At 72.9% G+C, this 111,446-nt stretch carries 101 protein-coding genes, 12 tRNA genes, 1 other RNA gene and 1 pseudogene (1 of these 115 cut by a window edge); 53 read left to right on the top strand and 62 right to left on the bottom strand.

Annotation, left to right across the window (positions count from 1 at the left end; translation table 11 throughout):
• The 5 genes from ACIQUT_RS16905 to ACIQUT_RS16925 all read right to left on the bottom strand — a co-directional run.
• On the bottom strand, positions 1-2,052 hold a 2,052-nt coding region (locus ACIQUT_RS16905), incomplete at its 3' end, for a DEAD/DEAH box helicase (RefSeq protein WP_403563692.1).
• Positions 2,053-2,345: 293 nt separating this feature from the next.
• Positions 2,346-2,861, bottom strand: coding sequence for a hypothetical protein (locus ACIQUT_RS16910; RefSeq protein WP_403563693.1), 516 nt, complete (start codon positions 2,859-2,861; stop codon positions 2,346-2,348).
• Positions 2,862-3,050: 189 nt separating this feature from the next.
• A complete protein-coding gene (crcB, locus tag ACIQUT_RS16915; protein WP_403563694.1) occupies positions 3,051-3,425 on the bottom strand; it encodes a fluoride efflux transporter CrcB in 375 nt (124 codons plus the stop codon).
• Positions 3,422-3,961 (bottom strand): fluoride efflux transporter FluC, encoded by a 540-nt coding sequence (locus tag ACIQUT_RS16920; RefSeq protein ID WP_403563695.1) that lies wholly within the window; start codon positions 3,959-3,961, stop codon positions 3,422-3,424. Before ACIQUT_RS16920 ends, crcB begins: the two co-directional genes overlap by 4 nt.
• The gene (locus ACIQUT_RS16925; protein ID WP_179176895.1) at positions 3,958-4,308 is read right to left on the bottom strand and encodes a metallopeptidase family protein; all 351 of its coding nucleotides are present in this window, start codon (positions 4,306-4,308) and stop codon (positions 3,958-3,960) included. Before ACIQUT_RS16925 ends, ACIQUT_RS16920 begins: the two co-directional genes overlap by 4 nt.
• 128 nt (positions 4,309-4,436) lie before the next feature.
• Between ACIQUT_RS16925 and ACIQUT_RS16930 the strand changes: the two genes are divergently transcribed.
• From ACIQUT_RS16930 to ACIQUT_RS16940, 3 genes are all read left to right on the top strand, one after another.
• Positions 4,437-4,509: transfer RNA gene (locus ACIQUT_RS16930), tRNA-Glu, on the top strand.
• A 39-nt stretch (positions 4,510-4,548) separates the two neighbouring features.
• Positions 4,549-4,622 (top strand) — tRNA-Asp (locus tag ACIQUT_RS16935).
• Positions 4,623-4,644: 22 nt separating this feature from the next.
• Positions 4,645-4,718, top strand: a tRNA-Phe gene (locus tag ACIQUT_RS16940).
• Positions 4,719-4,757: 39 nt separating this feature from the next.
• Here ACIQUT_RS16940 and ACIQUT_RS16945 read toward each other — a convergent pair.
• The 3 genes from ACIQUT_RS16945 to ACIQUT_RS16955 all read right to left on the bottom strand — a co-directional run bounded on the left by ACIQUT_RS16945 (position 4,758) and on the right by ACIQUT_RS16955 (position 7,024).
• The gene (locus ACIQUT_RS16945) at positions 4,758-5,597 is read right to left on the bottom strand and encodes a cytochrome c biogenesis CcdA family protein (protein ID WP_403563696.1); all 840 of its coding nucleotides are present in this window, start codon (positions 5,595-5,597) and stop codon (positions 4,758-4,760) included.
• A complete protein-coding gene (locus tag ACIQUT_RS16950; protein WP_403563697.1) occupies positions 5,594-6,451 on the bottom strand; it encodes a DsbA family protein in 858 nt (285 codons plus the stop codon). The genes ACIQUT_RS16945 and ACIQUT_RS16950 overlap by 4 nt, the downstream gene beginning before the upstream one ends.
• 66 nt (positions 6,452-6,517) lie before the next feature.
• The gene (locus ACIQUT_RS16955; RefSeq protein WP_403563698.1) at positions 6,518-7,024 is read right to left on the bottom strand and encodes a hypothetical protein; all 507 of its coding nucleotides are present in this window, start codon (positions 7,022-7,024) and stop codon (positions 6,518-6,520) included.
• A 112-nt stretch (positions 7,025-7,136) separates the two neighbouring features.
• Here ACIQUT_RS16955 and hrpA point away from each other — a divergent pair, with 112 nt between their 5' ends.
• Complete coding sequence (gene hrpA, locus ACIQUT_RS16960; RefSeq protein WP_403563699.1) at positions 7,137-11,069, top strand: ATP-dependent RNA helicase HrpA; 3,933 nt, start codon at positions 7,137-7,139, stop codon at positions 11,067-11,069.
• A 137-nt stretch (positions 11,070-11,206) separates the two neighbouring features.
• Positions 11,207-11,280 (top strand) — tRNA-Asp (locus ACIQUT_RS16965).
• A gap of 633 nt (positions 11,281-11,913) precedes the next feature.
• Here the strand turns inward: ACIQUT_RS16965 and bldC are convergent.
• A complete protein-coding gene (gene bldC, locus ACIQUT_RS16970) occupies positions 11,914-12,120 on the bottom strand; it encodes a developmental transcriptional regulator BldC (RefSeq protein WP_003949541.1) in 207 nt (68 codons plus the stop codon).
• A gap of 558 nt (positions 12,121-12,678) precedes the next feature.
• Positions 12,679-13,533: a hypothetical protein gene (locus tag ACIQUT_RS16975; protein WP_403563700.1), complete on the bottom strand. Its 855-nt coding sequence runs from the start codon at positions 13,531-13,533 to the stop codon at positions 12,679-12,681.
• A gap of 204 nt (positions 13,534-13,737) precedes the next feature.
• Here ACIQUT_RS16975 and ACIQUT_RS16980 point away from each other — a divergent pair, with 204 nt between their 5' ends.
• Positions 13,738-14,862 (top strand): Leu/Phe/Val dehydrogenase, encoded by a 1,125-nt coding sequence (locus ACIQUT_RS16980; protein ID WP_403563701.1) that lies wholly within the window; start codon positions 13,738-13,740, stop codon positions 14,860-14,862.
• A gap of 281 nt (positions 14,863-15,143) precedes the next feature.
• Complete coding sequence (locus tag ACIQUT_RS16985) at positions 15,144-15,413, top strand: DUF3073 domain-containing protein (RefSeq protein WP_403563702.1); 270 nt, start codon at positions 15,144-15,146, stop codon at positions 15,411-15,413.
• Between the two features lie 137 nt (positions 15,414-15,550).
• On the opposite strand, the gene purM is transcribed toward ACIQUT_RS16985, so the two are convergent.
• From purM to purS, 9 genes are all read right to left on the bottom strand, one after another.
• Positions 15,551-16,621, bottom strand: coding sequence for a phosphoribosylformylglycinamidine cyclo-ligase (gene purM / locus ACIQUT_RS16990; RefSeq protein WP_403563703.1), 1,071 nt, complete (start codon positions 16,619-16,621; stop codon positions 15,551-15,553).
• Positions 16,622-16,775: 154 nt separating this feature from the next.
• On the bottom strand, positions 16,776-18,293 hold the full coding sequence (gene purF, locus ACIQUT_RS16995; RefSeq protein ID WP_403563704.1) for an amidophosphoribosyltransferase: 1,518 nt from the start codon (positions 18,291-18,293) through the stop codon (positions 16,776-16,778).
• A gap of 326 nt (positions 18,294-18,619) precedes the next feature.
• The gene (locus ACIQUT_RS17000; RefSeq protein WP_403563705.1) at positions 18,620-19,456 is read right to left on the bottom strand and encodes an META domain-containing protein; all 837 of its coding nucleotides are present in this window, start codon (positions 19,454-19,456) and stop codon (positions 18,620-18,622) included.
• A gap of 84 nt (positions 19,457-19,540) precedes the next feature.
• The gene (locus ACIQUT_RS17005; RefSeq protein WP_403563706.1) at positions 19,541-20,332 is read right to left on the bottom strand and encodes a sterol carrier family protein; all 792 of its coding nucleotides are present in this window, start codon (positions 20,330-20,332) and stop codon (positions 19,541-19,543) included.
• Positions 20,333-20,525: 193 nt separating this feature from the next.
• Positions 20,526-21,503, bottom strand: a complete 978-nt coding sequence (locus tag ACIQUT_RS17010; RefSeq protein ID WP_403563707.1) for a M23 family metallopeptidase — start codon at positions 21,501-21,503, stop codon at positions 20,526-20,528.
• Positions 21,500-22,033: an ArsR/SmtB family transcription factor gene (locus tag ACIQUT_RS17015; protein ID WP_403563708.1), complete on the bottom strand. Its 534-nt coding sequence runs from the start codon at positions 22,031-22,033 to the stop codon at positions 21,500-21,502. Before ACIQUT_RS17015 ends, ACIQUT_RS17010 begins: the two co-directional genes overlap by 4 nt.
• Positions 22,034-22,169: 136 nt before the next feature.
• On the bottom strand, positions 22,170-24,419 hold the full coding sequence (gene purL, locus ACIQUT_RS17020) for a phosphoribosylformylglycinamidine synthase subunit PurL (protein ID WP_403563709.1): 2,250 nt from the start codon (positions 24,417-24,419) through the stop codon (positions 22,170-22,172).
• Entirely contained in the window at positions 24,416-25,096 is a 681-nt protein-coding gene (purQ, locus tag ACIQUT_RS17025) for a phosphoribosylformylglycinamidine synthase subunit PurQ (protein ID WP_403563710.1), read from the bottom strand. The genes purL and purQ overlap by 4 nt, the downstream gene beginning before the upstream one ends.
• Positions 25,093-25,338 carry a phosphoribosylformylglycinamidine synthase subunit PurS gene (gene purS / locus ACIQUT_RS17030; RefSeq protein ID WP_179174904.1) on the bottom strand — a complete coding sequence of 82 codons (246 nt, stop codon included), beginning with the start codon at positions 25,336-25,338 and terminating at the stop codon, positions 25,093-25,095. Before purS ends, purQ begins: the two co-directional genes overlap by 4 nt.
• Positions 25,339-25,712: 374 nt before the next feature.
• On the opposite strand from purS, the gene ACIQUT_RS17035 reads away from it, so the two are divergent.
• The 6 genes from ACIQUT_RS17035 to ACIQUT_RS17060 all read left to right on the top strand — a co-directional run bounded on the left by ACIQUT_RS17035 (position 25,713) and on the right by ACIQUT_RS17060 (position 28,485).
• The gene (locus ACIQUT_RS17035) at positions 25,713-26,030 is read left to right on the top strand and encodes an Lsr2 family protein (RefSeq protein WP_403563711.1); all 318 of its coding nucleotides are present in this window, start codon (positions 25,713-25,715) and stop codon (positions 26,028-26,030) included.
• A gap of 101 nt (positions 26,031-26,131) precedes the next feature.
• Positions 26,132-26,203 (top strand) — tRNA-Gly (locus ACIQUT_RS17040).
• An 80-nt stretch (positions 26,204-26,283) separates the two neighbouring features.
• Positions 26,284-26,356: transfer RNA gene (locus tag ACIQUT_RS17045), tRNA-Gly, on the top strand.
• Between the two features lie 187 nt (positions 26,357-26,543).
• On the top strand, positions 26,544-27,782 hold the full coding sequence (locus tag ACIQUT_RS17050) for a sensor histidine kinase (protein WP_403563712.1): 1,239 nt from the start codon (positions 26,544-26,546) through the stop codon (positions 27,780-27,782).
• Complete coding sequence (locus tag ACIQUT_RS17055) at positions 27,779-28,390, top strand: response regulator transcription factor (protein ID WP_179174907.1); 612 nt, start codon at positions 27,779-27,781, stop codon at positions 28,388-28,390. Before ACIQUT_RS17050 ends, ACIQUT_RS17055 begins: the two co-directional genes overlap by 4 nt.
• A gap of 22 nt (positions 28,391-28,412) precedes the next feature.
• Positions 28,413-28,485 (top strand) — tRNA-Gly (locus ACIQUT_RS17060).
• 152 nt (positions 28,486-28,637) lie between these two features.
• On the opposite strand, the gene ACIQUT_RS17065 is transcribed toward ACIQUT_RS17060, so the two are convergent.
• From ACIQUT_RS17065 to ffs, 6 genes are all read right to left on the bottom strand, one after another.
• Positions 28,638-29,540 (bottom strand): phosphoribosylaminoimidazolesuccinocarboxamide synthase, encoded by a 903-nt coding sequence (locus tag ACIQUT_RS17065; RefSeq protein ID WP_403563713.1) that lies wholly within the window; start codon positions 29,538-29,540, stop codon positions 28,638-28,640.
• 87 nt (positions 29,541-29,627) lie between these two features.
• Complete coding sequence (locus ACIQUT_RS17070) at positions 29,628-31,106, bottom strand: N,N-dimethylformamidase beta subunit family domain-containing protein (RefSeq protein WP_403563714.1); 1,479 nt, start codon at positions 31,104-31,106, stop codon at positions 29,628-29,630.
• Positions 31,107-31,374: 268 nt separating this feature from the next.
• Positions 31,375-32,976, bottom strand: coding sequence for a hypothetical protein (locus ACIQUT_RS17075; protein ID WP_403563715.1), 1,602 nt, complete (start codon positions 32,974-32,976; stop codon positions 31,375-31,377).
• 320 nt (positions 32,977-33,296) lie between these two features.
• Positions 33,297-34,550, bottom strand: coding sequence for a phosphoribosylamine--glycine ligase (gene purD, locus ACIQUT_RS17080; RefSeq protein WP_403563716.1), 1,254 nt, complete (start codon positions 34,548-34,550; stop codon positions 33,297-33,299).
• A 60-nt stretch (positions 34,551-34,610) separates the two neighbouring features.
• Positions 34,611-36,758 carry a DNA polymerase III subunit gamma and tau gene (locus ACIQUT_RS17085; RefSeq protein ID WP_403563717.1) on the bottom strand — a complete coding sequence of 716 codons (2,148 nt, stop codon included), beginning with the start codon at positions 36,756-36,758 and terminating at the stop codon, positions 34,611-34,613.
• A gap of 65 nt (positions 36,759-36,823) precedes the next feature.
• Positions 36,824-36,922, bottom strand: an RNA gene (gene ffs, locus ACIQUT_RS17090) — signal recognition particle sRNA small type.
• Positions 36,923-36,994: 72 nt separating this feature from the next.
• Here ffs and ACIQUT_RS17095 point away from each other — a divergent pair.
• Together ACIQUT_RS17095 and ACIQUT_RS17100 are read left to right on the top strand one after the other, a co-directional pair.
• Positions 36,995-37,079: transfer RNA gene (locus ACIQUT_RS17095), tRNA-Ser, on the top strand.
• Positions 37,080-37,267: 188 nt separating this feature from the next.
• Positions 37,268-38,227, top strand: coding sequence for a phosphorothioated DNA-binding restriction endonuclease (locus tag ACIQUT_RS17100; RefSeq protein WP_403563718.1), 960 nt, complete (start codon positions 37,268-37,270; stop codon positions 38,225-38,227).
• Here the strand turns inward: ACIQUT_RS17100 and ACIQUT_RS17105 are convergent.
• Positions 38,202-38,630 (bottom strand): type II toxin-antitoxin system VapC family toxin, encoded by a 429-nt coding sequence (locus tag ACIQUT_RS17105; RefSeq protein WP_403563719.1) that lies wholly within the window; start codon positions 38,628-38,630, stop codon positions 38,202-38,204. The two genes, ACIQUT_RS17100 and ACIQUT_RS17105, sit on opposite strands and share 26 nt — an antisense overlap.
• Positions 38,627-38,902 carry a hypothetical protein gene (locus ACIQUT_RS17110; RefSeq protein WP_403563720.1) on the bottom strand — a complete coding sequence of 92 codons (276 nt, stop codon included), beginning with the start codon at positions 38,900-38,902 and terminating at the stop codon, positions 38,627-38,629. The genes ACIQUT_RS17105 and ACIQUT_RS17110 overlap by 4 nt, the downstream gene beginning before the upstream one ends.
• A 545-nt stretch (positions 38,903-39,447) precedes the next feature.
• Between ACIQUT_RS17110 and ACIQUT_RS17115 the strand changes: the two genes are divergently transcribed.
• From ACIQUT_RS17115 to ACIQUT_RS17130, 4 genes are all read left to right on the top strand, one after another.
• Positions 39,448-39,612 carry a hypothetical protein gene (locus ACIQUT_RS17115; RefSeq protein WP_403563721.1) on the top strand — a complete coding sequence of 55 codons (165 nt, stop codon included), beginning with the start codon at positions 39,448-39,450 and terminating at the stop codon, positions 39,610-39,612.
• Positions 39,613-39,834: 222 nt separating this feature from the next.
• A complete protein-coding gene (locus ACIQUT_RS17120; protein ID WP_403563722.1) occupies positions 39,835-40,632 on the top strand; it encodes an ABC transporter ATP-binding protein in 798 nt (265 codons plus the stop codon).
• Complete coding sequence (locus ACIQUT_RS17125) at positions 40,608-42,185, top strand: transporter (RefSeq protein WP_403563723.1); 1,578 nt, start codon at positions 40,608-40,610, stop codon at positions 42,183-42,185. Before ACIQUT_RS17120 ends, ACIQUT_RS17125 begins: the two co-directional genes overlap by 25 nt.
• 36 nt (positions 42,186-42,221) lie before the next feature.
• Complete coding sequence (locus ACIQUT_RS17130) at positions 42,222-44,018, top strand: ABC transporter ATP-binding protein (RefSeq protein WP_403563724.1); 1,797 nt, start codon at positions 42,222-42,224, stop codon at positions 44,016-44,018.
• Between the two features lie 146 nt (positions 44,019-44,164).
• Here the strand turns inward: ACIQUT_RS17130 and ACIQUT_RS17135 are convergent, their stop codons facing one another.
• On the bottom strand, positions 44,165-45,013 hold the full coding sequence (locus ACIQUT_RS17135) for a class I SAM-dependent methyltransferase (RefSeq protein ID WP_403563725.1): 849 nt from the start codon (positions 45,011-45,013) through the stop codon (positions 44,165-44,167).
• A gap of 18 nt (positions 45,014-45,031) precedes the next feature.
• Positions 45,032-45,430 (bottom strand): cupin domain-containing protein, encoded by a 399-nt coding sequence (locus ACIQUT_RS17140; protein WP_403563726.1) that lies wholly within the window; start codon positions 45,428-45,430, stop codon positions 45,032-45,034.
• A gap of 86 nt (positions 45,431-45,516) precedes the next feature.
• Here ACIQUT_RS17140 and ACIQUT_RS17145 point away from each other — a divergent pair, with 86 nt between their 5' ends.
• Positions 45,517-46,158 carry a TetR/AcrR family transcriptional regulator gene (locus ACIQUT_RS17145; RefSeq protein ID WP_403563727.1) on the top strand — a complete coding sequence of 214 codons (642 nt, stop codon included), beginning with the start codon at positions 45,517-45,519 and terminating at the stop codon, positions 46,156-46,158.
• 75 nt (positions 46,159-46,233) lie between these two features.
• On the opposite strand, the gene ACIQUT_RS17150 is transcribed toward ACIQUT_RS17145, so the two are convergent.
• Entirely contained in the window at positions 46,234-46,653 is a 420-nt protein-coding gene (locus ACIQUT_RS17150; RefSeq protein ID WP_403563728.1) for a molybdopterin-binding protein, read from the bottom strand.
• A gap of 159 nt (positions 46,654-46,812) precedes the next feature.
• The gene (locus tag ACIQUT_RS17155) at positions 46,813-47,631 is read right to left on the bottom strand and encodes a VOC family protein (protein ID WP_403563729.1); all 819 of its coding nucleotides are present in this window, start codon (positions 47,629-47,631) and stop codon (positions 46,813-46,815) included.
• A 128-nt stretch (positions 47,632-47,759) separates the two neighbouring features.
• Between ACIQUT_RS17155 and ACIQUT_RS17160 the strand changes: the two genes are divergently transcribed.
• Positions 47,760-48,392, top strand: a complete 633-nt coding sequence (locus ACIQUT_RS17160; protein ID WP_403563730.1) for an HhH-GPD-type base excision DNA repair protein — start codon at positions 47,760-47,762, stop codon at positions 48,390-48,392.
• A gap of 101 nt (positions 48,393-48,493) precedes the next feature.
• Positions 48,494-48,979 carry a cupin domain-containing protein gene (locus ACIQUT_RS17165; protein ID WP_403563731.1) on the top strand — a complete coding sequence of 162 codons (486 nt, stop codon included), beginning with the start codon at positions 48,494-48,496 and terminating at the stop codon, positions 48,977-48,979.
• Here the strand turns inward: ACIQUT_RS17165 and opcA are convergent.
• Together opcA and ACIQUT_RS17175 are read right to left on the bottom strand one after the other, a co-directional pair.
• Positions 48,928-49,860 carry a glucose-6-phosphate dehydrogenase assembly protein OpcA gene (gene opcA, locus ACIQUT_RS17170; RefSeq protein WP_403563732.1) on the bottom strand — a complete coding sequence of 311 codons (933 nt, stop codon included), beginning with the start codon at positions 49,858-49,860 and terminating at the stop codon, positions 48,928-48,930. The two genes, ACIQUT_RS17165 and opcA, sit on opposite strands and share 52 nt — an antisense overlap.
• Positions 49,861-49,984: 124 nt before the next feature.
• Positions 49,985-51,622 carry a helicase HerA-like domain-containing protein gene (locus ACIQUT_RS17175; RefSeq protein ID WP_403563733.1) on the bottom strand — a complete coding sequence of 546 codons (1,638 nt, stop codon included), beginning with the start codon at positions 51,620-51,622 and terminating at the stop codon, positions 49,985-49,987.
• A gap of 92 nt (positions 51,623-51,714) precedes the next feature.
• Here ACIQUT_RS17175 and ACIQUT_RS17180 point away from each other — a divergent pair, with 92 nt between their 5' ends.
• Positions 51,715-52,011: a type II toxin-antitoxin system VapB family antitoxin gene (locus tag ACIQUT_RS17180; protein WP_114058229.1), complete on the top strand. Its 297-nt coding sequence runs from the start codon at positions 51,715-51,717 to the stop codon at positions 52,009-52,011.
• A gap of 212 nt (positions 52,012-52,223) precedes the next feature.
• Positions 52,224-52,889, top strand: coding sequence for a LytR C-terminal domain-containing protein (locus ACIQUT_RS17185; RefSeq protein WP_403563734.1), 666 nt, complete (start codon positions 52,224-52,226; stop codon positions 52,887-52,889).
• A gap of 114 nt (positions 52,890-53,003) precedes the next feature.
• On the opposite strand, the gene upp is transcribed toward ACIQUT_RS17185, so the two are convergent.
• Complete coding sequence (gene upp, locus ACIQUT_RS17190) at positions 53,004-53,639, bottom strand: uracil phosphoribosyltransferase (RefSeq protein WP_403563735.1); 636 nt, start codon at positions 53,637-53,639, stop codon at positions 53,004-53,006.
• A 331-nt stretch (positions 53,640-53,970) separates the two neighbouring features.
• On the opposite strand from upp, the gene ACIQUT_RS17195 reads away from it, so the two are divergent.
• The 12 genes from ACIQUT_RS17195 to ACIQUT_RS17250 all read left to right on the top strand — a co-directional run bounded on the left by ACIQUT_RS17195 (position 53,971) and on the right by ACIQUT_RS17250 (position 63,404).
• Entirely contained in the window at positions 53,971-54,918 is a 948-nt protein-coding gene (locus tag ACIQUT_RS17195; RefSeq protein ID WP_403563736.1) for a universal stress protein, read from the top strand.
• Between the two features lie 112 nt (positions 54,919-55,030).
• Entirely contained in the window at positions 55,031-55,231 is a 201-nt protein-coding gene (locus ACIQUT_RS17200; RefSeq protein WP_179177827.1) for a hypothetical protein, read from the top strand.
• Positions 55,232-55,597: 366 nt separating this feature from the next.
• Positions 55,598-56,143 carry a hypothetical protein gene (locus tag ACIQUT_RS17205; protein ID WP_403563737.1) on the top strand — a complete coding sequence of 182 codons (546 nt, stop codon included), beginning with the start codon at positions 55,598-55,600 and terminating at the stop codon, positions 56,141-56,143.
• A 62-nt stretch (positions 56,144-56,205) separates the two neighbouring features.
• Complete coding sequence (gene tadA / locus ACIQUT_RS17210) at positions 56,206-56,634, top strand: tRNA adenosine(34) deaminase TadA (RefSeq protein ID WP_403563969.1); 429 nt, start codon at positions 56,206-56,208, stop codon at positions 56,632-56,634.
• Between the two features lie 93 nt (positions 56,635-56,727).
• Positions 56,728-56,812: transfer RNA gene (locus tag ACIQUT_RS17215), tRNA-Ser, on the top strand.
• 313 nt (positions 56,813-57,125) lie between these two features.
• On the top strand, positions 57,126-57,413 hold the full coding sequence (locus ACIQUT_RS17220) for a hypothetical protein (protein ID WP_403563738.1): 288 nt from the start codon (positions 57,126-57,128) through the stop codon (positions 57,411-57,413).
• 366 nt (positions 57,414-57,779) lie between these two features.
• Positions 57,780-57,941 carry a hypothetical protein gene (locus ACIQUT_RS17225; RefSeq protein ID WP_360621039.1) on the top strand — a complete coding sequence of 54 codons (162 nt, stop codon included), beginning with the start codon at positions 57,780-57,782 and terminating at the stop codon, positions 57,939-57,941.
• Positions 57,942-58,153: 212 nt separating this feature from the next.
• Positions 58,154-59,002, top strand: coding sequence for an RNA polymerase sigma factor SigF (locus ACIQUT_RS17230; RefSeq protein ID WP_403563739.1), 849 nt, complete (start codon positions 58,154-58,156; stop codon positions 59,000-59,002).
• A gap of 220 nt (positions 59,003-59,222) precedes the next feature.
• Positions 59,223-60,062 carry an RNA polymerase sigma factor SigF gene (locus tag ACIQUT_RS17235; protein ID WP_179177822.1) on the top strand — a complete coding sequence of 280 codons (840 nt, stop codon included), beginning with the start codon at positions 59,223-59,225 and terminating at the stop codon, positions 60,060-60,062.
• Between the two features lie 92 nt (positions 60,063-60,154).
• A complete protein-coding gene (locus ACIQUT_RS17240) occupies positions 60,155-60,991 on the top strand; it encodes a hypothetical protein (protein ID WP_403563740.1) in 837 nt (278 codons plus the stop codon).
• A 266-nt stretch (positions 60,992-61,257) separates the two neighbouring features.
• Entirely contained in the window at positions 61,258-61,743 is a 486-nt protein-coding gene (locus ACIQUT_RS17245; RefSeq protein WP_403563741.1) for a MarR family winged helix-turn-helix transcriptional regulator, read from the top strand.
• 125 nt (positions 61,744-61,868) lie between these two features.
• The gene (locus ACIQUT_RS17250) at positions 61,869-63,404 is read left to right on the top strand and encodes an MDR family MFS transporter (RefSeq protein ID WP_403563970.1); all 1,536 of its coding nucleotides are present in this window, start codon (positions 61,869-61,871) and stop codon (positions 63,402-63,404) included.
• Positions 63,405-63,552: 148 nt separating this feature from the next.
• On the opposite strand, the gene ACIQUT_RS17255 is transcribed toward ACIQUT_RS17250, so the two are convergent.
• The 8 genes from ACIQUT_RS17255 to ACIQUT_RS17290 all read right to left on the bottom strand — a co-directional run bounded on the left by ACIQUT_RS17255 (position 63,553) and on the right by ACIQUT_RS17290 (position 72,420).
• Positions 63,553-65,979, bottom strand: a complete 2,427-nt coding sequence (locus tag ACIQUT_RS17255) for an ArnT family glycosyltransferase (RefSeq protein WP_403563742.1) — start codon at positions 65,977-65,979, stop codon at positions 63,553-63,555.
• The gene (locus ACIQUT_RS17260; RefSeq protein WP_403563743.1) at positions 65,976-67,244 is read right to left on the bottom strand and encodes a glycosyltransferase; all 1,269 of its coding nucleotides are present in this window, start codon (positions 67,242-67,244) and stop codon (positions 65,976-65,978) included. Before ACIQUT_RS17260 ends, ACIQUT_RS17255 begins: the two co-directional genes overlap by 4 nt.
• Before the next feature lie 25 nt (positions 67,245-67,269).
• The gene (locus tag ACIQUT_RS17265) at positions 67,270-68,919 is read right to left on the bottom strand and encodes a sensor histidine kinase (protein ID WP_403563744.1); all 1,650 of its coding nucleotides are present in this window, start codon (positions 68,917-68,919) and stop codon (positions 67,270-67,272) included.
• Entirely contained in the window at positions 68,919-69,686 is a 768-nt protein-coding gene (locus ACIQUT_RS17270) for a response regulator transcription factor (protein ID WP_403563745.1), read from the bottom strand. Before ACIQUT_RS17270 ends, ACIQUT_RS17265 begins: the two co-directional genes overlap by 1 nt.
• Before the next feature lie 89 nt (positions 69,687-69,775).
• Positions 69,776-70,660 (bottom strand): amidohydrolase family protein, encoded by an 885-nt coding sequence (locus ACIQUT_RS17275; RefSeq protein ID WP_403563746.1) that lies wholly within the window; start codon positions 70,658-70,660, stop codon positions 69,776-69,778.
• The gene (locus ACIQUT_RS17280) at positions 70,638-70,976 is read right to left on the bottom strand and encodes an antibiotic biosynthesis monooxygenase family protein (protein ID WP_403563747.1); all 339 of its coding nucleotides are present in this window, start codon (positions 70,974-70,976) and stop codon (positions 70,638-70,640) included. The genes ACIQUT_RS17275 and ACIQUT_RS17280 overlap by 23 nt, the downstream gene beginning before the upstream one ends.
• A gap of 131 nt (positions 70,977-71,107) precedes the next feature.
• The gene (locus ACIQUT_RS17285) at positions 71,108-71,989 is read right to left on the bottom strand and encodes a DUF2797 domain-containing protein (RefSeq protein WP_403563748.1); all 882 of its coding nucleotides are present in this window, start codon (positions 71,987-71,989) and stop codon (positions 71,108-71,110) included.
• Positions 71,986-72,420: an Lrp/AsnC family transcriptional regulator gene (locus tag ACIQUT_RS17290; protein ID WP_403563749.1), complete on the bottom strand. Its 435-nt coding sequence runs from the start codon at positions 72,418-72,420 to the stop codon at positions 71,986-71,988. Before ACIQUT_RS17290 ends, ACIQUT_RS17285 begins: the two co-directional genes overlap by 4 nt.
• Before the next feature lie 109 nt (positions 72,421-72,529).
• Between ACIQUT_RS17290 and ACIQUT_RS17295 the strand changes: the two are divergent.
• A pseudogene (locus ACIQUT_RS17295) lies at positions 72,530-73,259 on the top strand (SMP-30/gluconolactonase/LRE family protein); the annotation flags it as partial.
• Positions 73,260-73,305: 46 nt separating this feature from the next.
• Here ACIQUT_RS17295 and ACIQUT_RS17300 read toward each other — a convergent pair.
• Positions 73,306-73,378: transfer RNA gene (locus ACIQUT_RS17300), tRNA-Arg, on the bottom strand.
• A gap of 328 nt (positions 73,379-73,706) precedes the next feature.
• A tRNA-Ser gene (locus tag ACIQUT_RS17305) sits at positions 73,707-73,797 on the bottom strand.
• 202 nt (positions 73,798-73,999) lie between these two features.
• Here ACIQUT_RS17305 and ACIQUT_RS17310 point away from each other — a divergent pair.
• The 3 genes from ACIQUT_RS17310 (at position 74,000) to ACIQUT_RS17320 (ending at position 78,625) form a co-directional block, all read left to right on the top strand.
• Positions 74,000-74,434 (top strand): SSI family serine proteinase inhibitor, encoded by a 435-nt coding sequence (locus ACIQUT_RS17310; RefSeq protein ID WP_403563750.1) that lies wholly within the window; start codon positions 74,000-74,002, stop codon positions 74,432-74,434.
• Between the two features lie 119 nt (positions 74,435-74,553).
• On the top strand, positions 74,554-78,036 hold the full coding sequence (locus ACIQUT_RS17315) for a PAS domain-containing protein (protein WP_403563751.1): 3,483 nt from the start codon (positions 74,554-74,556) through the stop codon (positions 78,034-78,036).
• A 13-nt stretch (positions 78,037-78,049) separates the two neighbouring features.
• On the top strand, positions 78,050-78,625 hold the full coding sequence (locus ACIQUT_RS17320; RefSeq protein WP_403563752.1) for an antibiotic biosynthesis monooxygenase: 576 nt from the start codon (positions 78,050-78,052) through the stop codon (positions 78,623-78,625).
• A 7-nt stretch (positions 78,626-78,632) separates the two neighbouring features.
• Here the strand turns inward: ACIQUT_RS17320 and ACIQUT_RS17325 are convergent, their stop codons facing one another.
• From ACIQUT_RS17325 to ACIQUT_RS17395, 15 genes are all read right to left on the bottom strand, one after another.
• Positions 78,633-80,282 carry a long-chain fatty acid--CoA ligase gene (locus ACIQUT_RS17325; RefSeq protein ID WP_403563753.1) on the bottom strand — a complete coding sequence of 550 codons (1,650 nt, stop codon included), beginning with the start codon at positions 80,280-80,282 and terminating at the stop codon, positions 78,633-78,635.
• Between the two features lie 293 nt (positions 80,283-80,575).
• On the bottom strand, positions 80,576-81,109 hold the full coding sequence (locus tag ACIQUT_RS17330) for a SigE family RNA polymerase sigma factor (protein WP_403563754.1): 534 nt from the start codon (positions 81,107-81,109) through the stop codon (positions 80,576-80,578).
• Positions 81,110-81,256: 147 nt separating this feature from the next.
• The gene (locus ACIQUT_RS17335; protein ID WP_403563755.1) at positions 81,257-82,423 is read right to left on the bottom strand and encodes a lipid-transfer protein; all 1,167 of its coding nucleotides are present in this window, start codon (positions 82,421-82,423) and stop codon (positions 81,257-81,259) included.
• On the bottom strand, positions 82,420-82,818 hold the full coding sequence (locus ACIQUT_RS17340; RefSeq protein ID WP_403563756.1) for a MaoC family dehydratase: 399 nt from the start codon (positions 82,816-82,818) through the stop codon (positions 82,420-82,422). The genes ACIQUT_RS17335 and ACIQUT_RS17340 overlap by 4 nt, the downstream gene beginning before the upstream one ends.
• Positions 82,815-83,882 carry an acyl-CoA dehydrogenase family protein gene (locus ACIQUT_RS17345; RefSeq protein ID WP_403563757.1) on the bottom strand — a complete coding sequence of 356 codons (1,068 nt, stop codon included), beginning with the start codon at positions 83,880-83,882 and terminating at the stop codon, positions 82,815-82,817. The genes ACIQUT_RS17340 and ACIQUT_RS17345 overlap by 4 nt, the downstream gene beginning before the upstream one ends.
• A complete protein-coding gene (locus ACIQUT_RS17350; RefSeq protein ID WP_403563758.1) occupies positions 83,882-84,856 on the bottom strand; it encodes a bifunctional MaoC family dehydratase N-terminal/OB-fold nucleic acid binding domain-containing protein in 975 nt (324 codons plus the stop codon). The genes ACIQUT_RS17345 and ACIQUT_RS17350 overlap by 1 nt, the downstream gene beginning before the upstream one ends.
• A complete protein-coding gene (locus ACIQUT_RS17355; RefSeq protein WP_403563759.1) occupies positions 84,853-86,010 on the bottom strand; it encodes an acyl-CoA dehydrogenase family protein in 1,158 nt (385 codons plus the stop codon). The genes ACIQUT_RS17350 and ACIQUT_RS17355 overlap by 4 nt, the downstream gene beginning before the upstream one ends.
• 183 nt (positions 86,011-86,193) lie before the next feature.
• The gene (locus ACIQUT_RS17360) at positions 86,194-86,505 is read right to left on the bottom strand and encodes a hypothetical protein (RefSeq protein ID WP_403563760.1); all 312 of its coding nucleotides are present in this window, start codon (positions 86,503-86,505) and stop codon (positions 86,194-86,196) included.
• Positions 86,506-86,904: 399 nt separating this feature from the next.
• Positions 86,905-87,300 (bottom strand): DUF6344 domain-containing protein, encoded by a 396-nt coding sequence (locus tag ACIQUT_RS17365; protein WP_403563761.1) that lies wholly within the window; start codon positions 87,298-87,300, stop codon positions 86,905-86,907.
• Positions 87,301-87,489: 189 nt separating this feature from the next.
• Positions 87,490-87,574, bottom strand: a tRNA-Ser gene (locus tag ACIQUT_RS17370).
• Between the two features lie 39 nt (positions 87,575-87,613).
• Positions 87,614-88,600 carry a trypsin-like serine peptidase gene (locus ACIQUT_RS17375; protein WP_403563762.1) on the bottom strand — a complete coding sequence of 329 codons (987 nt, stop codon included), beginning with the start codon at positions 88,598-88,600 and terminating at the stop codon, positions 87,614-87,616.
• A 207-nt stretch (positions 88,601-88,807) separates the two neighbouring features.
• Entirely contained in the window at positions 88,808-89,866 is a 1,059-nt protein-coding gene (locus tag ACIQUT_RS17380; RefSeq protein ID WP_403563763.1) for a YeiH family protein, read from the bottom strand.
• On the bottom strand, positions 89,866-90,420 hold the full coding sequence (locus tag ACIQUT_RS17385) for a cysteine dioxygenase (protein ID WP_403563764.1): 555 nt from the start codon (positions 90,418-90,420) through the stop codon (positions 89,866-89,868). The genes ACIQUT_RS17380 and ACIQUT_RS17385 overlap by 1 nt, the downstream gene beginning before the upstream one ends.
• Before the next feature lie 98 nt (positions 90,421-90,518).
• Entirely contained in the window at positions 90,519-91,424 is a 906-nt protein-coding gene (locus ACIQUT_RS17390) for a LysR substrate-binding domain-containing protein (RefSeq protein WP_403563765.1), read from the bottom strand.
• Positions 91,425-91,615: 191 nt separating this feature from the next.
• On the bottom strand, positions 91,616-93,286 hold the full coding sequence (locus ACIQUT_RS17395) for a S1C family serine protease (RefSeq protein ID WP_403563766.1): 1,671 nt from the start codon (positions 93,284-93,286) through the stop codon (positions 91,616-91,618).
• A gap of 223 nt (positions 93,287-93,509) precedes the next feature.
• On the opposite strand from ACIQUT_RS17395, the gene ACIQUT_RS17400 reads away from it, so the two are divergent.
• From ACIQUT_RS17400 to ACIQUT_RS17410, 3 genes are all read left to right on the top strand, one after another.
• Positions 93,510-94,310: a glycerophosphodiester phosphodiesterase gene (locus tag ACIQUT_RS17400; protein WP_403563767.1), complete on the top strand. Its 801-nt coding sequence runs from the start codon at positions 93,510-93,512 to the stop codon at positions 94,308-94,310.
• A gap of 85 nt (positions 94,311-94,395) precedes the next feature.
• Positions 94,396-94,998, top strand: coding sequence for an ATP-binding protein (locus tag ACIQUT_RS17405; protein WP_403563768.1), 603 nt, complete (start codon positions 94,396-94,398; stop codon positions 94,996-94,998).
• Positions 94,999-95,299: 301 nt separating this feature from the next.
• Positions 95,300-96,274: a DUF5926 family protein gene (locus tag ACIQUT_RS17410; protein WP_403563769.1), complete on the top strand. Its 975-nt coding sequence runs from the start codon at positions 95,300-95,302 to the stop codon at positions 96,272-96,274.
• A 181-nt stretch (positions 96,275-96,455) separates the two neighbouring features.
• Here the strand turns inward: ACIQUT_RS17410 and ACIQUT_RS17415 are convergent, their stop codons facing one another.
• Positions 96,456-97,112: a hypothetical protein gene (locus ACIQUT_RS17415; RefSeq protein ID WP_403563770.1), complete on the bottom strand. Its 657-nt coding sequence runs from the start codon at positions 97,110-97,112 to the stop codon at positions 96,456-96,458.
• Positions 97,113-97,247: 135 nt separating this feature from the next.
• Positions 97,248-97,877: a bifunctional DNA primase/polymerase gene (locus ACIQUT_RS17420; protein ID WP_403563971.1), complete on the bottom strand. Its 630-nt coding sequence runs from the start codon at positions 97,875-97,877 to the stop codon at positions 97,248-97,250.
• A 630-nt stretch (positions 97,878-98,507) separates the two neighbouring features.
• Between ACIQUT_RS17420 and ACIQUT_RS17425 the strand changes: the two genes are divergently transcribed.
• Both ACIQUT_RS17425 and ACIQUT_RS17430 read left to right on the top strand, forming a co-directional pair.
• Positions 98,508-100,133: a PP2C family protein-serine/threonine phosphatase gene (locus ACIQUT_RS17425; RefSeq protein ID WP_403563771.1), complete on the top strand. Its 1,626-nt coding sequence runs from the start codon at positions 98,508-98,510 to the stop codon at positions 100,131-100,133.
• A 96-nt stretch (positions 100,134-100,229) separates the two neighbouring features.
• On the top strand, positions 100,230-101,696 hold the full coding sequence (locus ACIQUT_RS17430) for an aminopeptidase P family protein (RefSeq protein ID WP_403563772.1): 1,467 nt from the start codon (positions 100,230-100,232) through the stop codon (positions 101,694-101,696).
• Between the two features lie 113 nt (positions 101,697-101,809).
• Here ACIQUT_RS17430 and ACIQUT_RS17435 read toward each other — a convergent pair whose 3' ends face one another.
• Positions 101,810-102,301: an ATP-binding protein gene (locus ACIQUT_RS17435; RefSeq protein ID WP_403563773.1), complete on the bottom strand. Its 492-nt coding sequence runs from the start codon at positions 102,299-102,301 to the stop codon at positions 101,810-101,812.
• Between the two features lie 200 nt (positions 102,302-102,501).
• Here ACIQUT_RS17435 and ACIQUT_RS17440 point away from each other — a divergent pair, with 200 nt between their 5' ends.
• From ACIQUT_RS17440 to serS, 8 genes are all read left to right on the top strand, one after another.
• Positions 102,502-103,311 carry a hypothetical protein gene (locus ACIQUT_RS17440; protein ID WP_403563774.1) on the top strand — a complete coding sequence of 270 codons (810 nt, stop codon included), beginning with the start codon at positions 102,502-102,504 and terminating at the stop codon, positions 103,309-103,311.
• Between the two features lie 112 nt (positions 103,312-103,423).
• Positions 103,424-104,140 carry a YcnI family protein gene (locus tag ACIQUT_RS17445; RefSeq protein WP_403563775.1) on the top strand — a complete coding sequence of 239 codons (717 nt, stop codon included), beginning with the start codon at positions 103,424-103,426 and terminating at the stop codon, positions 104,138-104,140.
• A 107-nt stretch (positions 104,141-104,247) separates the two neighbouring features.
• Positions 104,248-104,901, top strand: coding sequence for an SCO family protein (locus ACIQUT_RS17450; RefSeq protein ID WP_403563776.1), 654 nt, complete (start codon positions 104,248-104,250; stop codon positions 104,899-104,901).
• Complete coding sequence (locus tag ACIQUT_RS17455) at positions 104,898-105,374, top strand: copper chaperone PCu(A)C (protein ID WP_403563777.1); 477 nt, start codon at positions 104,898-104,900, stop codon at positions 105,372-105,374. The genes ACIQUT_RS17450 and ACIQUT_RS17455 overlap by 4 nt, the downstream gene beginning before the upstream one ends.
• A 30-nt stretch (positions 105,375-105,404) precedes the next feature.
• A complete protein-coding gene (locus ACIQUT_RS17460; protein WP_403563778.1) occupies positions 105,405-107,504 on the top strand; it encodes a copper resistance CopC/CopD family protein in 2,100 nt (699 codons plus the stop codon).
• Positions 107,501-108,793 (top strand): iron uptake transporter deferrochelatase/peroxidase subunit, encoded by a 1,293-nt coding sequence (efeB, locus tag ACIQUT_RS17465; RefSeq protein ID WP_403563972.1) that lies wholly within the window; start codon positions 107,501-107,503, stop codon positions 108,791-108,793. Before ACIQUT_RS17460 ends, efeB begins: the two co-directional genes overlap by 4 nt.
• A gap of 43 nt (positions 108,794-108,836) precedes the next feature.
• The gene (gene pheA, locus ACIQUT_RS17470; protein ID WP_403563779.1) at positions 108,837-109,772 is read left to right on the top strand and encodes a prephenate dehydratase; all 936 of its coding nucleotides are present in this window, start codon (positions 108,837-108,839) and stop codon (positions 109,770-109,772) included.
• A 530-nt stretch (positions 109,773-110,302) separates the two neighbouring features.
• Positions 110,303-111,446: the 5' portion of a serine--tRNA ligase gene (serS, locus tag ACIQUT_RS17475; protein WP_403563780.1), read on the top strand. 134 nt of this gene lie beyond the right edge of the window; 1,144 of the gene's 1,278 nt are visible here — the first part of the coding sequence; its start codon is at positions 110,303-110,305; the stop codon falls past the right edge of the window.

Consider the following 111,446-nt stretch of genomic DNA (forward strand, 5'->3'; position numbering starts at 1 on the left):
CTCGCGCGGACGCTCCTCGCGGCGGAAGCCACCACGGTCGCCGCCACGGTCGCCGTCACGACGGTCGTCCCGACGGAAGCCGCCACGGTCGCCCCGGTCGTCGCGGTTGAAGGACGGACGCTCCTCGCGGCGGAAGCCACCACGGTCGCCGCCACGGTCGCCGTCACGACGGTCGTCACGGCGGAAGCCACCGCGGTTGTCGTCACGGCGGTCACCGCGGTCGTCACGGTTGAACGACGGACGCTCCTCGCGGCGGAAGCCACCACGGTCGCCGCCACGGTCGCCGTCACGACGGTCGTCCCGACGGAAGCCGCCACGGTCGCCCCGGTCGTCACGGTTGAACGACGGACGCTCCTCGCGGCGGAAACCGCCACGGTCACCACGGTCGCCGTCACGACGGTCGTCCCGACGGAAGCCACCGCGGTCGTCGCGGCGGTCACCGCGGTCGTCACGGCGCTCGTCGCGGCGGGCCTGGCGCTCCTCGGCGGCCGCGGCAGCGGCGACGTGGGCGGCGACCTCGGCCGCGGCGGCCTCGGAGGCCTCGGTGATGGCGGCGTCCGGGTCCTCGCCGCGCTCGCGGGCGGAGCGGGCGACCAGGCGGTCGGCCTCCTCGCGGAGCTCGCCGGCACGGCGCGTCATGCGCTCCAGGCGGCGGGTCAGCTCGGCGACCTCGCGCTCGGCCTGCTTGGCGGCGTTGTTCGCGGAGTCGGCCTGGACCTCGGTCAGCGAGCGGGCGCCGGTGATCTCGGCGACCTCCGGGTCGAAGGCGCCGGCGCCCTGGACGATGTGGCGCGAGGCCTCGACGCCCGCGTCCTCCATCAGGCGGAAGATCTGGCGGCGCTGGTGCGGGAGCGCCAGGGAGACCACGACACCGGACTTGCCGGCGCGGGCGGTGCGGCCCGAGCGGTGCAGGTAGTCCTTGTGGTCGCCGGCCGGGTCCACGTTGAGGACCAGGTCGATGCCGTCGACGTGGATGCCGCGGGCGGCGACGTCGGTGGCGACGAGCGCGTTGACGTGGCCGTCCTTGAAGTCCGCGAGGACGCGGGTACGGGCGCCCTGCGTCATGCCGCCGTGCAGCGCGTCCGCCTTCACGCCGGCCTCGACGAGCTGCTCGGCGATGCGGTCGGCGCCCAGCTGGGTGCGGACGAAGATGATGGTGCGGCCCTTGCGGGCGGCGATGGCGGCGGTGACCGGCGCCTTGTCCTTCGGCTTCACGACGAGGACGTGGTGGGTCATGGTCGTGACGTTGCCCTGGGCGCTGTCGACCTCGTGGCTGACCGGGTCGGACAGGTAGCGGTCGACCAGGGTCGCGATCTCGTTCTCCATGGTGGCGGAGAAGAGCATGCGCTGGCCGCCGGCCGGGACCTGGTCGAGGAGCTCGGTGACCTCGGGCAGGAAGCCCAGGTCGGACATCTGGTCGGCCTCGTCGAGGACCGAGACCTGGACGTCCTCCAGGGAGCAGGCGCCGCGGTTGATGATGTCGCGCAGTCGGCCGGGGGTGGCGACGAGGATGTCGACACCGCGCTCCAGGGCGTAGATCTGGTTGCCCATGGAGGTGCCGCCGCAGACGACCTTCATCTTCAGGCCGAGGACGTCGCCGTACGGCTGGAGGGCGTCGGCGACCTGCATGGCGAGCTCGCGGGTCGGGGTGAGGATGACCGCGCGGGGCTTCTTCTTCTCGGTGTGGCCGCCGGCGAGGAGCGCCAGGGTGGGCAGACCGAAGGAGAGGGTCTTGCCGGAGCCGGTGCGGCCGCGGCCGAGGATGTCCTTGCCGGCCAGGGCGTCCGGGATGGTCGCGGCCTGGATCGGGAACGGGTTGGTGACACCGTTCTGCGCGAGCTTGCGCACGACGCCCTCGGGCAGGCCGAGGTCCGCGAAGGTGATCTGCGGCTCGGAGTCGGCGTCGTCGTCGGAATCGTCCTCGACGTCGACATCGGCCACGTCGGCCTCAAGGGCCTCGATGATCTCGTCGGCCTCGGCGGCCTCCATGGCCTCGGTCACGACAAGGGCCTCAACGGCGTCGACGATCTCGTTCGAGTCGTTCTCGGGCATGACGGCACGGTCAGAACTGGAAATGGACATGCGAAATGCGAAACCTTCCGGAGTCTCGGCACGCGCCCAAACTCCGTGAATCGCAAATCGACCGCCTCGATGCGGTCAGCCACGGCTAGGGAGAGTACGCGCCACACGGCGCGCTTCGGATCGGCGCCGGGCAATGGGATCAAACGATCTATAACCATACGCACCCTTCCGGGGGTATGGCAAGTCGCTGCTGCCCGATCCGTCCTGACCTGCGGCGATTCCGGTCGCCTGCCGCCCGCCGGACCCCGGCCGGCCGCCCCGCGCTACACGGTGGCGGAGGCGGTGGGCTCCGGCTGCGGCGGCAGCGTCGGGGTGGGCGGCGTGGGGGAGGACACCGGCGGCTGCGGAGTCGGCGACTGGGCCGGGGGGCTGGCCGGCGAACCGCCGGACCCGTTGCTCCCGCTGCCGCCGGAGGGCGGCTGCTGGGGCCCCTGCCCCCCGGCGCCGCCGCCCGGCCCGGCCGACGGCGAGGGCGCACCCGGCCGCCCGGCGGGCGCACCCGGGCTGGGGGAGGCCCCGGTCGCGCCGGAGGCCTTGCCGTCCTCGGAGGCCTTGCCTTCGGGGGCCGCGCCGGCCTTCGCCCCGTGGCCGGAGGCGCTGTGGAGCCCGGCGCTCCGCCCGGCACCGGCGCCCCCGCCGGCCTCGGCCGCGGACTTGCGGTCCACCGGGGAGGACGGCCCGGGCTTGGCGGCGTCCGCGCCGACGCTCATGCAGCCCGCGGCGGCCGCGACCGCGAACGCGGTGACGGCCAGTCGGAGGGAAGCGGACAACTGGCGCACGGGGCACCTCCGGTGGGCAGTCAGGGTCCGCGGAACAGCGGGTCAATATGCCCAACTCCCTTTGCCCCGTAAGAGACACGCCCTTGGGGACACCGGCTGTCCGCAATCCACCACCCGTCCGGGCGAACCCCGGCGAACCCCGGCGAACCCGTGGGAACCCAGGCGGGCGCCGCGGGCCGGGCCGCGCCCTCAGGCGAACAACTGCCGCGCCACCTGCGACCCGAGCACCACCGCGCCCAGTCCGGCCAGCACCGACGCCCCCACGTTCGCCGCCGCCAGGAACCGCCGGCCCGTCTCGGCCAGCCGCAGCGTCTCGTACGAGAACGTCGAGTAGGTGCTCAGCGCCCCGCACAGCCCGGTCCCCAGCAGCAGGGTCCACCGCGAGGACGCCGCGCCGGCCAGCGCCGCCCCCGCCAGCACCCCGAGGAGCAGGCACGCGGCCGCGTTCACCACGAACGTCCCCCAGGGGAACACCGCGTCGTGCCGCGCCTGCACCGCACGGTCCGTCAGGTACCGCAGCGGCGCCCCGACGGCCCCGCCCGCCACCACCAGCAGCCAGTTCACCCGCGCCCCCGCTCCCGCATCCGCGTCCGTGTCCGCGTCCCTGTCCGTCCGTGCGCCCGTACCGCCAGCCGCATCGCCCACGCCCCGGCCCAGACCGCCCCCAGCGCCGCGACCACCGTGAGCCCGGCGTACGCCAGCGCACGTTCCGCCTCGCCCTCGTCCAGCAGCCGCGCGAAGCCCGCCGCGTACGTGGAGAAGGTGGTGAACCCGCCCAGCACCCCCACCCCGACGAAAGGCCGCAGCAGCGGGTGCGGGGAGGTCCGCCCGCCCTCGCCGATCAGCGCCATCAGGACACCGATCAGCAGGCATCCGGCCGTGTTGGTCCAGAACGTGGCCCACGGGAACGCCCCCGGCCCGGCCGGCCACAGCAGCTCCATCCCGTAGCGCGCCACCGACCCGAGGGCCCCGCCGGCCGCGACCGCCGCCAGCACGGGCCCCTGCGGCTCGGCGCGCTGCGCGGGGACGTGCAGGTCGACGTCCGGGTCGATCGCCTCGACACCCTCAGCGCCCTCAGCGCCCTCGACAGGGTGGGTCACCCGTAACCCAGCGCATGCAGCCGGGCATCGTCGATCCCGAAGTGGTGGGCGATCTCGTGGACCACGGTGATCTCCGTCTCGGCGATCACGTCCTCGCGGTCCTCGCACATCCGCAGGGTGGGGTTCCGGTAGATGGTGATCCGGTCGGGCAGCACCCCCGCGTACCACTCGCCGCGGTCCGTCAGCGGGGTCCCCTCGTACAGGCCCAGCAGCTCCGGGTCGTCCGCGGGCGGCTCGTCCTCGACGAAGACCGCCACGTTGTCCATCAACCGGGTCAGCTCCGGCGGGATGCGGTCCAGCGCCTCGGAAACGAGCTCCTCGAACTCCTCGCGTGTCATCTCCAGCACCCGGTCATTGTCCCCCCGGCCGGGGCGCCTCCCACGCGCGGGGGAGAAACCGTTTTGGCGATACCTCCCCGCATCCCATATGCTTCTCACGTCCCCGACGCGCTGGAAAGCGCCCCGGCGGGCCTTTAGCCCTCATCGTCTAGTGGCCCAGGACGCCGCCCTTTCAAGGCGGTAGCACGGGTTCGAATCCCGTTGGGGGTACGCATTACCGTGTGCAAGACTTGTTCTCGCACACTGCAAGGTCCTGTGGAGCAGTTGGTTAGCTCGCCACCCTGTCAAGGTGGAGGTCGCGGGTTCAAGTCCCGTCAGGATCGCTGAGGCCGGAAACGGTCTCGTGGCTGGGTAGCTCAGTTGGTACGAGCGATCGCCTGAAAAGCGATAGGTCGCCGGTTCGACCCCGGCCCCAGCCACAAAAGGAAGGCCCCGTCCGATGGACGGGGCCTTCCGCGTTACTCCGGCACCCGCTCCTCCGACCGGGCACCGCGGCGCGCGCGCACCAGGGCCGCCACCGCCGCCCCGACCGCCACCAGGCCCAGCAGCGCCCAGTCCGGCACCGCGTCCGCGACCGCCCGGACCTGCTGCTCCACCGCGTACGAGTCCTCCACGTCCAGCAGCCCCGGCAGCGTGCTCGCCCCGTCGAACGCCAGGAACAGCACGCCCAGGGCGATGAAGAACAGCCCGGACAGCAGCGAGGTCGTGTGCAGCTCCAGCCGGCCCGCCCGGACGGTGCGCCCGCGCAGCCAGCGCCGCCGCCCCAGGTCGAACCGCTCCCACAGCAGCGCCAGCACGAACAGCGGTACGGCCATCCCCAGCGCGTACACGGCCAGCAGCAGGCCCCCGTAGACCGGGCTGCCGCCGACCGCCGCCACCGTCAGGACGCTGCCCAGGATCGGGCCGGCGCAGAACCCGGCCAGCCCGTAGACCGCGCCCAGCGCGTACACCGACACGGCCGTCGTCGGCCGGATCCGCCCGGACAGCTCCGAGAGCCGCCGCGAGGCGAAGCCCAGCCCCAGGATCTGCGCCAGCCCCAGCACGATGATCAGCAAGCCGCCGGCCAGCACCAGCCCCTCGCGGTGGCCGTGGAAGAACCGCCCGGCGGTCGAGGAGGCCGCGCCCAGCGGGACCAGGGTGGTCGCCAGGCCGGCGTAGAAGATCCCGGTCCGGGCGAGCAGCCGCGACGGGGAGGCGATCGAGTACGCGAAGAACGCCGGCAGCAGCAGCGCGCTGCACGGGCTGAGCAGCGCCAGCAGCCCGCCGAGCAGGGCCGCCAGGTAGCCGATGTCCGTCACCGGCCCGCCCCCGCACCGGCCCCGGCCCCGGCACCCGCGCCGGCGCCTGCCCCGGCACCCGCCCCGGCGCCTGCCCCGGCACCCGCCCCGGCGCCGGCCGCGGACCGGGCCTTCGCGGCGGCCTGGTCGATCGCGGCGGCGAAGGCCCCGTACGGCTGGGCGCCCGCGATCGGCCGACCGCCCACCAGGAAGGACGGAGTGGAGCTGACCCCGAGGCCGTAGCCCTCCTCCCGGTCCTTCGCCAGGGCTGCCGCGGCGGCCTCCCCGGCCATGTCCTGCCGGAACCGCTCCAGGTCCGGCACCCCGGCCTCCCGGGCCAGCTCCAGCAGCCGCGCCTCGCCGAAGCCCTTCTCCTTGGCCCCCGGGGCGTACGCGGCCTCGTGGAACTGCCGGAACCGGTCCTGCTGACCCGCGGCCCAGGCCGCCTTGGCCGCGGCCTCGGACTCGGCGCCGAAGATCGGGAAGTTGCGCCACTCGATGCGCAGGGTGCCGTTCTCGACGTACTTCTTGATCAGCTCGGGCTCGGTGTCACGGGCGAACTTCCCGCAGTAGCCGCACTTGAAGTCGGAGTACTCGATGAGCACGACGGGGGCGTCGGCGCGGCCGAGGGCCAGCCTGTCGCCCGCGTCGCGCCGGGCGAGCCCGGCCAGGCCGGCGGCGGGATCGGCGTCGGCGGTCCGCGGCTGCGAGGCGGAGGAGGTCTGCGCGGGGTCCTTGTCCAGGGTGGTGGCCTGCCAGGACACCAGCCCCATGAGCCCGGCGGCGACCGCGACGGCGCCGCAGACCAGCAGGGCCTTGCGGGAGGAACCGGAACGGGAAGAAGAAGAGGAAGAAGGGGAAGAGGAAGCGGGCATACGGCTGCTCCAGAGCTGTGCGGAGAAGGGGGAAGAGGGCGGCGGACCGGCGGGCGGCCGGCCCTCCTACACCCGCATCACGGACAGCTCCACCGGCCCCGGCGCCGGCCGGTCGGGCCCGCGCGCCCCGCACGGCGGCCCGGGTACGAAGCAGGGGGCCGCGCTGCCGGGGAGGGCGGGGCGCGTACAGGCGGCGAGGGCGTGGTCCGGGTGCGTGCCGGCCCGGGCCGGTACGGCCGGGGCCCGGTCGGGCGCGGCGGGCCCCGGCCCGCACCGCGGCCCGCGCTCCCGGGCATCCGCGGCGGAAGCCGCAGGCGCGCCCGCGGCAGGGCCGGCGGCCCGGAGCAAGGCATCCGGGGCGACCACCGAGGCCGCGGAGGCCGCGCCACCGGAGGGTCCTGCCGCGACCGCGGTCCGGCCGTACGGCGACGCCACCGCATCCCCCGCGCCGGACCCCGCGCCGAACCCCGTTCCGGACATCGCGCCGGACCCCGTGCCCGCGAGGGCGCAGAACAGTGCCAGCAAGGTCGCGAGCAGCACGGCGCCCACGCGTCGGTGCGCGCTGCTCGGCATACGTGGGGCCTCTCACGGCGGGAGGGACGGCGGACTCGTCCCGAAATGGTACGGGTCCACCCGACAAATGCGTTCGCCACCCGGCACCCCCGGGTGAGATCCTCGACCAGGTATGTCTACTTCCTTCGCCGCCCTGCAGACGCTTCTCGGTGAGATTCCCCTCCGTGACGCGCACCGCCTCGGCCGCCGCCTCGAAGGCGCCCGCCGCATCCGCAAGCCCGAGGCCAAGCAGGCCGTGCTCGACGAGATCGCCGCGGAGGCCGGGAAGGCCGCCGCGCGGCTGGCCGCGCGCGCCTCGCGGAGGCCCGAGGTCACGTATCCCGAAAACCTGCCCGTCAGCCAGAAGAAGGACGAGATCGCCGAGGCGATACGCGACCACCAGGTCGTGATCGTCGCCGGTGAGACCGGATCCGGCAAGACCACGCAGATCCCCAAGATCTGCATGGATCTCGGCCGAGGCGTCCGGGGCATGATCGGGCACACGCAGCCCCGCCGGATCGCCGCCCGCACGGTCGCGGAGCGCATCGCCGAGGAGCTGAAGACCGAGATCGGGCAGACGGTCGGCTGGAAGGTCCGTTTCACCGACCAGGTGGACCAGGACGCGACGTTCGTGAAGCTGATGACGGACGGCATCCTGCTCGCCGAGATCCAGACGGACCGCGAGCTGCGCGCCTACGACACGATCATCATCGACGAGGCGCACGAGCGCTCGCTGAACATCGACTTCCTGCTGGGCTACCTGTCCCAGCTGCTGCCGAAGCGCCCCGACCTCAAGGTCGTGATCACCTCGGCGACCATCGACCCGGAGCGTTTCTCCCGCCACTTCGGCGACGCCCCGATCGTCGAGGTCAGCGGCCGCACGTACCCGGTGGAGGTCCGCTACCGCCCCCTCCTTGAGGCGGCCGACGAAGACGCGGCGGAGAGCGACCGCGACCAGATCACCGCGATCTGCGACGCCGTGGACGAGCTCCAGGCCGAGGGCCCCGGCGACATCCTGGTCTTCCTCTCCGGTGAGCGCGAGATCCGCGACACCGCCGACGCGCTCATCAAGAAGAAGCTCCGCTTCACCGAGGTCCTGCCGCTGTACGCCCGCCTCTCGCACGCCGAGCAGCACCGCGTCTTCCAGCAGCACACCGGCCGCCGGATCGTGCTCGCCACCAACGTCGCCGAGACCTCGCTGACCGTCCCCGGCATCAAGTACGTGATCGACCCGGGCACCGCGAGGATCTCCCGCTACAGCCACCGCACCAAGGTCCAGCGCCTCCCCATCGAGCGGATCTCGCAGGCCAGCGCCAACCAGCGCAAGGGCCGCTGCGGCCGTACCAGCGACGGCATCTGCATCCGGCTCTACTCCGAGGACGACTTCGACGCCCGTCCCGAGTTCACCGACGCCGAGATCCTGCGCACCAACCTGGCCTCCGTCATCCTCCAGATGACCGCGGCCGGCCTCGGCGAGATCGAGAAGTTCCCCTTCATCGACCCGCCGGACCACCGCAACATCCGCGACGGCATCCAGCTCCTCCAGGAGCTCGGCGCGCTGGACCCCAAGGAGAAGGACGCCCGCAAGCGGCTCACCCCGATGGGCCGCCAGCTGTCCCAGCTGCCCGTCGACCCGCGGCTGGCCCGCATGGTCCTGGAGGCGGACAAGAACGGCTGCGTCCGCGAGGTCATGGTCATCGCGGCGGCCCTGTCCATCCAGGACCCGCGCGAGCGGCCCTCGGACAAGCAGACCCAGGCCGACCAGCAGCACGCCCGCTTCAAGGACGAGACCAGCGACTTCCTGTCGTTCCTGAACCTGTGGCGCTACGTCCGCGAGCAGCAGAAGGAGCGCGGCTCGTCCTCCTTCCGCCGGATGTGCAAGCAGGAGTACCTGAACTTCCTGCGGATCCGGGAGTGGCAGGACATCTATTCGCAGCTGCGCACGGTCGCCCGGGGCATGGGCATCCACGTGAACGAGGCGGACGCCGCGGAGCAGCACGTCCACATCTCCCTCCTGGCCGGCCTGCTGTCGCACGTCGGCCTGAAGGACACCGACAAGAACGAGTACCTCGGCGCGCGCGGCGCCAAGTTCGCGGTCTTCCCGGGCTCGGCGCTGTTCAAGAAGCAGCCGCGGTTCGTGATGTCGGCGGAGCTGGTGGAGACCTCGCGGCTGTGGGCCCGGGTCAACGCCAAGGTGGAGCCCGAGTGGGTGGAGCCGCTGGCCGGGCACCTGCTGAAGCGCACGTACAGCGAGCCGCACTGGGAGAAGGACCAGGCGGCCGTCATGGCGTACGAGAAGGTCACGCTGTACGGCGTCCCGATCGTCGCCCAGCGGAAGGTCAACTACGGGCGGATCGACCCCGAGGTCTCGCGCGAGCTGTTCATCCGCCATGCCCTGGTCGAGGGCGACTGGCGGACCCACCACAAGTTCTACTCCGACAACCGCAAGCTGCTCACCGAGGTCGAGGAGCTGGAGAACCGGGCCCGGCGCCGCGACATCGTCGTCGACGACGAGACCCTCTTCGACTTCTACGACCAGCGGATCCCCGAGCACGTGGTGTCCGGGGCGCACTTCGACTCCTGGTGGAAGCACAAGCGGCGCGAGCAGCCCGAGCACCTCGACTTCGAGCGGGAGATGCTGCTCACCGAGAAGGCGGCCGGGGTCACCAAGGCCGACTACCCGGACTCCTGGCGGCAGGGGCAGCTCACGTTCCGGGTGACCTACCAGTTCGAGCCCGGGGCGGACGCGGACGGCGTGACCGTCCACATCCCGCTCCAGGTGCTCAACCAGGTCACCGACCAGGGCTTCGACTGGCAGATCCCGGGCCTGCGGGAGGAAGTCGTCACGGAGCTCATCCGGTCGCTGCCGAAGCCGATCCGCCGGCACTACGTGCCCGCGCCGAACTTCGCGGCCCGCTTCCTCGACTCGGCCGTGCCCGTCCAGGAGCCGCTGACCGCCACCCTGGCGCGCGAGCTGCACCGGATGGGCGGAGTGCCGGTCACCGCCGAGGACTTCGACACCGGTCGGCTCCCCGACCACCTGACGATCACTTTCCGGATCGTCGACGAGCGCCGCCGGAAGATCGCAGAGGACAAGGACCTGGAGGCGCTGCGCCTGAAGCTCCGGCCGAAGGCCCGCCAGGCCCTGTCCAAGGCGGCCGCCGCCACCGCCGAGCGGGCGGGCGGGGAGTCGGTGGAGCGCACCGGGCTGACCGACTGGACCATCGGCACCCTGACGAAGGTGTTCGAGACCCGGCGGGCGGGGCAGCCGGTGAAGGCGTACCCGGCGCTGGTCGACGAGGGCACGACCGTGTCCGTACGGCTCTTCGACACGGAGGCCGAGCAGCAGCAGGCGATGTGGCTGGGCACGCGCAGGCTGATCCTCCTCAACATCCCGGTGAACGCGGCCAAGTTCGCCTCGGACCGGATGAGCAACCAGCAGAAGCTGGCCCTGTCGCGCACCCCGCACGGCTCGGTCCAGGCGCTGTTCGACGACTGTGCGACGGCGGCGGCCGACCGGCTGATCGCCGACCACGGCGGCCCGGCCTGGGACGAGGCGGGCTTCCGGAAGCTGTACGAGGCCGTCCGCGCCGACCTGGTGGACACCACCGTGCGCACGGTCGACCGGGTGCAGCAGGTGCTGGCCGCCTGGCAGGCCTGCGAGCGGCGGCTGAAGGCCACGCAGAGCCTGGCCTTGGTCGCCAACCTCCAGGACGTCAAGACGCAGCTGGCGGCGCTCGTGCCGGCGGGCTTCGTCACCCTGACGGGCCTGCGCCGGCTGCCGGACCTGATGCGCTACCTGGTGGCGGTGGACCGGCGGCTCCAGCAGATGCCGACGGCCGTCCAGCGCGACACCACGCGCATGGAGAAGGTCCACGAGATGCAGGACGAGTACGCCTGGCTGCTGGAGCAGCTGCCCAAGGGGCGGCCGGTCCCGCCGGAGGTCACGGAGATCCGCTGGATGATCGAGGAACTGCGGGTCAGCTACTTCGCGCACGCGCTGGGGACGGCGTACCCGATCTCGGACAAGCGGATCGTGAAGGCGGTGGACGCGGCCGCTCCGTGACGGCCGCTCCGCGGCAGCCGCTCGCCACGGCGGTCGAACCGGCCGCCGCGCGACCGCCGTGGCGGCCGGTTCGACCGCACCCCCCGCGCTGATGTACAGTCTGATGCGCAGCCACCCGAAAGGTGGCCGCACATCGAGGTCCTGTGGAGCAGTTGGTTAGCTCGCCACCCTGTCAAGGTGGAGGTCGCGGGTTCAAGTCCCGTCAGGATCGCAACAAGAACAGGGCCCGTATCCGATCGGATACGGGCCCTGTTGCATGAGAGTGCCCGCCGTTCGCCACGTCGTTCGGTGCACCGTTCGTACGCCGTGCGTACGACGCCCGTCGCGGCCTCCCTGCCTCCCGGGGAGCCCGCCGGCGGGGTGGGGCGCTCCCGGGCGGTTCCGGCGCCGTACAGGCCCGCCGGATGCCACCGAGGCGACCTCTGGGGACCCACCGGTCCCGTGGGTCCCGTCGGCCCCGCGGCCCACTCCGGCCGCCGCGCCACGGAATGGTTCCATCCGCAAAAATCCCCCGTTCGCATGAGCCCGCTGTGCGTGGGACGTCCCTTTACGGGTGCATTGCGGAATGCACAAGAGTGACAGCCTGTGACAGGAGTCACCACACGAGTTTTCGGGACATGCACATTTATCGCGCCCATACGCGCCCTCAATTTAATATGTGCAATGGCACCCTCCCGGCAGAGGTGCCCGCGGACACAAAAAAATCGCGCTGGACCCGGCGGAGTCCAGCGCGATCGAACGGCCGGGAACCTGTTGGGGCAGGTCCGGCCGCATGAAGCCATGTGGGTTTCATCGGATTGGGGGATCCGATTCCTACCCGTTAAAGCGGGGTGCTAGCGCGACCTCAGGCCTCGCTGCGCTGCTGCGGAATTCCCGCGAGCAGGGCACGGACCTCGGCCTCGCGGTAACGGCGGTGCCCACCCAGGGTGCGGATGGACGTGAGCTTGCCGGCCTTGGCCCAGCGGGTCACCGTCTTCGGGTCCACGCGGAACATCGTGGCAACCTCAGCCGGGGTCAGCAGCGGCTCGGCATCAGGGGTGCGAGCGGTCATGAGCGGCCTCCTCGGGAGAACCGAACCAATCTCGGTTCTTTCCTCTAAATTCTGCACCTTGGCCCGCGTTGCCCGAAATGGACATACGCGGGCCGAGTCGGTTATAGGACGAACGGCTTGTCCTCGGCACTACAACTACACCATCCGTCCAGCCTCGACGGCCAAACCGATGGAATTGCCCTCCGAGGTGTTCATCAGCGGTCGGAAGCCGATGGACCGCCCCATAACGGACAGTCACCCCACTGTGACGATCAGTCACAGAGCGATCAGGAGTCCTCAGACCCCCCATAGAGTGCAATGCCGAGCATTCCGCCCTTAGTTGGGCGGAAGGAACCCTCCCCGGACTCCTTGTCCTATTTTGGCACGAGGGTAGGGGAAGGGCGCAAGGGTGTGTTTAGTGCAGTCCGTCACGCTTGAGCCAATGGCCCGTATCGGGACGTAGGTCCCGGGCCTTCGACCCGATAAACCGTTTTCCCGATTTTCCCGCTCGCCTCGCCCGGCCCGCTCGCCTCGCCCGGCCCGGTCGCCTCGCTCAGCCCGCTCGCCCCGACGGGCGAACTAGTTGGCGAACAGTCTCTCCCGGACCTCGCGCCACCGGTCCCGCAACTCCACGTACACCTCTGCCGCCGCCACCTCGTCGCCCGACCTCAGCGCCGCGATCCCGGCCGCGACGTCCCGGGCCGAGCGGTCCTCCGCCAGCCGGTCCACCGGCAGCGCGTGGACCAGCCCGCCGTAGTCCAGTTCGACCATCGACCTCGGATGGAACTCCTCCAGCCAGGTCCCGACCTCCACCAGCCCCTCGGCGAGCCCCTCGTAGCCCGGCGACTCCCGCAGGGTGCGCAGCCCCCGCGCGAGCCGCCGCCGGGCCTGCACCATCGGAGTCCGGTAGCGCAGCCGCTCACCCGGCAGGTACTCCCGCTCATCGTCGGCCACGAGCACGAACCAGCGCAGTGGTACCTGCCACACTGCGGTACGGATCCACGGGCGCGCATCGGGGTTCCGCTCCCGCCAGCGCTCGTACTCCTCGGCCGCCCGCCGCCGCGCGGCCGGCGGCAGCGCCGCGTCCAGCACCGGCAGCGGGAACTGCTCGACGAGCTCCTGCAGGGCGAGCCAGCCGCGCAGCCTGGTCCGCCACGGGCACACCAGCAGCACCCCGTCCACCTCGGCCGTGAAGGCGTCCCCGCTCTCGTGCGCCGGCACCCCCACCAGCGGTACCCGCACCAACTCGGCCAGCGAGCGGCGCAGTTCGTCCTGCGCAGTCGGCGCCTCGCCGCACCGGGCGTAGGAGGCCCAGCGCGTCCGCTCCGGCTCCGCGAACGCCGCCAGCGGCTCGTAGACTCGCAGGTAGGAGGCGTACGGGACGGTCGGCGCCGAACGGGCCGACGGCAGCCCGGTCTCGGAGGATTCACTCACGCTCTCGTACTCCCCCGCACCACCCGGCGCTACTCCGCCGGAGGGCCGGCGGACCACCGGCACGGCGAGGCCCGGTGCGCCCCGTACCCCGGGAGTGTTCCGATCCACGGACAGGTCCCCTGCGGGCGCGTTCCAGGTCTTACTCTGCTCCCAGCACGCCCTCCCCCACCCGCAGGGCGGGCGTCTTTCCGCCGCATCTCTTCCATGGGAGTCACCACCGTGACCGAAATGACCGACGGCGTCCTGCACACCCTGTTCCACTCGGAGCAGGGCGGCCACGAGCAAGTCGTGCTGTGCCAGGACCGCGCCACTGGCCTGAAGGCCGTCATCGCCATCCACTCCACCGCCCTGGGCCCGGCCCTCGGCGGCACGCGCTTCCACGCGTACGCCTCGGACGAGGAAGCCGTCCTCGACGCGCTGAACCTCTCGCGCGGCATGTCCTACAAGAACGCCATGGCCGGCCTCGGCCTCGGCGGCGGCAAGGCCGTGATCATCGGCGACCCGGACCAGATCAAGACCGAGGACCTGCTGCTGGCCTACGGCCGCTTCGTGGAGTCCCTCGGCGGCCGCTACGTCACGGCCTGCGACGTCGGCACGTACGTCGCGGACATGGACATCGTCGCCCGCGAGACCCGCTGGGCCACCGGCCGCTCCCCCGAGAACGGCGGCGCCGGCGACTCCTCCGTCCTCACCGCCTTCGGCGTCTTCCAGGGCATGCGGGCCAGCGCCCAGCACCAGTGGGGCGACCCGACCCTGCGCGGCCGCAAGGTCGGCGTGGCCGGCGTCGGCAAGGTCGGCCACTACCTGGTCGAGCACCTCCTGGAGGACGGCGCCGAGGTCGTGATCACGGACGTCCGCGAGGAGTCCGTGCGTCGCATCCTCGACAAGCACCCGCAGGTCACGGCCGTGGCCGACACGGACGCGCTGATCCGCACCGAGGGCCTGGACATCTACGCCCCCTGCGCGCTCGGCGGCGCCCTGAACGACGAGACCGTGCCGGCCCTCACCGCCACGATCGTCTGCGGTGCGGCGAACAACCAGCTCGCGCACCCGGGCATCGAGAAGGACCTCGCGGACCGCGGCATCCTGTACGCGCCGGACTACGTGGTCAACGCGGGCGGTGTCATCCAGGTCGCGGACGAGCTGCACGGCTTCGACTTCGACCGGTGCAAGGCCAAGGCCACGAAGATCTTCGACACCACGCTGGAAATCTTCGCTCGCGCAAAGGCGGACGGCATTCCTCCGGCTGCGGCGGCCGACCGGATCGCCGAGCAGCGGATGGCCGACGGCCGCGCGGCGAAGGCGGCGAAGGCGGCGAAGGCCTCGTAGCACCCCTGCCGGTGCGCCCGCCGGGGTGCGGCGAGACGGAACTCACTGCACTTCGGCGGGTCGCCCGCCAGGAAAGAGTTAAAATCGCAGCTGACCAGCGAGGACGGGGCGCCTCGATGGTCCTGTTCCGAGGCGCGTCATGCGGGCGGCGTACCGTATGGCCGCGGAAACAGGTACCGTTAAACCCCTACGGACGGTCTCTTCGAGGAGAGCCCGCTCCGAACCATGAACGCGTGTCAGACTCTGGGGCCGTCGAGCCCCGTCACCGAGGGGGTCGAGCCATGGGGCGCGGCCGGGCCAAGGCCAAGCAGACGAAGGTCGCCCGCCAGCTGAAGTACAACAGCGGCGGCACTGACCTTGCGCGTCTGGCCAACGAGCTGGGCGCATCGCCGACGGCGCCGCTGACGCCTGTCAGCGAGCCGGTCGACGTCGATGACGAGCTGGACGACGACGACCCGTACGCAAAGTACGCGGATCTGTACAACAGCGATGACGACGAGGACGAGGACGACGAGTCCGGCCCGTCGGCTCAGCAGCGTCGCGGCGCTTGACGCCTCGCGTTCGCACCACAACCGGTGGCACCGCGTGATCGCATGACCACCGACGGCTGAACGATTCCGCTCGGCCTTCAGAGCAACACACGAAACCCGGTCCAGGGCCTCGCCCCGGACCGGGTTTCCGTGCTGTCTCAGCTCGCGTACGACCCGGTCATCGCCGCACCCTCGGTGTGCTCGCCGCGCTCGGTGATCTCACCGGCGACCCAGGCGTCGACACCCCGGTCGGCCAGCGCCGTCAGGGCCACGTCCACCGACTCCTGCGGGACGACGGCCATCATGCCGACACCCATGTTCAGGGTCTTCTCCAGCTCCAGCTGCTCGACCTGCCCGGCCTTGCCGACGAGGTCGAAGACCGCGCCCGGGGTCCACGTCGACCGGTCGACCGTCGCGTGCAGGTGGTCCGGGATGACCCGGGCCAGGTTCGCCGCGAGGCCGCCGCCGGTGATGTGCGAGTAGGCGTGCACCTCGGCCGTACGGGTGAGGGCCATGCAGTCCAGGGAGTAGATCTTGGTGGGCTCCAGCAGCTCCTCGCCGAGGGTCCGGCCGAACTCCTCGACGTGCTGGTCGAGGGACATCCCGGCCCGGTCGAAGAGCACGTGCCGGACCAGCGAGTACCCGTTCGAGTGAAGGCCGGACGACGCCATCGCGATGACGGCGTCACCCGTACGGATGCGATCCGCGCCCAGCAGGCGGTCGTACTCGACGACACCGGTGCCGGCGCCCGCCACGTCGAAGTCGTCCGGGCCGAGGAGGCCCGGGTGCTCGGCGGTCTCGCCGCCGACCAGGGCGCAGCCGGCGAGGACGCAGCCCTCGGCGATGCCCTTGACGATGGCCGCGACCCGCTCGGGGTGGACCTTGCCCACGCAGATGTAGTCGGTCATGAAGAGCGGCTCGGCACCGCAGACGACGATGTCGTCCATCACCATCGCGACCAGGTCGTGACCGATGGTGTCGTACACGCCCATCTGACGCGCGATGTCCACCTTCGTGCCGACCCCGTCGGTGGCGGAGGCCAGCAGCGGGCGCTCGTAGCGCTTGAGGGCGGAGGCGTCGAAGAGGCCGGCGAAGCCGCCGAGGCCGCCGAGGACCTCGGGGCGCTGCGTCTTCTTCACCCACTCCTTCATCAGCTCGACGGCGCGGTCTCCCGCTTCGATGTCGACGCCCGCGGCGGCGTAGCTGGCACCGGTGGTCTTCTCTGTCATGACAGGAGAGAGCTTTCGTGTCGTTGCTGCGTGAGATGCCGGCCCCTGGGAAAAGCCTGAAAGACAGGGACCGGCGCAGGTCTAGCCGGGGCCGCCCCCGCCCGCCCGGAAGCGGGCGGGAGGCCCGTCCCGCCCCTGGCGCGGGGCCCGGGGGCTAGGGGCGGCGGAGTGCGTCGGCGGCGTCCGTGCCGCCGGCCAGCTCGGTCTCCAGGAGCTGCTTGCCCAGCAGCTGCGGGTCGGGCAGCTCCATGGGGTACTCGCCGTCGAAGCAGGCACGGCAGAGGTTCGGCTTCTGGATGGTCGTCGCCTCGATCATCGAGTCGAGCGAGATGTACGCGAGGGAGTCCGCACCGAGCGAGGTGCCGATCTCCTCGACGCTCATGCCGTTGGCGATGAGCTCCGCCCGGGTGGCGAAGTCGATGCCGAAGAAGCACGGCCACTTCACCGGCGGCGAGGAGATCCGGATGTGGACCTCGGCCGCACCGGCCTCGCGGAGCATCTTGACGAGGGCGCGCTGGGTGTTGCCGCGGACGATCGAGTCGTCGACGACCACCAGGCGCTTGCCCCGGATGACTTCCTTGAGGGGGTTGAGCTTGAGGCGGATGCCCAGCTGGCGGATCGTCTGCGAGGGCTGGATGAAGGTCCGGCCGACGTAGGCGTTCTTGACCAGGCCGGAGGCGTAGGGGATCCCGCTGGCCTCGGCGTAGCCGACGGCGGCGGGCGTGCCGGACTCCGGCGTCGCTATCACCAGGTCGGCGTCGACCGGGGCCTCCTTGGCGAGGCGCCGGCCCATCTCGACACGCGAGAGGTAGACGTTCCGGCCGGCGATGTCCGTGTCCGGGCGCGCCAGGTAGACGTACTCGAAGACACAGCCCTTGGGCTTCGCTTCTGCGAAGCGCGAGGTGCGCAGGCCGTTCTCGTCGATCGCGACGAGCTCGCCGGGCTCGACCTCGCGGACGAAGCTGGCGCCCACGATGTCGAGGGCCGCGGTCTCGCTCGCGACCACCCAGCCGCGCTCCAGGCGGCCGAGGACCAGCGGGCGGATGCCCTGCGGGTCACGGGCGGTGTACAGGGTGCCCTCGTCCATGAAGACGAGGGAGAAGGCACCCTTGACCTGCGGGAGGACCTTGGCGGCCGACTCCTCGACGGTCAGGGGCTTGCCGTCGTCGTCCGTCTGGCCCGCCAGCAGGGCGGTGACCAGGTCGGTGTCGTTGGTCGCGGCCACCTGGGTGGCACGGCCGTCCTGACGGGGGAGGTCTGCGACCATCTCGGCAAGCTCGGCGGTGTTCACCAGGTTGCCGTTGTGGCCCAGGGCGATGGAGCCGTGGGCGGTCGCGCGGAAGGTGGGCTGAGCGTTCTCCCAGACGGAGGCTCCGGTGGTCGAGTAGCGGGCGTGACCGACCGCGATATGACCTTGGAGCGATCCGAGGGAGGTTTCGTCGAAGACCTGGGACACGAGGCCCATGTCCTTGAAGACGAGGATCTGGGAACCGTTGCTCACAGCGATGCCCGCGGACTCCTGTCCACGGTGCTGCAGTGCATACAGTCCGAAGTAGGTGAGCTTGGCGACCTCTTCACCCGGAGCCCAGACACCGAAGACGCCGCAAGCGTCCTGGGGGCCCTTTTCGCCGGGGAGCAGGTCGTGGTTGAGTCGTCCATCACCACGAGGCACGTCTCCGAGTGTAGGCGAGATCGACCACTGGTCCGAATTGGGGATGGCCGGGAAAAGTCACAGTGCGGACAGTCGGGTAACCCCTGCGGAGGGTAACGGCCCCGATATCCGGAATGCCGTGATTGGCAAGGGCGGCCTGTGGATTCGCACGCCCTTCCGTGCGCCCCTCTTCCGCCTCTCTTCCGCCTCTGGAGACCCTGCCGCGCCCTGATCCGGCGGTGCGGTGCCGTCCGTTTCTTTTCCTTTTCTTTTCCTTTCCGCCGGCCGGGCCCGCGGAGCCTGAGGACGTTGCCCGAGGAAGCTGCCCGGGGCCGCCGCCCCGGCCGTCACTCGGCGGCGGAAGCGGCCCGGGCCGTGAGGCCATTCCCGTCGGCCGCCGTCAGGGTCAGCGTCCGCTCCTGGATGCGCCAGGTGAGCGGGCCGCTGCCGAAGAGTTCGGTCAGGGTCCGCTCCAGCTCGCCCTCCGGGCCCGTGCAGGCCATCCGCGTCGTGGTCAGCGGGCCGAAGGTGACCCGCGGGCCGTCGAACGCGGCCGGGGCACTGAACCGGTTGCAGCCGAGGCTGCCGCTCACACCCGCGTCCGGGCCGATGGTGAACACGGCCTTGCCGGCGGCCCGGTCCGGCACGGAGGCCGCCGTATCTCCGCTGATCAGCCCGGTCACCGTCCACTCGGTGACGGTGAGCGGGGCGTCCGCCCCCGGCGGCTTCGCGGTCAGCTCGACGGTGCCGCCGCCGGCGGCCGTGAGCACGAGTCGGTCGGCGGACTCGCGCCGCACCTCCAGCCGGCCCTTCAGCAGCTCGGCGAAAACCGTCTCGAACTCCATGTGCTCGCAGGCCATGGCGGTGGAGGATCCGGGGGTGACGGTCACGGCTGACTGCGCGGACCCGTTCTCGTAGGACACGGCGGCCGTGAACCCGTTGCAGCCGTAGTTCCCCTTCGCCTCGGCCGTACGGGAGCCGGTGGGCTCGATCCCCAGGTGCGCGGCGGACGGCCCGGCCAGGCTCCGGCCGTCCGCCGTCACGCGCTGGACGGACCAGGACCCGGTGAAACCGGGGCCCGGGAGGGTGCCGGAGGGGCCGGAGCCGTCGGCGCAGGCCGCGGTGGCGGCGGCGAGGACGAGTACGGCGGCCAGGGCCGCGGGGAGGTGCCGGTGTGTGGGCATGCCCCTGGGACGGGCGGCGGGCCCGTCCGGTTCCGCGCGCGCTGCTCCGGCCGGGGGGATCCGGCAGGCCGGGGTCGGCTCCGGTCAGCTCATCACCGGCAGCAGCGCCCCCAGGTCGGCCCGCTCGCCGCTGGCCGTGACCTGGGCGTCCGCCACCGCCGAGGCCCAGTCCTGGCGGCCCGTGGCCAGCCTGACCCAGGTCAGCGGGTCGGTCTCCACCACGTTCGGCGGGGTGCCGCGGGTGTGCCGGGGGCCTTCGACGCACTGGACCACCGCGAACGGCGGGATGCGCACCTCGACCGAGCCGCCGGGGGCCTTGAGGGCGAGGGCGTCGGCGAGCAGCCGGGTGCAGGCGGCGAGCGCCTGCCGCTCGATCGGGATGGCCAGCCCGGCGGCCCGGTTGAGGTCGTCGGTGTGGACGACGAGCTCGACGGTCCGGGTGACGAGGAAGTCGGCCAGCGTCATGTCGCCGACCCACAGGGCGAGGACCCGGCTGCCCGGGTTCGCGGCCAGCGCCTCGGCCATCCGGGCGCCCGCGTGCTCGAAAAGCTCGGCCGGCGGGGCGCCCTCCAGGATCTCCTTCGCCGCCTCCGCGATCTTCCCGGCGAGGGAGGCGGTGGCGGAGGGCCACTCCACGGCCGTCAGCTCGGGCACGGCCGCCGGCGGGCGGGCGAGCCCGGCGGCGAGCGAGTCGGCGATCCAGGCGATGTGCGCGGCCAGGTCGGCCACGGTCCAGTCGCCGAGCCCGCTGTCCCGGCCGAGCTGTTCGGGTGTCAGTTCCCGGACGCCGTCGGCGATGTGGGCGAACTGCGCGGTGACGGCCGTACGGATCTTCGCGGCGTCGTAGGTACGGGTGCGACGGGTCCTGGATGCCATGCGGCGAGTCTGCCCGATCGGCCGCGGCCCCCGCAGCCGCTGCCACGGCCGGGTCCGGGTCCGGGCGTGGGTCCGGGTCCGGGGGTGGGTCCGGGTCCGGGGGTGGGTCCGGGTCCGGGGGTGGGTCCGGGTCCGGGGGTGGGCGCAGGGGCGGGGGCGGTGCCGCGGCCGGAGCGGCGGCCGGGCGGGTCGGTCAGGGCCGGGGGCCGGCGTCGAAGACCTCGCCGGTCGCGGGGACGCCGACACCGCGCCAGGTGAAGGGCAGGCCGCGGGCCGTGTCGGCGTCGGGCCCGTCCATCAGCTGGAAGTGCAGGTGCGGCTCCGAGGAGTTGCCGGAGTTGCCGCACTCGGCGATGAGCTGCCCGGCGGTGACCCGGTCGCCGACGCCGACCTTCAGCGAGCCGCGCTTGAGGTGGCCGTACAGGGCGTACGTGCCGTCGCCCAGATCCAGGACGATGTGGTTGCCGGTGACCCGGTCGGGCCCGCCGAGATCCCCCCGGACCGAGGACTCGGCCAGCAGCAGGTAGAGCACCGCCGGCAAGGAGGTGCGGCTGAGGTGGTCGCGCTGCCGGTCGGCGGCCCGGACCACCACCGCGTCGGCGACCGCGTACAACGGGGCGCCGAACGCGGGGAAGGCGCGGGCCGGCCGGACGAGCGGCCACAGCCAGGCGAACCCGGGGTGCGGCGGGTCCTGTGGGCCGGGCTCGGCGGTGATGTCGATGGCGAAGGCCTGCGCCAGCCGGTGGGTGCCGTGGCTCGGGACCTTGTCCGCGGGGCTGTTGGTCGCGGACCAGCGCCCGGCGACCGGGGGCTCGACCTCCCGGGCCGGCTCGGCGGTGTGGGGTGCCCGGGCGGCCATCCGGCCGGCCAGGAAGGTGAGCAGGAGGGCGAGTCCGGCGGGGAGCCAGACCCAGCGGAGGTCGGCGGGGAACCCCAGGCCGAGGTCGGTGGCGATGAGGGCGAGGAAGGCCACCCAGCAGCAGCGGCAGGTCAGGTGCACCGCCCGGCGCAGCCCGGTGGGGGCGGGACGGACGGGACGGACGGGACGGGACGGCTCGGCGGGGCCCAATGCGGCGGAGCCGTCGGCGGCGGTCAGCGCGGCCGCGGTGCCCGCGCCGTCGGCGGCGGCCCCGTTGGCGGCGGTGTCGGCAGCGGTGTCGGCGGGGGTCACGGGGTGGCCGCCGCGAAGACGACGAGCAGCGGGACGACCCGGCCGCCGGGGACCTCGTACCGCCCGCGCGCGGTGGTGTGCAGCCAGCCGGCCGCGGTGAGCTGGCGCAGGTGGTGGTAGACCTGCCCGCTGGTGCCGACCCCGTCGAGCGCGGTCAGCTCGGCGGCGGTCCGCTGCCCGGCCAGGATCTCCCGCAGCAGCCGGATCCGTACGGGGCTGCCGAGCGCGGCGAGGGCGTCGGCGGTGCGCTGCCGGTCCTCGGCGGCGTCGCCGAGGAGTTCCGCGGTGGGGAAGCCCTGCTGCCACTCGTACCGCTCGCCGGTGGGGAGCCCGACGGCGCCGGTGAACAGCACTCCGCCGTCCTCGGCCCCGAGTTCCGCGAGCTGTGCCTTGAAGCCTTCCAGGGCCCAGAAGTCCCCGGCCGGGTCGGCGGGTTCGGGCCGCCGGGCGTCTTGTGGCTGCTGTGCTTCGCGTGCTTCGAGTGCGGCCAGCCGCCGTTCCAGCTCGGCCACGCGTGCTTCAAGATCCATGCATGCAAAATTACGTCATTACGTAATTCCGTACAAGAGGCTGCGCGAGCACGCTCCGGAGAACGCCGAACCCCCGCCCGGCAGTGCGGGGCAGGGGTTCGGTCCGACGGGTCGGACGGGGCGGACGGGCGCCGGATCAGGCCAGCAGGGCCGGGATCGTCGCCTCGTGGGCCTCGCGGAGCTCGGCCAGCGGGATCGTGAACTCGCCCTGGACCTCGATCTCCTCGCCGTCCACGACACCGATGCGGGTGGCGGGCAGGCCGCGCGCGCCGCACATGTCGGTGAAGCGGAGCTCCTCGCTGCGCGGGACGGCCACGACGGCCCGGCCCGCCGACTCGGAGAACAGGAAGGTGAACGCGTCCATGCCCTCGGGCACCACGAGCCGCGCACCGTTGCCGCCGCGCAGGCAGGACTCGGTGAGCGCCTGGATGACACCCCCGTCGGACAGGTCGTGCGCTGCGTCGATCATGCCGTCGCGCGAGGCGGCGATCAGGATCTCCGCGAGCAGCTTCTCGCGGCCCAGGTCCACCTTGGGCGGCAGGCCGCCGAGGTGGTCGTGGACGACCTGCGACCAGGCCGAGCCGCCGAACTCCTCGGCGGTGTCGCCGAGCAGGTAGAGCAGCTGGCCGGCCTCCGCGAACGCCATCGGCGTACGGCGGTTGACGTCGTCGATCACACCGAGGACCGCCACGACCGGCGTCGGGTGGATCGCGGTGTCGCCGGTCTGGTTGTACAGCGAGACGTTGCCGCCGGTCACCGGGGTGCCCAGCTCCAGGCAGCCGTCCGCGAGACCGCGGGTGGCCTCGGCAAACTGCCACATGACGTCCGGGTCCTCGGGGGAGCCGAAGTTCAGGCAGTTGGAGATCGCCAGGGGCTTCGCGCCGGTCGCGGCGACGTTGCGGTACGACTCGGCCAGCGCGAGCTGGGCGCCCGCGTACGGGTCGAGCTTGGCGTAGCGGCCGTTGCCGTCGGTGGACATGGCGACGCCGAGGTTGGACTCCTCGTCGATGCGGACCATGCCCGCGTCCTCGGGCTGCGCGAGGACGGTGTTGCCCTGCACGAAGCGGTCGTACTGGTCGGTGACCCAGGACTTGGAGGCCTGGTTCGGGGAGGAGACCAGGGCCAGGACCTGCGCGCGGAGCTCCTCGGAGGTCTGCGGGCGGGGCAGCTTGGCCGCGTCGTCGGCCTGGAGGGCGTCCTGCCAGGAGGGACGGGCGTACGGGCGCTGGTAGACCGGGCCCTCGTGGGCGACGGTGCCCGGGGGCACGTCGACGATCTGCTCGCCGTGCCAGAAGATCTCCAGGCGCTCGCCGTCGGTCACCTCACCGATGACGGTGGCGATGACGTCCCACTTCTCGCAGATCTCCATGAAGCGGTCGACGTGCTGCGGCTCGACGATCGCGCACATGCGCTCCTGCGACTCGCTCATGAGGATCTCCTCGGGCGAGAGCGTCGCGTCGCGCAGCGGGACCGTGTCCAGCTCGACCCGCATGCCGCCGGAACCGGCCGAGGCCAGCTCGGAGGTGGCGCAGGAGAGCCCGGCGCCGCCGAGGTCCTGGATGCCGGCGACCAGCTTCTCCTTGAAGATCTCCAGGGTGCACTCGATGAGGAGCTTCTCCTGGAAGGGGTCGCCGACCTGGACGGCGGGGCGCTTGGTGGGCTTCGTGTCGTCGAAGGTCTCGGACGCGAGGACCGAGACGCCGCCGATGCCGTCGCCGCCGGTGCGGGCGCCGTAGAGGATGACCTTGTTGCCGGGGCCGGAGGCCTTGGCGAGGTGGATGTCCTCGTGCTTCATGACGCCGATGCAGCCGGCGTTGACCAGCGGGTTGCCCTGGTAGCAGGAGTCGAAGACGACCTCGCCGCCGATGTTGGCCAGGCCCAGGCAGTTGCCGTAGCCGCCGATGCCCGCGACCACGCCCGGCAGGACGCGCTTGGTGTCGGGGTGGTCGGCGGCGCCGAAGCGCAGCGGGTCCACGACCGCGACCGGGCGGGCACCCATGGCCAGGATGTCGCGGACGATGCCGCCGATGCCCGTGGCCGCGCCCTGGTAGGGCTCGATGTACGAGGGGTGGTTGTGCGACTCGACCTTGAAGGTGACCGCGTAGCCCTGGCCGACGTCGACGACGCCGGCGTTCTCGCCGATGCCGACGAGCATGGCGTCGTTCTCGGGGACCTTCTCGCCGAACTGCTTCAGGTGGACCTTGCTGCTCTTGTACGAGCAGTGCTCGGACCACATGACGGAGTACATGGCGAGCTCGGCACCGGTGGGGCGGCGGCCGAGGATCTCGCGGATCCGCAGGTACTCGTCCTCCTTGAGGCCGAGTTCCTTCCAGGGCTGCGCCGAGTCCGGGGTCTCGGCGGCGTGCTTGACGGTGTCCAGAGTCATGCGGAGACCAGCTTCTTCAGGATCGAGGTGAAGAATCCGAGGCCGTCGGTGCGGCCCGTCCCGATCAGCGGCTCCACCGCGTGCTCGGGGTGCGGCATGAGGCCGACGACGTTGCCCGCGGCGTTGGTGATGCCGGCGATGTCGTTCAGCGACCCGTTGGGATTGAAGTCCAGGTAGCGGAAGGCCACGCGGCCCTCGGCCTCCAGCTCGTCCAGGGTGTGCTGGTCGGCGACGTAGCGGCCGTCCATGTTCTTGAGCGGGACGGAGATCTCCTGGCCCTGCTCGTAGTCGCCGGTCCAGGAGGTCCCGGCGTTCTCCACCCGGAGCTTCTGGTCGCGGCAGATGAAGTGCAGGTGGTTGTTGCGGAGCATCGCGCCCGGCAGCAGGTGGGCCTCGGTGAGGACCTGGAAGCCGTTGCAGATGCCCAGGACCGGCATGCCGGCCTTGGCCTGCTCGATGATGGTCTCCATCACCGGCGAGAACCGGGAGATGGCGCCGGCGCGCAGGTAGTCCCCGTAGGAGAAGCCGCCCGCGAGGACGACCGCGTCGACCTGGTGCAGGTCCTTGTCGCGGTGCCACAGCGAGACCGGCTCGGCCCCCGCGAGGCGGACGGCGCGCAGCGAGTCACGGTCGTCGAGCGTTCCGGGGAACGTGACGACGCCGATGCGAGCGGTCACGACTCCACCTTGACGACGAAGTCTTCGATGACGGTGTTGGCGAGGAACGTTTCGGCCATCTTGTGGATGCGGTCGAGGGCGGCCTGGTCGACCGGACCCTCCACTTCCAGCTCGAAGCGCTTCCCCTGGCGGACGTCGGCGATGCCCTCGAAGCCCAGGCGCGGCAGTGCACGCTGCACCGCCTGGCCCTGGGGGTCGAGGATCTCCGGCTTGAGCATGACGTCGACTACGACGCGTGCCACTGGCACTCCCGATGGGTGGTTGGTGCGAAGGCGGTTCCTTCAGCGTACCCGCCCGAAATTTCTACGCGGGTAGATTTCGGAAGGGGGTCCGCGGGGGCCTCTCCGGGCATGTCCGGCGAGGGCTCCTTTCGGCTTCACCAACGCTTCGCAAAATCCACCGGAAAACCACGCGCTCGGGATTGCGGCGGGACACGCGGAGAGAATTAACTGGGCTTCGCAATGCAAAGGGAATCGAGGTACAAAGGAATCCTCGGCGGCACGGCATTTGCCGCTCCGCACCCGGTACCGAAAGACGCATTGCTCCGAAACATCCACACAGGCGACATCACCGCACGTCAGCGGGCGGTGACTGTCGCGCGAAGGGACCGATATCCGTGGCGCAGCGCGTAGTGGTCACACTCTCCGACGACATCGACGGCGGAGAAGCGGCGGAAACGGTCACGTTCGGCCTGGACGGCAAGTCCTACGAGATCGACCTCAATCCGGCCAACGCCGGGAAACTGCGGGACGCCCTCGCCCCGTACATGGCCGCCGGACGCCGGCAGGCCCGCTCCGGGAAGGCCTTCAAGCACACCTCCCTCGCGCCCGACCCGGCGGTCGTCCGCGCCTGGGCCCGCTCGCACGACTTCGACGTGCCCCCGCGGGGCCGCATCCCCAAGCGCGTCTACGAGGCCTACCACCAGGCCCACTGAAGCGGGCCCGCCGAGGCTGATTTGGCATCCACCCCCTCCCGTCCGCTAGTGTGTGGATCACGCCGAGGGGCGAGACCGCAGGTCAGAGCCTCGAAGGTCGTGCGGGTGTAGTTCAGTAGCAGAACATCCCCCTTCCAGGGGGAAGGCGCAGTGTGCGATCCCTGTCACCCGCTCGCAAAGGCTTTACCGACCACTCCGGTGGATCAGGTAGAGTGATGCACGCATCGCCCGGCAGAAACGCCGAAGCGGGCATGCGGACGTAGCTCAGTTGGTAGAGCACCACCTTGCCAAGGTGGATGTCGCGAGTTCGAGTCTCGTCGTCCGCTCAGAGTGCAAAGGCCCTGATCAATGATCAGGGCCTTTGTCGTATGCGCACGCAGAACACCTGCCGCGCACTGACAAATGTCATCGGGGGCGATGACCACGCCCACTGGTGCGGGCAAGGGCCTGCCGCGAGGCTGGAGCCATGGGGAACAGCACCCGCCACAGGGTGATCGGGGGAATCGGGGAACCGTGTCGAAACTCACCGGATGGTGGAAGAACCGCAGCACCGCGGCAAAGGTGGAGCTTTACACACGGGGGTCGTTCCACTTCTTCGCGGTCCTCGAGATCCTGTCCTTCGGGCTGGTCCCGCTGGGCGCCGCTGCCGAGGGGGGCATCTCCCGACCCCTCGCGCTCGGGGCGATGCTGATCGTCCTCGTCCACGCCGTGGCCACGGCGTTCCTCTCCTCCCGGGCACTGGACTGGCAGGTGGGCAGCCGGGAGCGCCCGGTACGGCTCGCGGTGGCGACGGCCGTCGCCACCGCCGGCGTCTGCCTCGCCTTCCTGGTGCTCCGCAAGACCGGGCACCTCCCCGAGGCCGTGGCGCCGTCGCTCGTCGGCGGCCTGGCCTGCTTCACCTGCGGCTCCCTCGTGCTCTGCATGAACCGGGTGCGCCAGATGTGGCGCGTCTCACCGGCCTGGGCGCTCGGCGCGGGCACGGCCGTGCTGGCCCTGGGCCTGCCGGTGGCCGAAGCCGTCGGGTACACGATCGGGATGCTGCTGACCGGCCTGTTCATGAGCGGGGCCTGCGGCTTCTCGGGCTGGCTGTTGCGGATGGTCTACGAGCTCGACCACGCCCGGGAGCTCCAGGCCCAGCTGGCCGTCGCCGAGGAGCGGCTGCGCTTCGGCCGCGACCTGCACGACGTGATGGGCCGCAACCTGGCCGTCATCGCCCTCAAGAGCGAGCTCGCGGTCCAGCTGGCCCGGCGCGAACGCCCGGAGGCCGTCACCCAGATGGTCGAGGTCCAGCGGATCGCCCGCGAGTCGCAGCGCGAGGTGCGCGACGTCGTACGCGGCTACCGGGAGGCCGACCTCGCGGCGGAGCTGGAGGGCGCGCGGGGCGTGCTGACCGCGGCCGGGATGGACTGCCGGGTCGAGGCCGACCCGGGCCGGAAGCTGCGCCCCGAGGTGCAGTCGGCGCTCGGCTGGGTGGTCCGGGAGGCCACCACGAACGTCCTGCGGCACGGCGACGCACGCTCCTGCGTGATACGCCTCACGGCGCCCGAGGAGGGCGAGCTGACCCTCGTCGTGGAGAACGACGGGGCACCCGAGGTGCCGGCCGGGCTGCCCGGCTCCGGGCTCGCCGGGCTGCGGGAGCGGCTCGCGGTGCTCGACGGCACCCTGGAGGCCGGCCCGGTGGGCGACGGCCGATTCCGGCTGCGGGCGCGGATCCCGGGCCGCCAACTGCGAGGACTGGAGGTGCGGGCGTGAGCCCCGTACGCGTGCTGCTGGCCGACGACGAGCACCTGATCCGCGGGGCGCTCGCCGCCCTGCTGGCCCTGGAGGACGACCTGCTGGTCGTCGCCGAGGCGGCCTCGGGACCCGAGGCCCTGGCGATGGCGCGGGCCCACCGGCCGGACGTGGCCGTGCTGGACCTGCAGATGCCCGGGGCGGACGGTGTGAGCGTGGCCACATCCCTGAAGGCCGAACTCCCCGGCTGCAAAACCATGATCGTGACCAGCCACGGGCGGCCCGGCCACCTCAAGCGGGCCCTGGCGGCGGGGGTGCGGGCCTTCGCGCCGAAGACGGTGTCGGCGCAGCGGCTGGCCGAGCTGATCCGGACCGTGCACGCCGGAGGCCGTTACGTCGACCCCGAGTTGGCGGCCGACGCGATCAGCGCGGGGGACTCGCCGCTGACCGCCCGCGAGGCCGAGGTGCTGGAACTCGCCGGGGACGGGGCGCCGGTGGCGGAGATCGCCGAACGGGCCGGCCTGTCGCAGGGGACCGTGCGCAACTACCTGTCGTCCGCCGCTTCGAAGCTCGGCGCGGAGAACCGGCATGCCGCAGTGCGTCTCGCGCGCGAGCGCGGTTGGGTATAGTGGTTCCCGCGCCACGGCGCATGCGGACATAGCTCAGTTGGTAGAGCACCACCTTGCCAAGGTGGATGTCGCGAGTTCGAGTCTCGTTGTCCGCTCTGGAACGGAGAAGCCCCCGGTCGATGACCGGGGGCTTCTCCGTGTCCGCGTCGCGGGGGCGGCGGGCCGGGAGCCGGATCGCCCCCGCCGGCGGGCGGCGCGGGGTGATCCGGCGCGGGGCGGTCCGCTCGGGGCGGTCCGGCCGGCGGGCTCAGGTCCAGTTCTGGCCGGTGAGCCGCTCGTACGCCTCGATGTACTTGGCGCGGGTCTGCTCGACGACCTCCTCCGGGAGGGCCGGCGGCGGCAGTTCGCCCTTCGGGTCCCAGCCGGAGGCCGGGGACGACAGCCAATTGCGGACGAACTGCTTGTCGTAGGAGGGCTGGGCGCGGCCCGGCTCCCACAGGTCGGCCGGCCAGAAGCGGGACGAGTCCGGGGTCAGCACCTCGTCGGCGGCGACCAGGGTGCCGTCCGCGTCGAAACCGAACTCGAACTTGGTGTCCGCCAGGATGATCCCGCGCTCGCGGGCGATGTCCCGGGCCCGGCTGTAGACGGCCAGGGTGGTCTGGCGCAGCAGCGCGGCGGTCTCGGCGCCGGTGGTGCGCGCCACCTCCTCGTAGGAGACGTTCTCGTCGTGCTCGCCGACCTCGGCCTTGGCGGCCGGGGTGAAGATCGGCGCGGGCAGCTCGGAGCCGTCGACGAGGCCCTCGGGCAGGGCGAGCCCGCAGACCGTACGGGTCTGGTCGTACTCGGCGAGGCCGGAGCCGGTGAGGTAGCCGCGGGCCACGCACTCGACCGGCACCATCGTCAGGTTCTTGCAGACCAGGGTGCGGCCCGCCCAGTCCGCGGGGGCGCCCGCGGGGAGGTCCGTGCCGAGCACGTGGTTCGGGACGAGGTCGGCGAGCTGCTCGAACCACCACAGCGAGAGCTGCGTCAGGACGCGGCCCTTGTCCGGGATCTCGGTCGGCAGCACCCAGTCGAACGCGGACATGCGGTCGCTGGCGACCATGACGAGGTTGCCGTCCTCGTCGCGGTAGAGATCGCGGACCTTGCCGGTGTGGAGGTGGACGAGGCCCGGAACCTGAACCGGCTCGGGCTTTTCGACGAATCCGGACACGGGGTCTCCCTGTGGTTCTGTACGAGCGCAGCCCCATTCTCCCGCACCGGCGCGTGCCGGCCGACGACGGGTCCGGGTCGGCGCGGGTCAGTCCCTCTTGCAGATCCGGTCCAGGAGGTTGGCCGTGGCCCGCTGGATCCGCTCGTCCACGTGGCCGGGGCGGTCCAGGGCCGGGGTCCAGCCGAAGGTGCCGGACGCGAAGACGAGGGCGCCGCTGGGGGCCCGGTACAGGGAGGTCTCCTGGTGGCGCTTGGCCCCGCCGCCGTCCCGGTACGGGGAGTGCGCGAGCAGGATCCGGTCCCGGTGCTCGGGCAGCTGGGTGCGGGGGAAGTACCGGTCGGCCTCGCCCGCGACCAGGCCGGGCAGCTCGTCGTTCTCGGCGGCGCCGGTGGCCTCCCACAGCCAGTGCGAGGCGTTGCGCACGATCAGCGGCGCCGGCTCGGGGACCCGCCCGGCGTACTGGATGCCGAGCAGCTGCTGCTCGGGGCGGTCGACCTCGCGCCACAGGCTGGGGCGGCCGGGACCGCGGCGTTTCCGGCAGGTCAGGAGCCGGTCGGCGACCCCGGACGGGGAGGGGGCCAGCTCGACCTGCCAGTACATGGTGTTGGCGGACAGGAAGACCAGCGAGGTGCCGTGGTCGCGGGCGCGCTCGGCTGCGCGGCGCATGGCGGCCGACCAGTACTCGTCGTGGCCGGGGAAGACCAGGCCGCGGTAGCGGGCGGGGTCGACGCGGCCGGCGTGCAGGTCGCGGGTGTCGGCGTAGGCGAGGTCGTAGCCGTGGCGCTCGGCCCAGCGGATGAAGTCGTAGGCGTGGCCCACGTGCAGGGGCAGGCCCGTGCCCGCGTAGGGGCGGTCGAAGGAGACCGTGACGGCCGCGTCCTGCGTGCCGAGGAGCCGGCCCTCCTCGTCCCAGGCGTGGTAGAGGCTCGCGCCGGTGCGGCCGTCCTCGGGGTAGAGGTTGTACGCCTGCCAGGTGATGTCGGGCAGCAGGAGCAGCAGGTCGGCGGGGCGGTCGTCGCGCACGGTGAAGGGGATGTGGGAGCGGTACCCGTCGACAGTGGTGAGCACGGCGACGTACGCCCCGGCGTTCCAGTGGTCGGGGACCCGCAGCCGCCAGGACAGCCACCAGTGGTGGCAGGAGACCGTGCGGTCGGCGGTGAGGGGCGGCGGCTGGACGAAGCCGGAGAGGCGCGGGCTGGTCGTGATCCGGGCGGCGCCGGCGCCGCCGTAGTGGCCGATGCGGTGGACCTCGACGGAGAACTGCTGGGGCGGGTCCACGGTGATGTGGAAGTCGATCGTCTCGCCGGGCGCCGCGGCGCCGGTGGAGGTGAACCCCTTGATCTGCCGGTGGACGTCGTCGGCGGTGCGGGGGCCGCCGCCGCGTGCCGTGTCGGGGGACGGGCCGGGGGGCCCGGCCGGATCCGCGTACCAGGGCACCACCCGGCCGGTGTCGCCGAAGTACGCCTCGCCGCCGCGGAGCCACGGCAGCGGTCCCGGGCCGAAGGGGTCGTTCACCGCGTGCGCGAGCGCCCCTGACTCCCATCGCCGGATCCGGTCCGCACCCATTCCGCTCCCCTCCCTCGCTCCCCCGAACGGCTTCTGCACACGGCGGCGCGGCACGGTCCAGGAGGTCCGGCGCGGCCGGTCCCAGCACATCACATGACGCGCTCGTTCCGTCACCGTTCGCCACAACCGGGGCCAGGGATACGGCCGGGGTCAGGGCCGGGCACGGGAAGGGGCAGGGAGGGGGGAGAGGCAGGGGCGTCGGCCGGGACAGGGGCAGAGGCCGGCAGGCCGGGGGCAAGCCGGGGGAGGGGGACGGCGCCGGCGTCCGTCAGACCAGGCGGACCGGCTTCTCGGGGCGGATGCCCAGCTCGGCCAGCCAGTCGCGCAGGGGCTCCGGGTCGCCGTCCTCGACCAGGCTCAGGACGCGGGGAGCCAGGTCCGAGCGGCGCTCGCCGCCCGCCAGCAGGACCGGGCCGTCCAGCCAGTCCAGGCCGGGGGCGGCGCCCACGCAGTCCACGGCCGCGCAGCACACCAGGGCGGTCACGTGGTCGGCGAGCAGGTCCCGGCCGCTCCTGGGCGGCTGCAGCGGGAACAGGGGTACGGCGTCGGCCCCGCGGGCCACCTCGGAACGGCGGCCTCCGGAACGTTCCTCCCGGGCCAGGTCACCGCTCAGCCGCCCGGCCAGGGCCTCACCGGCCCCGCCCTCGCCGCCCGCGTCCGCCAGGTAGCCGAGGATCCGGTCCAGCGTGGGGCCCGGCCCCGACGGCACGGCCAGGCCGTCCAGCGCCTGGTGCAGCCGGGCCGCCTCCGCCCGCCACGTGCGGTCCACGACCTCCTCCGGGTACGCCGTCCAGTCCACCGGCGCCCAGTCCGGCCCGGGCTCGGCCGGGCCGCCGTGGAAGAGCCGCGCTGCGAGCAGGGAGGCCGCCTCGTCGACGGCGCCCGGCCGCTCCAGCAGGTCGCACGCGGGCCGCTCGCCGAGCCGGGAGGTGAATCCGTCGGCCATCCGGTCCCGCCGGGACAGCTCGGTCAGCGCGGAGACCACTCCGGCGTCGAGGTGGGAGGGCCACCGGCCCATCCGCCACGCCGGCAGTGCCACCCGGGTCAGCAGCCGGTCCCATCCCGCGTACGCGAGGCCGACCTGCTCCTGGGCGACGATCCGCAGCCCGTAGTCCACCCGCTGCGCGCGGTCCGAGGCGGCCGCGGCCACCCCGCGCTCCATCTCGGCGGCGTCCTCCCGGCAGAGCCGCAGCAGCAGCCGCGCCGGGCCTCCGATCCAGCCGAGGCCGGGCCGCCCGGCCACGTCCACGGCGGCGTCCAGCCCGCGCACGAAGCCGCGGGCATCGGCTATGTCGGGGTGCGCCGAGGGCCCCGTACCGGCGACGACCGGCGCGAGCACGGCCCGCAGCTCGGCGACCCTCATCCACCACAGGAACGGCGAGCCGATCACCAGCACGGGTGCCGCGCCCGGCTCCGTCCCGGGGCCGGCGGCGGCCGCGCCGCGCCGCCGGTGGGCGGCGTGCGTACGGTCCTCCAGCCAGCTGTCGCAGTCCGGCGTCAGGGCTATCGCGGAGGGCGCCGGCACCTCCATGCGGTCCGCCAGGTCCCGCACCAGCCGGTACAGGTCGGGCGCCTCGGCCTCGGCCAGCGGCACGGTCGGCGTCACGGCGGGCCCGGCCCGGACCACCACCGCGGTGAAGATCCCGCCCACCAGCAGCACCAGCGCGGCGACCGCGCACACGACGAGGGTCACCAGCGGCCAGGGGTCCCCGGCCAGCCGGCCCGTCAACCGGGCGGAGACCAGCACCACCGCGAGGGCGGCGGGCAGCAGGCCGACGGCCAGCGCCCTGCTGCGCACGCGCAGCACGGCCAGGGCACGGGAGCGCGCCGACGGCGGGCTCCCTTCTGGATACGAACCGGTTCCGGACACGACCGGACCTCACCCCCTCTGCCCTGCGGCGGTTTTGCTCACTCCCCCACTGTGACACCCGCCACTGACATCGCAATGCCGGTGGGCCAAGTGCCGGAATGCTTGCGCCGCACCCTAGTTGGGGAGCGCCCGGCAGTCAGCCGGACGGTATGACGATCACCCGATGGAATGGCTTTGGCTAAAGCTGCTGCGTTCGAACGCGGCCCGATGCAGTCGCACACGTGCGGGCGCGGCGCCCGCACACGCACAGGCGTGCGGGCCCGGTCCGCACCTGTGTGCGTACCGGGCCCGCGTCGTGACGGTGCTGCCGCTCGGCGTCCTCAGGCCGTGCCGGCCGCCTTGGCCGCGATGTCCGTGCGGTGGTGGGAGCCGTCCAGGCGGATCCGTGCGACGGCCCTGTACGCCTTCTCGCGGGCCTGCGCCAGGTCGGAGCCGGTGGCCGTCACCGACAGGACGCGGCCGCCCGCGCTGACGACCGCGTCGCCCTCGCGCCGGGTCCCGGCGTGCAGCACGTACGTGTCGGGGCCGTCCTCGGCGGCCACCTCGGCCAGGCCCTCGATCGGGTCGCCGGTGCGCGGGGTGCCCGGGTAGTTGTGGGAGGCGATGACGACCGTGACGGCCGCGTCCTCACGCCAGGCCAGCGGCGGCTGGGACTCCAGGGTGCCCTGGGCGGCGTTCAGCAGCAGGCCCGCGAGTGGGGTCCGCAGCCGGGCCAGGACGACCTGCGTCTCGGGGTCGCCGAAGCGGGCGTTGAACTCGATGACGCGCACACCGCGCGAGGTGATCGCGAGTCCGGCGTACAGCAGGCCGGAGAAGGGGGTTCCGCGGTGGCGGAGCTCGTCCACGGTCGGCTGGAGCACCGTCTCCAGGACCTCGTCGACGAGCTTCGGGTCGGCCCACGGCAGCGGCGAGTACGCGCCCATCCCGCCGGTGTTGGGCCCCGCGTCGCCGTCGAGGGCGCGCTTGAAGTCCTGCGCGGGCTGCAGCGGGAGGACGGTGGTGCCGTCGGTGATCGCGAAGAGGGAGACCTCGGGGCCGTCCAGGTACTCCTCGATGACGACGCGGTCGCAGGCCAGGGCGTGCTCGCGGGCGGCGTCCAGGTCGTCGGTGACCACGACGCCCTTGCCGGCGGCGAGGCCGTCGTCCTTGACGACGTAGGGCGCGCCGAAGGCGTCGAGGGCCGCCTCCACCTCCTCGGGGGTGGTGCACACGTAGCTGCGCGCCGTCGGGACGCCGGCCGCGGCCATCACGTCCTTCGCGAACGCCTTCGAGCCCTCCAGCTGCGCCGCTTCGGCGGAGGGGCCGAAGACGGGGATGCCGACGGCGCGGACGGCGTCGGCGACACCGGCGACCAGCGGCGCCTCGGGGCCGATGACGACCAGGTCGGCGCCGAGCTCCGTGGCCAGGCCGGCCACGGCCGCGCCGTCGTTGGCGTCGACCGGGCGCAGCTCCGCCACCTCGGCGATGCCGGCGTTGCCGGGGGCGCAGTGGAGCGCGTTGACGTCGGGGTCGAGGGACAGAGAGCGGCACAGGGCGTGTTCGCGGGCGCCGCCGCCGATGACGAGGACCTTCACGCCATGCAGCCTAGCCCGCCGGGCGGCCGGACCTTCGTGCGGCCACCCAAACGCGGGCCCCTACTCGTTCGTGTATTCCTCCACAACGGTGGCCCCGAGCTCGCGCACGATCAGCTCGTGCCCGGTGAGGGCGCTGTCGACGAGGTCGGGGTCGTCCTCCTCCGGTACGTCGTCCTCCGGCGCCACCGGCGGGGGCGCCTGCTGTACGGGGGGCTGCGGCGCGGCGGCGGCCTGCGGCGGCCGGGGCGGCTGCGGGGCGGCAGCCGGAGCCTGCTGCACCGGGGCCGGCGCGGGAGCGGGCGGCGGCGGGCTGTAGGCGGGCGCGGCCGGGGCGGCGTACGCGGGCGCGGCGTACGCGGAGGCGGCCTGCGATACCGACGGGCCGCCCTGGCCCACGACGGCGTCGATCTTCCAGTTGACCTGGAACTGCTCGGCCAGGACGGCCTTGAGCACGTCCTCGCTGCCGCTGCTCGCGAAGTTGTCGCGGGCTCCGGCATTCGGGAAGCCGAGCTGCAGGGTCGTCCCGTCGAAGCCGGTGACCTGGGCGTTCTGGCTGAGCAGGATCCAGGTGAAGCGGCGGCGGTTCTTCACGGCCTCCAGGACCCCGGGCCACATCGCCTGCACCTGCCCGGCGCCGGCAGCCATCCCGGGGGACGGCGCGGCGGCGGGCGCCGGAGCCGCGGCCGCCGGGGCCTGTGCGGCCGGGGCGGGAGCCGCGGCGGCGGGCGCCGGGATCCCCTGGCCGGGCGCGGCCGCGGTGGGCCAGGCCCCGCGGGCCCCGGCCCCGGGCTGCGCGGCCCCGGGCCAGGCCCCGGGCTGCGCGGCCGCGGCGGGCGCGGCCGCGACAGGAGCGGCGGCGACAGGAGCGGCGGCGACAGGAGCCGGAACACCGTCAGCAGGCGCAGAGGCAGCGGGCGCCGCGGGGGCAGCGGGCGCGACCGGGGCCATGGCGTGCGCCTCGGGCCCGGGCACGTACCCCATGGCGGGAACGGCGACCGCGGACGCAGCGGCAACAGGCGCGCCCGCACCGGCAGCGGCGGCGAGGGCGGCGCCCCCGCGCTCCAGCCGCTCCAGGCGGGCCTGGAGCGAGCGCTCGTCGTCGAAGGCGGCGGGCAGCAGCACGCGGGCGCAGATCAGCTCCAGCTGCAGCCGCGGCGAGGTCGCGCCCCGCATCTCGGTGAGTCCGGTGTTGACCAGGTCGGCGGCGCGGCTCAGCTCGGCCGCCCCGAACACGGAGGCCTGGGCCTGCATCCGCTCGACCACGTCGGCGGGGGCGTCGATGAGCCCCTTCTCCCCGGCGTCGGGCACGGCGGCCAGGATCACCAGGTCGCGCAGCCGTTCCAGCAGGTCGGCGACGAACCGGCGCGGGTCGTTGCCGCCCTCGATCACCCGGTCGACGACCTCGAACGCGGCGGCCCCGTCCCCGGCGGCGAAGGCGTCCACGACGGAGTCCAGCAGCGACCCGTCCGTGTAGCCCAGCAGGGAGGTGGCCATGGCGTACGTCACACCCTCGTCGCCCGCACCCGCCAGCAGCTGGTCCATGACGGACATCGAGTCGCGCACCGAGCCGGCGCCGGCGCGCACCACGAGCGGCAGCACGCCGTCCTCGACCTTGGCCGCCTCTCGCCCGCAGACCTCGCCCAGGTAGTCCCGCAGCGTCCCGGGCGGCACGAGCCGGAAGGGGTAGTGGTGCGTCCGGGACCGGATGGTGCCGATGACCTTCTCGGGTTCGGTGGTCGCGAAGATGAACTTGAGGTGCTCCGGAGGCTCCTCGACCACCTTCAGCAGGGCGTTGAAGCCCGCCGAGGTGACCATGTGCGCCTCGTCGATGATGTAGATCTTGTACCGGCTGGAGGCCGGCCCGAAGAAGGCCTTCTCGCGCAGGTCGCGGGCGTCGTCCACACCACCGTGCGAGGCGGCGTCGATCTCGATGACGTCGATCGAGCCCGGGCCGTTGCGCGCCAGGTCCCGGCAGGACTGGCACTCGCCGCAGGGGGCGGGCGTGGGGCCCTGCTCACAGTTCAGGCACCGGGCGAGGATGCGCGCGCTGGTGGTCTTGCCACAGCCGCGGGGCCCGCTGAACAGGTACGCGTGATTGACCCGGTTGTTCCGCAGGGCCTGCATCAGCGGGGCAGTGACATGCTCCTGCCCGATGACCTCGGCGAACGACTCGGGGCGATAGCGGCGGTACAGCGCAAGGGACGACACGTCTACGAGGTTATCGGGGCCCGCCGACAAAGCGGGCCTGCCGGCCCTTCCGGACCCGCCCCGGAACGCAAAGCGCCCCTCACGCACCCGCCAGAGCCCACTTACCCTTGCTGCCTTCCGGCCCTGGGGGAGTTGGGTGAGATAGCGCCACGTGAGGGGCTGCCCCCACCCTAGCGGATGGAGGCCCCCGGGATCGAGTTCGCTAGCACCCCTCATCGTCTTGTATTGTTCGTCGCGGAGGATTCGCCTAGAGGCCTAGGGCGCACGCTTGGAAAGCGTGTTGGGGGCAACCCCTCACGAGTTCGAATCTCGTATCCTCCGCAGCCGCCTGAACAGGCGAAACGAAGACCCCGACCGCATTGCGGTCGGGGTCTTCGTCGTGCGCCCGGTCTCAGTTTTGGTCTCATTTACTTCGGACATTTGCCTACCAATCATCCACAATCATGTCGGCAAGGCTTCGGGCGCATGTGCGCGCACGTCCGAGTCGGAGGTCACTACGATCGCCGGTCATGGACTGGCTGGAGCGGACCGCAACGTTGCGGCAGTGGACCAAGGGCGGGGCGCGGGCTCCGCACAAGCCGCTGCTCTTCCTGTACGCCCTCAGTCGGTTTCAGCAGGATGCCGACGGCGAGCTGATCTACAGCGCGGTGGAGGAGGACCTAAAGCAGCTTCTGGCCGAGTACGGTCCGCCCAACAAGACGACGCCCGCCTACCCTTTCCACCACCTGGTCAGCGATGGGGTGTGGGAAGTGCGCACCAACCGCGGACCCGGCAGTCCCGGAAGCGCGGTGCGGGAGCTGCGGGCGGCCGGGGCCTCGGGGCGGCTTGCGCCGGAGCTGCGGGCAGCCCTGCGGCAGGAGCCGTCGCTGCTGGGGCGGATGGCGCATGTACTGCTCGACCTGCACTTCCCGCCCTCCCTCCACGGCGAGCTGTGCGAGGCGATCGGCCTGGAGCTGGAGCCGGCGGAGTCCGGGCGGCTGTCGTCCGTGCACCGGCAGAGGGACCGTCGGATGCGGGAGCAGGTGCTGACGGCTTACGAGTACCAGTGCGCCTTCTGCGGTTACGACGGACGGATCGGGGCGGTGCCGGTCGGGCTGGAGGCCGCGCACGTGCGATGGTGGGCGTTCGGCGGCCCAGACGACGTCGACAACGGCCTTTGCCTGTGCTCGCTGCACCACAAGCTCTTCGACAGGGGTGTCCTCGGTGTCGGTGACGGCCACCGCATCCTCGTCTCGCAGCAGTTCGTCGGCCGCAGCCCTGTGGCCCACGAGCACGTCATAGCGCTCGCGGGCCGCCCCCTCATCGGCCCACAGCGGGGCGTCCGCCCCGTGGCGAGGGCCCACCGCTCCTGGCACACCAGCCAGGTCTTCCGCGGCACCCCGCGTCCCGGCGCAGATCTTCCCCGAGCCAGACCTCAAGAGGGCACGCACACCCGACCTCGGCTCAGCCCCCGAACTCCCACGGGTTGAGCAGGAGCGCGCCGGTCCGGGCCAGGTGCTTGATGTTCCGGCTCACCAGGGTCCACCCGTTCGCCAAGGCGGTGGCGGCGATCAGCGCGTCCGGTGGATCGATGCTGGTCCCGGCGCTCTTCAGCTTCCGATGAAGGGAGAGGTAGGCAAGGGCCTCGCGTTCTCCGATGGCCGCGATCCGGTCGCTGTAGTCATCGCGGAAGCCGTCGAGCGCCCGCTCGAAAACAGCACGCCGCATCAGGTCCGCTGTCTGCGCAATGCCCGCCTCGATCTCCGCGATCGTGATGACACTCAGGTAGAGGCTGGTGGCCGGAACCGAACGGGCCCAGGCGACAACAGCTGGAGCAGGCTTCGGCCGAGTGGTGATCTCGGCGACCACGTCGGTGTCGAGAAGATAGATCACTCGCCGTCCGCCGCGTCATCGTACGAGCGCTGCCCGAACTCCAGGCCCTCGAACGGGGCTGACGTAAGCCGGTCAAGGAATCCGTCACTGCCGAGGGTGGCCCAGCGGTGAAGCATCTCCGGAAGGGCATCGATGTCTGTGTCGGCGAGTTCGGCGTCGAAGTGCCCGTGCTGCTGCTCGGGCAAGGACTCCCGGATCTCCCGGATCGTCCGCAGCGGATGTGGATCTTCAGGCCGACGGGACGGGAGCGGAGGGTTCGGGGCAGTACTCATGATCGGCTCCTCCACGAAGCGGTCCGCGGGCCCATACCTGAGGACAAGCCTAGGCTGGCCGGCCGTCACGCAGGCGGGATCCCGCTGAACCCAGACTGCCTGGTCTCAGTTCTGGTCTCATTCATGGCCGTCCGACCCCGTCCGGACGGGGTCACCCCGGATGCTCCGCCGCAGGTCAGGACGGGTACGGCCCTGGCCGGACGGGCGCACGAACATTTGGAAAGCGTGTTGGGGGCAACCCCTCACGAGTTCGAATCTCGTATCCTCCGCAGCCGCCTGTACAGGCGAAGCGAAGACCCCGGACCGCTCCAGCGGCCGGGGTCTTCGCCATTCCCCGGTCTGCACGTACGTCCGGATCGCCGGTCCGGCGGCTCCGACGGGCTCGTGCGGTCGACGCCGGACGACGGCGTGCACAGCAGCAGGTCAGGCAGGTGATCCGGGGCGTGCGGGCCCCCGCCGCACCATGCCGCCTGTCCCATCAACGGGATTTTGCTCTCTCGTTACCAGCTGCTTACGATCACATGGGAACAGTCCATCGGGGGAGAGTGACTGATGTGCACACCATGGAGCCCCGCCACCCGTCCATCGCCGTCCGAGTGTCCGACCAGCACGCGGAGTCGGCCGCACTGGACGCGCACAGCGCGGGAACCTGCGACTGCGCACTGATGCGCGGCGCCGTCGACGATCCACGGCGCCTGCTCCCCTGCTGATCCGGCAGTAGGCCGGTCACGGCCGATCCGGGCGCTCCTGGGCGCGGGGTCGCCCCGGGCCGGGCACCGCCCCTTCTTTCCTGCCTTTCCTCTTCTTCCTTTCCTGCCTTCCTCTTCCGTGACTTCCGGAGGTGCGGCGATGAGTCGCGCGCCGTGGCCGCCTTCGCGGAGTGGCGGGGAGCGCAGGCATGCCCCCACCCCACCCAGGCGGAAGGCGCCTCCATGACTCACCTTCCCGAAGACAGCACGGTCCCCGCGGCCGTGGAAGCGCGCGGGCTCCGCAAGGAGTTCGACGACAAGGTCGCCGTCGACGGAGTCGACCTCACCGTCCCCCGGGGCAGCTTCTACGGCCTGGTCGGCCCGAACGGCGCCGGCAAGACCACCAGCCTGTCGATGATCACGGGACTGCTCCGGCCCGACGCGGGCACGGTGCGGGTCGCCGGCCACGACGTCTGGCAGGACCCGTACGAGGCCAAGCACCGCATCGGCATCCTGCCGGACGGCCTGCGCCTGTTCGAGCGGCTGTCGGGGCGCGAGCTGCTGCGCTACACGGGACGGCTGCGGGAGCTGCCGTCCGCCGACACCGAGGCGCGCGCCGGGGAACTGCTCGACGTACTCGGCCTCACCGAGGCCGGCGACAAGCTGGTCGTCGACTACTCCACCGGCATGCGCAAGAAGATCGGCCTGGCGGCCGCACTGCTGCACAACCCGCCGGTCCTCTTCCTCGACGAGCCCTTCGAGAGCGTCGACCCGGTGTCGGCCGAGACGATCCGCGAGGTGCTGCGCCAGTACACCGCGACCGGTTCGACGGTGGTCTTCTCCAGCCACGTCATGGAGCTCGTGGCCGCCCTGTGCACCCACGTCGCCATCCTGGCCAAGGGCCGCGTGATCGCCGACGGCACGCTCGACGAGGTACGGGCCGGCCGGAGCCTGAACGAGCGCTTCATGGAACTGGTCGGCGCCCCGGCCGGGAAGGCGAAGGGAGGGAGCCTCGCATGGTTGGGGTCTTCGTCGGGCTGAAACTCGCCCTCCTGCGCAGCAGTCTGCGCCGCAGCACCGCCCGCGCCGTGGGCTTCGTGGCCGGCGCCGGCATCAGTGTGGCCGCGGCCTGCTACGCGGCGGCGGGCCTGGCCGCGGGCCGGGGCGAACCGGGGGCGGCCGACCTCGCCGTGCTGGCCTTCGCCGGGCTGGCCGTCGCCTGGCTGGCGCTGCCGCTGTCCTTCGGCGCGGGCGGCGACGAGAGCTCCGACCCGACGCGGCTCGCCGTGCTGCCCGTCCGGCCCCGCCGCCTGATCGCCGGGGCCACCGCCTCCGCGCTCATCGGCCCGGGACCGCTGTGCACCCTCGTCATCATCACCGGTGCGGTCGCCGGCGCCGCCGAGGGCGCGTTCGACAGCCTTCCCGGCGCGGTCGTCGCCGTCCTCGCCGTACCGCTCACGCTGCTGCTGTGCGTCGTCGCCTCCCGGGCCGTCCTGGCCTCCTTCGCGCGGGCGCTGACCGGCCGGCGCGGGAAGGACGCCGCCGCCCTCGGCGGCCTGCTGACCGCGGTCGGCGGGTACGCCGCCTACCTGCTGCTGACCACCGCCGGCTCGGGCCTCGCCCTGCCGCCGGTCGTCGTACGGGTCCTGCGCTGGACCCCGCCGGGCTGGCCCGCCGACGCCGTCCGGGCCGCCGCCGACGGCAGGACCGGCACCGCCCTGCTCGAACTGGCGGGAACCGCCGCCCTGATCGGGCTGCTGATGGTGTGGTGGCACGGCTCCCTGGCCCGGCTGATGACCACGACGGACTCCTCCACGGCCCGGGCCGTCACAGTCCGGGACGGCCGGACGGCGGGCCCGCGGGCCCGTCTGCTCGCCTCCAGCCGGGTCCTGCTGGTCGCCCACCACCAGTTCAGCGCCTTCGCACGGGCGCCGCGGCACCGGATGACGATGATCGCCGCACTGGCGTACGCCCTGCTGTTCCCGGTCGTCATGGTGCCGGTCGGCATGCGGACCCCGTACGTCGTCGTCGGCGGCGCCTGGGTCTTCGGACTGACCGTCCCCGGTGTGCTGTTCGCCCTCGACGGCTCCGCGATCTGGACCAACGTCGCCACACTGCGCACCGTCGCGCAGGCCCGCGCCGAACTCGTCGGGCGGCTGCTCCCCCAACTGGTCGTCATCGTGCCCTGGCTCACCGCCGTCGGCACCGGTGTCGCCGTCGCCACCGGCCGCACCGGCCAGCTCGCCGCGGCGCTCGGGGTCGCCTTCGCGCTGCTCGGAGTGACGTTCGCGATGGGCATGGTCATCAGCGTGTTCCACCCCTACCCCTATCCCGAGGACCCGTGGAGCGTGAGCGCGCCCGGCCAGAGCGGCGGCTACCACCTGGCGAACTTCTGCAGCTCCCTGCTCGGCGCGGTGGTGATCGCCCCGGTGATCGCGGCGGCGGTAGCGCTGGACGGCTCCGCGTTCTCGTGGCTGCTGCTGCCGCTGGGAACGGCGTACGGCCTGCTGGCCGTCCTGAGCACCCTGCGGACGATGGGACGGCGTCTGTTCGAGAGGGCGCCCGAGATTCTCACGACGCTGCGGATGTCCTGACCCACCGACCGGACGAAGGAAGAAGGAACCACGACGATGAAGGACTCGGCCGTCCGCTCCCTGCTCGGACATGCCCGCCCGCACCGCGCGGCCCTCGCCGCAGGCGCGGCGCTGAGCGCGCTGGGCGGGGTCGCCGGACTCGCCCAGCCGCTGGTGGCCAAGTCGTTCGTCGAGGCGCTGGCCGTCGACGAGCCGGTCTTCCGGCAGGTGCTGCTCCTGGGCCTGCTGATCGTGGGCGGCGCACTGGCCGGTGCGTTCGGCGGGTACGCCGTCGAACGGGCCGCCGAGAGCGTGGTGCTGGGCGCCCGCAGGCGGCTGATATCGCGGCTGCCCCGGCTGCGGGTCGCGGACCTGGACCGGCGCCCGCCCGGCGATCTCATCTCCCGGGTGACGGCCGACACCACCCTGCTGCGCGAGGCGGCGACCAACAACCTCGTCGACACGCTCATCGGCTCCGTCACGCTGCTGGGCATGCTCGTCCTGATGGCCTGGCTCGACATGGTCCTCTTCCTCGCCGTGCTCGGCGTCGTCCTCGCCATCGGCGTGTGCATGGCCCTGGTCATGCCCCGCATCGCCCGGGCCAGCAAGGAGGCCCAGGAGGCCCTCGGCGAGCTGGGATCGGGGCTGGAGCGGCTGTTCGGAGCGATCCGCACGGTCAAGGCGAGCGGCGCCGAGCAGCGGGAGAGCGCCGCCCTGGACGGTTCGGCGCAGGGCGCTTGGCGGGCGGGCATTCGGGCGGCCCGGTGGGGTGCGGTGGCCGGCACCTCCAGCGGCCTGGTGGTGCAGCTGGCGTTCCTGACGGTGCTCGGCCTGGGCGGGGCACGGGTCGCGAACGGGTCGATGAGCGTCGCCTCGCTGATCGGCTTCCTGCTGTACCTGTTCTACCTGGTGGGGCCGGTCGCGCAGCTGGCGAGCGGGATCAGCGGCCTCCAGGTGGGCACCGCCGCCGTCCGGCGCATCCACGAGGTGCTGGAACTCGCCCCCGAAGAGGGAGAAGAGCCGGCCGAAAAGCCCGACGGCACGGCCGGGTCCGCGGACGGCCGGGGCGCCGGGATCGTCTTCCGGGACGTCGTCTTCCGCTACCGCGAGGACGGCCCGCCCGTCCTGGACGGGGCCGGCTTCGAGATCAGCCCCGGCGGCCTGACCGCCGTCGTCGGGCCCTCCGGCACCGGCAAGAGCACGTTGTTCGCCCTGCTGGAGCGCTTCTACGACATCGACGGCGGCAGCATCACCGTCGACGGGCGCGACCTGCGTGACTGGAATCCGGTCGAGCTGCGCCGGACCATCGGCTACGTCGAGCAGGACGCCCCCGTGCTGGCCGGCACCCTGCGCGACAACCTGATGCTCGCCGCCCCCGGCGCGAGCCCCGCCGACCTGGACCGCGTACTGGAACAGGTCCGGCTGGCCGAGCTGGTCGACGGCCTGCCGCAGGGCCTCGACACGGAGGTCGGCCACCGCGGCGCGGCCCTGTCCGGCGGCCAGCGCCAGCGCATCGCCATCGCCCGCGCGCTGCTGCGGCGGCCCCGGCTGCTGCTGCTCGACGAGGCCACCTCGCAGCTCGACGCCCTCAACGAGAACGAGCTGCGCGAGGTCGTCGCGGAGATCGCGCGCACCACCACCGTCCTGGTGATCGCCCACCGCCTGTCCACGGTGACCGGTGCCCGGCGCATCCTCGTCCTGGAGGACGGCCGGGTGCGGGCCGCCGGCACCCACGCCGAACTCCTGCGGGAGGGCGGGCTGTACGCGAGGCTGGCCGCGACCCAGATGCTTGGCACCGCGCAGCCCGAGCACGCCGGGACCGGTCAGGACCCGGCGCCGGCCACCGGCTCCTGACCGGCATCCCGACGACCTCGCGTCACCGGATTCGGGCCCGCGGGCGCCGGCGATGACGCGGGTCCACCGCCCGGACGGGCCGTCCTCGACATCGGACGACCGGATGCGGACGGGGTACGGGCACCCCGAGTCCGTCGCGGACGCCATCACCTCCGCCGGCCCGCCCTGACGGGCCGTCCCGGGCGGCGGCCGCTCACCGTCCAGGCGCGGGCGGTGAGCGCGACGGAGCCGTCCGCGTTCCGGGGGACGGCCTCCCCGAGCGCGTCGCGCAGCCGGGCCCGGGCGGCCGGGGCCAGGCCGGCCGTGTAGGCGGGGGCCGGGCCCTGTCCGGCGAGGAAGGGCTCCCACAGGTCGGCGAAGCCGGCGAACACGGTCGGCACCTCGATCGCGGCCACGGACACGTCGGCGAGCCCCGCTCCGGCCCAGGCCGCGCGGAGCGGCTCCGGACGGCAGAGCGGGAACCGCCGGCCCTCGTCCAGCGCGGCGGCGGAGGGGTCCGCCCGCCGGGCGGCGTCCCAGAAGCGGCGCAGGAAGCCCATGCCCTCGGCGTAGTCCCACACGTACGCCGCGACCAGGCCGCCGCGCCGGACCACCCGCGCCATCTCCGCGACCGCCGCGGCGGGGTCGGGGAAGAAGTTGAGCGCCAGGCCGCTGACGACCGCGTCGAACGCCGCGTCGCGGGCCGGCAGGCACATGGCGTCGGCCACGACGAAGTACTCCGGCCCCGAGGGCGGCGCGGATGCCCGGGCCGTGGCCACGAAGCCCGGGGACCGGTCGGCTCCCACCACGAGCCGGGGGTGCCGCCGGGCGGCGACCGCCGCGGACAGTGCCCCGGTGCCGCATCCCACGTCGAGCCAGCACAGCCCGTCGGCGACATCCGCCGACTGCTGCTGCGCGAACTCCTCCGCCACGAGCCTGCTCCACCGGCCCATGTACCGCTCGTAGGGGGCGCCTGTCGCCCACACGTCGGACCGCGGCCCGCCCGGCTCGCCCATGCGTCGGGCTCGCCGGCCTCAGGAGGCCCAGGGCAGAGAGCGGGTGCCCTCGGCGCCGGGGACGCAGACCACGCCGTCCGCGCGCATGGCGACGTGTGCCTCGGCCGCCTGCGGAGCGTGGACCCGGCGTATCCGGTCCGGCGGGAGGACGAGGGTCTGGCCGGCCGCGACCGTCTCGCTGCGGCCGTCGCAGGTGACCTCCAGGGCTCCGGCGGTCACCGTCCAGACCTGTTCGCGGCTGACCGAGTGCTCGGGGCCGGTGCGGCCGGCCTCCATGACCACGGTCCAGGTGCTGATCTCGGCGCTGCCCCGGCTGGGCGCGGCCAGGCCGGTCATACGGGCGTTCGGGGTCTCGGTGACGTTCCCGGCGGCCGGGGTGATCACGTACACGGTGCCTCCCTCAGGATGGAGCCTCACAGGCGATTTTTACGTCGGAAGTAAATTTACGTCAGGGGAACCCGGGTGGGCAAGAGGAATTTTGCTACGGGGGTAATATTTCGCGCATGGGTACCGAGCTGGGGCTCCGTGAGTCCAAGAAGCAGGAGACCAGGCAGCTGATCTCCGACTGCGCCACCCGGCTCTTCATCGAGCAGGGCTTCGAGCAGACGACCATCGCCGAGATCGCCGCCGCCGCGCGCGTCGCGAAGAAGACGGTCACCAACTACTTCCCGCGCAAGGAGGACCTGGCCCTCGACCACCACGAGGCGTTCACGCAGCTCCTCGCGCGGACGGTCGCCGAGCGCGCCCCGGGTGAGGCACCGCTCGTCGCCCTCGGCCGGGCCTTCCGCGCCACGCTGGTCGAACACAGCCCGGTCGCCGGGTTCACCGGCCCCGCCTTCGCCCGCATGGTCGCCGACAGCCCCACGCTCTGCGCGCGCCTGCGCGAACTGCACGACCTGCGCCAGGAGGCGCTCGCCGAGGCCCTCGCCGCCGCCACACCGCGGACGGCCCCGGCCATCGCCCCCCGGACCGCCGCGGCCCTGATCGCCGCCGCGGACCGGCTGCTCTTCCGGCGCGTCCAGGAACTCACCCTGGCCGGGCGGACCGACGACGAGATCGAGGCCGAGCTGACCCCGGAGGCAGACCACGCGTACGTCCTCCTCGTCGCGGCCCTGGGCGACCACCCCGCGACCGCCCGATCCTGAACCTGACCCTGGTCCTGCCCCTGGTCCCGGTTCTGGTTCTGGTCCTGGTCCTGCCCCTGGTCCCGGTCCGGCCGGTCAGCCGACGGCCAGGGCGACCTCCGTCGCCTTGATCAGCGCGACCACCGGCGCCCCGACGGCCAGGCCGAGCGCCTCGACGGCGTCCCTGGTGACGGCGGCGGTGAGCACGCTGTCGTTGACGACGACCGTGACCGTGGCCATGGCGGCGCCGACGGAGATGCCGGCGACGGTGCCGGCCAGCTGGTTGCGGATGCTGATGTTGTCGACGGCTTCGTTGGCCAAGGCCACCTCGGTGGCCTTCACCAGGGCCCTGACGGCCGAGCCGGCCGCGAGGCCGAGCTCCCGGGCGGCGTCGCTGGTGATGGCAGCGACGATGTCCTGGCCGCCCTCCAGCCGGACCTTCACCGTGGTCATGGCCTCGCCGGCGGCGACGTCGGTGACGGTGCCGGCCAGCCGGTTGCGGATGCTCAGGCTCATGGAAGGTGTCCCCACTCGTGACTCGTGCGACTCGTGCGGGTGGTGGCATACGGGTGCGGCGTACGGGCGTGCCGTACGGGTCTGCCGTACGGCGGCGGGCCGGCCTGCCACCCGCCGCAGGCGGCCGGCCGACATCGCGCTCCTCGGGCCGGCGGCCGGTCAGACGTCCGTCATCTGCGGCATCTCGCCCGACGTCGTCGACATGTCGATGACCGCGAACACCGCGCCCTGCTGGTCCGTCAGCGCGGCGAACCGGCCGAACGGGCTGGCCATCGGGCCGAAGTGGAGCGCACCGCCCAGCTTCTTCGCCTTCGCCACGGCCTCGTCGCAGTCCGGGACCCCGAAGTAGACCTGGACGTACGAGGGGATCTCGGGCGGGAACTCCTTGCCCATCAGCATCCGGCCGAGCACGGGCTTGTCGGGGCCGCCCGCGCTGAAGACCCGGAAGTCCATCCCGGCCGCCTCGGGGCTGTCGCCGGCTTCCATCTGCTGGGCGCCGTACGGGAAGACCCGCGGGAGGAAGGAGTCGACCTTGCCCGTGTCCCGGGTGAAGACCTCCGCCCACGCGTAGGAGCCCGGCTCGCCCATCTTCTCGAAGCCCTTGTGGTCGCCGGGCTGCCAGATGCCGAAGACCGCACCGCTCGGCTCCTGCGCGATCACCATCGTGCCGAAGCTGCCGACCTGCATCGGGCCCATCATCACCGTGCCGCCGGCGGCCTTGATCTTCTCGGCGGTGGCCGCCGCGTCGGGCGAGGCGAAGTACAGGCACCACTGCGAGGGGGCGTCCGCGCCCGGCATCGGCGGGACGACGGCCGCGACCGCCTTGCCGTCCGAATAGGCCTGCGTGTAGTTGCCGTACTCACTGGAGGCCTCGCCGAAGGTCCACCCCAGCACCTCGCCGTAGAAGGTCTTCGCGCCCTCCACGTCCTTGAACATCGCGTCCACCCAGCAGGGCGCGCCTTCCGAGAACTCAGCCATGATCGATCGACTCCTGTGTCGTGCTCGTGCTCGTGCTCGTCCGTGGTCGTGGCGTTTTCCGGTTACTCACGCTAGGCGCGCGGTGCGCCGACCGCGCGGGGAACACGGCCACGCGAGAGGCTGGGGCCATGGACATCACGATGCGGCTCGCCCAGCAGCCGGAGGCCGACGAGCTGCTCGGCCGCAGTCCCCTCGCCGCGCTGGTCGGCATGCTGCTGGACCAGCAGGTGCCGATGGAGTGGGCGTTCTCCGGCCCGTACACCATTGCCCGGCGGATGGGGGCGGACGACCTGGATGCCCACGCGATCGCGGCCCACGACCCCGAGGCGTTCGCCGCGCTGCTCTCCGCGAAACCGGCCGTGCACCGCTATCCCGGGGCGATGGCCAAGCGGGTCCAGCAGCTGTGCGCGTACCTCGTGGAGCACTACGACGGGGACGCGGCGGCCCTGTGGGCCGACGCCGGCACCGGCGCGGAGCTGCTGCAGCGGCTCAAGGACCTGCCGGGGTTCGGGGAGCAGAAGGCCCGGATCTTCCTGGCGCTGCTGGGCAAGCAGCTCGGCGTACGCCCCGAGGGGTGGCGCGAGGCGGCCGGGAGTTACGGCGAGGCGGACGTCTACCGGTCGGCGGCCGACATCACCGGCCCGGAGTCCCTGGCCAAGGTGCGGGCGTACAAGCAGGAGATGAAGGCCGCTGCGAAGGCGAAGCCGGACCCGAAGCCGAACCCGAAGCCCAAGCCGAACCCGGGGAAGGCGAAGGGGTGACGGACCGGCCCCGCGGCCCGGCCACCAAGCGGAATTGACCGGGCAAAGCGCGCCCTGATTGACCCCTGTCACCGGTCAACCGGTTCCGTAAATTAGTGGTCATGAACAGCGAAGCGAAGACGGTCCTCACCCGCGCCACCACCGCCGAGACCATCACCGACGGCCCCGGCAGCACCATCACCCTGCTCACCGACACCGCCGAACTCACCTGCAACACGGCCTCCTTCGAGGCGGGCGCGGCCGGAGCCCCGGTGCACTTCCACACCAAGGCGACCGAGTTCTTCCACGTCCTCTCCGGACGGCTGGACGTCCTCGTCGGCGACGAGGTCCGGACCCTCACCGCCGGCGACTTCCTCTCCGTCCCGCCCGGCGTGAAGCACGCCTTCGCGCCCCACCCGGGCCACACCGCCGAGGTCTTCGTCGGCTTCACCCCCGGCATGGGCCGCTTCGACTACTACCGGCTCCTCGGCCGGGTCCGCGCCGGCGAGGCCACCGTCCAGGACATCCTGGACAGCCAGCCGGTGTACGACAACCACTACGCGGAGAGCGACGCCTGGGCCGGCCGCCTGCGCAGCGCCGACGCGTAGACCTCGTCCGCGGCCAGCCGCCGCAGCTCCTCCGACAGCAGCTCGGCGGTGCTGCGGATCTTCAGGGCCACCTTGCGGTCCGGACTGCCCGGCAGGATCAGGGAGGCCAGGGCCCCGTCGGGGCGGTTCACCCGCACCGGCCCCTGCGCGGTGTCCAGCCGGACCCCGGTGATCACCGGCCCGTCCGTGACGACCCGCTCCACCGGCACCCCCAGCCGTTCCTCCAGCCAGCGCGCCAGCAGCTCGGCGCTCGGGTTGTCGGCCTCGCTCTCCACCGCCCCGCCGGTCACCGGCAGCGGCTTCTGGTCCATTGCCGCCGCCAGCAGCGCCCGCCAGGGCGTCAGCCGGGTCCAGGCGAGGTCGGTGTCGCCGGGGGCGTACGAGGCCCCCCGCCCGTCCAGCACGGCGAGCGGGTCCGCGGCCGCCTCGGCGTCCGTGATCCGGCGCTGCGCCAGCGCGCCCAGCGGATCCCCGGCCGGCTCGGCGGGGGCGTCGGCCGGCCACCACGCCACCACGGGGGCGTCCGGCACCAGCAGGGGCAGCACCACGGAGCCCGCCTGTCCGGTGAGCGCCCCGTGCAGCCGCAGCACCACGATCTCCCCGCTGCCGGCGTCCGAGCCGACGCGCAGCTCGGCGTCCAGGCGGGTCTGCCGCAGCTTGTGCGAGCCGCGCGAAGTGCGCTTGACCACCGCGATGATGCGGCACGGGTGTTCGCGCGAGGCCTCCGAGGCCGCGCGTATGGCGTCGTACGCGTTCTCCTCGTCGGTCACGATGACGAGCGTCAGCACCAGGCCCAGGGCGGGGCTTCCGATGGCCCGGCGGGCGTCGAGCAGCGCCCGGTCGACCTTGCCGGACGTGGTGTCGATGAGTTCGGTCCGCATGGCCGAAGTCTGTCAGCGCCCGGGGCACCGGCGTCACCCGGACGTACGGCCATCCGTCACCTGCGCAGCACCGGATCCGCTGCGCCCGGCCCGCAGGACCGCGCGCGTCGGCGGCTTCCTCCGGCTATCGCCGGCGCTTCGCCGTGCCGAAGAGCGACCGGGAGATCTCCCGCCCCAGCTGGGTCCCGATCGACCGGGCCAGCGAGCGGAACAGCCCGCTCCCCACCACCTGTTCGGCCAGGGACGGGGACGGCTCCTGCTCCGCCTGCCCGGCCTGCCCGGCCTCGGCATGCTCCGCCCGGCCCGCCTTCTCCGCCTTCCCGGCCCGTTCCGCCGTCCGTTCCGCCGCCCGCTCCGCCGCCTCGGCCTCCGTCGCGGCCGCCTCCGCCGCCGCCTCTGCGGCCGCCTGCTCGGCGCCGATCCGCTCGTACGCCGACTCCCGGTCGACCGGCTGCGCGTACCGCCCGTACAGCGGCGAGGACTTCACCGCCTGCTCCAGCGCCGCCGCCTCCACCGGCCCCATCAGGGACTGCGGGGCCCGCAGCCGCGTCGCCGCGACCGGCGTCGGGGCGCCCGTCTCGCTCAGGACGGTGACCACCGCCTCGCCGGTGCCCAGCCCGGTCAGGAGCTCCTCCAGGTCGTACTCCGAGCGGGGGAACGTCCGTACCGTCGCCTTGAGCGCCTTCGCGTCGTCGGGGGTGAACGCGCGCTGCGCGTGCTGCACCCGGTTGCCGAGCTGGCCGAGCACGTCCGCCGGCACGTCCTTCGCGGACTGCGTCACGAAGAAGACGCCGACCCCCTTCGAGCGGATCAGCCGCACCGTCTGCGTGACGGACTCCAGGAAGGCCTTCGACGCCCCGTTGAACAGCAGGTGCGCCTCGTCGAAGAAGAAGACGAGCTTGGGCTTGTCGAGGTCGCCGGCCTCCGGCAGCCCGCCGTACAGGTCGGCGAGCAGCCACATCAGGAAGGTCGAGAAGAGCTGCGGCCTGTCCTGGACGGCCGGGAGCTCCAGTACGGAGACCAGCCCGCGCCCGTCCGGCGCCGTCCGCAGGAACTCGGCGGTGTCGAACTCCGGTTCGCCGAAGAACGCGTCGGCGCCCTGCTGCCCGAACGCGGTCAGCGCGCGCAGGATCACCCCCGCCGTGGCCGTGGACAGCCCGCCGATCCCCTTGAGCTCGGCCTTCCCCCGGTCGGAGACGAGGAAGGCGACGACCGCCCGCAGGTCCTTGAGGTCGACCAGCTCCAGTCCCTTGGTGTCGGCGTAGTGGAAGACCAGGCCGAGCGACTGCTCCTGCGTCCGGTTGAGCCCGAGCACCTTCGCCATCAGGACCGGGCCGAAGTCGGTCACCGTGGCCCGCAGCGGAATGCCCGTCCCGATCCCGCCCAGCGCGTAGAACTCGGCGGGGCAGCCGGCGGCCCGCCACTCCTGGCCGACCTCCCCGGCCCGCTGCGCCGTCCTGGCGTTCGGGGCGCCCGGCGCCGAAATCCCCGACAGGTCCCCCTTGATGTCGGCGAGGAACACCGGGACTCCGGCCGCCGACAGCTGCTCGGCGATGAGCTGCAGCGTCTTCGTCTTCCCGGTGCCGGTGGCGCCGGCCACCAGGCCGTGCCGGTTCAGCATCGCGAGGGGGACGCGGATCTGCCGGTCCGGCAGGCAGGTTCCGTCCCAGAACAGGGCACCGAGGTCGAGCGCGGGTCCGGCGAAGGCGTATCCGGCGGCGATCCGGTCGGCCGGCGACGCGGGGTCGTTGCTCTCGCTCATACGACACTCACTCCCGATATAGCCCTGGATGCCACCTTTGCACCGTCGGCGCGAGGCTGCGCCCGCAGCCACCGGCCCGGTAGGCTTTCCGTGTGATCTTCAAGCGCATCGGAAACGGGCGGCCGTACCCCGACCACGGCAGGGAAACCACCCGGCAGTGGGCGGACGTCGCCCCGCGCCCGGTCCGGCTCGACCAGTTGGTGACGACCAAGGGGCAGCTGGACCTCGAAACGCTGCTCGCCGAGGACTCGACCTTCTACGGGGACCTCTTCGCGCACGTCGTGAAGTGGCAGGGCGACCTGTACCTGGAGGACGGTCTGCACCGCGCCGTGCGCGCGGCCCTGCAGCAGCGCCAGGTGCTGCACGCGCGCGTCCTCGAAATGGACTGACGCCTCCGGTCCACCCCCGGCGGCACACCGGCCCGCCCGCACGACCCCGGTGCGGCACGCCGCCCTGTCCGCGCGCCCCTGCGCGGCCCCGCACGACCCCGGGCACTCCCACCCCGGGCTGATTTTGCGCGAATTGCGCCTTTTGGGTCGGTCTTGCCCTATCAACAGATCATTTGGTGGGCATCCACCCTGCCCGGTATTACGCTGCGCCCATGAGCATGCTCACTCCCCCCGGCATGGGCGGAAAGTACCGCGTCACGGGGACGGCCTACCCCCGTCTGAGCCGGCCTCGCCGCCGTCGCAGGATCGTCTTCACCCTGCTCGGCGCAGTCCTCGGTCTCGCCGTGCTGGCCTACGGATCGCTGCAGCTCATCCACGTGTTCCGCGGCGACGGCGACAGCCAGGGCAAGCGCGGCACCGCCGCGAAGAACTGCCCGAGCGCCAAGCCCGAGCCCGGCGCGGTCCCGGCCGGCGCGCCCACCGCCGGCGCAACTCCGGCGGTCGTACTCCCGAAGCCCGGCGACATCACGGTCAACGTGTACAACGCCACGCAGCGCGCCGGACTCGCCAAGGCCGTCGGCGACGAGCTGAAGAAGCGCGGCTTCACCGTCGGCCAGGTCGGCAACGCCCCCGCCGACTTCGACAAGAAGGTCCCCGGGACCGGGATACTGCTCGGCTCCGCGAAGACCGACAAGGCGGTCTACTCCGTCCTGGGCACGCAGATCGAGGGCGACACGCTGCAGAACGACGCCCGCGAGGGCGCCGACGTCGACCTGATCCTCGGCGACGCCTTCACCCAGCTCAGCCCGCCGGAAGCCGCGGACAAGGAACTGGCCCTCCTGGCCAACCCCCAGCCCGCGCCCGCCGCAACCTGCTGACGCCGACCGGGGCGCGGAGCCGCCCTCGCGCCCCACGCCCCGGTCTCACGACGCCGGGACCACCGTCCCGCCCTGCCGCGGTGGTCCTCCTGCGGTGGTCCTGCTGCTGTGCGGCTACTCCGCCGAGCCGTACATGCGGTCGCCCGCGTCGCCCAGCCCCGGCACGATGTAGCCGTGCTCGTTGAGCCGCTCGTCCACGGCGGCCGTCACCACCGTCACCGGAGTGCCCGCGAGCTCGCGCTCCATGATCTCGACGCCCTCCGGCGCGGCCAGCAGCACCACGGCCGTGACGTCGTCGGCGCCGCGCTTGATCAGCTCCTGGATCGCCGCGACCAGCGTGCCGCCCGTGGCCAGCATCGGGTCGACCACGTAGACCTGGCGCCCGGAGAGGTCCTCCGGCATGCGCGTCGCGTACGTGGAGGCCTCCAGGGTCTCCTCGTTGCGGACCATGCCCAGGAAGCCCACCTCGGCGGTCGGCAGCAGCCGCACCATGCCGTCCAGCATGCCCAGGCCGGCGCGCAGGATCGGCACGACCAGCGGGCGCGGGTGCGACAGCTTCACACCGGTGGTCGCGGCGACCGGGGTCTCGATGTCCGACTGCTCGGTGCGCACGTCCCGGGTGGCCTCGTACGCGAGGAGCGTCACCAGCTCGTCGGCGAGACGGCGGAAGGTGGGGGAGTCGGTGCGCTTGTCGCGCAGAGTGGTCAGCTTGTGCGCCACCAACGGGTGATCGACGACCTGCAAACGCACTGCATCCTCCAAGGCTCAAGAGTCGGGTTTCGACCTGCGACCTGCAAAAAACGGCCGCAACGTTTTGCGCGACCCACATCCGAAAGGCTACGCGGTACACGCACCCCCGTGCGCCCGAACGGCCCGCCGCGCCCGGCAGCACTTCCCGTGGTTCCCCCGCCCGCCCAACACCGGCCCTCCCCGCCGGCCCGGCCCTGACCCACCCCGACGCACCCGCCGGCCCGGCCCTGACCCTCCCCGACGCGCCCGCGCGGCCGCCCCGGTCCTCCCCGACGCGCCCGCCCGCGGTCCCTGGGATGCGGCCCGCCGCCGCGCCCAGCACGCTGGACGCGTGAGCAGCAACGCACCCGTGATCGCGGCCGTCGACGGATCCGACCACAGCCTGCGGGCCCTGGAATGGGCCCGGCAGGCCGCCCTCCGGCACGGGACCGGCCTCCTCGTCGCCCACGTGCTGCCCGACGCCTCCCAGCTGTACACCGCCCGCCGCCAGGCCCTCTCCGACCCGGCCGCCCCCGAGACGTACGCCGATCCGGTGGCCGAGCGGATCCGGAACCTGCTCGCCGAGGCCCCCGAACTCCCCGAAGAGGTGCACTACGAGGCACTCACGGGCTCCGTCCCGGAAGCGCTGCGGGTGATCGGCTCCGAGGCCGCCCGGATGCTGGTCATGGGCTCCCGCGGGCGCGGCGGCTTCAAGGCCCTGCTGCTCGGCTCGAACAGCCACGCCGTGGCCGCGACCGCGCGCTGCCCGGTGGTGGTCGTCCCGCACGAGGCGCGCAACGCGGAGGCTGCCGGTCCTGACCCCTCCGCCGACCGGGTGGTGCTCGGCCTGCACGCCGCCGAGACCCCGGACGACGTCCTGGACTTCGCCTTCACCGAAGCCGCCGCGCGGGGGACCACCGTCCAGGTGGTCTCCGCGTACACCATCCCGCCGACGCCCCTCGTGATGGTCGACACGCCGTTCGCCGTCCTCACCCCGGAGGGGCTCGCCGACGCCGCGGACGCCGTGCCCGCCGAACGGGAGATGCTGCGCGCCCAAACGGAGCGGCTGGCCCCGTTCCGGGAGCGCCGGCCCGGCGTGCCCGTCGTCCAGGCCGCCGTGCCCGGGGACGCGGCGGGCCGCCTCGTCGAGGCCTCGCGTGCCGCGGCCCTCGTCGTGGTGGGCCGGCACCACCCGCGCCGCACCATCCGGAACGTGGCGATCGGCTCGGTGGCGCACGCCGTCCTGCACCACGCGCACGGACCGGTGGCCGTCGTCCCCACCCTCTCGGACGACTCCTGACCTGCATGGGGGTGGCATCAATCGGCCCGACCGGGGGAAGGTGGGAGTGCGGGGGGTCTGCTTCGCGCCGGCGGAGGAGGACGACCGGACCAGCCAGGGTGGGTGGTGGCCGATGCCCGACACGCAGCCGAGACGAGACGACCGCGGCGGCGAGGACGGCGCGCCGGAGACGGCGGCACAGCGCAGAGCACGGCGCGCGCAGTTCCTGCGCGACCTGATGGAGGCGCGCGCCCTGCGCGACCGCGTCCAGCCGCGCCGGGCCCGCGCGGCCCGGATGCGCCAGCAGATGCGCATGCGCACGTTCCGCTGGTGACGGACGCCGCCCCGTGCACCGCCGTGGACGCCGCCCCGTGCACCGCATCACTGCGGTGCGGCGCGCCGCGCCGCAGCCACGCGCACGGGCGACCGCCGGTCGGCGGTACGCCCCGCGGGCCGGGGAGCGGCTCCGCCGTGCCGTATGCCCGTGGGCCACGGGTGGCCTGCGGGCCGTCCGGTACGCGCCACCGCACACGGCGCGGCACGACGCAAGCGCGGAAGACCTCTCGCAAAGCCGCTGTTTCTGCCACGATGCCGATTGGGCGGGGCACGAAACGGCGAGCAGGACAGCCGTTCCAACCCTTCCCACCTCCGGCCGGGGGGACCTCCAACCGGCACGCCTATGACCAGTGGGAGAGTCACGGTGTACTTCGCCGCACTGCTCGCGCGCACCGAAGACGGGTGGGAAGCGAGCGACATGGAACTCGACGACGTCGAGTCCCTCAGTGATCTGATCAATCTCGCCCGTGCCGCCGCTGTCGACGACGACACGGTGGTCGCCCTCATCGAGCAGGAGGACGCCTGGTTCGGCGTCGTCCGCGTGGACGGCGAGGAGGACCCGCGGTACTTCGTGTCGAACGCCGCCCTGGCCTCCCGCAGCTCCTACGGCTCGATGCTGACCGAAGAGCTGCTGGGCAGCGACGAGGAGGACGACGAACTCGACGAACTGGACCTGGACGGCACCGAGGACGGCGAGGAGGACAGCATCGCCGCGTTCGCCGACGCCGACGACGACGCCGAGGAGGCAGGAGCGGGCGCGGAACCCGTACCGGCCGGCCCGCTCGGCGACCCCCGGCTGCTGGACGACCTCGGCGTGAGCCACAAGGAACTGATGGCCCTCGACGGGGACGCCCTCTCGGAGATCGCCGACTCGCTCGGCGCGACCGAGGTACTGGAGGCCGTCCGCTAGTGATCACCGAGCACCACACCGCGCACAGCCCCGATCCCGTACGGGACCCGTGGCGGGACTCCATGCGCCTGGCGCTCCAGGAGGCCGCCCGGGCGGTGCCGGCCGGCGACGTGCCGGTCGGCGCCGTCGTGCTGGGCCCGGACGGGGAGCTCCTCGCCGCCGGGCACAACGAGCGCGAGGCCACCGGCGACCCGACGGCGCACGCCGAGGTGCTGGCGCTGCGCCGGGCCGCCGCCCGGCTCGGGGAGTGGCGGCTCCCGGGGTGCACCCTCGTGGTGACCCTGGAGCCGTGCGTGATGTGCGCCGGGGCGCTCGTCCAGGCGCGGGTGGCCCGGGTCGTCTACGGGGCGGGGGACGAGAAGGCGGGCGCCGCGGGGTCGCTGTGGGACCTCGTACGGGACCGCAGGCTCAACCACCGTCCGGAGGTGATCCGCGGGGTGCTCGCCGAGGAGTGCGCGCAGCAGCTGACGGACTTCTTCCGGGAGCTGTGAGAAACCGCCGGGCAGGGCCCCGCGCCGCCGCTCGGCGGGGCCGCGGGGATACCGATTTCGGAACTGGGGCGTCCTTGGGCTAGGATCTCTCTCGGTAGCGTGTCCGAGTGGCCGAAGGAGCTCGCCTCGAAAGCGAGTATGGGGCAACCCATCGGGGGTTCAAATCCCTCCGCTACCGCTCCGATCGAGAGCCTCGTCCCGCAAGGGCCGGGGCTCTCGGCGGTTTCCGGGCCGAAACCGCGGCCGAACCCCGGGCCGAACCCCGGGGCGAACGCCGCGGCGCCGAACCCCGGGGGCGGAAGCGAGGGGCGGCGGGCGGTCGGCGGCCACACGGTCGACGCATCCGCGCGTACTCCGACCGGAGGGCGTTCTCCGACCACTCCGCGCGTACTCCGACCGGAGGGCGTTCTCCGACCACTCCGCGCGTACTCCGACCGGTGAGCGCGCCCCGGGCCCGCGTGACCGGCCGCCCGCTCGGCCGTTGTCACGGCATGACCAAGACCCAGCGCATGCTCGCCGCCATCGCCCTCGCGGGGGCCGCCGCGGGCCTCGCCGCACCCGCCGCCTCCGCCGCCCCCGCGGCCCCGCTCACCCTGCCCGACCTGCCGCAGGCGGCCCCGGGCATGCCGGAGGGGGCCGCACCCGGATCCGTCCAGGAGATCGGCGCCAAGCTCAACGACCTGAACCAGCTCAACCAGCTGATGACGCTGCCCGACCAGCTCGCGCCGGTGATCGCGCCCGCGGAGCCCGTCCTCGGCCTCCTCGGCGCCATCGAGTAGTCCTTCCGGGCCGGCCCGCGCGTGCGGCAGGCCCCGGCCGGAGCCGGGGCCTGCCGCACGCGGTACGGGGGAAGCGCTGTCGGGGGACGAGCGACTCCCCCCGGCGAGAACGGGCCCGCATGCCCGGGCCGCAGTCAGGGGGACGCGTGCGGCCCGGGCCCCACAGCGGGGCCCTGTCCCTCACCCGCCGGCTTCCTGCCAGAACCGGTGGGCTGCCTTCATCCTGGGCCTCCCCCGCCCCCGCGGGCAGCGGCAAAGGGCCCGGAACGGAGGGTCATTGGTCCATAAAGTCCGGGTGAGTGCCCTCATGCGACCGGTTAGACTCACCCGACTTCGCAGGACCGGTTGGGGAGGCCGACACCGCTCATGGAGACCAAGAAGATGATCACGGGAGGGCTCGTGGTGTTCGTGCTCTTCGTGATCATCACCCAGCCGGTGAAGGCGGCCGACATCGTCAAAATAGGCTTCCAGGGCATCTCCGACGCCGCTCACGGCATAGGCGCGTTCATGACCGAACTGGTGAGCTGAACCCGTACGCTGATGCGGTTTCCGGACTAACCGGCCCCCCACTCCGACGGGTGGGGGGTTTTGTGTTCCCCGCCCTCGTGGCACCCCCACCCAGAACGCCCCACTATGCCCAACTTGCCCTCAACACGGCGATATACGGTGCTTGCACACAGTGCACATGTCTTGTGATGCTATGACCGCTTTTGACGGATGAGTTGACTTGAAGGGGTGGCGTGACCGTGTCGGCCAGTACGGCGCCTCAGGTGCCGCCCCAGCAGGACTCCCCGGAGGAGCCCCCTGCGCCCGCGAGACCGCAGAGCCGGGGCGCGGACACCCGGGCCCTCACCCAGGTCCTCTTCGGGCAGCTGAAGGGCCTGCAGCCGGGCAGCAGCGAGCACAACCGGGTGCGCGGGGCCCTCATCGAGGCCAACCTCCCGCTCGTGCGGTACGCGGCCGCCCGCTTCCGCAGCCGCAACGAGCCCATGGAGGACGTGGTCCAGGTCGGCACGATCGGCCTGATCAACGCGATCGACCGGTTCGACCCGGACCGGGGCGTGCAGTTCCCCACCTTCGCCATGCCGACCGTGGTCGGCGAGATCAAACGGTACTTCCGCGACAACGTGCGCACCGTCCACGTGCCGCGCCGGCTCCACGAGCTGTGGGTCCAGGTGAACGCGGCCACCGAGGACCTCACCACCCTGCACGGGCGCACCCCGACCACGCCCGAGATCGCCGAGCGGCTGCGGATCAGCGAGGAGGAGGTGCTGTCCTGCATCGAGGCCGGGCGCAGCTACCACGCGACCTCGCTGGAGGCCGCCCAGGAGGGCGACGGCCTGCCCGGGCTGCTGGACCGGCTCGGCTACGAGGACCCCGAGCTGGCCGGGGTCGAGCACCGCGACCTCGTGCGCCACCTCCTCGTACAGCTGCCGGAGCGCGAACAGCGGATCCTCCTCCTGCGGTACTACAGCAATCTGACGCAGTCGCAGATCAGCGCCGAGCTCGGCGTCTCCCAGATGCACGTGTCGCGCCTGCTCGCCCGCAGCTTCGCCCGACTCCGATCCGCAAACAGGATCGAGGCGTAACCGGATCGGGTGGAGATCTCCGGACGGTTTCCCGACAGAACCGGCTCATTCCGCTCTATCGCTGGAGTTATATGTCGACTTGGCGCTACAGCGCGTTGCCGACATGTGACATTCTGCTGGAACCGCGTTTGCCGCAGCCCCGGCTCCGGTATTCAGGTGGAGGCTGCGTTCCTCTGGCGGACGCGCCGTACGCGACCGTCCGCGACCTCAAGGGGGTGGCATGTCCGCAGACCAGGGCAGCTCCAAGGTGCTCACGCTCGTCAAGAGCGAGGCGCCGGCTGTGTCCGAGCACTCGGAAGCCATCGACACCCGCACCCTCTCCCGCTCCCTCTTCCAGCGCCTCGCCGCCCTGGACGCGGACAGCCCCGAACGGGCGTACGTACGCGACACCCTGATCGAGCTGAACCTGCCCCTGGTGCGGTACGCGGCCGCCCGCTTCCGCAGCCGCAACGAGCCCATGGAGGACATCGTCCAGGTCGGCACGATCGGCCTGATCAAGGCGATCGACCGGTTCGACTGCGACCGCGGCGTCGAGTTCCCGACCTTCGCCATGCCGACGGTCGTGGGCGAGATCAAGCGGTTCTTCCGGGACACCTCCTGGTCCGTGCGCGTCCCGCGCCGCCTCCAGGAACTGCGCCTCGCACTCACCAAGGCCAGCGACGAGCTCGCCCAGAAGCTCGACCGGTCGCCGACCGTGCCCGAACTCGCCGCGGTGCTCGGGGTGTCGGAGGAGGACGTCGTCGACGGGCTCGCCGTCGGCAACGCCTACACCGCCTCCTCGCTCGACTCGCCCTCGCCCGAGGACGAGGGCGGCGACGGATCCCTCGCCGACCGCCTCGGCTACGAGGACACCGCGCTCGAAGGCGTCGAGTACCGCGAGTCGCTGAAGCCGCTGCTCGCCAAACTCCCCGCCCGGGAGCGGCAGATCATCATGCTGCGATTTTTCGCCAACATGACGCAGTCGCAGATCGGCGAGGAGGTCGGCATCTCGCAGATGCACGTCTCCCGCCTGCTGACCCGCACCCTCGCGCAGCTGCGCGTCGGCCTGATCGGCGACTGACCCGGCAGACCGGAGGGGCGGCGGGCAGGCAACCGGACCGGCCCTGCGGCACAGGGGTTCCGATTTGACGCATCGTCAGCAACACTGCGGCGATGCGACCGGGACACCGCCGCAGGGCCGCACTGCTCGCCGCCCTGTCCTTCAGCACGGCCGCCGCAGGCCTGACCGGCTGCGGCGGTGCCGCACCCGACGGCCACACCGCCGCAGGGGCCGTGGCCCCGGGCCCCGAGCGGCGCCCCGGCGACAACGTGGCCCCGCAGGGAGCGGTGAAGTTCCAGCGGCTCGGCGGCCCGGACGCGGCGGGCGGATCCCCTCCCTCCGCCGGCACGCCGCCCACCACCCCGGATGCGCAGACCCCGGCCGGCTCCGGCCCGGGCGGAGGCACGGCCACCCCGGACGGCATCCCGGCCCCCGGCCCGGGCACCCCGCCGGGCGGCCATGACCCCACCCCACCCGGCACCCCCGACACCCCGGGCACACCCGGATCCCCCGGCCCCGCACCGGGCACCACCCCGGGAGGCCCCGGGGCACCGGGAGGCCCTGGAACGCCGGGCAGTCCTGGAACACCGGGGGCACCGCCGGGGACCACGCCGCCCGGGACCACGCCCCCGCCCGCGACCACCCCGGCGCGGCTGGTGCTGACCGCCCCGACGCGGGCACCGGCGGCAGACCGCTGGTGCGAGCGCGTGACCGTGGGGATCGCCAACACCGGCAGCACGGCGGCCCGTTCCGGCACGGTCCGGTTCGAGACGCACATCATCGGCGCCCTCGGCATCGACTGGGCCACCGTCACCACCGCCCAGCCGCTCTCGGCGCCCCTGGCCGGCGGAGCGACACGGACGCAGACCTACACGGTGTGCGTCGAGTCCTGGCGGGTCCCGCTGGGCATGCACGTGGAGACCCGCAAGGTCACGGCCGACTGGAGCTGACCGGCCACAACCGTGCCCCGCCCCTGGCGGCGGCGGCCGGATCCCGGCACGCCGGCCGCCTCGCGGGACGGCGCCCCCTCCGCGACGAACGGGCGGAACATCTGGGTGCTGCCCGCGGGGTCGTGGTCGGCGCCCGGGGCCGGTGCGTTGCGGTTCGAAGCCATGGCCCCGGACCCTGGCGGTTTTCCGATTCCTTTACCGCCTCCTCTCGCAGATTCATTTGCCTGTAGCAACCAATCTCTTCTACGGTTGCCTGAAGCAACAAGATGGAGGGGACCCCGGTGACCACGCAGGCGGCCGCGGACCACAGCACCCGCTACGAGGAACTGGCCCGCCGGCTCACCGCCGTCGGCGCCGTCAAACGGGAGCTCGCCCGCCACCTTCCCCCGGACTGCCCGCCGGGCTCCGCGGCCGTCCTCACCCTGATCGACCGTCACGGCGAGATGCGGCTCAGCCGCCTCGCCGACCTCATGGCGATCGACATCTCCGTCACCAGCCGCCACGTCGCCCATGTCGCCGACCGCGGCTGGATCACGCGCGACGCCGACCCCGGCGACGGCCGCTGCCGCATCCTGCGGCTCACCCCGGCCGGCTCCGCGCTCCTGGCCGAGGCCTCCGCCCGGTACACCGACGCGCTGGAACAGGCCCTGGCCGACTGGTCCGCGCACGACATCGACGTACTCAACAGCCTGCTGGCCCGGCTCCGGTCGAGCTTCCGGACAGTCGAGCTCCCAGACGAAGGAACCCCATGACGACCACCACGCCCCCCGGGGTGCGGGGAGGCGACCTGCCGCAGCCCTCCTCCGGCGACGCGCCCGCGCCCGTGTCCGCGCCCGCGCCCGCGTCCCCATCCGCGTCCGCGCCCTCCCCCGCGCCGATGACCCACGCGCAGATCATGAAGGCGCTGTCCGGGCTCATGCTCGGCATGTTCGTGGCGATCCTGTCGTCCACGATCGTGTCCAACGCCCTGCCCCAGATCATCAGCGACCTCGGCGGCACCCAGTCCTCGTACACCTGGGTCGTCACCGCCGCCCTGCTGTCGATGACGGCGGCGACCCCGCTGTGGGGCAAGCTGTCCGACCTCTTCAGCAAGAAGCTGCTGGTCCAGGCCTCCCTGATCATCTACGTGCTCGGCTCCGTCGTCGCGGGCCTGGCTCAGAACACCGGCACGCTCATCGCCTGCCGCGTGGTCCAGGGCATCGGCGTCGGCGGCCTGTCCGCGCTCGCCCAGATCGTGATGGCCGCGATGATCTCCCCGCGCGAGCGCGGCCGCTACAGCGGCTACCTCGGCGCGGTGTTCGCCGTCGCCACCGTCGGCGGCCCGTTGCTCGGCGGTGTCATCACCGACACCGAGTGGCTGGGCTGGCGCTGGTGCTTCTACGTGGGCGTGCCCTTCGCCGTCATCGCCCTGATCGTCCTGCAGAAGACGCTCCGCCTCCCGGTGGTCCGCCGCGACGTCAAGGTCGACTGGCTCGGCGCCCTCCTGATCAGCGGCGCCGTCTCGCTGCTGCTGATCTGGGTCACGCAGGCCGGCGACTCCTACGCCTGGATCTCCTGGACGACCCTGGCCATGACCGGCGGCGCCGTCGTCCTCGGCCTGCTCTTCCTCCTCGTCGAGTCCCGCGCCGACGACCCGGTCATCCCGCTGCGCCTGTTCCGCAACAAGACCATCAGCCTCGCCTCCGCCGCCTCCCTGTTCGTCGGCATCGCGATGTTCTCGGGCACGGTCTTCTTCGGCCAGTTCTTCCAGCTGGCCCGCGGCGAGTCCCCCACGATGTCCGGGATCCTCACCATCCCGATGATCGGCGGGCTCTTCGTCTCCTCCACCGTCTCCGGCCAGGTGATCACCAAGACCGGCAGGTGGAAGGCCTGGCTCGTCTCCGGCGGCGTGCTCCTGACCGCCGGCCTGGGGCTCCTGGGCACCCTGCGCCACGACACCCCGTACTGGCACATCGCAGGCTGCATGGCGCTGACCGGTCTCGGCCTCGGCATGATGATGCAGAACCTGGTCCTCGCCACACAGAACCAGGTGGCCCCCGAGGACCTCGGCGCGGCCAGCTCCGTCGTCACCTTCTTCCGTTCGCTCGGCGGCGCCGTGGGCGTCTCGGCGCTCGGCGCCTTGATGGCCCACCGCGTCACCCACTACGTCCAGGAGGGGCTGGCCGCCCTCGGACCCAAGGCGGCCGCACTGGGCCACGGCGGCACCGCCGGGGGCGGGATCCCCGACCTCGACGCACTGCCCGCACCGCTGCGCGAGGTCATCGAGTCCGCGTACGGGCACGGCGTCGGCGACGTGTTCCTCTACGCCGCGCCCTCCGCGCTCCTCGCGCTGCTGATCGTGGTGTTCATCAAGGAGGTCGCCCTGAAGCCGAACCCGTCGGCGCACACCCCGGCCGCCTCCTCCCAGGAGTAGCCCCGCCCCCTCGGCGCCCCGGCCGACGGGTGCGGGGCGTCGCGGTCCGCGGCTTCGAGGCGTCCGGCCGGCCGCCACGGGGCCGGCCGGGGGTCGCCGGGATCGGCCGCGGCCGCCATGGAGGCGGCCTCCTCGCGTTCGGACGCGCTCAGGACGGGGCGGACGTGGCACTCAAGGGAGCGGTCAGATCGTAGAAGGCGGCTCCGCCGATGGTGACGGACCGGAAGTTCGCCTTCACCCAGGTCTCGATCGCGCTGCTGGTGGACCCGCCCGGACCGCCGCGCATGCCCGCACCGCCCTGCATGCCCGGACCCTCGCCGCCCGCACCGTTCGCGCCGCCGCCCGATGCGATGAAGTAGTGGACCTTGCCGGACTTCACGTACTCCTGGAACGCGGCGAGCGTCGGCGACGGATCACTGCCGTTGAACCCGCCGATCGGCATCACCGGCTCCCCCGAGGCGAGCTGGTAGCTCGCCGCGTTCTGCGCGCCGACGGCCGCCGCCGCCCACGTGTACCGGTCCGCGTCCTTGCGCAGCGCGGCCGTGGCCTCCTTGCCCACCCTGGTGCCGCCCAGCAGGCCGCCCATGCCGCCGCCCCCGCCGGGGGCACCCGGAACACCGCCGGTGCTCTGCCCGCCACGCCGGGCGCCGTCCCGGCCACCGGCACCGCGCTGACCGCCCTGGCCGCTCTGGCCGCTCTGGCCGCTCTGGCCGCCCTGGCCGCCCTGGCCGCCCTGGCCGCTCTGGCCGCTCTGGCCGCTCTGGCCGCCGGGGAAAGCCTGACCGCCCTGGCCGCCGGGAAAGGCCTGACCGCCGCCGTCCGGCATGCCCTGCGGAGCCCCCTGGAAGCCGCCCTCGGGTACGCTCCCGGGACCGCCCGGCATGCCCTGCGGCACAGCGCCCTGCAGGCCGCCACCGGGGCCGCCGCCCACCGGGCCCGCGCCCGGCGGAAGCTCACCGCCGCCGAAGGGCCGCATGCCCATCCCCGTCCGGGTGCCCTGCACCGCGGGACCGGCCGTCACGATCGATCCGGCGTGCCCGGAGTCCACCGTGGTCAGGCAGTAGGCGAGAGGTCCGGCCAAGGCTGTGCCCAGGCCCAGCACGGCCGCACCGAGCGCCGCCCGACGGCCGAGCCGCGCCCCGAGGAGCAGCCCGGCGGCCGCGGCGAGCCCGGCCGCGAGCACGGCCCAGCGCAGCCACGGCAGGTAGTCGGGGGAGCGCCCGAGCAGGACGTACGACCACCAGGCGGTCAGCGCGAGGGTGCCGGACAGGGTGAGCGCGGCGGGCGTGCTGCCCCGCTCCTCCCACAGCACGGCCACGCCCATGCCGACCAGCGCGGCCACGAACGGGGCCAGCGCCACCGTGTAGTACTCGTGGAAGATGCCCTGCATCCAGCTGAACACCGCAGCGGTGATCAGCAGCGCGCCGCCCCAGGCCAGGAACGCCGCGCGGGCCATGCCCTCGATCGTGTCGGCGGCCCGGCCGGCCCGCCAGGTGATCACCAGTCCGGCAACCAGCATGATCAGGGCCGCCGGGAGCAGCCAGGAGATCTGTCCGCCGATGTTCGCGGAGAACAGCCGGTCGATTCCGGTCTCCCCCCAGCCGCCCCCGCCGCCGGGGCGTCCGCCGCCGCCGACGCTGCCGGTCTCGTTGCCGTTGATCCGGCCGAGGCCGTTGTAGCCGAGGGTCAGCTCCAGGAAGGAATTGGTCTGCGAGCCGCCGATGTACGGGCGGGAGGACGCGGGCCACAGCTCGACGATCGCCACCCACCAGCCGCCGGCGACGATCATCGCGGCCCCCGCGAGCAGCAGCTGGCCGAGTCGGCGGCGCAGCCGGGTGGGCGCGCAGACGGCGTACACGAGGACGAGCGGCGGCAGGATCACGAAGGCCTGCAGCGTCTTCGTCAGGAAGGCGAAGCCGATCGCCGCGCCCGCCCCCACCAGCCAGGCCGTGCGCGCGCCGTCGAGGGCGCGCAGGACGCAGCAGACGGTGACGGTGAGCAGCAGGGTCAGCAGCGCGTCCGGGTTGTTGAAGCGGAACATCAGCGCCGCGACCGGGGTGAGGGCGAAGACGGCACCGCCGACGATGCCCGCCGCGGGCCCGAAGTGGCGGCGTACGGCGGCGTACAGCACGGCGGTCGTGGCGACGCCCATCAGGGCCTGCGGAACGAGGATCTGCCAGCTGCCCAGCCCGAACAGCCGGACGGACAGGGCCATCGGCCACAGGGCGGCCGGGGGCTTGTCCACGGTGATGGAGTTCCCGGCGTCGGAGGAGCCGAAGAAGAAGGCCTTCCAGCTCTCGCTGCCCGCCTGGACGGCTGCGGAGTAGAAGGAGTTGGCGTAGCCGGAGGCGCTGAGGTTCCACAGCAGCAGGACGGCGGTGGCCAGCAGCAGCGCGGCGAGGGCGGGCAGCTCCCAGCGGGGCCGCGGCACGGCCGCGGGGCGGGCTCCGGAGCCCGAGCCCGAGCCCGAGCCGGAATCGGAACCGGCGTCGGCGCCGGCAGCCCGGGCGGAGCGGTCCGCGGCGGCGGCCCGTTCGGGGAACGGGGAGTCCATGGGCGGTACGGCGGTGGTCATCGGATGTCGTCCTTGGCAGCAGGGGTGCGCCGGTCGGGGAAGACCCAGGCGCGGAAGAGCAGGAACCGCAGTACGGTCGCGGCGAGGTTGGCCGTGATCAGGACGGCCAGTTCGGTGCTGTGGCCGGGGTCGGCCGTCGCCGCCCCGAGGGCCGCCAGGGAGCCGCTCGTCAGGGCGAGGCCCACGGCGAACACGACGAGGCCCTGGGCCTGGTGGCGCACGGCCTTCGCCCGCCCGCGGACGCCGAAGGTGAGGCGGCGGTTGGCGGCCGTGTTGGCGACGGCGGACAGCAGCAGGGCGGCCGCGTTGGCGAGCTGCGGCCCGGCCCCGAGCCGGAACAGGGAGTACAGCGCGAGGTAGCAGAGGGTGGACAGCACCCCGACGGTGCAGAAGCCCAGCAGCTGGCGGGCCAGCCCGCGCGGCACCCCGGGCAGGGCGCTGCGGTCGCGCGGATCGTCGCCGAAGGGGCGGGCGAGCCGGTCGAGCGGCAGCGTGCCGAGGGCCAGGGCCCGGCCCACCCGCCAGACGCCCTTGAGGTCCTCCACCGCCGTCCGGACGATGTGGACCGTGGAGTCCGGGTCGTCCACCCAGTCGACCGGCACCTCGTGGATCCGCAGCCCGGCCCGCTCGGCGAGGACCAGCATCTCGGTGTCGAAGAACCAGCCCGTGTCCTGCACGAGGGGCAGCAGCCGCTCGGCGACCTCCCTGCGGATGGCCTTGAACCCGCACTGGGCGTCGCTGAAGCGGGCCGCGAGGGAGGAGCGCAGCAGCAGGTTGTAGGCGCGGGAGACGAACTCCCGCTTGGCGCCGCGCACCACGCGCGAGGAGCGGGCCAGCCGGGTGCCGATGGCGAGGTCGGAATGGCCCGAGATCAGCGGGGCGACCAGCGGCAGCACCGCGTTGAGGTCGGTGGACAGGTCGACGTCCATGTACGCGAGGACGGGGGCCTCGGAGCGGGACCAGACGGTGCGCAGGGCACGGCCGCGGCCCTTCTCCTCCAGCCGGGTGCTGCGGACCCCGTCGAGGCCGGCGGCCAGGCCGGAGGCCACCTCGGGGGTGCGGTCCGTGCTCGCGTTGTCGGCGATGGTGATGCGGAAGGGGTACGGGAAGGTGCGGGTGAGGTGGTCGTGGAGCCGGCGTACGCACGGTCCCAGGTCCTTCTCCTCGTTGAAGACCGGGATCACCACGTCGAGTACGGGCTCGCCGGGCACGGGCGCGAGGTGCGCCCGCGCCGGGAGGGCGCCGGTGGAGGTGTCGGTTGGCATGGTCCGAGCCTCGCGGCGCGGGCTGTCACCGCTGTGTGGTGAGCCTGTGCCCTGTCTGTGAGTCCGCAGGGCGGCCCGCTGCGGCACCTGCCGGGACGTACCCCGGGAAGTCCGCCGGGAAGTCCGCCGGGAAGTCCGCCGCGGATGCGGCCAGGCTGCCCGCGGGGGACATCTCCGGGGCCAGCGGGAGCCGCACCTCGAAGCAGGTCCGCCCCGGCTTGCTCTGCACGCCGACCTGTCCGCCGTGCGCGGCGGCGACGGCCTCGACGATCGCGAGTCCCAGCCCGGTGGAGCCGGCCGCCCGCGAGCGGGAGGCGTCGCCGCGTGCGAACCGTTCGAAGACGTGCGGGAGCAGTGCGGGCGGGATCCCGGGTCCGTCGTCCGTGATGCTCAGCCGGACGGTCGATGTTTCACGTGAAACACGGGCGGTGACGGTGGTGCCGGGCGGGGTGTGGGTGCGGGCGTTGGCGAGCAGGTTGACCAGGACCTGCTGGAGCCGGGCGGCGTCGGCGCGGACGGGCGCGGGCTCGTCGGGGAGGTCGAGCCGCCAGTGGTGGCCGGGGCCGGCTGCCCGCGCGTCGCTGACGGCGTCGACGACGAGCGGGGCCAGGTCGGTGTCGGCCAGGGAGAGGGGCCGGCCCGCGTCGAGCCGGGCGAGCAGCAGCAGGTCCTCGACGAGGCCGGTCATGCGCGTCGCCTCGGACTCGATACGGCCCAGGGCGTGCCGGGTGTCGGGGCCGGGCTCCTCCCGTCCCCGGCGGGTGAGCTCGGCGTATCCGCGGATGGAGGCCAGCGGGGTGCGCAGCTCATGGCTGGCGTCGGCGACGAACTGCCGGACCCGCATCTCGCTCTGCTGGCGGGCGGTGAGGGCGGAGGAGACGTGCCCCAGCATCCGGTTGAGGGCGGCGCCGACCTGCCCGACCTCGGTCCTCGGGTCGGCCTCGGCTTCGGGGACGCGCTCGTGCAGGGCGGGTTCGCCGCTGTGCAGGGGCAGTTCGGAGACCCGGGTGGCAGTGGCCGCGACCCGGCGGAGCGGGCGCAGGGCGACCCCGACGAGGGCCTGCCCGGCGAGGGAGGCCGCGATGAGTCCGGCCACGGTGACGCAGACCTCGACCGCGATCAGGGTGCTCACGGTGGAGTCGACCTCGGTGAGCGGGTAGCCGAGGGCCAGTGACCCGTCGGGGGAGGCCAGCACGCGGTACGTGCCGAGGCCCGGCAGCTCCAGGTCGGCGGGGCCGGTCCGGCCGCGGCCGGCGGCCTTGCGGGCGGCTTTGGCGAGCACGTCGGACTGGGCCTGGGTGAGCTGCGGGCGGTGGTCGTACCCGGGGCCGCCGAGCGCGATGAGGCGGCAGCCGGTGACCGTGCCGTCGGCCGCGATCCGGATCCCCACGGCTTGCAGCGGGGTGCCGGGGGCGCCGACGAAGCCGAGGCCGTTCTCGGCGGCGGGCTTCCCGGGGCCCCGCAGTTTGGCCATGTCGACGGAGATGCCCAGCTGCTGGTCGACCTTTTTGACGAGGTACTCGCGCAGCGCGAGGGTGGTGACGGTGCCGATTGCGGCGCCCACGACAGCGATCAGCAGCACCGCGGAGGCCACGAGGCGGGCCCGCAGCGACCAGGAGCGGGGGCGGGAGCGGGGCCGCCGGAGCCGCTGCGGGCGGAGGAACGACAGCGCCACTAGTCGGCCGGCTTGATCAGGTAGCCGGCGCCGCGCCGGGTGTGGATCATCGGCGGCAGGCCGGGGCTGCTTTCCAGCTTCCGCCGCAGGTAGGAGATGTACAGCTCGACGACGTTGGCCTGGCCGCCGAAGTCGTACGACCACACCCGGTCCAGGATCTGGGCCTTGCTCAGCACCCGCCGCGGGTTGCGCATCAGGTAGCGCAGCAGCTCGAACTCGGTGGCGGTCAGATGGATCTCCCGGCCGGCCCGGGACACCTCGTGGCTGTCCTCGTCGAGCAGCAGGTCGCCGACGGCGAGGGCGGAGCCCCCGCGCGCGGCCTGCGCGGCCCCCGAGCGGCGGACCAGGCCGCGCAGCCGGGCCACGACCTCCTCCAGGCTGAACGGCTTGGTGACGTAGTCGTCGCCGCCCGCGGTCAGCCCGGCGATGCGGTCCTCGACCGAGTCCTTGGCGGTCAGGAACAGCACCGGGATCTGCGGGATGGCACGGCGCAGCTGCCCGAGGACGGCGAGGCCGTCCATGTCGGGCAGCATCACGTCGAGGACCACCACGTCGGGGCGGAACTCCCGGGCCGCCCGTACCGCGCCCGCCCCGTCGCCGGCGGTGCGGACCTCGCAGCCCTCGTAGCGCAGGGCCATGGAGAGCAGTTCGGAGAGCGCGGCCTCGTCGTCGACGACGAGCACCCTGCAGGGCCCGCCGTCAGGGCGGACGAGGGCGGCGGGGCTGCCGGTGGACATGGACGCGGGGGAGGCGGTCGTCGCAGTCATGCGACCACGCTGACGGCGGCCTCTGAGAGCGTTCTTGCGCCTGTCTGTGAATTTCCTGAGAAACGGTCCGCCCCTCGGAAACGCGCTGCTCAGTCCAGGCCGAACAGCCGGGCCCCGTTGTCGTGGCAGACGGCGCGCAGCCAGTCGTCGCCCAGGCCCAGCCGTTCCAGGGCGGCGAGCTGGTGCTCGTACGGGTAGGGGATGTTGGGGAAGTCGGTGCCGAGCAGGATGCGGTCGCCGAGGTCCGCGAGCCGTCCGAGCTCGCCGGCGGGGAAGGTGCTGAACTGCTCCGAGAAGTCGGTGAAGGCCATGGTGGTGTCGAGGCACACCTGCTCGTACCGCTCGGCGAGGTCGAGGAACTCCCCGTACTCGGGCATTCCCATGTGGGCGATGACGAGCGCCAGCCGGGGATGCCGGGCGAGGACGGCGGAGACGGGCCCGGGGCCGGTGTGCTTGCCGGGGACGGGTCCCGAGCCGCAGTGGACCACGATCGGGATGCCGGCCTCGGCGAGCAGCCCCCAGACCGGGTCGAGCAGCTCGTCGCCGGGGTCGTAGCCACCGACCTGGAGGTGCGCCTTGAAGATCCGCGCGCCCGCGTCGACCGCCCTGCGGACGTAGGCGGCCGCCGAGTCCTCGGGGAAGAAGGTCGCGGTGTGCAGGCAGTCGGGGGTGCGGGCGGCGAAGTCGGCCGACCAGGAGTTGAGCCAGGCCGCCATCTGCGGTTTGTGCGGGTACAGCATGGCGGTGAAGGCCCGGACCCCGAACTCCCGCAGGAGCGCGACCCGCTGCTCCTCCTCGTGCCGGTAGGTGATGGGCCATGCGACGCCGGTCAGCGGCCCGACCGCGTCGAAGTAGTCCCACACCTTGTCCAGGACCCGCCCGGGCATGAAGTGCGTGTGGACGTCGACCAGTCCGGGCAGGCCGAGCCGCTCCCGGAAGGCGCGGACCGCGTCAGCCGTTGCGCTCAAAGCCATGGCTCCGCTCCACGCTCGCGATGTGCAGGGTGTAGCTCTCGTACCAGTCGGCGCGGCCCCGCTTCATGGCCGCCTGGTGTTCGAGGTTCTGCCGCCACCGGGCGAGGGCGTCGTGGTCGCGGAAGTAGCCGACGGTGATGCCGAGGCCGCCGGGGGTGCGGGCGGACTCGTAGCCGAGGAAGCCGGGGATCTCGCGGACGAGCTCCTCCATGCGGTCGGAGGTCTCCGGGTAGCCGCTGTCGTCGGCGGTGCGGACGGAGCTGAAGACCGCCATCAGGTACGGCGGTTCGAAGGCGGGGACGGGCTTGATGGTCATGAACACACCCTCGGCGGCGGCCCGGCACGATGTCCACCGGAATCCGGCCCGGGCGGCCAACGGGATCCAAGATTTGACCTTGGGCCGGAGGCGGCCGGGCGCGTTCTGCCCGGAAAGAGGCAGGTGCGGGCTCAGAAGAGTCCGTCCTGCCCGTCTGTGGTGCCCGGTGGGAGGGCGGCGGCTGTCGGCACATCGGTGGTCCGGCCGGCGGAGGGGGCGACGAGCTCCCAGCCTGCGAGCAGGCGGGTGTCGACGACGAGCCCGTCGGCCAGGTGCAGATCGGGGCCGGCCGCTCCGGCGAGCAGGCCGACGACGGCCCCGCCGGGCACCATCCCGGTGGCCACCCGTACCGGGGCGGGCAGTCCGGCCAGCCCGAACGGCCCGGCATGGTCGGTGACTTCGCAGGCCAGCGGCTCCAGCGACGACGGCCAATCCGGCAGGCCGGCCGCCCGGGCGTGCAGGGCGGCGACCTCCCGGGCCCGGTCGGCCGGGGCGGGGAGCGCGGCCCGGGCGGCGCGCTTGCGGGCGTACGGGATCCGGTCGGGCACGCCGAGGGCGGCGCGCAGCAGTTCCTCGGTGCGCCGGCCGGCCATCAGCGGGCCGCGGCCGAGCCAGGCCCAGGTCACCGCCCCCTGCTCCAGGAGCCGGGCGGGGCCGCGCTCCTCGGCGGTGATGCCGACCTTGACCATGCCGGGCCCGAACCAGGCCAGGTAGACGCGATAGGTCCGCGGGTCGGCGGCGTTGGTGTCGGCGGCCACCGAGAACGACCGGTCCAGGCGGGCGCATTCGGGGCACTGGGCGCTCGTGGCCCGGCCCGGGACGCGGGCGGCGGTGGGGCACGGGGTCCGCTTCCCGGCGCGGCGCACGCCGAGGCAGATCCGCTCCCCCTGCGCGGCGAAGGCGAGGGGCCGGCCGTAGACGAGCGGGCTGCTCCGCTCGCCGCGCCCTTCGGCGTACCAGCCGATGGCCGGGTGGCCGCCGCTCCACCGGATCCCGGTGCACCGCCAGGTCACAGCGGGAGGGGCCGCTCGAAGAAGGTCTCCAGGACGACGGTGGCGTGCGTGCCGCTGACCCCGTCGATGGCGTAGAGCCGGCGCAGCACGTCCTGGAGCTGCTCGGTGGTGGCGGTGCGCACCTTCACCAGGACGGCGGCGCTGCCTGCGATGACGTGGGCCTCCTGGATCTCGGCGATCGCCTCGAAGGCGCCGGCGGCGTCCCCCATCCAGGCGTTGGCGTCGACCATCACGTAGACGAGCACCCCGCTGCCCACGGAGGCCGGGTCCACGTCGACGGTGGTCCGCCGGATGACCCCGCGCTCGCGGAGCTTGCGCACCCGCTCGTGGGCGGCGCCGGCGGAGAGGCCGACGGCGGCGCCGAGGGCGGCGTACGACTGGCCCGCGTCCTGCTGGAGGTGCCGGACGAGCGCCCGGTCGATGTCGTCCACGCGATCTTCCTCCCACCTGTCGGGCAATCCCTTGCCTCGACGGTACATGATCCTGCAATCCGCCCACACAACCGAACACAGTTCAGCCATTTACCCACAAGGGGGAATGATGTCATCCATCGCCGGCCTCAACCTGTACGAGGTTCTGGACGAACGCTTCCGCACCGGCCGCTGCGCCCAACGGCGACGCCCGCCTCGAACGGCTCCACGACGACTGCCGCTGGGCGGAGGGCCCGCTGTACCTTCCGGCCTGGCGGCAGGTGGTGTGGAGCGACATCCCCAACGACCGGATGCTGCGCTGGGACGAGGCGACGGGCGCGGTCTCGGTCTTCCGCTCCCCGGCCGGACACCCGAACGGCAACACCCTGGACCGCGAGGGCCGCCTGATCACCTGCGAGCAGGGCAACCGGCGCGTCACCCGGACCGAACCGGACGGCAGCATCACCGTCATCGCGGACCGCTGCGAGGGCAAGCGGCTCAACAGCCCCAACGACGCCGTGGTGCGCTCGGACGGCTCGATCTGGTTCTCGGACCCGGACTTCGGCATCACCAGCGACTACGAGGGCGTGCGCGCACCGTCCGAGATCGGCGCCTGCAACCTCTACCGCGCGGACCCGCTGACCGGCGAGGTGCGGATCGTCGCGGACGGCTTCCGCGGCCCGAACGGCGTCGTGTTCTCGCCCGACGAGAGCGAGCTGTACGCGGCGGACACCGTGGCCGGCCACATCCGCGCGTTCACGGTGGGCGAGGACGGCACGCTCGGCAACGACCGCGTCTTCGCCGAGTGCCGCCCGGTGGACAACATCCGCTTCGACGACGAGGGCCGGCTGTGGCCGGCACCCAACGCAAGAGGCCCCCCGGCGAACCGGGGGGCCTCTTCGGCTGTGCACTCGGCAGGATTCGAACCTGCAACCTTCTGATCCGTAGTCAGATGCTCTATCCGTTAAGCTACGAGTGCTTGGGCTTCCCGGGGTTTTTCGCCCCGTTGGCCTTGCGAGAACAACAATACATGGACCTTGCCGGGACGCGAAATCCGTTAACCAAACCGGCCCTGACCTGCAAAAACGCCCCGGAGGGTGATCGTCCGGACGGATGCGCGCCCCGACCGGGCGCGTACGGACCCCGAACACGGTCGCGGTTCGGACGGCATGCGCGGGATGCGGCGGACGTCCTTCACCGGATGCGGAGGAGCGGACGCCTTTCACCGGATGCGGAAGACGAGGATGCGGAACGCGCCGGAAACGCAGCGAAGCCCCGATCCGTGAGGACCGGGGCTTCGCTGACTGCGGAGGCGGAGGGATTTGAACCCTCGATGGGGGGTAAGCCCCAAACCGCATTAGCAGTGCGGCGCCATAGACCGGACTAGGCGACGCCTCCAGTGCACCCCCGCGTAGAGGGTGCGTGCAGATGATGACACAGCCGCAGGGCCGGTCACCAATCCGCTCCCACGGTACTAGGCAAGCTGGCCGCAGAGCAAAGGCTTAATCACTCCCGGCACACGGGTCCGCGGCGGCCGTCACGCGCGGCGTGCGCACGTCGTTGGTCAGGCGTACGACGTACGGACGACCTGGAGTGCCCCATGCTGCGACTCGCCGCCTTCGCCGTCACCTCCGTCCTGGCCACCGCCGCCGCGGGCCCGCTGCCCCCGCTGGCCCCGCTGCCCCTCGACCGGCTGCTGTCCTCCCCCGACCGCCTCACGATCTCCGTCTCCCACACCGGCAACCCCCGGGCGGACGGGGAGTACCTCCTTGAGTGCCACCCCGTCGCCGGGGACCACCCGCGGGCGGAGCAGGCGTGCGCCCGCCTCGACGGGTTCGCCCGGGCCGGCGAGAACCCCTTCGCCGAGGAGCCCAGGCGTCAGATGTGCACCCAGCAGGACGGCGGGCCGGCCAGGGCGCACATCACCGGCACATGGCAGGGCCGCAAAGTGAACGCCTCATTCCGACGGACCAACGGGTGCGAGATCGCACGGTGGCGCAACCTGGAACCTGTGCTTCCGGCCGGGCGCTCCTGACCTGGGAGGATGCGACGGATGCCCGGAGTACCCGGAACATCCGCCACCTCGGGCCGGGGCCGTGCCCTTAGACTCCTCCCGTGACATGCCGGTAGTCGTGGTCAGGGAGGAAGCTCGTCGTGAGCAGCAGGCCATCCCGAGGCGCTGCTCGCCTCGCAGCAATACTCGACGCGCTTCCGGACGCGCTGCTGCTCGTCAACGGCAACGGCACGGTCGTCAACGCGAATTCCATCGCCCTCGAGGTCATGGAGAGCCCCGGCACCGGCCTGGTCGGCCGCGGCGTGCTCAGCCTGTTCCCCGACTTCAACTCCAAGCTGATCCCCGGCTCCATGCGCCGCCCCGGCGATGACGACGGCGGCCGGGCCAAGCCCCAGCGGATGATCGCCCGGCGTACCGACGGCAGCGAGTTCCCGGTCGAGGTCACTTACGCCCACCTGGACGGCCGGGACGCCTACCGCGAGCCGCAGCCCGCCTACACCGGGGACGAGCTGCTGATGCTCGTCGTCCGCGACCTCTCCGAGACCGTGGACACCGAGGCCGAGCTGGCCCGCTCGCAGCGGCAGACCGAGATGATCCTGCGCGCCGCCGCCGAGGGCGTCGTCGGCACGGACACCGACGGACGCGTCGTGCTCGTCAACCCGGCGGCCGCGCAGATCCTCGGCTACCGCGCCACCGACCTCGGCAACCGCGAACTGCACGCCCTGATCCAGCACTCGCGCGCCGACGGCTCCCCGTTCCCCTTCGAGGAGTCCCCGCTCGCCGACACCCTGCGCAGCGGCCGCAAACACCGGGTGCGCGGCCAGGTGCTGTGGAACAAGGCCGGACAGCCGGTCTCCGTGGACCTGACCACCTCCCCCGTGCGCGACGGCGACATGCTCGTCGGCGCCGTCATGACCTTCACCGACCGGCGGCCCTTCGACGCGCTGGTCGCACGCCACGCCCAGCTCGTGGCGGTCCTCGGCGATTCCCTGCGCGGCCCGTTGGAGGAGCTGCGCGGCGAGCTGGCCACCCTGGCCGCCGACGACGGCGGCCAGCTGTGGCCCGAGGCCAACCAGCTGCTGCACCACCTGGCCGCCGGGTACTCCCGGATGACCACCCTCGTCGACAACGTGCTCGCCTACCAGCGCCTGGACGCGGGCAGCGAGAAGCTGAAGAAGAAGAACGTCCTGATGGACGGGGTCGTCAAGGCCGGCGTCGACGGCGCCGTCGACCTGATCGGCCCGGGCCGGGCGCAGTTCGCCGTGCACGCGCCGACCATCGAGGCCGAGGTGGATGCGGAACGGATCGCCACCGCCCTCGCACACCTCGTCGCGGACGTCGCCGGGGTGGACGCCACCGGCAAGACCCCCCAGGGCAGCGGGTACTCCGACTCCACGATCGTGGTGGCCGCCGCACAGCGCGGCAAGGTCGTACGCATCGAGGTGCGCGGGCCGTACCAGGGCGGCGACCCGGTGCACGAGCCGATCGTGCGCGGCATCGTGACCGCCCACGGCGGCATGCTGCAGACGGTGGAGGTACCCGGCGCGCCCGGTGGTGCGTACGTACTGGAACTCCCGCTGGGCTCCGGAGCCGGGACGGTGACCCTGCCGGAGCCGGAGCCGGAGCCGGAACCGGAATCCGAGTCGGAGTCCGAATCGGATGCGGAGCCGAAGCCGGACGCGCAGGACGGGGCAGCCGCCAAGGGCACGGGCCGGCGCGGCCGGCGCGGGGTGGATGCCTTCCTGGAGGACTCCGCGGACGAGGCGGGCGCGCCCGACGGCGCCGCGGCCGGGGGCGCGCTGGCGCTGCCGTCCGGGCGGCGGCGGGCCGGCGAGGCCCCCGTGGACGCGGCGGTCCCCGCGCTCGCGCAGTCCCCTGTGAACCCGGCAGGCCTCGGCACCGGCCGCCGGCGCGGCCGGGACGGCGACGGCGAGGGCGCCGAGGGCGGTGCCGGCCGGCCCGTGGCCCCGCAGGGCACCGCCATGCCCGCACTGCCGCCCGTGCCCTCCATGCCCTCGGTTCCGGTGACCGAGCACCCCGCCGGGCGGCGGCGCGCGCTGGCCCAGGCCGGCCCGGCCCGGCCCGGCGGCCCCGTGCCTGCGGCCGGACTCGCGCCCGCCGCACCCGCCGGCGGCCCGGCTCCCGCCCGGCCGATCGCCCCGGAGGGCGGCTTCGCGCTGCCCGCCGGCCCGACGCCCGGTCCGGCCCCTGTGCCGGCCTCGGCTGTGGTCCCGGCCGCCAAGGCCGTTCCCGTTCCCGCCGCCGGGCCGCTCCCGGCCGGGCCCGGGTCACCCGGTTCCGCTCCCGGCGCTGCCCCGGTTCCCGCCGGCGCCGTGGCCCCCGCTCCCGCTCCGGCTTCGGCTCCGGCTTCGGGGGCCGCGTCCGGCGCCCCCGCCGACGGCGAGGCTCCGGCCGGGCGGCGTGCCCGGCGGGCGCTGGCCACGCCCGGCGCGGAGTCCGCTGCTCCCGCCGCGCCGGCCGCCGCGGGCGACGGCGAGGCCGTACCGCCGACCGGGCGGCGGCGCGCCCTGCCGCCCACTCCTACCTGGCCGGTTCCCGCGGCCCGTACCGCCCCCGAGGACGACGAGGCCGCCGGCCCTGCCGCCGTTCCCGGAGCCCGGCAGCCCCAGGACGGCCAGGCCGAGCCGGGACAGCCGATCAGCGTCCGCACCCTCGGCCAGGGCATCTCGGTCGACCCGGCCGCCGCCCCCGGCAACGGCGCCGCCGCCGGTGGTTCCGGACGCCGCCGTCGGCTCGCCGAGCCCGCGCCGCAAGGCCGTGCCTTCGTGATAGGCGCCCCCGAGGCGGGCGCGGCCGAGGGGCCGGAGCCGCTGGACGGGCCCGGCGGAGCCGTCGAGGTGGTCAGCCGCCCCGTTCCGCCGCCGGTCGACGACGAGCTGCCGCCGGAGCCGCTGGACAACCCGCGCCGGCTCCTGGTGTGGCCCGCGCCCGACCCGCAGACGCAGCAGGCGCTCAGCGACAACGGCTACCGCCCGGTGGTCGTGCACTCCCGCGAGGAAGTGGACGCGCAGATCGCCGCGCTCCCCGCCGCCCTGTTCGTGGACCCGCTGACCGGCCCGATCACCCGTACCGCCCTGCAGTCCCTGCGCGCGGCCGCGGTGGCCGCGGAGGTCCCGGTCCTGGTCACTGCCGGGCTGGGCCATGCCTCCCGCGAGGCGGCGTACGGCGCGGATCCGGCCGTGCTCTTCAAGGCTCTCGCGCCGCGCGACAGCGAGCAGCACCCTTCGCGGGTCCTCCTGATCGAGGAGCGCGACGGGATCGCGACCGCACTCACGGCCGCGCTCGAACGGCGCGGCCTGCAGGTCGCCCGGGCGGGTGCCGACACCGACGCGGCGGAGCTGGCGTCCCGGATGCGGCCCAACCTGGTGGTCATGGACCTCATGCAGGTGCGCCGCCGGCGGGCCGGCATCGTCGACTGGCTGCGCGCCAACGGCCGGCTCAACCGGACCCCGCTGGTGGTCTACACGGCCACCGGTATCGACGATGCCGTGCTGCCGCGGCTCGCGTCCGGGGAGAACGTGCTCTTCCTCGCCGAGCGGGCCACCACCGCGGACGTCCAGGGCCGCATCGTGGACCTCCTGGCCAAGATCGGCACCAACTAGCCATCCTGGCCCGATGGCCATCACCGACACGTCCGAGCACGCCGTCCCCGCCGACAACGGGGAGGTGAGCCTGCTCATTGCCCGGCAGGTCGAGCCGGGGTACGAGGAGGCGTTCGAGACCTGGGCCCGCGGGATCCTGGAGACCGCCGCGTCCTTCCCGGACCACCTCGGCTACGGGCTGTTCCGCCCGGCCCGGGAGGGAGCGCCCTGGTTCCTCGTGCACCGCTTCCGCGATGACGCCGCGCTGCAGCGCTGGCAGGACTCCCCGGAGCGGGCCGCCTTCTTCGCGAACTGCGAGGGCCACCACCACACCGAGACGGCCCGGCGCGAGCTGCACGGCATGGAGACCTGGTTCGCCAAGCCGGGTACGGCCCAGCCCGCGCCGCCGCGGTGGAAGATGGCCATCAGCTCGGGGCTGGCCATCTTCCCGATCTCGCTGGTGGGCAACGCGGTGCTCGGGCCGTACCTGATCGACGTGAACTTCGTGCTGAAGACGGCGGTCTTCGCCGCCGTCTTCAGCACCCTGATGACCTACGTGGCCATGCCCGCCGTCAGCAGGCTGCTGCGGCCCTGGCTCACGCGCGGCTGACGGCGGTTCAGTCGAGCACGGCGACGTCGAACTCGCCGTCGGCGTACTGCCTGCGGATCACCTTCTTGTCGAACTTGCCGACGCTGGTCTTGGGGACCGCCTCGATGAACGTCCAGCGCTCGGGCAGCTGCCACTTGGCGATGGACTGGCCGAGGAAGGCCCGCAGCGCCGCGCAGTCCACGGTCCCGCCCTCCTTGAGGACGACGGTGGCCAGGGGGCGCTCGCCCCACTTCTCGTCCGGGACGGCGACGACCGCGGCCTCGGCGACCTCGGGGTGCGCCATCAGCGCGTTCTCCAGCTCCACACTGGAGATCCACTCGCCGCCGGACTTGATCACGTCCTTGGCGCGGTCGGTGAGCGTGAGGAAGCCGTCCGGGCTGATCACACCGACGTCACCGGTCTTGAGCCAGCCGTCGGAGCTGAACTTGTCCTCGGGGCGCAGCGGTTCCCCGGACTGGCCGCCGTAGTAGGCGCCCGCGATCCAGGGGCCGCGTACCTCCAGCTCGCCCGCCGACTTTCCGTCCCAGGGCAGGATGTCGCCGCCGGGGCCGACCAGGCGCGGTTCGACGCTCGTCGGGAAGCGGCCCTGGGTGACCCGGTACGGCCATTCCTCGTCGGCGCTCAGGCCGGCCGGAGGGTGCGCCATGGTGCCCAGCGGCGAGGTCTCGGTCATGCCCCAGGCGTGGCAGACGCGGACGCCGAGCCTGTCGTACGCCTCCATCAGGGCAGGCGGGCAGGCGGCGCCGCCGATGGTGACCTGCCGCATGGAGGTCAGGTCGCGCGGGCGGGCGGTGACCTCGGCGAGGAGCCCCTGCCAGATGGTGGGGACGGCCGCGGCGTGCGTGGGCTGCTCCCGCTCGATCATGTCGGCGAGCGGGGCGGGCTGCAGGAACCGGTCCGGCATCAGCATGTTGATGCCGGTCATGAAGGTGGCGTGGGGCAGGCCCCAGGCGTTCACGTGGAACTGTGGAACGACGATGAGGGTGGTGTCCTTGTCGTTCAGCCCCATCGACTCCGCCATGTTGACCTGCATGGAGTGCAGGTAGATGGAGCGGTGCGAGTAGACGACGCCCTTCGGGTCGCCGGTGGTGCCGGAGGTGTAGCACATGGCGGCGGCGTGGCGCTCGTCCAGCTCCGGCCAGTCGTAGTGGTCGGAGCGGCCCGCGAGGAGCTCCTCGTACTCGTGGACGCGGACGTCGAGCCCGTCGAGTGCGGAGCGGTCGCCGATGCCCGAGACGACCACGTGCTCGACGGTGGGCAGGTGCGGGAGCAGCGGGGCGAGCAGCGGCAGCAGGGTCCCGTTGACCAGCACGACGCGGTCGGCGGCGTGGTTGACGATGAAGACGAGCTGCTCGGGGGGAAGCCTGAGGTTGAGGGTGTGCAGGACCGCGCCCATGGAGGGGATCGCGAAGTACGCCTCGACGTGCTCCGCGTTGTTCCACATCAGAGTTGCCACCCGGTCGTCCTGCTGGACGCCGAGCTCGTCGCGCAGGGCGTGGGCCAGGCGCCCGGCCCGGGCACCGATCTCGGCGAAGGTCCGCCGGTCCGGCTCCGCCTCCCCGGTCCAGGTGGTGACCTGGGAGTTCCCGTGGATCGTCATACCGTGTCGGAGTATCCGGCTGACGAGAAGCGGTACGTCCTGCATGGTGCTCAGCAAAGCGTCCTCCCGTGGGCGCTGCGGCGCTGCGGCGGCTTGGAATGCTGCCGATTCTGCGCGCGTACCGGTCGGCATGTCACTACCCGGGGGTACAAACACGGCGTGCAATCGCTGTCGGCGGGCACGGAGTGGCGCCGTGCACAGGCCCGGGGTGTGCGTACGGTGCACGGCGCACAGCCGGAACCGCGGGCGGGCGTTGTTTCACGTGAAACGGCAGCTGGGTTTCACGTGAAACAACGCCCGGGGTTTCACGTGAAACATCCCTGGTTGCAGTCGTCGGGGGAGGCGGGAGCTCAGCGGACGGGGGTGAGCTCCGGGTCCTCGCGGAGCTTGACCAGCGCGCGGGAGACGGCGCTCTTCACCGTGCCGATCGAGACTCCCATGAGCTCGGCGGTCTGGGCCTCGCTCAGGTCCTCGTAGTAGCGCAGGACGACCATGGCGCGCTGCCGGTCGGGCAGCCGGGTCACGGCGCGCCACATCGCGTCGCGCAGGGCCTGCGCCTCGGCGGGGTCGGTGCTCGGCGGCGCCTCGGTTTCCGGGATCTCGTCGCAGACGAACTCGTCGACCTTGCGCTTGCGCCATTGGGAGGTGCGGGTGTTGACCAGGGCCCGCCTGACGTAGCCGTCCAGCGCCCGGTGGTCCTCGATGCGGTCCCAGGCGGCGTAGGTCTTGGCCAGCGCCGTCTGGAGCAGGTCCTCGGCGTCGCACGGGTTGGGCGTGAGCGAGCGCGCGGTGCGCAGCAGGCCCGCGCCCCGGGTCCGGACGTACGCCGAGAAGGACGGGTACGGCGTCGGCTGCGAGGCGAGCGTGCACACGGGCGTGGTCATGGCTCCACGCTAGAAGTGCGGGCCTTGCAGCGGATCGGCCGCAGGTGCCGAAGGCGGGTCCCCCTCAGGTTGTAGGGGTGGGGTCTATCCCACCTCCTGAAGGTGGAGGAGACGGGAACGGGCGTGCGGGCCGCGGGCACGGGGGCTTCAGCCGTCCGCCCCGAGGATCAGCCCGGAGGTCGGCACCCCGGTTCCGGCCGTGACCAGGGCGTGGGCCGCCCCGCGGACCTGGTTGACGGAGGTGCCGCGCAGCTGGCGGACGGCTTCGGCGATGCCGTTCATGCCGTGCAGGTACGCCTCCCCGAGCTGGCCGCCGTGCGTGTTGAGGGGCAGCGCATCCGCGGCCACGAAATCGGCGGCCTCGCCGGGCTTGCAGAAGCCGAACTCCTCCAGCTGCATCAGCACGAACGGCGTGAAGTGGTCGTAGAGGATGCCGACGTCGATGTCCGGGGGGCGCAGCCCGCTCGTCCGCCACAGCTGCCGTGCGACCACGTCCATCTCGGGGAGGCCGGTGAGGTCGTCGCGGTAGAAGGAGGTCATGCCCTCCTGCCGGCGGCCCGCGCCCTGTGCCGCCGCGGTGATCACGGCGGGCGGGTGGCGCAGGTCCCGGGCCCGCCGGGTGCGGGTGACGACGACCGCCTGGCCGCCGTCCGTCTCCTGGCAGCAGTCCAGCAGCCGCAGGGGCTCGACGATCCAGCGCGAGGCGGCGTGCTCGGCCAGGGTGATGGGCCGGCCGTGGAACCAGGCGGCGGGGTTGTTCGCGGCGTGCCTCCGGCCGGTGACGGCGACGTGGCCGAATGCCTCGGGAGTGAGGTGGTGGGCGTGCAGGTAGCGCTGGGCGGCCATGGCCACCCAGGAGGCCGGTGTGAGCAGCCCCCAGGGCAGCGACCAGCCCAGGGCGGCGCCCTCCGCCGAGGGTTCGCGCTGCTGCACGCCGGAGCCGAAGCGGCGGCCGGAGCGCTCGTTGAAGGCGCGGTAGCAGACGACGACCTCCGCGACTCCGGTGGCGACGGCGAGGGCGGCCTGCTGGACGATGGCGCAGGCCGCGCCACCGCCGTAGTGGATGCGGGAGAAGAAGGAGAGGTCCCCGATGCCGGCGGCCTGGGCGACCGTGATCTCGGGGCTGGTGTCCATGGTGAAGGTGACCATGCCGTCGACGTCGGCGGGGGTGAGCCCGGCGTCGTCGAGGGCCGCGTGCACGGCCTCGACGGCGAGCCGCAGCTCGCTGCGGCCGGAGTCCTTGGAGAACTCGGTCGCGCCGATGCCGGCGATGGCGGCGCGTCCGCCGAGCCCGTCCCGGTTCCGCACGCTCATGCCGGGCCTCCCGGGGCGGGAAGGGTCACGGTGACGGTGCCGGTGACGTGGTGGCCGGTGCCGTTGGCCCCGACCACGCGGATCTCGGCGGTGTCCCCGGTGAGGGCGGTGACGGTACCGGTGAGGGTCATGGTGTCGCCCGGGTGGTTGGGGGCGCCCAGCCGGATGGCCACCCTGCGCAGGACGGCCCGGGGGCCCAGGTGGTCGGTGATGTACCGGCCGACCAGCCCGTTCGTGGTCAGGATGTTCATGAAGACGTCCGGGGAGCCCTTCTCGCGGGCGAGCTCCGCGTCGTGGTGCACGTCCTGGTAGTCCCTGGAGGCGATCGCGCCCGCGACGATGAGCGTGCGCGTGATCGGGATCTCCAGCGGCGGCAGTGTGTCGCCCACGTTCATGCGTCCTCCCCCTCGGATGGTGGGTGCGGCAGCGACACGAGGGCGCCGAGCTCGGCCAGCAGCTCGCTGCCGCAGCCCAGGTAGGCGTCGAGCTGGCGCCCCCACAGGAAGTGCCGGTGGACGGGATGGTCCAGGTCGGCGCCCGTCCCGCCGTGCAGGTGCTGGCCCGCGTGGACGACCCGCTTGCCCGCCTCCGAGGCCCACCAGGCCGCGGTCAGAGCGTGCTCGTACGCCGGGAGACCCTGGTCGATGCGCCAGGCCGCCTCGTAGGCGGTGACCCGGATCGCCTCCGTGTCCATATGGGCGTCGGCCGCGCGCAGCAGCACCCCCTGGTTCGTGGAGAGCGGCCGGCCGAACTGCTCGCGGGTGGAGGTGTACGCGGCCGCGCGGGCCACGGCCCCCGCGCAGACGCCCGCCTGCAGCCCGGCGAACGCGGTGCGGGCGGCGGCGAGGACCGCTTCGTAGGGCTGCCCGCCCGGAGCGGGGGCCGGGCCGAGCGGCTCGGCCTCGGCACCGGCCAGGACGAGCCGTCCGGCGGCCCAGGGGGCGGTGGTCTCCACGGCCGCGGTCTCCACGCCGGGCCTGTCCGTCCGTACGAGCCACAGGGCCCGGTCCGCGTCGGGAACCAGGACGTGGGTGGCATCGCGCAGCCAGGGCACGACGGGAGCGGTGCCGGTCAGCCTGCCGTCCGCGGACGCGGTGAAGCGTCCGCGGGCAGGGAAGGCGCCGGTGGCCACCGCCTCGCCCGTGCCCAGCGCGGGCAGCAGGCGGGCCCGCTGCTCGGCGCTGCCGTGCGCGGCAACGGGGAGGACCCCGTACACACAGGTGGCGGCGTACGGGGCCTGCGCGGTGGTGCGGCCCTGCTCCTCCAGCAGCAGCACCAGCCCGAGCAGGCCGATGTCCTCCACCGCGGCGATCAGCCCGGACCCGGCGAGGGCCTTCCAGAGTTCGGCGTCGGTGCCGGTGCCGGCCGCGGCGAGGCGTTCGTGGGTGGCGAGGTCGCGGAGGATGCGGGCGGCGAGCGCCACCGCGGCGGCCTGCTCCTCGGTGGGGTGGAAGTCCATCAGCCCTCCGTCCCGGCGCGGAAAACCGGCAGTTCCAGGTCCTCGTCCGCCTGCAGGAACTCCAGCCGGACGGGCATCCCGATGCGCACCGCGTCGTACGGGACGCCGGTGATGTTGGTGATCATGCGGACTCCCTCGGCGAGTTCGACGAGCGCGACCGCGTACGGGGGATCGAAGGCCGGGAACGGCGGATGGTGCATGACGACGTAGCTGAAGACCGTGGCGTCGCCGCAGGCCTCGACGGTGTCCCAGTCCGGGCTCGCACAGGCGTTGCAGCCGGGCAGCCAGGGGAAGCGGAGGGTCGCGCAGGAGGTGCACCGCTGGATCAGCAGCCTGTGGTCCCGAACGCCGTCCCAGAAGCCCTGGTTGTCGCGGTTGACCACGGGACGGGGGCGGCGGGGCCGCCCGGAGCCGCGGGGCGGTGCGGCGGGCGGCGGGGCCGCGGCCGCCGGCCGGGGTGCGGCGGGCGCGTACTTGAGGATCCGGAAGCGGTGGGTGCCGACGGGTTCGCCCCCGGCGCGGATGTCCATGCGGGTGGTCACGAAGTGGCCGGAGCCGAGCCGGGTCGTCTTGCGCGGCGACACGGACTCGATCACGGCGTCGAAGGTGACGGTGTCGCCGGGGCGCAGCGGGCGCAGGTATTCCTGCTCGCAGTCGGTGGCGACGACGGAGGTGCAGCCGGCGCCGTCGAGGAGGGCGAGGAGTTCGTCGTAGGCGCCGGAACGGGCGGTGTGCCCCGACAGTCCGCCCATCGTCCAGGCCTGGAGCATGGTGGGCGGGGCGATCGCGTCCGGGCCCGTGTAGGCGGGATTGGCGTCGCCCATCGCCTCGCACCAGTGGCGGATCATCGCCTCGTTGACGGGGTCCTTGCCCTGCCCTGCGGTGGCGGCCGGTCGGCCCTCGAAAGCCAGGAGCCGTGCGAGGAACCGCTCTGCTGCCGCGTCCTCCGCCTCCCCGGGCGCCGTGGCGGTCATCGCTTCCTTCCCTTCATGCCGAGCCGCATCATGGCGACGATCTCGCGCTGGACCTCGCTGACTCCGCCGCCGAAGGTGTTGATCTGGGCGGCCCGGTTCATCCGCTCCAGCTCGCCGCCCGCGAAGGAGCCGGGTCCGGCTCCGCGTACGAGGGCCCGCTCGCCCACGACCTCCTGGCACATCCGGTACACCTCGACGGTGGTCTCGGTGCCGAAGAACTTCACGCCGCTGGCGTCGCCCGGGGCCAGGGCGCCGGCGCCCACGTCCTGGACGAGGCGCCAGTTGAGGAGGCGTACGGCGGCGAGCCGGGCGTGGGCCTCGGCGAGCCGGGACTGCACCCAGGGCCGGTCGGCGGGGCGTTCGCCGGTCTCCGGGTCGGGGGTGCGGGCGTGCCGGAGCGCGGCGTCGCAGAAGTCCTCGGCCTGCATGCCGATGGCGGCCAGGGCGACCCGTTCGTGGTTGAGCTGGTTGGTGATCAGGCCCCAGCCGCCGTGCTCGGGGCCGACGAGGTTGCCCGCGGGCACGCGGACCGCGTCGTAGTACGTGGAGGTGGTCGTCAGGCCGCCGACCGTCTCGATCGGGGTCCACGAGAAGCCGGGCTCGGTGGTCGGCACGAGGATGATCGAGATGCCCTTGTGCTTGGGGGCCTCGGGGTCGGTGCGGCAGGCCAGCCAGATCCAGTCGGCGTTCTGGGCGTTGGAGGTGAAGACCTTCTGGCCGTCGACGATCCAGTCGGCTCCGTCGCGTACGGCGCGGGTGCGCAGGGAGGCCAGGTCGGTGCCGGCGGCGGGCTCGGAGTAGCCGATGGCGAAGACGGTCTCGCCGCGGAGGATCCGGGGCAGGAAGTAGTCCTTCTGCTGCGGGGTCCCGTACTTCATGAGGGTCGGGCCCACCGTGTTGAGGGTGACCATGGAGACGGGGGCGCCGGCCCGGTATGCCTCGTCGAAGAACACGAACTGCTCGTCGGCGCCGCGCCCCTGGCCGCCGTACTCGGCGGGCCAGCCGAGGCCGAGCAGGCCGTCGGCGCCGATGCGGCGCAGCAGGGCGCGCTGGGCGGCCGGGTCCGCGGGGGCGCCGTCCGGCAGGAGGTCGTGGAAGTACGCGCGCAGTTCGGCGCGGAGTCGCAACTGGCCTTCGGTCGGGGCGAGGTGCACGGCGCAGGCCTCCCGGCGTCACATCGGCGATGTGAATCTGACTGTCCGTCAGCTCTGCGCGGGATGTCAAGGTCGACGACGGGCCTCGGGCACACAAGGGAAAGGGGCGCCCGCACGAACCGGACCCCAGCCGGTCCGGTCGCACGGGCGCCCTCGGTACGCGGAGCAGTCCCCCCGCAGCGCCTACCCCATCGGGAGGAAGTAGACGGTCACGTTCGAGTTGGTCTGCTGGATTGCCGCCGGTGTCGAGCCGTTGACCTGCGCGGAGTTGCTCTGGTTGGAGGCGCCGGAGCCGGTGGCGACCTGCTGCGTCGTGGACGAGTTGCCGAGGTTACCCCCGCCCACACCGCTGCCGACGATGCCGGCGGCACTCGCATTCGATCCGGCGTCCGCGAAGGCGCCGTTGTCGGCCGACGCCACCCCGCCGCAGAGCGCGGCGGCGAGCGGGAGCGAGGCGATGGCGGCGAGGACTCGGGCGGTACGGATGCTTGCCATGTTCGTGATTCCCCCTGGAAACGAAGTCGGAAATGTTCCGCGGCAGTTGGCCGACCGCCCCGGACGTTGCGCTTGGTGACGACGTCGCGAGACCAGAGTTGCCCACCGCATCCCCGGCGAACCAGACCGGACCCCACGATTCCCCCGCAGGTATGAGCAACCGCGGATAAACCTCATGCGCTTCGCGACGTCCCAGGTCAGCGGCATGGAGGCAGGCGGTTCCCGGGCGCCGCCGAAGCGGAAACGTTCACTCGCCACGCCTTGTCCGGGCGCACCGAAAGGGGGCACTCCGTCCGGGAACCCCGCCGTCTCCCGGTCCCGCGGCCCTGCAATCCCACGCTCCACGCCCCCTGCACGCCCTCCCGCGCGCTCCTGCGCCGCCCGCATCCGCCCCGTGCGCTAGGCGGCGAGCGCGAAGCGGAGCCGCACGTCGGCCGCGGCAACGGCTTCCGGCACGGGGACAGCGATACGGGCGGCAGCCCCGGTGGGGGCACCCGCACCGGCCCGGGCCGCGGCGACTGCAGCAGAGCGGCGGACGGACGGGGTCCTGCCGTGCGCCTCGGCGCGGATCCGCTGCTTGAGGGTCGGCGGCAGCGCCCCGCTCCGCGTCCCCGCCCGCCGGCTCCGCGATGCGGCCGGCCGGCACACCTCGACGGACCTGCACCGGGAGGGAGCCTCACCGACGGAGCCGGCCGGTGCGGCGGCCTTGCCGCGAAGCCCGAGGGCGGAGAGCAGTGCCGCGAGAACGGTGACGACAACGGTCCAGACCGAGGTGAAGGTGATGCGCTGAGCCATGACGAGGTGCCTCGCTTCGCACTGTTCCGACGGGCGGATCTGCATACATTCGTCATGATGTGTCCGCAACCGCAGCACCCCCACCCCCCGCGCCGATCGTCCGACAAACACCACCCGAAGGGCCCAACAAAAGAAGGGGTGCCCCTGGTCGGGGCACCCCTTCTGATCAGCGCGTCGTCTGATCCGGTGCGGTGGGTGTGGGATTTGAACCCACGGTGACTCGCGCCACGACGGTTTTCAAGACCGTTCCCTTAGGCCGCTCGGGCAACCCACCTGGCCGGTACAGAGTACCGGCAGGCGGGAGGCCGTGGCGTCAGGAATTCTGGGCCTTGTCGTAGGCGGCCTTCGCCTCGTTGCCGAAGTACGGGCCGTACATCCGGTTCGGCAGGAAGACGTAGCCGAAGCTGTTCACCGAGACCTGGGTGCCCAGGCCCGTCGCCTCGTTGAAGTCCTGGAACCAGGGGCCGCCGCTGGATCCGCCGGTCATGTTGCAGGCCAGGCCGTGGTCCTTCGTCAGCAGGAAGTCCTTGCCGCTGTTGCCGCTGCAGTAGACGAGCTTGCTGCCGTCGTACGGCGATGCGGCCGGGAAACCGAAGGAGTACATCCGCTTGTTGTAGCCGCCGTTGAACAGGATGCCCTGGGCGCCGACGACCTGGCTCAGCTTCTGGCCGTTCTGCGGGGCGACGACCGCGAGGCCGATGTCCATGTTCATGTCCTCGCTGGCGGCCCACTGGTCCGTCGCGAAGGTCTTCGTGGCCGGCCACTGGCCGTAGGGCGCGTTGCCGTTGTTGTACGCCGGGACGAAGACCCAGTTGGTGTGCCAGGAGCCCTGGTACTTCACGCAGTGGCCGGCGGTGATCACCGTGCTGCCGTTGGCGCTGGTGACGGAGTCACCGGAGCAGGATGCGGTCCGGTCGCCGAGGGTGAAGAAGACGCGGCCCGACGTCTTCACCACCGCCCCGCTGCCCGTCCAGGCGCCGCCCGCCTGGGGGAAGGCCGTCGGGGACACCGCGGCGGAGACGGATGCGGATACGGGCGCGGAGGCGGGGGTCGGAGCGATCAGCGTGGGCCGGTCCGCGGTCACGGTCGCGGCCGGCGCCCGGCCGGTCCCCGGGGCCGCTGCCACGTCCAGCGGAACGGCGCTGCGCATCCGCTCGGCGGTCCAGAAGCCCGGGGTGTGCTGCTGCCGGAACGAGGCCGGGGAATCCGCGGCGGCCGAGGGGGTGGCCGCTGTCAGGGCACCCGCGATCAGGGCGCTCACCGCCAGGAGGACCGATGCAGCCGTGCGATGACGATTCACGCATGACTCCTTCTGCCGTGCCCGGTCCCGTCGAACCGGACAGGGTGGGGGTGAAGAGCTGTCGGTGCGGATCGGCCGCAGGGTCGCACGTGCGGCACGAGATGTCAGGAGACGGCCGGAACGTTCGGACGATTCAGGCCAGGAATTGGCCAACTCCCGCCCGCGGGACCGGCCGTACGTCCCTCCCGCCCCTCACCATCTCTTCCCTCATACGGTCATCAGCACGCCCGCGTACGAGACGCCGGCCACCACCACCCAGGCTCCGAGCCCCAACAGGGCCGCCCGACCTCCGGTCCGGGCCATGGACCGGAGGTCCACCGCGCTGCCGAGCCCGAACAGAGCGGCAGCCAGCAGGAGTTCCTGCACCGTGTGCGCCCATTCCAGGGCCGCCTCGGGCAGCACACCGGTGGCACGCAGAACGGCTGCGGCCAGGAAGCCGCCGACGAACAGCGGCACGGGAGCCGGTCGGCGCCCGGACGGCGTGCGCTCGTCCCGGTGCCGGGCCCGCAGCGCGAAGGCCACGGCCGCCACCAGCGGGGCCAGCAGCGCCACCCGCATCAGCTTGACCACGACCGCTTCCCCGAGCGAGCCGGGGCCCGCGGCCTGCGCCGTCGCCACCACCTGGCCGACATCGTGGACGCTCGCACCGACCCAGCGCCCGAACGCCAGGTCGGAGAGCCCGAGCGGATCCTGCAGCAGCGGGAGCACGGCGATGGCCAGCGTGCCGCACAGGGTGACCAGCGCGGCGGAGGCGGCCACGTCCTCCTCGTCGCTGCCCGACACCTGGCTCACCGCGCCGATCGCCGAGGCCCCGCAGATCGAGTAGCCGGTGGCGATCAGCAGCGGCTGGTCGCCCGGCAGGCCGAGCCGCCGGCCCAGCCAGAGCGTCCCGAAGAAGGTGGCCGCGACCACACCCGCCACCATGGCCACGGTGGCCCAGCCCAGGCCGAGCACCTGGTCCAGGCCCAAGCCGAGGCCGAGCAGGACGATGCCGATCCGCATCAGCCGCCGGCCGGCCAGCGAGAGGCCGGGCCGGGCGACTCCGCGTACCGTCGCCCGCAGGCCGGGAAGGTGGGCCGCGGCGATGCCCAGCACCACCGACGCGGTGAGCATCGGGATCCCGGGCACCAGCCGGTGCACGCCCCATGCCACGGCGACACCGGCGGCAGCCAGCCCCAACCCCGGCCAGGACGAGGATGTTTCACGTGAAACCCGGCCCGCCGGACCGCTTCCTGCCGCCCGCACCGGGCGGTTGAGCAGTGCCATCAGCCGGCGGGAAGCGTGTAGACGCGGCGCACACTACTGCCCAGGCGGACGACGTCGGCTCCGTAGATGTGGATCGATATCGCCTTGGTGGCACAGGAGTTGCGTACCTTGTGGATGTCGCCGGGCGGGGCGAATCCACAGACGTCGCCGACGCCGTTGACCACGGCCTCGGTGGCCACCAGCCGTGCGCCGGACGTCGCGGTGGCGGGCGCGAGCCGGTAGCGGAGCTCGCTCTCCTCACCCTCGTGCACACCCGCCACGCACCAGGAGACGTGGTCGTGGATGGCGGTCTCCTGACCGGGCAGCCACACCAGCGCCACCACCGAGAAGCTGCCGTCCGGCTCCGCGTGCAGGACGTGCTGCCGGTACCGGTCGGGGCTGCCCTCGCACTGCTCGGGCCCGAGCAGGTCGGGCGTGCCCAGATGCGGGGCGAGTCGCTCGCCGACGAGGTAGGCGGTCAGGTCCGGGGCCAGTCCCCGGTCCACGACCGTGCGGATCTCCTGGACGAGGGCGGCCATCCTCGCAGTGGTACGGGCCGGCGTCGTGGTGGTCATATGGGCAGCGTCGAACAGCTCACCCATCACGTCCAACGACAGTTTTCACCTGAAATCCCAAGCACCGCTTATGGATTGCCGCGAGGGAGATCAGCAGGTCAGCACCCGATGCGGTTCGAGGCCACCGACTTGAGCGCGTCCAGGACCACGGCCGTCGCCGGGATGCGCAGGTGATCGCGGTAGAGGTAGGCCGAGATGTGCCGGCGGGCGTCCGGCTGGATCGGCCGCCCGCAGACCCGGGCCAGGGAGAGGGAGGGCAGGACCAGGGCGGGCATCATCGCCACGCCGAGCCCCTGCCCCACCATGCTCTGCACCACCAGGTTGTCGTCCGAGGCGAACCGGATGTCGGGGACGAAGCCCAGCTCGGCGCACTCGTGCAGCAAGTTGGCCCGGCAGCGCGGGCAGCCCGCGATCCACCGCTCCTCCGCGAGGTCGGCCAGGTGCACGGCCCGCCGCCGGGCCAGCCGGTGCCCGGTCGGGAGCAGGACGGTGAGCTGGTCCTCCAGCAGTCTGACCTCGACGACCTCCTCGGGAACCTCCTCGTGCAGCCCGGGGTAGGTGAAAGCCAGGGTGATGTCGCACTCCCCGCGCTCCAGCCGCTTCAGCGAGTCCGGCGGTTCCCCGTCCAGCAGCTCGACCTGGATGCCGGGATGGTCCTTGGTCAGGCCGCTCAGGGCCTCGGGGACGAGGGTGGCGTTGGCGCTGGGGAAGCCGCACAGGCGTACCCGCCCGGTGCGCAGGCGTGCGTGCGCCTTCATCTGGGCCTCGGCGGCGGAAAGGCTGCCGAGGATGGACTCGGCGTGCCGGGCCAGGGACTTTCCGGCCTCCGTGAGCTGCATCCTGCGGCCGACGCGGGTGAACAGCGGAGTGCCGACGGCGCGTTCGAGGGCCTTCATCTGCTGGGTGATGGCGGGCTGCGTGTAGCCGAGGGCGCGCGCGGCCGCCGAGTAGGAACCGGAGGCCACGACTTCGTGGAAAGTACGTATGTGCCGCGAATCGAACACACGGGAAGCATAAGCGGACGTTGGGAGGGGCCGTAGGCGGTATCCCGCCCACGGCCCCTCGCCATCCGGCCAGTGGTCCCACCGCAATACGGCCCGCGATCCAGCCCGCGATCCGGCCAGCGGTCCGGCCAGTGGTCCGCCGCGATCCGGCCGGCTGCCCCTGCAGGCTGCCGGCCGGCGCCGGCGGGCTGCTACTTGTCGCCGACGCGGGAGCCGAGCGTGATGTCCACGGTGGCCGGCTTGCCTTCGCGCAGATAGGTCAGCTTCACGACATCGCCCGGCTTGTGCGTCCAGATCTCGCTGATGAGCGTCGGGCCGCTGTCGATCGGCCGGTCGCCGAAGCGGGTGATGATGTCGCCCGGCTTGAGGCCGGCCTTGCCCGCCGGGCCGTTGGGATCGACCAGCTCGTTGGCCGGGGCGCCCTGATCGGAGATCTTGGCGCCGTCGACCTTGGACTGGAGGTCCACGGAGACGGAGATGACCGGGTAGACCGGCTTGCCCGTCTTGATCAGCGACTCGGCGACGTTCTTCGCCTGGTTGACCGGAATGGCGAAGCCGAGGCCGATCGAACCGGCCTGGCCGCCGCCGAGCCCGCCACCGCCGCCGCCGGCGGACTGGATGGCGGAGTTGATGCCGATGACCGCGCCGCGTCCGTCGAGGAGCGGACCGCCGGAGTTTCCGGGGTTGATCGAGGCGTCCGTCTGCAGGGCGCTCATGTACGAGTTCTTGCTGCCGGAGCCGTCGCCGGAGGCCACCGGGCGGTCCTTGGCGCTGACGATGCCGGTGGTGACCGTGTTGGACAGGCCGAAGGGTGCGCCGATCGCGATCGTCGCGTCGCCGACCGCGACCTTGTCGGAGTCGCCGAGCGGAAGCGGCTTGAGGCCGGACGGCGGGTTCTTCAGCTTGATCACGGCCACGTCGTAGCCCTGGGCCCGGCCCACGACCTCGGCCTCGTACTTCTTGCCGTCGGAGAAGGTCGCGGACAGCTTGCCGCCGTTCGCGGCGGAGGCCACCACGTGGTTGTTGGTGAGGATGTGGCCCTGCTGGTCGTAGACGAACCCGGTTCCGGTGCCGCCCTCCCCGTCGCCGGCAGAGGCCTGGATGGTGACGACGCTGGGCAGCGCGGTGGCGGCCAGGCCCGCGATGGAGCCGGGCTCGCGCTTGAGGTCCTTCGGGGTGTTGCCGGCGGTGATCGTCGTCGAGCCGAAGCCCTCGCTCTTGCGCTCCGCCGCCCAGTAGCCGAGGCCGCCGCCGACGCCGCCCGCGAGCAGGGCCGCCACGAGCACGGCGGCGATCAGGCCGCCCCGGCCCTTCGGCTTGGCCGGGGGCACGCCGTCGGCCGGGGGGGCGCCCCAGCCGGTGCCGTGGCCGTGGCCGCCGCCGGCGCCGTACGCCGGGACCGCCGGCGGTGCGGGGGGCCAGCCCTCGGCGCCGTATGCGGCCGGAGCCGGCGCGGCGGGCTGCGCGTACGCCGGGGCCGGAGCCTGGTACGGGGCGGGCGGGATCTGCTGGGTGTGCTCGGTGCCGGGCGCGGGCGTCGGCGGGAGCTGCTGGGTCACGGGCTCGGCGGGGAAGGCGGCAGGCGCCGCGGCCGGGGCTACGGGCGCCGGGCCCTCCGGAGCGGCCGGGACTCCCGGAGCGGCCGGGACTCCCGGAGCAGCCGGGGCCGGCGCGGGGACCGGGGCCGGGGCCGACGCGGGGACCGGCGGGACGGCGGCCGGCGGGGCCTCGCCGGCGGAGGCCGGGGCCGGGGCGGGCGCGGCCGTCGGCGGCTCCGGGGCGGATGCGGGAGCGGCCGGCGGGCGTGCCGAAGGGGCCGCGGGGGGCGTCGGGGCCGCGATTCCCTCGTTATCGGTGCTCACAGCGCTCTCTCCTCGTCACACACGGCTTCACAAACTGGCGTTTCGGCCCGACTGAACGTTCGACGTGCCGCACAAGTTCCTGGGAAAAGCGTTCCCTATCACCCGTCAGAGCACTGTAAGCCGGACCTGTGCGTATCCCCCATCCTTTATATCTGGCATTTCGGTCACATCCTCTGTGCTCGAAGGCCTCCGTCCGGAGCCTCCCCGGTGGCACCATGACCCGGTGACCCACGCAACGCCGCCCCCCATCCAGGTCGTCGCCCACCGCGGCGCCTCGGAGGACGCCCCCGAGCACACGCTGGCCGCCTACCGCAGGGCCATCGAGGACGGGGCGGACGCCCTCGAATGCGACGTCCGGCTCACCGCCGACGGCCATCTGGTCCTGGTCCACGACCGCCGGGTCAACCGCACCTCCAACGGCCGCGGCGCCGTCTCCGCACTGGAGCTGGCCGATCTCGCCGCCCTCGACTTCGGCTCGTGGAAGGACCGCGAGGAATCCCCCGACTGGGACGCCGACCCCGAGCGGACCTCGGTCCTCACCCTGGAGCGGCTGCTGGAGCTGGTCTCGGACGCTGGCCGGCCCATACCGCTCGCAATCGAGACGAAGCACCCGACCCGCTGGGCCGGACAGGTGGAGGAGCGCCTCCTCTTCCTCCTCAAGCGGTTCGGGCTGGACGCCCCGCCCGCCGGGGGCCCGCACCCGGTCCGCGTCATGAGCTTCTCCGCCCGTTCCCTGCACCGGGTGCACGCCGCCGCGCCGACGATCCCGACCGTCTACCTGATGCAGTTCGTCTCCCCGCGGATGCGGGACGGGCGGCTTCCGGCCGGCGTGCGAATCGCCGGACCGGGCATGCGGATCGTGCGCAACAACCCCGCCTACATCCGCAGACTGCAGGACGCGGGCCACTCCGTGCACGTGTGGACCGTAAACGAACCCGAGGACGTTCAGCTCTGCGCTGATCTGGGCGTGGAAGCGATCATCACGAACAGACCGCGGCAGGTTCTGTCACAGCTCGGCCGCTGACGTCCCCATTTGCCCATGCGTCCCGCCGGACCCGCCCGTGACAGGGTGTGCCCCGGCGCATCCGTTCCGCAATCGGTGGTCACGAATGCGTCGGAGGGCTCCGGTTCGTCGGTTTCCGGTCCAGGCCATTGGGGCATTCAGACCATGGCGTGGGACTAAGGAGGTTCCGGGGGTGGCGTTGGTGGTGGCACAGGAAGTGCCCACGTCGTCGTGCATGGACGTACGCCATGGTCCTGCGGGCGTAGGCGAGGCGAGGCACCGGATGCGCGAGCAATTGCGTATCAGCGGGGTGTCCGAATCGGTCGTGGACGACGCCGTACTGATCCTTTCCGAACTGCTCAGCAACGCCTGCCGACACGGCAGACCGCTGGGCGCGGGGGAGATCGGCGACGGAGAGATACGCGCCGCGTGGCGCATCGACACGGCGGGGCGGCTGACGGTCGAGGTCACGGACGGAGGCGGTCCCACCCGCCCCGTTCCGGCCACACCCTCGGTCACCGCGCACGGCGGCCGGGGGCTGAACATCATCAGCGCCCTCGCACAGGACTGGGGGGTCCGGGACGGAGCGGCAGGCGAGGTCACCGTCTGGGTGATCGTTGCATGCGGGTCCCGTCACGCGGATTTTGCTACGCGCGTTGCGCCCCCGGCCCTCGACTTCAGCACCGCCTTCGACGACCTGGCTCCCTGACCGGTCCCCGACCGACCCGACCGACCCGGCCGGCCGAGGACCGATCCGACCGGCCGACAACCGGCAACCGACCCGGCCGACCGGCCGACGACCGACCCGACCAACCGACCGATCCGAATCCAACATCCGCACCAGCGGCCATCAGCACATACGACCATCGGCACGGTGTCCGTACCGGCGGCCGACCGGGAGCGCACGCCGACCGCGCTCCCGGCCGCACCCCACCGGTTGCGGCGGCCGGAACGGCTAGGCTCACGCCCAGACGCAACAGCCGCACCGCCGCAACCGGGAGACACGCACGATGGCCAAGAAGCGCCCCGCAGCCAAGACTGCAAAGCCGCAGCTCCAGAACGGGGAGATCCCGGTGGTGGGCGCCCGCGAGCCCTGCCCCTGCGGATCGGGGCGCCGCTACAAGGCCTGCCACGGCGCGGCCGCCGCACACGCCGCCACTGCGCACGTGCAGCGTCCCTTCGAGGGCCTGCCCGGCGAGTGCGACTGGGTGGCGCTGCGCGAGCTCGTGCCGGCGGCCACCATCCCGCTGACGCTCCAGGGTGGCCTGCCCGAGGGCGTCCCCTCCGTCACCCTGGTGACCGTACTGCCCATGGCCTGGCCGGCGCTGCGCCGCGAGGACGGCTCCGTCCTGCTCGCCCTGCAGAACGACTCGACCACTGGCGACCTCGCCCGGGACATGGCCGACACGCTGGAACGCGCCCTCGCCACGGAACCGGGCAATCCGGTCCCGGGCCGCCGGGTTCCCGCCGAGGGCCCCCGACTTCAGGATCTCCTGGACACGGACGGCGTTTTCGAGCCGGTTGTGCACAGCGGCTTCGAATTCTGGATTCCGGATGCGGAGACCGCCCAGAACGCCTCCCCGGAGATCGCCGCCTCCCTGGAGCGCGCCAACGCCGCCGCCATCCCCACCGTCAAGCTGGCGAGCGTGGAAGCGGCCTACTGGTGCGAGACCCCGGACAAGAACCACCTGCGCTGGGTCATGCCGCACCCCGAGGAGAAGCTGCTCGACGCCCTGGCCCGGCTGCACGCCGCCGGCACCTCCTCGCTCGGCGAGGGCACCCGGCTGGTCGGCTCCTTCCGGGCGCACGGCCTGGTCGTCCCGGTCTGGGACCTGCCCACCGGCATGACCGCCGACGACGTGGAGAAGCCGGCCGCGGAGTTCGCGGAGCGCCTGGCCACGGCGCTGGTCTCGGACGCGCCGCTGACCGCGGAGGAGCGCCGGGCGCGCGGCGGGCTCACCAACCGCCAGATCACGCTCAGCTGATCGCCGCGACGCCCGCAAGAGCGGTGACCGCGGTCACAACTCCCGCTAATCGTCTGCAAATCGGTGTCTGAATATCAGAGATCGAATTTGCGAACAGGCGATCTCTTGTTACCGTTCTTGTAGCCCGGTCGCTGGTGCATCCCCCGTCGCCAGCGACCGGGCCCTTCCATTTCCGGACGGCTCAACCCTCGCCCGGTGCCGGCGAGTTGCTCCCGGACCGCAGCAGCAGCCGCCCTTCCTCGCCCGGAACTGCAAACTCCGCAACGGCCGAGTAGGCGTCCCGCGGACCGGCCGAGGACTCCCGAGGCGTCTCGCACAGCCCGGGCTCGTCCCCCGCCCCGACCATGCACCGGATCTGCACGGTCCTCCCTGCGGGCCCCATCACCGTCAGTACGGCGTCCAGCGCGCGCCCGCCGGTGTTGCGGAAGTAGCTCCGGCCCCAGGTCTGCCCCACGACGGTCAGGACACAGGTCTGCGCCTCCAGCCCCTGGGGCGAGGAGAGTTCGGGACCGCACCGGGAGTCCGTGCGGGGCTGCTCGGGCGGACCCGGACGGTCCGACGCGCCCTTGCCCGCGGCCTGACCCGCTGCGCCCTGGCCCGAGCCGCTCCCGGCCGCCGTTCCCGGCTGCGCCGCGCCGCCCTTCTGCCGCTCGGGAGCAGTCGGGGGTGCCGGCGTACGGGACGGGTCGGACGCATCGCCGAACCCGAGGACGGAGAGCAACCCGCCGCCTTTTCCGTCGTCCTGGCCGGTGAAATCCGGTCCGGCGATCGCGCCGGCCAGCGGGAGCGACAAGATGATCAGCACACCGGCGCCGATACCGATCAAGCGGAGATTCATTCGGCGAAGATAGCGACGCGGGAATGGGGCACGGAGACACCCGCGCCCCATTCCCTGGGAAACGCGTCGCACCGACACCCGTACGAGTGAAGGCCCGGGCCGGAGGGGCCGACGCCCGTCCGCCCCTCCGGCCCGTCAGTACGCGAGCCGGCTGCCGCCGCCGGACGCCCCGCTGCTCGCCTCCACCAGCGCGTCCACCACGGCCTCGACCTCCGGCAGCCAGGGGCTCCCGGCGTCCGCGGGCTCCCGCTCCCAGCGCACCTGCCCGCCGCCACAGGCGGGCGAGGGCGGAAGCAGCAGGTAGCCGCCCTCGCCGTGGAAGCGCAGCACGGACGGGACGTGGTCCTTGGCGTAGAGGAGTTCGCCGAGCCGTTCCAGCGAGTACGGCGCCACCAGCAGCGACCAGCGCGTGGGCGTGGCCACGATCGGGCCGAGCCGCATGCCCTGCGCCTCCAGCCGTACGACGGCCTGCGCGGCCGCGGCGGCGGGCAGGCTCACCGCGCACGGCGCGGAGCCGCCGGTGGCGAGGAGGACGGGGGCGGCGGGCCGGCGGGTCCACCACCAGGCCACCATTCGGGGGTCGGTCGTTGCCGCGAGCAGTCCCGGGTCGCAGGGGTGCGCGCCGGGGACGGGGCAGTCGGGGTCGGGACAGGCACAGCGGTCGGCGGTGCCGGATGCGCACCGGCCGATGCCCGGCAGCACGGGCCACTGCCGCCCGGCGGCGCAGGCCACCGCCGCGTCGCGGAGTGCCGTGCCATGGGGCACCGCGCCGTGGGACGCCGTTTCGTGGAACGCCGAACCGGGGAGCGCCGTTTCGTGGGACGCCGCACCGGGGAGCGTCGTGTCGGGGATCCCCCCCGTGCCGGGGAGCGTCGGGTCAGGGAGCGTCGGGTCGGGAAATGCCTGGTCGCCGCTCTGGGCCGGGGCGGGCCGGAGGGTTTTCAGGCGGCTGCGGAGCCGCTGGAGACGCCTTCCGAGGATCTCGCGCATGAGCGCTCGTTCCTTTCCTTGAACGCCGAGGGCCACATCACACCATGTAAGCGATGCCTCGCCACACGTACACGTTTCGCGTCACTGTCCGCCAGAAGCAGGTTCACACGGTTCGTGCAGTTTTCTTACGGGTCCATGAAACGTCCGGCGGGGCGGAGCGCGACCCGCGCCGGTACCGAGACCGGCTGCCGCCGCTAAGGACGACGGCCCCTGCCGGGCGGTTCCCGGCGGATGCCCGGCTGCGCCAACTGCCCCCGGACATCACTGACTACGTACCCGAGGCCGCTTCGGCGCCTGCCCAGTCGATCGCAAAAACCGTCTGCTTCCAGCTTTTTCCGGCCAAGTTCTAGCCTTGACCGGACGGTGAGTTGCCGCCTCACGGACACCAGGATTCCCAGCCGGACAATGCTGGACATCGATCCTCGTGTGCGTGTAGATGTGGATTCATTGATGGCGGCGCAGCACGATCTGGGGGTTTGCGATGCTATATGGCGAATCGCACCAGGTGGAAAGGCGGACGCCATGAGCGCCCCGCATCTGCCGAAAGTGGCTGGAATCGATCCAGCAGTTGCAGCGGTCCCGCACACTACGGCATCCACCCCCGTCCTGGCTGCCCCCGTGCCCACCGCGGTCCCCGCCCCGAACACCCTTGTCCAGGACCGCCTGGCGGGCATGGTCTCCGACCTGACCACCCTCCACGAACTCACCGAGCGCCTCGCCCGCGCCCGCGATCTGGAGTCCTCCCTCCAGGAGTTCCTGCGCGCCGGAGCCGCCCTCGTCGGCGCCCGCCGCGGCCTGATCGCCCTGGAACCCTCCGACGGACTCGGCCCCACGACCACCATCGGCCTCGGCCTCGGCCGCGCCGACCTCGGGCACATCGAGACCGTCCCGCGCGCCGCGACCTCGTACGGCCGGATCCTCGACGGACTCCCCGACGCACACGGCGGCTCCGAGGTGCTCCCCGAGCCCGACGCCGCCCCCGGCACCGGCGGGTACGGAGCCCCCGTCGACCCCCGGCACCGCGAGGTCGCCGCCCGGCTCGGCTACGCCGCCAGCTACGCCCTGCCGCTGACCGCCGAGGCCACCGGCCGGCTCGGCGCCGCCGTCTGGCTGTACGACGAGCAGGCCGAGCCGAGCGACCGCCAGCGCGACATCGTCGGCCTCTACGTCCGCCACGCCGCCGAGCACCTGGCCCGGATGCTGGAGGTGGAACGGTCCCGCAGCCGCCTCGCCACGGTCGCCGAGGAGCTGCTGCCCAGCCGGCTCCCCCGGGTCCCCGGTGTCCAGCTCGCCGCCCGCCACCACACCGGGCCGCGCGGCGGCGGCGACTGGTACGACGCGCTCCCGCTCCCGGAGGGCGCCCTGGGCCTGGCCGTCGGCTCCGTCACCGGGTCCGGCCCCAGCGCCGTCGCCGCCATGGGCCGGCTGCGGGCCTCGCTGCGGGCGTACGCCGTGATGGAGGGAGAGGACCCGGTCGCGGTCCTGTCCGACCTCGAACTGCTGCTGCGCCTGACCGAGCCGGCGCGCTGCGCCACCGCGCTCTTCGCCTACTGCGAGCCCGCCCGGCGCAAGATCGTCCTGGCGGGTGCGGGGCACACCCCGCCCTTGGTCGTCGGAGAGCGGCGCACGGACTACGTGGAGACCTCGCTCTCCGCGCCGCTCGGGATGCTGGCCTGCTGGGAGGCGCCGAGCGTGGAGATCGAACCCGCGCTTGGAGAAACGGTGCTGCTGTACACCGACGGGCTGCTCCGGCGTATCGGCGACCCGATGGACCGGGCCTACGCCCGGCTGCACGCCGCGGCGGCGGGAGCCCCGCGCAGCGTCCGCGACGACCCGGCGGCGCTGTGCGACCACATCCTGCGCGCAGTGCTGCCCGAGGGGGACCCGGCTCTGGGCGGCCGGGTCCCTGCCGCGCCCGCCGCCTCCGCGTCCTCTCCCTCAGCCTCTGTCTCCTCCTCTGCCTCTGCCTCTGAGGCCCGCAGGCCGGAGGAAATGGAGGACCTGGTCCTACTCGCTGCCCGTTTTGACTGATTTGTCACAGCTGTCCCCAGGCGTCTTCCCCTCGCACATACGATGGACGAGGTCCCTACCCGGTCCTGTCGTAGCTGTCGTAGCTGAGGAGAAGACGTGGCTGACGAGCTCACCCCGGAGACCCCGGAAGAAGAGCAGCCCAAGAAGACGCACAAGCAGCGCAAGAACGGGCTGTACCCGGCCGTCAGCGACGAGCTCGCCGAGAACATGCGCACGGGATGGGCCGACACCGAGCTCCACGGCCTTGAGCCCATCGCCCAGGCCGCACACACCGCGGCCCGCCGCGCAGACCTGTCCGCGCGCTTCCCGGGCGACCGCCTCGTCGTGCCCGCCGGCCGGCTGAAGACCCGCTCGAACGACACCGAGTACCCCTTCCGCGCCGCGACCGAGTACGCGTACCTCACCGGCGACCAGACCGAGAACGGCGTCCTCGTCCTGGAGCCGGCCGGGGAGAGCGGCCACACCGCCACCCTCTACCTGCTGCCCCGCTCCAACCGCGAGAACGGCGAGTTCTGGCTCTCCGGCCAGGGCGAGCTGTGGGTCGGCCGCCGCCACTCCCTCACCGAGGCCGAGCAGCTCCTGGGCATGCCGGTCAAGGACGTGCGCGAGCTCCCCGACGCCCTCGCCGAGGCCACCGGCCCGGTGCGCGTCGTGCGCGGCCACGACTCCGTCATCGAGAAGGCACTGACCGACAAGGTCACCGCCGAGCGCGACGAGGAGCTGCGCGTCCACCTCTCCGAGGCCCGCGTGGTGAAGGACGAGTTCGAGATCGGCGAGCTGCAGAAGGCCGTCGACTCCACCGTCCGCGGCTTCGAGGACGTCGTGAAGGTCCTCGACAAGGCGGAGGCCACCTCCGAGCGCTACATCGAGGGCACCTTCTTCCTGCGCGCCCGGGTCGAGGGCAACGACGTCGGCTACGGCTCCATCTGCGCCGCCGGCCCGCACGCCTGCACCCTCCACTGGGTCCGCAACGACGGCCCCGTCCGCTCCGGCGACCTGCTCCTGCTCGACGCCGGCGTGGAGACCCACTCCCTCTACACCGCCGACGTCACCCGCACGCTGCCGATCAGCGGCACGTACACCGACATCCAGCGCAAGGTCTACGACGCGGTGTACGAGGCCCAGGAGGCCGGCATCGCCGCCGTCAAGCCGGGCGCGAAGTTCCGCGACTTCCACGACGCCGCCCAGCACGTGCTGGCCGAGAAGCTCGTCGAGTGGGGCCTGCTGGAGGGCCCGGTCGAGCGCGTCCTGGAGCTGGGCCTGCAGCGCCGCTGGACCCTGCACGGCACCGGCCACATGCTCGGCATGGACGTCCACGACTGCGCCGCCGCGCGCACCGAGGCGTACGTCGACGGCACGCTGGAGCCGGGCGTGTGCCTGACGGTCGAGCCGGGCCTGTACTTCCAGGCCGACGACCTGACCGTGCCCGAGGAGTACCGGGGCATCGGCGTCCGCATCGAGGACGACATCCTGGTCACCGAGGACGGCAACCGGAACCTGTCGGACGGCCTGCCGCGCGCCTCGGCCGACGTCGAGGCCTGGATGGCCCGCCTGAAGGGCTGACGGCCCGCCGTCCTGCCGACGGGCCGCCGTCCCGCTGGCGGACCGCGCCGCACGCGCCCTGCACGGGCGGGATCCCCGTACGCACACGTACGGGGATCCCGCCCGTCGGCGTATCAGGACGCCTGGAGCAGGGCCGCCCCCTCGCGCCACTTCAGGATCTTGTCGAAGCTGACCACCGCGCCGCTGCCCGGCCGGTTGCGGAACCGGACGTGGTCGGCAAGCTCCTCGATCAGCCACAGGCCGCGGCCGCTCTCGCGCTCCGAGGAGGCCGGATCCGGTCCCTCCGGGAACGCCGCGGGCCCCGCGGCCTCCGGGAACCCCGGCCCCGAGTCGGTCACCTCGATGCGGCAGCAGTCCCCGTCCAGGTACGCCGTGACGCGGTAGGCCCCGCACGCCTCCGCGGCCGGCGCCCCGTCGCGGCCGGCGCCCCGCGCGGGACCCCCGTGCTCCACCGCGTTCGCACAGGCCTCGCTCAGGGCCACCGACAGGTCGAAGGAGATGTCCGGATCCACCCCCGCGGTCTCCATCGTCCTCAGCAGCAGTCGCCTGGCGAGCGGCACGCTCGCGGCTTCGCGCCTCAACTGGAGAGACCACCAGATGCTCATACGGTTACCTATTGCCGCACCCGGCGCACCGTAAGCACGCGGCGGCCCGCACAGCCCTCATTCGGCCGATGCGGCACGCCCGGGCCGCCGTGTATGGCAGTGCGATGGGCGCATGAGATGAACGGTCGCAGAGCGGGCACTCGCGACCTTCCGGACCTGCCGCACGCACGGCAGGGGTGCAGTGCGATGATGACCCGGCCATGACTGTCCCCCATGCGACGCCTGCCGGAGTCGGCCTCCGGCTGATCCGGGCCGCGGTGTTCACCGCGGTCTGCGTCGTGCTGTCCGCGGCCGGGCATGCGCTGGCGTCCTGCGCCACCGTGCCCTGGTGGGCTCTGGTCATCGCGTTCGCCGCCGTGTTCGCCGTCGCCGCCCCGCTCGCGGGACGGCGGCGCTCGCTGCCCGGCCTCGCCGCCGGGCTCGCCACCGGCCAGCTGGGACTGCACGCGGTGTTCGGCCTCGCCCAGCACCGCGCCGCGGCCGCCGAGGCACGCAGGGCTTCCGACACCTCGCTCGCGGAACTCGCCGCGCAGCTGGTCTGCGGGGGCAACTCCGTCCCGCCCGGACCGGCCGACGCCCGGCGGATCCTGGAGGCCGCCGGGCTGGACCCGGCCGCCCTCGCGGCCCAGGCCGAGGCACAGGCCCACGCCGGCCACGCCCACTTGGCCCAGGCCGCCGCCGAACCGGCCACCGGCCTGCTCGGCCCCGGCATGTTCGCCGGCCACCTGCTGGCCGCGTTCGCCGCGGCCTGGCTCCTCGGGCGCGGTGACGCCGCCCTGTTCCGGCTCGTCGAGCTGTCCCGCAGCTCTGCCGAAGCCGGCCCGGTACGCCGGCTGCGCGCCGCGCTGGCCTTCGTACGGGCACTCCGCACCGGGCTCGCCCCGGCCTCCGCGGGCGGGCCGCGGCTCCCTCGTACCGCCTCCGAGCCCTTGGCACCCACGGGCCGGGAAGCACTCCAGCACACGGTGATCAGGCGCGGGCCGCCCACGGCGCTCGCCCTCGCAGCCTGACGCGGCACCCTCCACTCCGGGAGCACCCAGCACCCGGCCGACGGTGCCGCGGAACCCGCGCGCGTCCGCGCACGGAGCCACCGTCACCACTGCCCTGTGGAGTGTTTCCGCCATGAAGACCTCACGCGTCTCCCTAGCCGCCGCCTTCGCAGCCGGCGCCGTCCTCGTCCTGTCCGGCCCGGCCTTCGCCCACGTCAGCGTGCAGCCCGGCGAAGCGGCGAAGGGCGGCTACGCCACCCTCGACTTCAAGGTGCCGAACGAGCGCGACAACGCCTCGACCACGCAGCTGGAGGTCAACTTCCCGGCCGACCAGCCGCTGACGTCCGTCATGCCGCAGGACGTTCCGGGCTGGACCGTGACGGTCGAGAAGACCAAGCTCGACAAGCCGCTCACCGTGCACGGCAAGCAGATCAACGAGGCCGTCACCAAGGTCACCTGGAGCGGCGGCAAGATCGAGCCCGGCAAGTTCCAGCAGTTCCCCGTCTCCGTCGGCAAGCTGCCGGAGAACGCCGACCGGATGGTCTTCAAGGCGATCCAGACGTACGACAACAACGAGGTCGTGCGCTGGATCGAGGAGCCCAAGGAGGGCGCGGCCGAGCCGCAGACCCCGGCACCCGTCCTGAAGCTGACCGCGGCCAAGGCCGCCGACGCCCACCACGACGACGCCAAGAAGCCGGCCGACGCCGGTCACTCCGCCCAGGACGGCCGCACCGAGGCGGCCGGCGGAAGCGGCTCGGACACGACCGCGCGCGCCCTCGGCGTCGCCGGCATCGTCATCGGCGTCGCGGGTGTGGCGTTCGGCGTCTCCTCGCGCCGCCGCGCCTCCTGACCCGACGCCCCACCCGGGGCGTATCCACACCACCACAGCATCCGCGCGGCCGGACGGCTCGTCCGGCGGCGCGTCAGCAACCCACCCGATTCCAGGGACAACACGCCATGCGCACCACACGTGTGACGGTCGCCGCCCTCGTGGCGGCGGCTGCCCTCACCCTCACCGCCTGCGGCGGCGGGACCCCGGCCAGAACCGACGGGGTCACGCAGATCACCGGCCAGGCCAAGGCCGGGGCCGCGACGGTCCTCGACCGCCCCTTCGACAAGCCGGAGCTCGTCCTCACGGACACCGGCGGCAAGCCGTGGAACCTGCGCGAGCAGACCCAGGGCAAGCCGACCCTCATCTACTTCGGCTACACCAACTGCCCCGACGTGTGCCCGCTGACGATGAGCAACATCGCCGTCGCCAGGAAGGCGCTCCCGAAGGCCGACCAGGAGAACCTCCGCGTCGTCTTCGTCACCACCGACCCCGAACGGGACACTCCCGAATCCCTCGGCGCGTGGCTCAAGGCCCAGGACCCGTCCTTCATCGGACTGACCGGGGACTTCGCCACCATCCAGGCCGCCGCGCGGCAGCTCGGCATCGGCATCGACCCCGCCAAGAAGGAGGCCGACGGCAGCGTCGTCTCCATGCACGGCGCTCAGGTCATCGCGTTCTCGCCCAAGTCGAACGAGGGCTACCTCCTCTACGGCGAGAACACGACCGTCGACACCTACACCAAGGACCTGCCGAAGATCATCAAGGGAGAGAACCCGTGACCACCCGCACCACCCGCACCCTCGCCGCCGCCCTCTCCCTGACGGCTGCGCTGGCCATATCCGGCTGCTCCTCCGACTCGGACGCCGCGGAGAAGCCGAAGATCACCGTCAGCGGCGCGTTCATGCCCGAACCGGTCAACGACAAGATGGCCGGCGCCTTCATGGTCATCAAGAACGACTCCAAGACCGCCGACAAGCTCACGGCCGTCACCAGCCAGCTCTCGGACGACATGCAGATCCACGAGACCAAGGACCAGAAGATGCAGCAGGTCCCGGCCATGGACGTGCCGGCGAACGGCGAGCTCAAGCTGGTGCGCGGCGGCAACCACATCATGTTCATGGGACTGAAGAGCAAGCCGAGCATCGGCGAAAAGGTCACCATCGAGCTGCGTTTCGAGAAGGCCGAACCGGTCAAGGTCGAACTGGACGTGAAGGAACGGACGTACCAGGCCCAGCACACCGCATCCCACTGACGCACTGACGGACCGAGGGACTGACACGCCATGACGGCCACCGCCCCCGCCCCCTCCACGGCCCGCGACCGGGCCGCGGCACTCCTGCCGCGGCTCGCGCTGGTCCTCGCAGCCCTGTTGGCGACCCTGTTCACCGCGGCCGCCCCGGCCACGGCACACGCCGCACTCACCGCGAGCGACCCCAAGGAAGGGGCGGTGGTCGCCACGGCCCCCGCCCAGGTCACCCTCTCCTTCTCGGAACAGGTCGCCATGGGCGACGACTCGATCCGCGTCCTGGACCCCCGGGGCAAGCGCGTGGACACCGGCGAACTGCGCGACATGTGCAGCGGATCCACCGTCCGCTACGGCACCGCCCTGCACTCCGGCCTGCCCGACGGCACGTACACCGTCGCCTGGCAGGCCGTCTCCGCCGACAGCCATCCCATCTCGGGCGCCTTCACCTTCTCCATCGGCGCCCCGTCGGCCACGAGCGTCACCCTGCCCGACCGACAGGCGGGCGGCGGTCCCGTCGGCATCGCGTACGGCATCGCCCGCTACGCCGCCTACGCGGGCTTCACCGTGCTGGTGGGCGGCTGCGCCTTCGTCCTGGCCTGCTGGCGGCGGGGCGCCGCGCAGCGGCCGGTCCAGAAGCTCGTCCTGCGGGCCTGGGTGACCCTCACCGCGGCCACGCTCGTGATGCTGCTGCTGCGCAACCCGTACACCGGGTCCGGGGAGTTCGCCGACGCGTTCGACCTGGGCGGCCTGAAGGCCGTGCTGGAGACCAAGACCGGTGCCGCCCTCGTGTCCCGGCTGTTGCTGCTCGGGGCCGCCGCGCTCTTCATCGCCGTGCTCTTCGGCAGCTACGCGCGACGGCAGGCCGACGCCGGCGCGGCCGAGGGAACTGACGGGGGCAAGAGCGCTGACAAGGCCGACGACACCGACAAAGCCGAGGGCACCCACAAGACCGAGGGCGCCGACGAGACCGAGGGCGCCGACGAGACCGAGGGCGCCGACGAGAAGGACACCGCCGACCTCTTCTTCGGCCTCTGCATCGGCGGCAGCGTCGTCGCCTCCGGCATCGCCGCGACATGGGCCCTGTCCGAACACGCCTCCACGGGCATCCAGCCCGGCATCGCCATGCCCGCCGACATCCTGCACCTGCTGGCCGTGGCCGCCTGGCTCGGCGGGCTGGCCGCACTGCTCGTCGCGCTCCACAGGGTCCCGGGCATCGAGCGCGACGCCGTCCGGCGCTTCTCCCGGCTCGCGTTCACCGCGGTCCTGGTCCTCGCCGTCACGGGCGTCTACCAGTCCTGGCGCCAGCTCGGCAGCTGGACGGGCCTCACCGGGACCGAGTACGGACGGCTGCTGCTGCTGAAGGTCGGGCTCGTGGCCGTCATCGTCGGCATCGCTTCCATCTCCCGGCGCTGGACCGCGCGGCTGGCCGAAGCACCGGCCGCGCAGTCGGTCGAGGAGCCGGTCGAGGAACCCGCCAAGGCCGCTGCATCGAGCGGTGTTTCACGTGAAACATCCAAGACCCCCGCCAAGGCCCCCGAAAACCCCGAGGTACCCGAGGACCCGCAGCGCGCCGCCCAGCTCGCCCGGCAGCGTGCGGCCGTGCGGAACGCCCGCGAGCGGCAGGCTCGCGACGCCGACCCGAACCGGGCCGGCCTGCGCCGCTCCGTGCTCGCCGAGGCGGGCGTGGCCGTCGCGCTCCTCGCCGTGACCACCCTGCTGACCAGCACCGAGCCCGGGCGCACCGTCGCGCAGGAGACAGGTCGCGCGGCGGGCGCCACCACGGCGGTACCCGACCGCGCCGTCAAGATCACCTTGCCGTTCGACGCCGGCGGCGCGAATGGCAAGGGCTCGGTCCGACTCCAGCTCGACCCGGGCCGGGTCGGCGCCAACACGCTCCACCTCTGGGTCGAGTCCCCTGACGGCAACCCCCTCGACATCCCCGAGATCAAGGTCGCCTTCACCCTGTCCGCCAAGGACATCGGCCCCCTTCCGCTCGTGCCCGAACGCGTGGGTCCCGGACACTGGAGTGCCTCCGGTGTCCAGCTGCCTCTCGCCGGGGAGTGGCGGATCGACGTGACCGTCCGTACCTCCGAGATCGACCAGACCACCGTGCAGAAGACCGTGAAGATCGGCTGACCAGCGTGACCGAGAGCAACACCGACATCGCAATCTCCCGCCGCCGGCTGCTGGGCACCGTCGGTGCCGCGGGCGCCGCCGGGCTCGCCCTCGGCGGCGCCGGCGGCGCGCTCGTGCAGTCCGCCCTGGCCGACGGGCAGTCCGGAGCGGCCGGCGCGGCCGCCGACGGCACCCGCCTGTCCTCGGTGGGTGCCACCCGGGTCGCGTTCCATGCCGACCACCAGGCCGGCATCACGACGCCGCTCCAGGCCAAGGGCCATGTACTCGCCTTCGACCTGGCCCCCGGCGCCGGTCGCACGGAGGCCGCGGCCCTGCTGCGCCGCTGGTCCGACACCGCCCGCCGGCTCATGGCGGGCGAGACCGCGCCGACGGCGGACACGGGCATCGCCCTCGACTCCGGTCCGTCCTCCCTGACGGTGACCTTCGGCTTCGGCCACTCCTTCTTCGACCGCGCCGGTCTCGCCGACCGCCGCCCCACGGCACTGGACCCGCTGCCGGAGTTCTCCTCCGACCGGCTCGACCCGCAGCGCAGCAACGGCGACCTGTGGGTGCAGATCGGCGCCGACGACGGCCTCGTCGCCTTCCACGCGCTGCGCTCCCTCCAGAAGGACGCCGGGGACGCCGCCCGCATCCGTTGGCAGATGAACGGCTTCAACCGCTCGCCCGGCGCCACTGCCACCCCGATGACCGCCCGCAACCTGATGGGCCAGGTCGACGGCACCAACAACCCGAAGCCCGCGCAGCCCGACTTCGACAAGCGGATCTTCGTGCCCGCCGCCGGGCCCGGTCCTGCCGAGCACGCCTGGATGGGCGGGGGCTCGTACGCCGTCGTCCGGCGCATCCGGATGCTGCTGGACGAGTGGGACAAGCGGTCCCTCGCCCAGCAGGAGCAGGTCATAGGCCGGACCAAGGCCACGGGCGCGCCGCTCACGGGCGGCACGGAGACCAGCCGGATGGAGCTCGACAAGCTCGGATCGGACGGCAAGCCCGTCATCCCCGCGAACGCCCACGCCCGGATCTCCGCCCCCGAGCAGAACGGCGGGGCTGCGATGCTGCGGCGCCCCTTCTCGTTCCACGACGGGATCTCCGCCGACGGCGCCCCCGACGCCGGGCTGCTGTTCATCTGCTGGCAGGCCGATCCGCTGCGCGGCTTCGTGCCCGTACAGCGGAAGCTGGACCGCGGGGACGCCCTGTCGGAGTTCATCCGGCACGAGTCCAGTGGTCTGTACGCCGTGCCGCCCGGGCCGCGCGACGGGGAGTACGTGGGGCAGCGCCTGCTCGAAGGGTGAACAGCGCCCCCTCGCGGCGGGTGCCCGGCATTAGGCTGATCGCATGTCGGCCACCCGCTTCACGTATCTCGGTCCCGAGGGCACCTTCACCGAAGCCGCCCTCCGCACACTGCCGGAAGCCGCGACCCGGGAGCTCGTCCCCATGGTGTCGGTGCCGGCCGCCCTGGACGCCGTGCGCAATGGGGAGGCGGCTGCGGCGCTGGTGCCGATCGAGAACTCGGTGGAGGGCGGTGTCACGGCCACCCTGGACGAGCTGGCCTCCGGCAAGCCGCTGATGATCTACCGCGAGGTGCTGCTGCCGATCACCTTCGCGCTGCTCGTGCGGCCCGGGACGGAGCTGTCGGACATCAAGACCGTGACCGGGCACCCGGTCGCCCAGCCGCAGGTGCGCAACTGGCTGCGGGCAAACCTGCCCGACGCGGTGTGGGAGTCGGCCGCGTCGAACGCCGACGGGGCCCGGCTGGTCCAGGAGGGCCGTTTCGACGCGGCCTTCGCGGGCGAGTTCGCGGCCGCCACCTACGGGCTCGTCCCGCTGGTCACCGAGATCCACGACGCGCAGAACGCCGAGACGCGGTTCGTGCTGGTCGGCCGGCCGGCCCGGCCCGCCGCACCGACCGGTGCCGACAAGACCTCGGTCGTGCTGTGGCTCGGCGACGACCACCCCGGCGCGCTGCTGGAGCTGCTCCAGGAGTTCGCCGTGCGCGGGGTCAACCTGATGCTGATCCAGTCCCGGCCGACCGGCGAGGGCATCGGCAACTACTGCTTCGCGGTCGACGCCGAGGGCCACGTCTCCGACCGGCGGGTGAGCGAGGCGCTGATGGGTCTCAAGCGGACCTGTCCCCAGGTGCGGTTCCTCGGCTCCTATCCCCGTGCCGGGGTCACCCGCGGTGACGTGCGCGATCCGCGGGCGGGGACGTCGGACGGCGACTTCACGGCTGCTTCCGACTGGCTGGCCCGCTGCCTCGACGGCCGGCCTTAGCCTGCGCCCCGATCCGCCCACTGTCCACAGAGTTATCCACAGGGCGAGGAGAAGACCTGTGGACTAGTCGACAGTCGGGGGCCGCAAGGTCGACATATCGGTCGGCGGCTCAGGTTTCGCGCGGAAGAGCGGGGGATGAACGGCGTCACCCGCGCATCACCGGCCAACTCTTTGGAGCGAGCCATTCCCACCCGAATGAGTGTGTGAGGGCGGTTTGAACCTTGAATCGCGATGACCACCCAGTGGACGGGATTGGTCTAATTCTGTGTCCACAGATGCAGCGCACAGCCTGTGGACAACTCTGCGGGCTGGGCAATTCCTGTGGACAAGACGTGTCGACGGTGGCCCCGCCCACGTCCGAATGATGGGACGCACCCCCCTCCCGGGAATCGGCGGCTTTTGCCGACCGGCGGAGAACGGTCACTTCCGGTCGGCCGAGGAGAGTTTTCCATTCGCGGCAATTAGGGCATAGCGACACGCAGCGTGATATCGGTGTGAGCCCGGGAAGCCCAGACCGGTAGCCTGGAGGGGTGATTGACCTTCGGCTGCTCCGTGAAGACCCTGACCGTGTCCGCGCCTCGCAGCGCGCCCGTGGAGAGGACGTCGAACTCGTCGACGCCGTACTCTCCGCCGACGAGCGCCGCAGGTCCTCCGGGATGCGCTTCGACGAACTGCGCAATGAGCAGAAGTCGCTCGGCAAGCTCATCCCCAAGGCCTCGCCCGAGGAGCGCGCGGAGCTGCTGAAGAAGGCCGAGCAGCTCAAGACCGACGTCAAGGCGGCCGAGGCCGAGCAGAACGAGGCCGACGAGGCCGCCCGGACCCTGCTCCTCAAGCTCGGCAACGTCGTCCACCCGGACGTCCCGGTCGGCGGCGAGGAGGACTTCACCGTCCTCGAGACGCACGGCACGATCCGCGACTTCGCCGCCGAGGGCTTCGAGCCCAAGGACCACTTGGAGCTCGGCGAGGCGCTGGGCGCCATCGACGTCGAGCGGGGCGCCAAGGTGTCGGGCTCGCGCTTCTACTACCTCACCGGCGTCGGCGCCCTGCTGGAGCTGGCCCTGGTCAACGCGGCGATCGCGCAGGCCACCGAGGCCGGGTTCACTCCGATGCTCACCCCGGCGCTGGTGCGCCCCCGGGCCATGGAGGGCACCGGCTTCCTCGGCCAGGCCGCCGAGAACGTCTACCACCTGGAGAAGGACGACTACTACCTGGTCGGCACCTCCGAGGTCCCGCTCGCCGCGTACCACATGGACGAGATCATCGATGCCGAGAAGCTGCCGCTGCGGTACGCCGGCTTCTCGCCGTGCTTCCGCCGCGAGGCCGGCACCTACGGCAAGGACACCCGCGGCATCTTCCGCGTCCACCAGTTCGACAAGGTCGAGATGTTCTCGTACGTCGCGCCGGAGGACGCCGAGGCCGAGCACGCCCGCCTCCTCGCCTGGGAGAAGCAGTGGCTGACCAGCCTGGAGCTGCCGTTCCAGGTGATCGACGTCGCCAGCGGTGACCTCGGCGCCTCCGCCTCGCGCAAGTTCGACTGCGAGGCGTGGATCCCGACGCAGGGCAAGTACCGCGAGCTGACCTCCGCCTCGAACTGCGACGGCTTCCAGGCCCGCCGCCTGTCGATCCGCGTCCGCGACGGCAAGAAGACCCAGCCGCTCTCGACGCTGAACGGCA

Source organism: Streptomyces sp. NPDC090445 (assembly GCF_044769385.1).
Lineage (GTDB): Bacteria > Actinomycetota > Actinomycetes > Streptomycetales > Streptomycetaceae > Streptomyces.

What these genes read in the sequence shown, in the direction of transcription:
- ACIQUT_RS16950 (WP_403563697.1), bottom strand. Translation starts at nt 6,451, where the DNA reads ATGCCCGCTTCCTCTTCCCCTTCTTCCTCTTCTTCTTCCCGTTCCGGT.
- ACIQUT_RS16955 (WP_403563698.1), bottom strand. Translation starts at nt 7,024, where the DNA reads ATGCCGAGCAGCGCGCACCGACGCGTGGGCGCCGTGCTGCTCGCGACC.
- hrpA (WP_403563699.1), top strand. Translation starts at nt 7,137, where the DNA reads ATGTCTACTTCCTTCGCCGCCCTGCAGACGCTTCTCGGTGAGATTCCC.
- bldC (WP_003949541.1), bottom strand. Translation starts at nt 12,120, where the DNA reads ATGACCGCTCGCACCCCTGATGCCGAGCCGCTGCTGACCCCGGCTGAG.
- ACIQUT_RS16980 (WP_403563701.1), top strand. Translation starts at nt 13,738, where the DNA reads ATGGGAGTCACCACCGTGACCGAAATGACCGACGGCGTCCTGCACACC.
- ACIQUT_RS16985 (WP_403563702.1), top strand. Translation starts at nt 15,144, where the DNA reads ATGGGGCGCGGCCGGGCCAAGGCCAAGCAGACGAAGGTCGCCCGCCAG.
- purM (WP_403563703.1), bottom strand. Translation starts at nt 16,621, where the DNA reads ATGACAGAGAAGACCACCGGTGCCAGCTACGCCGCCGCGGGCGTCGAC.
- ACIQUT_RS17000 (WP_403563705.1), bottom strand. Translation starts at nt 19,456, where the DNA reads ATGCCCACACACCGGCACCTCCCCGCGGCCCTGGCCGCCGTACTCGTC.
- ACIQUT_RS17005 (WP_403563706.1), bottom strand. Translation starts at nt 20,332, where the DNA reads ATGGCATCCAGGACCCGTCGCACCCGTACCTACGACGCCGCGAAGATC.
- ACIQUT_RS17015 (WP_403563708.1), bottom strand. Translation starts at nt 22,033, where the DNA reads ATGGATCTTGAAGCACGCGTGGCCGAGCTGGAACGGCGGCTGGCCGCA.
- purL (WP_403563709.1), bottom strand. Translation starts at nt 24,419, where the DNA reads ATGACTCTGGACACCGTCAAGCACGCCGCCGAGACCCCGGACTCGGCG.
- ACIQUT_RS17070 (WP_403563714.1), bottom strand. Translation starts at nt 31,106, where the DNA reads ATGGGTGCGGACCGGATCCGGCGATGGGAGTCAGGGGCGCTCGCGCAC.
- ACIQUT_RS17100 (WP_403563718.1), top strand. Translation starts at nt 37,268, where the DNA reads ATGGACTGGCTGGAGCGGACCGCAACGTTGCGGCAGTGGACCAAGGGC.
- ACIQUT_RS17110 (WP_403563720.1), bottom strand. Translation starts at nt 38,902, where the DNA reads ATGAGTACTGCCCCGAACCCTCCGCTCCCGTCCCGTCGGCCTGAAGAT.
- ACIQUT_RS17120 (WP_403563722.1), top strand. Translation starts at nt 39,835, where the DNA reads ATGACTCACCTTCCCGAAGACAGCACGGTCCCCGCGGCCGTGGAAGCG.
- ACIQUT_RS17125 (WP_403563723.1), top strand. Translation starts at nt 40,608, where the DNA reads ATGGTTGGGGTCTTCGTCGGGCTGAAACTCGCCCTCCTGCGCAGCAGT.
- ACIQUT_RS17130 (WP_403563724.1), top strand. Translation starts at nt 42,222, where the DNA reads ATGAAGGACTCGGCCGTCCGCTCCCTGCTCGGACATGCCCGCCCGCAC.
- ACIQUT_RS17135 (WP_403563725.1), bottom strand. Translation starts at nt 45,013, where the DNA reads ATGGGCGAGCCGGGCGGGCCGCGGTCCGACGTGTGGGCGACAGGCGCC.
- ACIQUT_RS17145 (WP_403563727.1), top strand. Translation starts at nt 45,517, where the DNA reads ATGGGTACCGAGCTGGGGCTCCGTGAGTCCAAGAAGCAGGAGACCAGG.
- ACIQUT_RS17150 (WP_403563728.1), bottom strand. Translation starts at nt 46,653, where the DNA reads ATGAGCCTGAGCATCCGCAACCGGCTGGCCGGCACCGTCACCGACGTC.
- ACIQUT_RS17155 (WP_403563729.1), bottom strand. Translation starts at nt 47,631, where the DNA reads ATGGCTGAGTTCTCGGAAGGCGCGCCCTGCTGGGTGGACGCGATGTTC.
- ACIQUT_RS17160 (WP_403563730.1), top strand. Translation starts at nt 47,760, where the DNA reads ATGGACATCACGATGCGGCTCGCCCAGCAGCCGGAGGCCGACGAGCTG.
- ACIQUT_RS17165 (WP_403563731.1), top strand. Translation starts at nt 48,494, where the DNA reads ATGAACAGCGAAGCGAAGACGGTCCTCACCCGCGCCACCACCGCCGAG.
- opcA (WP_403563732.1), bottom strand. Translation starts at nt 49,860, where the DNA reads ATGCGGACCGAACTCATCGACACCACGTCCGGCAAGGTCGACCGGGCG.
- ACIQUT_RS17175 (WP_403563733.1), bottom strand. Translation starts at nt 51,622, where the DNA reads ATGAGCGAGAGCAACGACCCCGCGTCGCCGGCCGACCGGATCGCCGCC.
- ACIQUT_RS17185 (WP_403563734.1), top strand. Translation starts at nt 52,224, where the DNA reads ATGAGCATGCTCACTCCCCCCGGCATGGGCGGAAAGTACCGCGTCACG.
- ACIQUT_RS17200 (WP_179177827.1), top strand. Translation starts at nt 55,031, where the DNA reads ATGCCCGACACGCAGCCGAGACGAGACGACCGCGGCGGCGAGGACGGC.
- tadA (WP_403563969.1), top strand. Translation starts at nt 56,206, where the DNA reads ATGCGCCTGGCGCTCCAGGAGGCCGCCCGGGCGGTGCCGGCCGGCGAC.
- ACIQUT_RS17220 (WP_403563738.1), top strand. Translation starts at nt 57,126, where the DNA reads ATGACCAAGACCCAGCGCATGCTCGCCGCCATCGCCCTCGCGGGGGCC.
- ACIQUT_RS17225 (WP_360621039.1), top strand. Translation starts at nt 57,780, where the DNA reads ATGGAGACCAAGAAGATGATCACGGGAGGGCTCGTGGTGTTCGTGCTC.
- ACIQUT_RS17235 (WP_179177822.1), top strand. Translation starts at nt 59,223, where the DNA reads ATGTCCGCAGACCAGGGCAGCTCCAAGGTGCTCACGCTCGTCAAGAGC.
- ACIQUT_RS17240 (WP_403563740.1), top strand. Translation starts at nt 60,155, where the DNA reads ATGCGACCGGGACACCGCCGCAGGGCCGCACTGCTCGCCGCCCTGTCC.
- ACIQUT_RS17245 (WP_403563741.1), top strand. Translation starts at nt 61,258, where the DNA reads ATGGAGGGGACCCCGGTGACCACGCAGGCGGCCGCGGACCACAGCACC.
- ACIQUT_RS17250 (WP_403563970.1), top strand. Translation starts at nt 61,869, where the DNA reads ATGACCCACGCGCAGATCATGAAGGCGCTGTCCGGGCTCATGCTCGGC.
- ACIQUT_RS17255 (WP_403563742.1), bottom strand. Translation starts at nt 65,979, where the DNA reads ATGACCACCGCCGTACCGCCCATGGACTCCCCGTTCCCCGAACGGGCC.
- ACIQUT_RS17260 (WP_403563743.1), bottom strand. Translation starts at nt 67,244, where the DNA reads ATGCCAACCGACACCTCCACCGGCGCCCTCCCGGCGCGGGCGCACCTC.
- ACIQUT_RS17270 (WP_403563745.1), bottom strand. Translation starts at nt 69,686, where the DNA reads ATGACTGCGACGACCGCCTCCCCCGCGTCCATGTCCACCGGCAGCCCC.
- ACIQUT_RS17275 (WP_403563746.1), bottom strand. Translation starts at nt 70,660, where the DNA reads ATGGCTTTGAGCGCAACGGCTGACGCGGTCCGCGCCTTCCGGGAGCGG.
- ACIQUT_RS17280 (WP_403563747.1), bottom strand. Translation starts at nt 70,976, where the DNA reads ATGACCATCAAGCCCGTCCCCGCCTTCGAACCGCCGTACCTGATGGCG.
- ACIQUT_RS17310 (WP_403563750.1), top strand. Translation starts at nt 74,000, where the DNA reads ATGCTGCGACTCGCCGCCTTCGCCGTCACCTCCGTCCTGGCCACCGCC.
- ACIQUT_RS17320 (WP_403563752.1), top strand. Translation starts at nt 78,050, where the DNA reads ATGGCCATCACCGACACGTCCGAGCACGCCGTCCCCGCCGACAACGGG.
- ACIQUT_RS17330 (WP_403563754.1), bottom strand. Translation starts at nt 81,109, where the DNA reads ATGACCACGCCCGTGTGCACGCTCGCCTCGCAGCCGACGCCGTACCCG.
- ACIQUT_RS17335 (WP_403563755.1), bottom strand. Translation starts at nt 82,423, where the DNA reads ATGAGCGTGCGGAACCGGGACGGGCTCGGCGGACGCGCCGCCATCGCC.
- ACIQUT_RS17340 (WP_403563756.1), bottom strand. Translation starts at nt 82,818, where the DNA reads ATGAACGTGGGCGACACACTGCCGCCGCTGGAGATCCCGATCACGCGC.
- ACIQUT_RS17345 (WP_403563757.1), bottom strand. Translation starts at nt 83,882, where the DNA reads ATGGACTTCCACCCCACCGAGGAGCAGGCCGCCGCGGTGGCGCTCGCC.
- ACIQUT_RS17350 (WP_403563758.1), bottom strand. Translation starts at nt 84,856, where the DNA reads ATGACCGCCACGGCGCCCGGGGAGGCGGAGGACGCGGCAGCAGAGCGG.
- ACIQUT_RS17360 (WP_403563760.1), bottom strand. Translation starts at nt 86,505, where the DNA reads ATGGCAAGCATCCGTACCGCCCGAGTCCTCGCCGCCATCGCCTCGCTC.
- ACIQUT_RS17365 (WP_403563761.1), bottom strand. Translation starts at nt 87,300, where the DNA reads ATGGCTCAGCGCATCACCTTCACCTCGGTCTGGACCGTTGTCGTCACC.
- ACIQUT_RS17380 (WP_403563763.1), bottom strand. Translation starts at nt 89,866, where the DNA reads ATGGCACTGCTCAACCGCCCGGTGCGGGCGGCAGGAAGCGGTCCGGCG.
- ACIQUT_RS17385 (WP_403563764.1), bottom strand. Translation starts at nt 90,420, where the DNA reads ATGACCACCACGACGCCGGCCCGTACCACTGCGAGGATGGCCGCCCTC.
- ACIQUT_RS17405 (WP_403563768.1), top strand. Translation starts at nt 94,396, where the DNA reads ATGCGTCGGAGGGCTCCGGTTCGTCGGTTTCCGGTCCAGGCCATTGGG.
- ACIQUT_RS17410 (WP_403563769.1), top strand. Translation starts at nt 95,300, where the DNA reads ATGGCCAAGAAGCGCCCCGCAGCCAAGACTGCAAAGCCGCAGCTCCAG.
- ACIQUT_RS17415 (WP_403563770.1), bottom strand. Translation starts at nt 97,112, where the DNA reads ATGAATCTCCGCTTGATCGGTATCGGCGCCGGTGTGCTGATCATCTTG.
- ACIQUT_RS17425 (WP_403563771.1), top strand. Translation starts at nt 98,508, where the DNA reads ATGCTGGACATCGATCCTCGTGTGCGTGTAGATGTGGATTCATTGATG.
- ACIQUT_RS17435 (WP_403563773.1), bottom strand. Translation starts at nt 102,301, where the DNA reads ATGAGCATCTGGTGGTCTCTCCAGTTGAGGCGCGAAGCCGCGAGCGTG.
- ACIQUT_RS17440 (WP_403563774.1), top strand. Translation starts at nt 102,502, where the DNA reads ATGACTGTCCCCCATGCGACGCCTGCCGGAGTCGGCCTCCGGCTGATC.
- ACIQUT_RS17445 (WP_403563775.1), top strand. Translation starts at nt 103,424, where the DNA reads ATGAAGACCTCACGCGTCTCCCTAGCCGCCGCCTTCGCAGCCGGCGCC.
- ACIQUT_RS17450 (WP_403563776.1), top strand. Translation starts at nt 104,248, where the DNA reads ATGCGCACCACACGTGTGACGGTCGCCGCCCTCGTGGCGGCGGCTGCC.
- ACIQUT_RS17460 (WP_403563778.1), top strand. Translation starts at nt 105,405, where the DNA reads ATGACGGCCACCGCCCCCGCCCCCTCCACGGCCCGCGACCGGGCCGCG.
- pheA (WP_403563779.1), top strand. Translation starts at nt 108,837, where the DNA reads ATGTCGGCCACCCGCTTCACGTATCTCGGTCCCGAGGGCACCTTCACC.